The sequence below is a fragment of the Sphingomonas populi genome (genome assembly GCF_004208535.1).
GTDB lineage: Bacteria > Pseudomonadota > Alphaproteobacteria > Sphingomonadales > Sphingomonadaceae > Sphingomonas > Sphingomonas populi.
This window is the reverse complement of record NZ_SGIS01000001.1, coordinates 1-113,728: the sequence shown is the minus strand read 5'-3', so window position 1 is coordinate 113,728 and position 113,728 is coordinate 1. Positions and strand designations below refer to the sequence as shown.

The following is a 113,728-nucleotide window of genomic DNA, read 5'->3' as shown; positions in this document are numbered from 1 at the left end:
CCGAGGAGCAATCGGCGCGGCGAGGTGGGATTCAAACGATACATCCGATATTCCGATACCAATCGGATGCTCCTGACGCCGCGAAGCTGAACGGTGGCTTTCAGCGGATCAGATTTATCGACGGATCGGTCGATCGCTGCGGGCGCGAGGCGCGGACCGGGACGGCATACGATCAACCTCTGGCCGACGCCGGGTATTGGGGCAATGTCGCTACGGCCCCCCGGCTGAGGACGCTCAAAGTCCCAAATCCTCCAGCTCCGGGTGCCCCTGTGGTCGCGGGCCGAGTGGCCACCGGAACAGGCGATCCCCTTCCGAAATCGCAAGATCGTTGATGCTTGCCAGCCTGCGAGCCATCAGCCCGTCGGAGGCGAACTCCCAATTCTCGTTGCCATAGGATCGGTGCCAGCCGCCGGTTTCGTCTTGCCATTCATAGGCGAAGCGCACGGCGATCCGGTTGTCCGCATAGGCCCACAGGCCTTTGATCAGCCGATACTCACGCTCCTTCAGCCATTTGCGGGTCAGGAAATCGACGATAGCGTCGCGCCCCTGCAGAAACTCCGCGCGGTTCCGCCATATGCTGTCCTCGGTGTAAGCGAGCGCGACCCTGGCGGGATCGCGGCTGTTCCAGCCATCCTCGGCGGCCCGCACCTTTTGAAGCGCGGTATCGCGGGTGAAGGGCGGAAGCGGTGGTCGTGACACAGATATGCTCCTTTCAGTGGAAGGGCCGGCGCGTCAGGCGAACGGCGTGGCGAACTCGATGCGGAGTCCGCCGGGGATGAAAATCAGGAAGTGACGCGTCGCCGAGTCCGGGCGGACCGCGCCCGGTGCCGTATCGACCACCACGCCCGGACGCGCGCGCACCTTTTCCCACGCCGCGTCCAGCGCGGCATCGTCCGCCACCGCCAGCGACAGATGGTGCAGGCCGATATTGCCGCGTCGATCGAAGGCGCGGGCGGTCAGCGGATCGGCGGCGCGCCATAGGGTGAGCAGGATGGCGCCGTCGGATACGAAGATCGACGGATAATCCGGTACGCCGCCGACCTCGTCGAAGCCGAGCACGCCGCAGAAGAACGCGCGCGCCTCATCGAGATCGGGCACCGTCAGCCCGATATGATGGACGCCGCGGGTGAGTTTGTCGGTCATGGCTTTAGTCCTTCCAGTTCGGCAGTCCTTCCAGTTCGGCGACGCGGGCGCGCAACCGGGCGAGTTCGTCGGTCAAAGGTCTGGTAGCGCGCTGGACCTCGGCCTCGGTGAAGCGTGGGGTGATGTGCTGCGGGCAATTCCAGTCGAAGCCGATCACGTCGATCACGACTGCACGTTCGGGTTCGGCGGCATAGTCCGGCACCATCAGCGCGGCGATGTCGGCGGGATCGTCGCTGCTCGATGCGTGACCGATCAGCTTGAGCCGGCGCCGGTTGGGATAGTCCATCAGGAACAGCGATACGCGATCGTCGGCGGCGAGGTTCGCGGCCGAAAGGTACTGCCGATTGCCCTGATAGTCGGCAAAGCCGATGCGGTTGCCGGCGATCCGCCGCAGGAACCCCGCCGGGCCACCGCGATGCTGGACATAGGGCCAGCCATCCTCGCTCACGCTCGCCATGTAGACGCTGTCGCGGGCGGTGATGAAATCCAGTTCGCGGGTGGTGAGGATATCGGCATCCCCGGCATTCGCCTCCATCCGCGCGTAGGATGCGCGCGAACCCGCCGCCGCTTGCAGCGCGCGGGCACGCGGGCCGAACATGGTGTGGAGATATGTCTGTGCCATGCACCGGAAAGTAGCGCGGTGCGGAAGATGTGATAATCGGTGCTTCCTGGCACTCACCATTTCGATCGGGAGAATAATGGATCGCTTCGAGACGCTCACCGCGTTCGTCGCCGTTGCCGATCAGCGTGGCTTCGCTGCGGCGGCGCGCGCGCTGAACATGCAGCCGCCCGCCATCACCCGGGCGGTGGCGGCGCTGGAGCGGCATCTCGGCGTCACCTTGTTTCACCGATCGACTCGCGCGGTGTCGCTTACTGACGAGGGGGCGGCGTTTCTGGAGCGGGCGCGGCGCATTCTGGTCGATCTGCGCGAAGCCGAGCAGATCGTGATGGGTGGCCGATCGGTGCCGCGCGGCCAACTCTATGTGACCGCGCCGGTGATGTTCGGGCGGCTGCATGTGCTGCCCGTCATCAACGGGCTGCTAGCGAAGCATGATGGCCTGAGCGCGCGCATGATGCTGCTCGATCGCAACGTCCGCATCGTCGAGGAGGGTATCGACGTCGCGGTGCGGATCGGTGCGCTGGCCGATAGCGCGTTGCGCGCTGTGGCGATCGGATCGGTGGAGCAGACGATCGTGGCAAGCCCGGCCTATCTTGCCGAGCACGGCGTTCCGGCGACGCCGTCCGAGCTGGCCGGCCATCGTTGCATCGTCGGCAGCGGGGTGCCGACCGGGAGCGCCTGGCCGTTCGGGGCGAAGGGCGAGATGGTCGTGGAGATCGTTCCCCGGCTCACGATCAATACGATTGATGCGACCATCGCCGCGGCCGAAGCCGGGCTGGGGTTGGCCAATGTGCTCAGCTATCAGTCGGCCGGCGCGATCGCGGCGGGGCGGCTCGTGCGCGTGCTGGCGGAGCATGCGCCGCCGCCGATGCCCGTCAGCCTGCTTTACGATGCCGGGCGTGCGGCGATGCCGGCGGTGCGGGCGTTCATAGCGGCGATGCGCGAGCGGGCGCGCCAGGCGGCGTGGGTATAGCAGGCGCCGAGCGGCGGCATATCGGCGCGATCTCCGAAGAGAACGCTTTTGCTGCGGTCAGGCGGCCGCCGCCATCGCGTAGCGGCGGCAATGTTCGAGATAGCCCGCTTCGTGCCGGCCGGCGAGATCCACCACGCTTTCCCATAGCCACGACGGCGCATCGATCTTCGCGGTTCGGCTTCGGTTGAGCTCGGCTTGCCAGAGGCGGCGGTCCTCGGCGGCGAGCTGGCGGGCGTGCGCCTTGCCGACCACGAAGGCGAGATAATGCGCGGCCTTGGTCGCCTGATCGGTGGTGAACTGATCGACCTCGAGCTTGAGATCCTGCGGCATCAATTCGCGCACGAACACCGATGCATCGAGGATGTGCGCAGCGGCGATCCGTTCGCCGAGGTGCGGCGACAATGCGCGCGCCGCCGCGACGACACGCTCGCCCGGCTGCTGCGGCATCTTCGCGCCGCGCGCGGCGGGTGCGATCGGCGCGACCGCCTGCTTGATATCGACGAGCGCGTGGGCGCGGTCGTCTTCGGCGTCGCGCATCTCGACGATGGCGGCGATGCGCAGCAGGCCGAGCGAACTGCACCCTTTCATCCAATAGGCCGCGTCGGTCATGCGGACACGCTGGTCGCCCGCGCGGTGCCGCAGCGCGAGCACCATGCTGGCGACGGCGGGTTGGTCGAACACGCCGGCAACCGCGCGCTGCTCACTGTCATCGAGCCGCCAGAAGCGTTTGCCGAGCGGGATCGACGGCTCGACATCGTCGAGACGTTCCTTGGCGAGATGCCGCCAGCGCCGGCCGAGCGCGCGCCGGCGGACGGTTTTCACGGCATCCGGTTCGGGGCCGGCATCGCCGCTGGTCGGATCGGCGAGCGCGGCTTCGTAGCCGAGCATCATCTGCTCGATCATGCGCGCGGTGGTGACACCGGGCAGATCGGAACCCCGCGCCGCCGTCGCCAGCGAGAGGCCAAGGCGGATGAGATCGTGCAACGGATTGCCGATCACCGCCTGATCGAGATCGCGGATCTGAATCTCGACCTTGCCGGCGCCGTTGGCGATCGGGCCGAGATTGCCGAGATGACAATCGCCGCAGATCCAGATCGGCGGTCCTTCGGGCAAGTGTCTCGCCGCTGGCGACTCGACCAGCCATTCGTAGAATTTCGCAGTGTTGCCGCGCACATAGGCATGTGCAGATCGTGCCATCTTCAACGTTCGTTTGGCTTCGAGAACCGCGTTCCGGTCTTCGCGGGTCGGATGATCGCTCACGCAAGGCTCCTTGATGCAGCGCGAGAAACCGTTTGGAAACAAAGCTTGGTTCCATGACAATCTTGTCATGATCGTGACGCCGGTCGCCGTCCCGGCGCTGTGGCTGGTCTTTCGCCGCACGGCTTAGCGCTTAGGCATCCGCCGGCTTTATCGATCGCCGATCCTGTGCGCTATCGCGGCGGGATCGTCAGCCGGAATGGTGTTCGGCCCTGTGTTGGAGGTAAACCGGGGCCGGGCACGGTTCAGGCGACGAGGCGGGCGGGCGCGTTGACGCGGTCGGGCTCGATCGCCAGCACGCGCGGGCAGAGTGCCCCGAGCTTCGGCCGATGCGTGACGAGGATCAGGCCCTGGCCGGTCCGGTCGAGGCGGCTGTGGAGCCGGTTGGCGAGGATCGCTTCGGTTACGGCGTCGAGGCCTTCGCTCGGCTCGTCGAGCAGCAGCCACGGCGCGGGCGTGCAATAGGCGCGGGCGAGCGCGAGGCGGCGTCGCTCGCCGCCCGACAGGCGCGCGCCATTTTCGCCGATCCAAGTGTCGAGACCCCGGTCGAGCGCGCGGACACGGTCGTCGAGGACGGCATCGCGGAGGGCGTCCCACAAGGCCGCGTCGGCGGTCTCGCTATTGGCGAGCATCAGGTTTTCGCGGATCGTGCCCGATAGCAGCATCGCATCCTGCGGCACCCACGCGAAGCAGCGGCGCAGCGCAGGCAGCGGGATGGCGGCGAGATCGATCCCGTCGAGCGTGATCTGATTGGGTTGCGCTGGGCGCAACCCGATCAGGGTCTCGACGAGCATGGTCTTGCCCGCGCCCGACGGTCCGGTCAGCGCGAGCCGCTCGCCCGGTGCGACGCGGCAGGGCGCTGGCTGGTGGAAGGTCAGGACGGGCGTGTCCGATGGCATCGCGGTCGCGCGTTCGGGCCGGGAAACGGCGAGCAGCATGTCGAGCCGAGCTGCCGCCTCGCGCATCTTGCCGCGATCGATCTGGCCGCGCAGCAGCGGGGCGGCACCGTCGAGCGTCATCGCTGCGGCGAGCGCCGCCAGCGCGGCGATTTCCGCGCCCGCCGGTGCGGACAGCAGCGCCGCCGCCGATGCCGCGAGCGCGATCGACAGCGCCTGGAGCAGCTCGAACCAGCCGGCCACGTTCGCCTGCGCGCGCTGCGCGGCGGCGAGCGTGCGGCTGCGGGCGTCGATGCGATCGGCGGCCCAGGACTCCAGCCCGAAGCAGCGCAATTCGGGCGCCGCTTCGATCGCCTGCGCGAACTCCTCTCGCAACGCGCCGGCGGCGGTCTGGACGGCGCGGCCCGGCGCCTCGAGTCGGCGCGACAACGCGCGCGCGGTGAGCAGCAGCGCGGCGAGGCACGCGACGGTCGAGAGCGCGGCGAGCGCGCCGCCCAGCACCGTCAGGCACAGACCGGATGCCAAGGCGGCAGCGACGCCCCACGGCGCGGACAAACGGACGAAGCGAGTCTCGATCGCATCGACATCGCCGATCATCCGCGCTGTGGCTTCGCCGGTGCTCAGCGCCAGCGCTTTGCCGACTGGTGCGGCGGCAATTGCGCGGAACAGCGCTGGGCGGATGCGGGCGAGTGCGCCGAATGCCGCCTCGTGCGCCGCCAGCCGCTCGCCATAGCGCGCGCCGGTCCGCACGATCGCGAGCAGGCGGATGCCGGCGCTCGGCAGCATATAGTTGAATGCCTGCGCGGCCAGCGTGCCCGCCGCGCCCGCGAAAGCGGCTGCGGTGATGAACCAACCCGACAGGCCGAGCAGCACGACCGAGGATGCCGCAACCAGCGCCGCATACAGGGCCGCGCGGCGTAGCAGCGGGCGCTGGGCGCGGCGTTCGGCGGCGATCAGCGTTTCGAGCGTCTGGCTCATGCGGTCTCTCCGAGCCGGATCACGCGGTTGGCGATGGCGGCGAGCCGTTCGCTGTGCGTGGCGATGAGCGTGGTGCAGCCGGCGCGCGCGCGACAGATGGTGGCGATCAGTCTGGCCTCGGCCTGGGCGTCGAGATGCGCGGTCGGCTCGTCGAGCAGTAGCAGCGGCGCCGATTTGAGCAGCGCGCGGGCGAGCGCGATGCGCCGCCGTTCGCCGCCTGACAGGCCGCCGCCGCGCGCGTCGATCGGGCTGTCGAGGCCGAGCGGTCGCCGCGCCAGCATCGGACCGAGGCCGGCGGCGTGGATCACCCGGGTGAGGTCTTGTGGCGATGCCTTGGGGCAGGCGAGCAACAGGTTCTCGCGGATCGACCCGGCGATGATGAGCGGACTTTGCCCAACCCATGCGGCAATCGTCGCGACGCCGCCGGTCTCCGCCAACGCGATGCCGCCGACCCGCACCGCGCCCTCGCTCAACGGCGCCAGGCGGAGCAGGAGGTGGAGCAGGCTGCTCTTGCCGCTGCCCGACGGGCCGAGCAGCGCCACCGTTTCGCCGGGCGCGATGTCGAGCGAGAAATGCGAGACGGCGGCGGTGTCCTCGCCGGGGTAGCGGATCGTTACGGCGTCGAACACGATCCCCGGCGCGGCGCGCGGCAACGGTACCGTGGCCACGGGCGATTGTCGCTCGCCTTCCAGCGCGGCGAGCCGCTCGGCGGCGGTCTCGGCGGATTGCTTGTCGTGATAGGCGGCGGCGAGGCGGCGCATCGGCGCGTAGAATTCGGGCGCGAGCGCCAGCACGAACAGCGCGCGGCCGAGATCGAGCTGTTCCGGCACCGGGAAGGGCAGGAGGTGGAGCAGGTTGAACCCGCAATAGACCGCGACCAGCGCGACCGACAGCGCCGCGAAGAACTCCAGCGCGCCTGAGGATACGAACGCGACCCGCAGCACGCGCATCGTGCGGCGGGCGAGGTCGTCCGCCGCACGGCCGAGCGCTGCGGCCTCGCGGTCCTCGGCACCGAAGGCGAGGACGACCGGCAGCGCACGGATACGGTCGGCGAAGCGGCCCGACAGGCGGGACAGCGCGAGGAACTGCTGGCGCGACACATCCGCCGCTGCGCCGCCGGCGAGCGCCATCACGAGGATGAACGGCACCAGTGTCGCGAACAGGATGCCAGCCGCGACCGGGCTGGCGAGAGCGGTGGCGGCGAGCACGAGGAACGGCGCCACCGCACCCGCCTGTCGCGCGGGCAGGAAGCGCGCGACATAGCCGTCGATCGCATCGACCTCGTCCACCGCCGCGTTCATCAGCGTACCGGTGGTCGCGGTCGATCCGGGCGCGCGATGGAGCGACGTCGCGACGATCCGGCGACGCAGGCGGAGCTTGGCGTGTTCCGCGCCCGCCGCGCCGACGCGCGTGGCGAGCATCGCGAAAGTCCCGCGTGCGCCGCCGGAGAGCGCCATCAGCGCCGCCCACGGCAGCATCGCGCCGATCGACGGCACCGCCTCGACCGCTCCGGCCAGCCCGGTGGCGAAGCCGATCGCGGCGCCTGTGTCGAGCAACAGCAGACTGGTGGAGCCGCGCGCGCGCCCACCGTCGGCGGCAACGCCCTTCAGCCAGCGCGTGCGTGCGCGGGCAAGAGCGGGGCTGCTGGTGATCGCGTTCATGGACGGTGTCTTCGCCCGATCGGCCGGTGCAGTCTTTGACCCCGGTCAATGTCGCTGCCGGCACCCGCGCCTACCCCGCTGGCAACTTGGGGCCAGCCCGGCCTCGCGGGGAGACTCAAGCTATGGATCCGGGTGTTATCGACCTGTCGCGGCTGCAATTCGCACTGACCGCGCTCTACCATTTCCTGTTCGTGCCGCTGACCCTGGGGCTGAGCTTCATGCTCGTCATCATGGAATCGGTGTATGTGATGACCAACCGGCCGATCTGGCGCGTCATCACGCGCTTCTGGGGGCGGCTGTTCGCGATCAACTTCGTGCTCGGCGTCTCGACCGGGCTGACGATGGAGTTCGAGTTCGGCACCAACTGGTCGTATTTCTCGCATTATGTCGGCGACATCTTCGGCGCGCCGCTCGCGATTGAGGGGCTGATGGCGTTCTTCCTCGAAGCGACGATGGTCGGCGTGATGTTCTTCGGCTGGAACCGGCTGTCGAAGCTCGGGCATCTGGTCGTCACCTTCCTGGTCGCGCTCGGCACCAACCTTTCGGCGCTGTGGATTCTGATCGCCAACGGCTGGATGCAGAATCCGGTCGGCGCGCAGTTCAACCCGGAAACGATGCGGATGGAAGTGGCGGATTTCGGGCAGGTGCTGTTCAACCCGATCGCGCAGGCCAAGTTCGTCCACACCGTCAGCGCCGGCTATGTCTGTGCATCAGTGTTCGTGCTCGGCGTCTCCGCTTTTTATCTCCTGAAAGGCAAGTACCGGGGCGTCGCCAAACGCTCGATGGCGGTGGCGGCCGCGTTCGGGCTGTTATCGTCGCTGTCGGTCGTCGTGCTGGGTGACGAGAGCGGCTATGCGCTGACCGACAACCAGAAGATGAAACTCGCCGCGATCGAATCGGCTTGGCATACCGCGCCGGCACCGGCCGGACTCACGCTGTTCGGCCTGCCCGACACCACCACGCACACCACGCGCTATGCGGTCGAAGTGCCCTGGGTGCTCGGTCTGATCGCGACCCGCAGCCTCGACAAGGAGGTGACGGGCATGTCGGAACTGGTGCTCAAGGCGCAGGAGCGGATCACCTCGGGCGTGATCGCCTATGACGCGGTGCAGAAGCTCAAGGTCGATCCCGCCAATGTAGCCGAGCGGGCGCGGTTCGAGGCGCATAAGCGCGATCTCGGTTATGCGCTGCTCCTGAAGGCGCATGTCGCCGACCCTCGCACCGCCAGTCCGGCGCTGATCGCCAAGACGGCGTGGGATGTCGTGCCCAACGTGCCGCTGATGTTCTGGAGCTTCCGGATCATGGCGTTCATCGGCTTCTACATGATCGCGCTGTTCGCCACCGCGTTCGTGCTCGCCAGCCTGCGGCGGCATGACAGCACGCGCTGGTTCCTGCGGCTCGCCCTGTTCTCGATACCGCTGCCGTGGGTGGCGATCGAGCTTGGCTGGATCCTGGCCGAGATCGGCCGTCAACCGTGGGCAATCGAAGGCGTGTTGCCGACCTTCCTCGCCGCATCCTCGCTGTCACGCGGGGCGCTGTGGACGACCATCTTCGGCTTCACCGCGCTGTACGGCGTGCTGGCGGTCATCGAGGTGCGGCTGATGCTCACGTCGATCAAGAAGGGGCCGTTCGAGCACCACGACGATCCGCAGCCGGAACCCGGCACGCTCCCCGCGACCCCATTGGCCGCTTGAAAGGGACATAGACCATGTTCGATTATGAAAACCTGCGCCTGATCTGGTGGGTGCTGATGGGGGTGCTGCTGATCGGCTTCGCGCTGACCGACGGCTATGATCTCGGGGTGGCGGCGCTGCTGCCCTGGGTCGCCAAGACCGACTCCGAACGGCGGATGGTGATCAACACCGTCGGGCCGAACTGGGAAGGCAATTTCGTGTGGTTCATCACCGGCGGCGGCGCGATCTTCGCGGCATGGCCGTTCGTCTATGCGGTGAGCTTCTCGGGCTTTTATCTCGCGATGTTCCTGGTGCTGGCGGCGCTGATCCTGCGGCCGGTCGGCTTCAAGTACCGATCCAAGCGGGAAGACCCGGCGTGGCGTTCGCGGTGGGATTATGCGCTGTTCGTCGGTGGGTTGGTGCCCGCGCTGGTGTTCGGCGTTGCGGTCGGCAACGTGCTGTCGGGTGCGCCGTTTCGGCTCGATAGCGACCTGCGGTCGTTCTACGAGGGCGGCCTGCTTGGGCTGTTCACGCCGTTCACTTTGCTGTGCGGGCTGTTGTCGGTGGCGATGCTGGTGCTGCACGGTTCGGCCTGGATCGCGATCAAGGTCGAGCATGGCCCGGTCCATGCCCGTGCCAAGCGGTTCGGCACGGTCGCGGGGATCGCCTCGATCCTGCTGTTTGCCGGTGGGTGGGCATTCGTCGCCTTCACCAAGATCGGCTACCGGATCGTCACGACGATCGATCCGTTCGGCCAGTCCAACCCGCTACGCACCACCAGCGAGCCGTTCGCGGGCGCGTGGCTGGTCAATTACACCATCCACCCGTGGATGATGATCGCGCCGGTGCTTGGCTTCGCGGGCGCCGCGCTCGCGCTGGTCGGCATCCGCCGCAGTTCGGAGCCGCTCGCCTTCGCCGGATCGTCGCTATCGACGGTGGGGATCATCTCGACGGTCGGCCTGTCGATGTTCCCGTACATTCTGCCCTCCAGCATCGACATGCATTCGAGCCTGACGGTGTGGAACGCCTCTTCCACCGCCAAGACGCTCGGCATCATGGTGTTCGTGACGGTGGTCTTCCTGCCGATCGTGCTCGCCTACACGAGCTGGGCGTTCAAGGTGATGTGGGGGCGCGTCACTACGGAAGAGGTCCGCACCAACCCCGATTTCTACTGACCCGAAAAGGATCAAGCGATGTGGTATTTTACATGGGTGCTGGGTCTTGGCCTGGCGGTGGTGTTCGGGGTTCTCAACGGCATCTGGCACGAATTCTCGTTGCCGATCGAGGATGACGAGGACGCGATCAGCCACCAGTGACGATCGGACCGGCGTCGTGAGACGTCGGTCCTTTTGTCCATCGGCGAAACGATACGATCGCAAGACAAACGGCGCGATGTCCCCTATAAGGGGGCATGTTCATGACCGACATCTGCGTAGAGTGCGCCGTGCGGGATCAGTCGCTCTGTGGGAGCCTGACCGACGCGGAGCTGATCGCGCTGAACTCGCTCGGCCGCCGCCAGACTGTCGCGCGCGGCGAGACGGTGATCTGGGCGGGTGACGAGAGCATCGTCTGTGCGAATTTGCTGGCGGGCGTCCTCAAGCTCAGCGCCTCGACCGCCGATGGCCGCGAGCAGATTGTCGGCCTGCTCTATCCCGCCGATTTCGTCGGGCGGCCCTATGCCGAAAAATCGGATTTCACCGTCACCGCGCTGACCGACGCCGAATTGTGCGTGTTTCCGCGCAAGCCGTTCGAACGCGTGCTGGAGGATCATGTGCGGATGGAGCGGATGCTGCTCCAGCGCACCTTCTCGGCGCTGGAGGAAGCGCGTGGGCGGATGCTGATGCTCGCGCGCAACTCGGCGGAGGAGAAGATCGCCGGCTTCCTGCTCGGCATGGCGGATCGCGCCGGCAGTGCTGGGTGCCGCGCCACCGCCTCCGGCCCGCTGACGTTCGATCTGCCGCTGACGCGCGGGCAGATCGCCGACGTACTGGGGCTGACGATCGAGACGGTGAGCCGGCAGTTGACCAAGTTGAAGGCGGCGGGGCTGATCGCGCTGCCGGGCGCGCGCGGTGTGACGATCCGCGACCGGGCTGCGCTGCAGGCGAAGGCCGAGCCGGCCTGAGCAGGGTCAGGCGGTGCCGAGCCGGTGGGCAAGGAGCGCGCGCGCTTCGCGCGTGAGCCGCGTGCCGGCGAGCGCGAGGATCGCCAGTTCCTCAAGCGCCATCACCGCGCGGCACCCCTCGAAGAAGCAGCGTAGCATATAGCCGAGCGCCTCCGGGCAGATCGTGCGGTGTCCGGGCGCGGTGGCGTCGATCGCCGCGATCAGATCCTGCGCGAGCACCGTGCAGGCGACGTGGCGTGTGTGGATGTGGTCGAGCAGCGCGCGACAGAGCGGATCGCGCAGATCCTGCGCGAACATCGCGGCGAGCAGCCGGTCCTCGCGGTTGACGTGATCGAGGATGCGCGACTGAAGCGCGGCGCATAGAGCGTCGCTCTCGGCGGGGGCAGGGCGTTCGGGGAGTTGGTCCGCGCAGGCTTCGAGCCGCATGCAGAGCCGTTCGGTGGCGGCATGATCCGCGACGAGACCGATCAGGTCGATCTCGTCGATCACATGCCAGCGCGCGAAGGGGAGGCGGCTACCGCCCAAACTGTCAGGGTCGTGCATGCAGGCTCTCCTTGCCTGCCATTTCGGCGGCTGGGGCGCGCACGGCGTTGACCCATGTCAAAGCCGTGCGCGCGCCGGGTCAAAGCCGGAGGCCGATGCCGATGCCGAACACCAAGGGATCGATGCTGACCTTGACGCTGTTGGTCGCGCCGCCAGTGCGGAGCCGGGCGGTCGTGTCCATGTCGATATATTTTACGTCGAGATTGGCGAAGACCTTGCGGGTGATGTTGACATCGACGCCGGCCTGAAGCGCATAGCCGAAGCTGTCCTTGAGGTGGACTGTGGTGTCCCCGATCGCTGCATTGAGCGCGCCGCTCGCCTTGGACGAATAGAAGATCGTGTAGTTCACACCCGCGCCGACATAGGGCCGGACCTTGGCGTGCGGCGCGGCGAAGTGATATTGCAGCGTCAGCGTCGGCGGCAGCACCCAGGTTCCGGCGAGCTTGTCGATTCCGGCCAGCGCGGCGCGGCCCTGCACGTCATGCTTGGTGGTGGCGAGGATCAACTCGGTGCCGATATGATCGGTCAGCATGTAGGTGAAATCGACTTCGGGCGCGTAGCTGTCGGTCACACCGACGCGGGCGCCCGGGAAGGTCGGCTCGACGCCGCCGGATTTCTCGTTTGGCGAGACCATGATCGCGCGGACGCGCATCAGCACGTCGCCCTTCTCCTGGGCCTGGGCCGGCATCGCGGCACAGGCCGCAGCGGTGAGCGCGAGGGCGGTGATGATACGCATTTTCTGGTTCCCCATCTGGTTGGTGGGGCCGGGCTAGGACCGGGGCGGTGCGGCAACATTGATCCAGCGCAAATCGCCGGGCCGCCGGATTTGACCGGGATCAAGGATGGTCGCGCAAGGCCCTGCGACCAGAGTGTATGCACCGCTATATCCCAGACCTCGCGAGCCGGTCCGTACCGCGCTACACCAGCTATCCCACGGCGGCGGAGTTTCACGACCGCGTCGGCGTCGCCGATCAGGCCGCAGCTTTGGCCGCCGTCGCGCTAGGTACGCCGGTGTCGCTCTACGTCCACATCCCCTATTGCCATGAGATTTGCTGGTATTGCGGCTGCAACACCGGCGCGATCGGCCGGCCCGAGCGGATGGCGGCGTATCTGGCCGCGCTGGCGCAGGAGATCGATGCGGTGGCGGCGCGGTTGCGCGGGCGCGTCGTCGCGGTGCATTTTGGTGGCGGCAGCCCCAATGCGGTGCCAGCAGAGGATTTCATCGCGCTGACCGATTTGCTGCGCGAGCGGTTCGATTGTGCCGAGCGGCTGGAGATCGCCGCCGAACTCGACCCACGCACGCTCGATCGGGCGTATTGCGATGCGCTGGTGGCGGCTGGAGTGACGCGAGTCAGCCTTGGTGCGCAGACCTTCGCGCGCCACATTCAGGAGAAGATCAACCGCGTTCAGCCGTATGCGATGGTGTCGCGCGCCGTAGCCGATCTGCGGGCGGCGGGGATAGCGGCGGTGAACCTCGACCTGATGTATGGTCTGCCCGGCCAGACCGCCGACGATCTGACCGAGACGCTGGAACTGGCGCTGGACCTCGCGCCCGACCGGATCGCGATGTTCGGCTACGCACATATGCCGCGCCTGTTGCCGCGCCAGCGCATGATCGACGACGCACTGTTGCCCGACGCCGCCGCGCGCTTCCAGCAGAGTGCGCTGGCGCATGATGTGCTGACCGCCGCCGATTACGCCGCGATCGGGTTCGATCATTTCGCCAGAGCTGGCGACAGCCTCGCGGTCGCGGCGACGGAAGGGCGGCTGCGGCGCAATTTTCAGGGCTTCACCGATGAACCGGGCGAGGCGATCATCGGTCTCGGCGCGTCCTCGATCAGTCAGTATCCGGGGCTGCTCGTGCAGAACGAGAAGCATGTCGGCCGGTATCGGCTGCGCGCCGCCAACGGCGGTCTGGCCGGCGCGCGCGGGATTGTGCGGTCCGCCGATGATCGGCTGCGCGGTGACATCATCGAGCGGCTGCTGTGCGACGGGAGCGTCGATCTGTCCGATCTCGCCCGCACGCACGGGGCTTGCCTCGGGCCGCTACACGGCGCGCTTGGCGGATTGCGCGATCTTGCGGCGCATGATCTGGTGCGCGTTCAGGGCTGGCGGGTGACGGTGCGGGACGAGGGCCGGGCCTATGCCCGCCTCGTCGCCGCCGTGTTCGATGTCTATCGCCAGCCCGACGCGCAGCGGTTCAGCCGCGCGGTGTGAGTCAGACCTCGACGATCGCCTTGATGACCCCGGCCGCCGGGTCCATCCAGTGCGTGATGACGTCGGGCAGATCGGCGAGCGCGGCGCTGTGCGTGTGCATCGCGTCGGTCGGCACCCGGCCTTCGCGGATCAGCGTGATCACCGCCGCGAAATCGTCGAGCGTGGCGTTGCGGCTGCCGAGCAACGTCGTCTCGCGCTTGTGGAATTCGGGATCGCTGAAGGTGATGTCGGCCGCGACCACCGACACCAGCACGTAGCGCCCGCCGTGCGCGACATAGCCGAAGCCGGTTTCCATCGCCTTGGCGTTGCCGGTCGCATCGAACACCGCGTCGAAAAAGGCGCCGTCGCTGATGTCGGCGAGCCGCTGCCGCGTCTCGGCGTCGAGCGCCACCGCCGCATGGGCGCCGAGCTTGTCGACGCAGAAGCGCGCGCGGCCCGCGTTGCCGTCGAGCACGGTGACGTCCGCGCCCTGCAAGCCCGCGAACAACGCGACCGCCATGCCAATCGGCCCGGCGCCGACCACGAGCACACGTTCGCCGGCAGACAGCGCGGCACGCCTGACCGCGTGGTAGCCGATCGCGAGGAACTCGACCATCGCCGCCTGATCGAGCGTGAGGCCGCTCGCGTCGAGCAGGTAGCGCGGTTCGATCGCGAGCAGTTCGGCGAGGCCGCCGTCGCGGTGGACGCCGAGCACCTGGATGTTGACGCAGCAATTGGTCTTGCCCTTGGTGCAGGCGACGCAATGCCCGCAGAACAGATAGGGCATGATGCACACCGGCGTACCGGCGGCGAAGCCGCTCGCCGCGTCCGCCGCCTCGACCACGCCGGCCAGTTCATGCCCCATCACGCGCGGATAGCTGAGATAGGGCTGGGTGCCGCGAAAGATGTGATAATCGGTGCCGCACACGCCGACGCGGCGGATGCGGACCAGCACCTCGCCGGGCGCGGCCACCGGGGCGTCGCGGGTTTCGAGGGCAAGCGTGCCGGGTTCGCAGCAGGTTACGACGTGCATGAATCAATCACCAGAGTTGGATGGGAGTGGGCGGCGCAGCGCGCCGAAGGCGAAAGCGGCGATCGCCACGAAGGCGACGGCGGGCACGAGCATCGCGGTCGCGATCGAACTATGGTCCGAAGTCCAGCCCATCAACGCGGTGAGCGCTGCGCCGCCGATGATCGCCATGATGATGAGCGATGCACCGGCGCGACGCAGTGGCCCGAGACCTTCCACGCCAAGCGCGAAGATGGTGGGGAACTGGATCGACATGAAGAAGCTCGCCGCGACCAAGGCGTACAGGCCGATCTGCCCCCCTGCCAGAGCGGCAATGGCGGCAAGCGCGCAGGAAATGATCGAGAACGCCAGCAGCAGTGTCGCCGGCCGTACCCGGCCCATCAGCGCCGTGCCTGAGAAACGACCGATTGCGAACAGTACGAGCGAGGCGAACAGCATGTCGGCGGCGGCACGCTCGCCAAGGCTGGGTACGTTCGCCTCGGCATAGCGGATCGTGAAGCTCCACAGCCCGACCTGCGCGCCGACATAGCAGAATTGCGCGAACGCCGCCGCCAGCAGCCACGGTTTGCCGAATACGGCGGAGAAGGGCGGGCGGGGGGCGGTGCTGGCGACCTCACGCTCGCCTTCGGGAAAGCGCACCACGATCGCGGCGACCGCGAAGGCGAGCACCACCAGCGCGATGATGAGATACGGCGTCTGCACCGCCTGCACCTCGGCACGGTAATAGCCGATGCGCTGCGCCGCCGACATGCCGGCGAGCGTCGCCTCGTCATGGCGGATGCCCGACAGGATGAAGTTTCGGCCGACGAGGATGCCGGTGATCGCGCCGATCGGGTTGGCCGCCTGCGCCCAGTTGAGCCGGCGCGCGGCGGTGGTGGCATCGCCCAACTCGGTCATCAGCGGATTGGCCGACGTTTCCAGAAACGCGAGGCCCGAGGCGATGACGAACAAAGCGAGCAGGAACAGTCCGTATTGGCTAGACGCCGCCGCCGGATAGAACAGCAACGCGCCGATCGCGTACAGCACCAGCCCGGTGACGATCCCGGCCTTGTAGCCGCGCGCGCGCAGCAGCAGCGAGGCGGGAATCGCGAACAGGAAATAGCCGAGGTAGAAGACCTGCTGGACGAAGCTGGTCGCGAAATCGGTGAGGACGAACGCTTTCTTGAATTGCGCGATCAGGATGTCGTTGAGGTTGTTGGCCATGCCCCACAGGAAGAACAGGCAGACGGTGATCGTGATCGCCGCAGCGTAGCCGCCGCGTGTCGTCGCCGCGCGCTCCCGCCCAACCGGGGTCTCCTCCATTGCCAGCATAGTCTTTCCTCTCGTCCTTGGGTCAGCGGCACTTCATGCCGTCGTATCGTTTTGGAAGCGGTATCGCACGAGTGTTTCCGGCTTCATCTCAATCGAGAAGCCGGGTCGCGTCGGTGGCAGATACGCGGCGTCGCGGATCGTGCAGGGATCGAGGAAATGCTCGTGGAGATGGTCGACATATTCGATCACGCGGCCCTCGCGCGTGCCGGATATCGCAACATAGTCGATCATCGCGAGATGCTGGACATATTCGCACAGGCCGACTCCGCCCGCGTGCGGGCAGACCGGCAGATCGTATTTCGCGGCCATCAGCAGCACCGCGAGGATTTCGTTGACCCCGCCGATCCGGCACGCGTCGATCTGCACGACATCGATCGCGCCCGCCATGATGAACTGTTTGAAGAGGATGCGATTCTGGCACATCTCGCCGGTCGCGATCTTGATGTCGCCGATGCCGCGCCAGATCGCGGCGTGGCCGAGTACGTCGTCGGGGCTGGTCGGCTCCTCGATGAACCACGGCTTCGCGAAGGCGAGCGCATTGACCCAGTCGATCGCCTGACCGACCTCCCACACCTGATTGGCGTCGATCATCAGCGCGCGGTCGGGTCCGATCACGTCGCGCGCGATGCGGAGGCGGCGGATGTCGTCGTCGAGATTGGCGCCGACCTTGAGCTTGAGGTGGTTGAAGCCCGCCGCGACCGCCTCTTCGGCGAGCCGCCGCAGCTTCTCGTCCGAATAGCCGAGCCAGCCCGCCGACGTGGTGTAGCACGGGTAGCCCTCGGCCTCGAGCGTGGCGATGCGCTCGGCCTTGCCGGCTTCGCGTGACCGCAGCAGCGCGAGCGCCTCGTCGGGGGTGATGCAATCGGTGAGGTAGCGGAAATCGACCGCGCGGACGATCTCCTCGGGCGACATCTCGGCGACCAGCCGCCACAAAGGCTTGCCTGCGGCCTTCGCCCACAGATCCCACACCGCGTTGACCACCGCGCCGGTGGCGAGGTGGATCGCGCCCTTGTCCGGCCCGATCCAGCGCAACTGGCTGTCCGAGGTCATGTGCCGCCAGAAGCGCCCGGCGTCGGCGGCGATCCAGTCGAGATCGAGGCCCATCACCAGATCGCGCAGCGCTTCGATCGCCGCGACGCAGACTTCGTTACCGCGCCCGATCGTGAAGGTAAGGCCGTGGCCGGCGAGACCCGCCGTGTCGGTATCGAGGATCACATACGCGGCGGAATAATCGGGATCGGGGTTCATCGCGTCCGACCCGTCGAGCGACGCGCTGGTCGGAAAGCGGAGATCGAGCGTCCTGAGGCCGGTTATGCGCGTCATGCGCCGACGCACGTCCTGCCGATACGATAGTGATATTTCATATTTGAAAGATAGAGGCGATCCTTTGGCCTATCAAGCGCAAAACGCGCTGCAATGGTCCGCCTCAAGCTTCTCCAGCCAGCATCGCTTGCAAACATGTTTTCGCCAAGGCAAACACGTTCAAACAAGTGAGGTGGAGCGGGATGATCGACGAATCTGGAGCGGTCACACGCCGCGAGGCGGTCGCGCTTGCGTTGGCGTCGGGTGGTGCCGGCGCGCTTGCCGCCGGTTTGCCTTCCGCCGCAGCCGCGACACCAGCGCAGGCGGCGAGCGAGACCTTGCTGTGGTACACGCGCCCCGCCGCCGTCTGGACTGAGGCGCTGCCGGTCGGCAACGGGCGGATCGGCGCGATGGTGTTCGGTGGCATCGGTGCCGAACGGCTCCAGCTCAATGAGAGTACATTGTGGGGCGGCGGTCCCTATGATCCGGTCAACCCGCAGGCGCGCGCCAGCCTGCCCGAAGTGCGCCGGCTGATCTTCGCCGGCCGCTATGCCGAGGCCGAGGCCTACGCCCAGGCGCATGTGATGGCGACGCCGCTCAAGCAGACCAAATACAAGTCGGTCGGCGATCTGGCGATCACGATGCCGGGGGTCGCCGATGCGCAGGCGCAGGACTATCGCCGTTCGCTCGATCTCGATGCGGCCGAGGCCGAAACGCGCTTCACGCAGGACGGCGTCCGCTTCACGCGGACGGTGGTGGCGTCGGCGGTCGATCAGGTGATCGCGGTGCGGATCGCCGCCGACAAACCCGGCAAGGTCTCGCTCCGGCTCGCGCTCGCCACGGGGATGAAGGATTCGTCGGTCGTGGTCGAGGGCCGCGATACGATCCTTCTGGCGGGCCGCAACGAATCCGATGAGGGTATTCCGGCAGCCTTGCGCTTCGCGGCGCGGGTGCGCGTGCTGGCGCAGGGCGGCACGGTCGCGAGCGATGGCGCGGCGCTGACCGTGTCTCATGCGGATTCGGTGACGTTGCTGATCGCGATGGCGACCAGCTACCGCCGATTCGACGATGTCGGCGGCGATCCCGATGCGATCACGCGCGCGCAGATCGCCGCCGCCACCCGCCGGAGCTTCGCGCGGATCGCCGCCGCTACCAGCGCCGACCACCGCCGCCTGTTCCGCCGCGTCGCGATCGACCTTGGCACCACGCCGGGCCGCGCTTTGCCGACCGACCAGCGCATCGCGGCGGCAGTGACGCAGGACGATCCGGGGCTGGCCGCGCTGTATTATCATTATGGCCGCTACCTGCTGATCGGTTCGTCGCGGCCCGGCGGTCAGGCGTCCAATTTGCAAGGGCTGTGGAACGAATCGAACAACCCGCCCTGGGGCAGCAAGTACACGATCAACATCAACACCGAGATGAACTATTGGCCGGCGGAGACGACCAATCTCGCCGAATGCGTCGAGCCGCTGGTGCGGCTGGTGCGCGACCTGGCGGTGACGGGCGGGCGCACCGCGCGCGAGATGTACGGCGCGCGCGGCTGGGTGGCGCATCACAACACCGACCTGTGGCGCGCGACCGCGCCGATCGACGGTGCGCCCTACGGGCTGTGGCCGATGGGTGGGGCGTGGCTGTGTACGCATCTGTGGGAGCATTACGACTTCCACCGCGACACTGCGTTCCTCGCCTCGGTCTATCCGCTGATGCGTGGTGCGTGCCTGTTCTTCCTCGATACACTGCAAGTCGATCCGGCGAGCGGGCATCTCGTCACCAACCCATCGCTCTCGCCCGAGAATCCGCACGGGCATGGCGCGTCGCTGATCTTTGGGCCGACGATGGACATGGAGATCCTGCGCGATCTGTTCGACCAGACGACCGCGGCCGCGAAGATCCTCGGCACCGATGCCGCGCTGTCCAGCGAGATCGCGGCGGCGCGGGCGAAGCTGCTGCCGCTCAAGATCGGTTCGGCCGGGCAGTTGCAGGAATGGCCGTTCGACTGGGACATGGGGGCGGAGGACATCCACCACCGCCACGTCTCGCACCTCTACGGCCTGTTCCCGAGCGACCAGATCGATCTCGACCGCACGCCAGCGCTGGCGGCGGCGGCGAAGCGGTCGCTCGAAATCCGTGGCGACCGGGCGACGGGATGGGCGACGGCGTGGCGGATCAACCTGTGGGCGCGGCTGCGCGATGGCGACCACGCGCACGAGATTCTGCGCTTCCTGCTCGGGCCGGAGCGCACCTATCCCAACCTGTTCGACGCGCACCCGCCGTTCCAGATCGACGGCAATTTCGGCGGCACCTCGGGCATGACTGAGATGTTGCTGCAAAGCCAGGGCGGGTTGATCCAGTTGCTGCCGGCGCTGCCTAAAGCGTGGCCGAGCGGATCGGTGCGGGGGCTGCGAGCGCGGGGCGGCTATACGCTGGATATCGCGTGGCGCGACGGCGTGCTCGTCTCGGCGACGATCGTCGCCACGCGGGCAGGACCAGCGACGGTGCGCTATGGCGCGGTGTCGCAGCAGATCGCGCTCGTGCCGGGCCGTCCGGTCGAGTTGACTCAGGCGCGGTTCCGCGCGGCCTGACGGTCGTCGGTTCGGGTCAGGTGCCCGGCTGGATGTAGGGGATGCGGGCGAACAGTTCGCGTTGCCAGCGGCGCGGATCGTTCTCGACCCGGCTGGTCGCGTCGAAGAGCATCGTCGCGCGGGTGGCGAGGTCGTAGCGCGGCCACGCCGGCAGTCCGGCGTGGTTGGGGTCGCCGGTGCGCGCGAAGGCGACGAAACGCTCCTGCATAGCGGCGGAGGCGGCGCGCGCATCCGGGCCGATGCCGGTCTGCGAGCCGGTCGCGCCGAGCGTGCCGAACACGAGCGGGATGTCGATCGTGTGGAAGGCGCCGCGCCGTGGATCGGTGCGTGAGGTGAAATCGACCTGATAGACCCAGGCCGGCGCGCCGGCGCGGGCGCGCTCCTCGGCCTCGATCACCTGTCCGCGCCAGCTTCGCCCGGCGGTGGTGGCGGCATAGAAGACATCGCTCGGCGACCACTCCGGGAACTGCTTGCGATATTCGCCGACGACCCATTCGGGCAGAACGTCGATCCGCAGTTCGGGGGCGAGCCGGTCGGGCAGTGTGTCCCACGTCAGCGTCTTGGTCGTCTCGGGCGGGATGAAGCCGCGTGTCTCGTCATGCGTGTTGCCGAGGATCATCGGGATCGACCGGCCAATCGGGTTGGCGTCGGGCCAGAACGGGTGGCGGACCAGCCAGGTCATGTCGAGCACGGGCGCGAACGAGACGGCGCCGGCCATCACCGGATCACGCGCGCGCAATCCCTCGACAAGTCTTTCGGCTGGCATGTCGAGGAGCGGCTGAAGCGCGCCCGGTTTGACGCCGACCGCGTCGAGAAACGCACGCGTGCGCTCGGTCGCGTGGAGCGGGCCTTGCGCGGTCACTTGCTGGCCGCTCATCGTCGCGGCGCGGTGGAACAGGCCGGTGGCGGCGGGCATGCCGGTGAGCGTGGCGATCTTGGCGCCGCCGCCGGACTGGCCGAACAGCATGACTCGTCCGGGATCGCCGCCGAACGCGGCGATATTGTCGCGCACCCAGCGCAATGCGCAGATCAGATCGAGCTGGCCGGCATTGCCGCTGTCGGGAAAGCGCCGATCGAGCCGTGCGAGATAGAGATAGCCGAACGCGTTGAGCCGGTGGTTGACGGTGACGACGACCACGTCGCCGCGCCCGGCGAGTGCGGCGCCGTCGTTGAGCGGATCGGTGACGCTGCCGCCCGAATAGGCGCCGCCGTGGATGTAGAGCATCACCGGCAGCTTCGCGCGCGGCGCGGGGTTCGCGGTCCAGACGTTGAGGTACAGGCAGTCCTCGGATTGCGGAGTGTAAGTGTCGCCGGTTTGCGGACAGACCGGGCCGAAGGCGGCGGCGTCGCGCTGTTTGCCGGGTGTGGCGTAGGGGCGCGGCGCACGGAAACGCTCGGCGGTGGCGTAGCGAATGCCACGAAAACTCCAGACCGGAGCGCCGACGCCGACGGTCTGGCCTTCGCCGACGAAGATGCCTGCGGGCGCGGCGACGCGCTTCGCGGCTGCCGTCGCGCGGGCGGCGCGCGGTAGCAGCGCGAGCGCGGCGGCGGCTCCGCCGATTAAGGCGCGGCGATCGATCTGATGCCCGTCCGGCGCGCGTGCCATATGCCCTCTCCGTTACGATGGCAGATGGTAAACCGGTGTCATTGCAATTGGCAACCGCACTGGATCGACGCACCGCCCGGCATTCATCGCACATTTCGATTAGTGCTATTGATAATCGATCGCAAATACGTCACTTCGCCGCCCTGAGACTTGATTCGGGGAATAAAATGACGCGCCACCTCTTCGCCGGCTTGCTGATGAGCACGGCCATGTATTGTACGCCGGCCTGGGCCGCGCCCGCCGCCGCCGAAGGTGCGAACACCGCTGCGGATAGCGCCTTGAACGACAGCACCGACGATCGCGATACGATTGTCGTCACCGGCGCGCGGCCGCGCACCGAATCGTCGGCGGGGACCAAGAGCGCCGCGCCGATCGCCGAGACGCCGCAGTCGATCAGCGTCATCAGTTCGGCCGACATTGCCGATCTCGGCATTGCCAATCTCAATCAGGCACTGCGCTTCGTCGCGGGCGTCACCACCGAGCAGCGCGGATCGAGCGCCGAGGTGTACGACCAGTTCAAGCTGCGCGGCTTCGATGCGCCGCAATTCCTCGACGGCCTCAAGCTGATCGACGGCGCCGGCTATCTCAGCCCGCAGATCGACGTGTCGCGGCTCGACCGGATCGAGATCGTCAAGGGGCCGGCCTCGGTGCTGTACGGTCAGTCCGGCCCCGGCGGTCTCGTCGCGCTGACGAGCAAACTGCCGCTCGATCAGGATTTCTACGGCGCGGTCGCCGGCACCTATGGCACCTATGATCTGTACCGCGTCGATGCCGATGTCGGCGGCAGCGCCGGCTCGTCGGTGCATTGGCGCGTCTATGGCAGCGTCAACGGCGCGCACACGCAACAGACCTTCAGCGCGCGCGAACGCCAGACGATCTCGGGCGCGGTGACGATCGATCTCGATCACGCGACCAAGCTGACGTTGCTCGGCGCGTATTCGCACGATCCGCAGAACGGCAGCTATGGCGTGTTTCCGGCCTCGGGCACGTTGCTGGCCAATCCCAACGGCCAGTTGCCGACCACCCGCGACTTCGGCGAGCCGGGCAACACCTTCAAGCGCGATCAGGTCGCGGGAACGTATATCTTCAATCATGATTTCGGATCGGGCTGGAGCTTCCGGGCGGCGGGCCGCTTCCAGCGTGCGACGTCGCAGCTTGGTATCGTTTATGCGGCAGGCCCGCTGGCCGATGCGGCGTCAAATCCGAATTCGACGCTCTACAACCGGGCATCCTACGCGACGCGAGAGCGCGGCACGTCCTGGGTGTTCGACAATCAGGTGCGCGGCAGCTTCGAGACCGGCGCGCTTAGGCATGACGTGCTGTTCGGCGTCGATTACCAGACCGGCGACGCGTATGAGGCGTCTGCGTTCGGCTCCGGCACCGCGCTGAACGGCTATGCGCCGGTCTATGGCACGATGCCGGTGCCGAAAGGCCCGGAGACGGTGCCGGACAGTTTTGGCGTAGACATCCTGCGACCTCATCAGAAACAGACCGGCCTCTATGCACAGGACCAGATTTCGGTTGGTGGTCTGCGGGTTCTGCTGAGCGGGCGCCAAGACTGGGCGGAGACGCGCGCTACCGAAGCGGCCGCGCCCGAGAAGTCCGACCGGTTCACCTATCGCGCTGGTATCCTCTACAAGACCGCGTTCGGGCTTGCGCCCTATGCGAGCTATTCGACCTCGTTCGAGCCGCAGAACGCGGTGGTGATCCGTTCGGATGGCACCCTTGGCGCGGCACGCCCGTCGCTCGGCAAGCAACTCGAATTCGGCGCGAAATATGCGGTGCCGGGCACCAGCATTCTCGTCACGGGTGCATGGTTCCACATCAACCAGACCAATGTGGTGACATACAATCCCATCACCTTCGTGGGCCTGCAGGGTGGCGAAGTCCGCTCGGAAGGCTTCGAGGTCGAGGCGAATGCGCCGCTGCCGCACGATTTCAACGCGCGTCTGGCATTTAGCCGCCAGAAGGTTCGGACGGTGAAAGACACCGCCAATCCGGCGACGGTCGGCTATGGCATTCTCGGCGTCGGTCGCGGCGGCACCACGTTCAACCTCGAATGGGCACCACATACCGGCGATCTGGAAGGCTTCGCCATCGGCGGCTCGGTACGCCAGGTCGACAGCATTTCCGCGAGCAGCACTTCGGCGGTCAGCACGCCGGGCTTCACCGTGTTCGATGCGCTCGCGCGGTACAATCTCGGCAAGCTCTCGCCACGGCTCGACGGACTGGCGCTCAGCGTGAACGCGGCCAACATCTTCGACAAGAAGTACGTCACGACCTGCTACCTCGACTACCAATGGTGCTGGTACGGCAATCGCCGCACCGTTCAGGGCACCATCTCGTACAAGTGGTGAGCGGCGTGATTTGCCCCGCCGTCGCCCGGAGTCTCGCATGAGCCGGGCCGCGATGGGGCCGGGCGCGCGCTGGCGGCAGCGCGGCGATACGGCGTTGCGCGTGTTGGTGGCGATGCCGGGCGGCTATGCGGTGGCGAGCCTGTGGGCGATGGCGCTGGCGCGGGTGCTGCCGGGTGGCCCGGCGCAGGCGGCGGTCGCCGCCACTTTGGTCGCGTTCGCATTGTGTGCGGTGACGGCGATGTGGGCGTTCGCGGCGCGGAGCGGCTGGCGGGCGCTCTGGACGGTGGCGCTCGCCGGGCTGGTCGCGGGCGCGATTACCTGGGGATCGATCCTCGCGGGCGGCCGGGCATGAGCAAGGGGTTTCGCCAGAGCCAGTCGACGCTCCACACCTGGTCCGGGCTGCTGGTAGGCTGGGTGCTGTTCGTGGTGTTCGTCGCTGGCACCGCCGCCTATTGGCGTGAGGCGATCAACCGCTGGGCGCAACCCGAACTGCCGCGCATCGAAGATCCGGCGCGAGTGCTGCGTGGTGAGCAGGCGTTCCTCACACAGCGCGCGCCGGACGCGACGACGTGGTTCATCACCGTTCCGTCAGACCGATCGGCGAGCGGCACGGTGTTCTGGGTGCCGGGCGCGAAGGAAAAACCCGGCAAGGCGCGCGGTGATACGCTCGCGATGATCGACGGCAACGGCCAGCCCGTGGTCGCGCGTGAGACGCGCGGCGGCGACTTCTTCTACCGTTTCCATTTCGACCTCCAGTATCTGCCGGTGATCTGGTCGCGCTGGATCGTCGGCGTGTGCGCAATGTTCATGCTGGTCGCGATCTTGTCCGGCATCGTCACGCACAAAAAGATCTTCCGCGATTTCTTCACGTTCCGGGGCGGCAAGGGCCAGCGATCCTGGCTCGACGGACATAATGCCGTGGCGGTGCTCGGCCTGCCGTTTCACCTGATGATCACCTATACCGGCCTCGTCACGCTGATGACGATGCTGATGCCGTGGGCGGCGGTCGCCAATTACCGTGATCCGACCGCGCTGTTCACCGAACTGTTCCCGCAGGCGGCGCCGGTCGCGCGCTCCGGCAAGCCCGCCCCGCTGGTCGATCTGACCGTGTTGCTCAAGGATGCCGAGCGCCGGCTGGGCGCGCCGGTCGAATATATCCAGGTCGCGTCGCCGGGCGATGCCGCCGCGCGCGTCACGCTGTCGCAAAGCGCCCACGGAACGCTCTCCAGCTATCCGCCGTCGTTGAGCTATGACGGGGGGAGCGGGCGGCTGATCTGGGCGTCGCCACCGGCGGGCGCGGCGATGCTGACGGCGGGCGCGATGATCGGGTTGCACGCCGGGCGGTTCGCCGATGCACCCTTGCGTTGGCTGTATTTCCTGTGCGGCCTCGGCGGGTCGATCATGGTGGCGAGCGGGCTGGTGCTGTGGACGGTCAAGCGGCGCGAGAAACTGCCCGATCCGGCGCGGCCGCATTTCGGTTTCCGTCTGGTCGAGCGGCTCAACATCGGCTTCGTCGCCGGTTTTCCGACCGCGATGGTCGGGTTCCTCTGGGCGAACCGTCTGCTCCCGCTCGAGATGGAGGCGCGCGCGCAAGCCGAGATCGACGCGATGTTCGTGTTCTGGGGCGCGCTGATCCTCCACGCCTTCGTGCGTGCGCCGCGCCGCGCGTGGGTCGAGCAACTCGGCATCGCCGCCGTGCTGCTGCTGGCGCTGCCGGTTTATGATGCGCTGGCGACGAGCAAGGGGCTACCGGCGACGATCGCGGCGGGCGACTGGACGCTGGCGGGCGTCGATCTCACGCTATTGGCGTTCGGCCTCGGTTTCGGCTGGGCGGCGCGCGCGGTGCATCGTCGTGCTCCTGCGAAACGACACAGCCGCGCCCGCGCGATGGTGCTGGCATGATCGCGGTGACCTTCGCGGTCGCGCTGGCGGCGTTCCTGCTGTTCGCCTTCGCGACCGACCGGCAGCATCGTGCCCGGTTCGGCGAAGCCCTCCCGGCAAGACGACAAAGCGTGCTGCGCGGCGGCGCATGGGCGTGCGTGGCGATCGATTTCATGCTCGCCGTGTTGGCATGGGGCGGGGTGTTCGGGCCGGTTGGCTGGATCGCGATGCTGATGGCGGGGGCGGCGGTGAGCTTCATCTTGCTCAATTTCCTGCTGCCCGATCGGGCAAACCGCCGATAAAGGCTGCTTTCTTCACTCTTCCTCCACTCTCGCGGCACTATGGGGGCATGGTGATACGCGAGCATTCCAGCCGATGAATTCGATGACCGAGATCCCGGTGGAAAAGACCTTCGCGTCGCAGATCGTGCAGGCGATCGCGTGGCGGTCGGGCAGTCAGGTGATCGCGCAGCTCATCATGTGGGCGGCGACCTTCTTCGTGATCCGCATCCTCGATCCCCGCGACTACGGCCTGTTCGCGATGACGCAGAGCGTGCTGGTGTTCCTCAGCCTGCTCAACGGGCAGGAATTCACCGCGTCGCTGATCCGCACGCCCGAACTCGACAAGATGCTGATCCGGCAGGTGTTCGGTATCCTCGTGCTGCTCAACGGTGGAATCGCGTTGGCGCAGGTGATCCTCGCGCCGCTCGCCGCCCAATATTTCCATACGCCGATGGTCGGCAGCCTGCTGGTGGTGCAGGCGGCCTTGTACCTCGCGACGCCGTTCGTGGCGCTGCCGAGCGCGCTGCTCAGCCGCCAGCTCAATTACAAGGTGCAGGCCAAGGTCAACCTCGTCTCGGCGCTGATCGGCGCGGGGACGTCGCTGGGCTGCGCGCTGGCGGGGTGGGGGGTGTGGACGTTGGTCGCCGCGCCGATGTGCGTGATCTGGTCGCGCGCGCTCGGCATGATGGTGGCGGCGCGGATCGATGTCCTGCCGACGTTCCGGCTGAAGGGCGCGGGCGTGATCGTGCGCTTCGGCGGGGCGATGCTGCTGAGTTCGCTGCTGTGGCTGTTCCAGACTCAGGCCGATGTCATCATCGGCGGGCGCTCGCTCGATGCGCGCCACCTCGGCCTGTACGCGGAGTCGCTGTTCCTTGCGCAGATCGTGACGAGCAAGTTCGTGCCGCCGCTCAACGATGTGGCATTTTCGGCTTACGCCCGCCTTCAGGCCGACCGCGCGACCACTGGCCGGGCCTTCGAAAAATCGGTGCGGCTCATCATGTTCGGCGCATTGCCGTTCTATGTCGGGCTGGCGGCGGTGGCGGGGCCATTCGTCGATGTCGTGCTCGGGCCGAAATGGGACGATGCGACGCCGATCGTGCGCTTGCTCGCCATCGCCATGCCGTTCCTCACGGTGCAGGTGCTGTTCGCGCCCGCCACCACCGCGCTCGGCCATCCGCGTTTGCAGGTGTGGGGCGCGGCGGCTGGCGCGCTCATCATGCCGCTCTGCTTCGTGATCGGCGTGCGCTACGGCGCGGTCGGCATGGCGTGGGGCTGGGTGGTCGGCGCGCCGCTGCACATGGCGATCACCGCCGCTTTGGCGATACCGATCATCGGCACCTCGGCGCCCGCACTGCTGCGCGCGGTGATGCCGGCGGCGATTGCGTCTGCCGGGATGGGCGCGGCGGTGCTGGCGGTGTCCGACCTGATCGCCGGCCTCGCGCCATTGCCGACGCTGGCGATCCTCGTGAGCGTTGGCGTCGTGACGTACGGCGTGCTGGTGTTGCTGGTGGCGCGGCCGATCATCGGCGAATTCGCGAGCCTGATCGCCGCGCGGCGCGGGGTGGTGGCGTAACGCCGCCTAGCCTGTTCGTCCCTCGACTTCGCACGGGACGAACGGTTTAGGGTTTGCTCAGCAGCATCTCGGCGATCGCCGACCAGTCCTTTTCGCCCATGCCGGCATCGACCGCCTCGCTCATCCGCGTGCGGACCGCGTCGAGCATCGGCAGGCGTTTGCCGGCGGTTTGCGCGGCTTCGGTGGCGAGCCGCAGATCCTTGAGGCCGAGTTGCATGCGGAAACCGGGTTCGTAATTCCCCGCCGCGATCGACTTGCTGTAGGTCTCATAAATGCGGCCGCCGAAGAGGGTGCCGAGCATCAGTTCGAAGAAGGCGTCGGTGGTGACGCCGTTGTCGCCGACCAGCACGAGTGCCTCAGCCATCGCCTCGATTGCGAAAGTGATCATCATGTTGCCGGCGATCTTGGCGGCGTTGGCCTGACGAGGGTGTTCACCGAGCAGCCAGATCTTGCGCGATATCGCCTCGAACGCGGGGCGGGCGGTCTCGATTGCGGCGGGGTCGCCGGCGACCACAACGCTGAGCTGCCCCGCCGCCGCCGCATCGGGCCGCCCGAACACGGGCGCGGAGAGATAGCCGATCCCCGCCGCCGCGTGCGCCGCCGCCAATTCTTCCGCGAACGCTACCGAGATCGTCGCGGTGACAGCATGGATCAGCCCCGGTCGCGCACCGGCGAGCAGCCCCGCATCGAGCACGACCGACCGAATCGCGGCGTCGTCCGACAGCATCGTCAGCACCAGTTCGGACTGGAACACCTCGGCCGGCGTCTCGACCAACCGCGCACCCGCGATCGGCTTGCCACCGTCGCCCGAGCGGTTCCAGATCAGCACGTCATGCCCGCCTTTGGCGAGATTCTCCGCCATGCCGCGCCCCATCGCGCCGAGTCCGATCAATCCGACCTGCATTGTTCGTCCTTTCAGTAGCGATCGAGCGACAGATCGCCGGTTTCGATGTCGGGCGCCTGGCCGCCGATGATGTCGGCGATGATCCGCCCCGATCCGCATGCCATCGTCCAGCCGAGCGTGCCGTGGCCGGTGTTGAGAAACAGGTTGGGGAGGGCGGTCTTGCCGATAACGGGTGTGCTGTCGGGCGTCATCGGGCGCAGGCCAGACCAGAAGGTCGCGGCCTGCAAGTCGCCCGCGTTGGGAAACAGCCCGCCGACCGAATGTTCGAGCGTCGCGCGCCGCGCCTCGGGCAAGTGATTGTTGAAGCCCGATATCTCCGCCATGCCGCCGACGCGGATGCGGTCGCCGAGCCGGGTGATCGCGACCTTGTAGCTCTCGTCGAGCAACGTTGAGACCGGCGCGCGCGCCGGATCGGTGATCGGCACCGTGATCGAATAGCCCTTCACCGGGAACACCGGCAGCTTCAGCCCGAGCGGCCGCACCAACGCCGGCGAAAAGCTGCCGAGCGCGACGAGATAGGCATCCGCCGTCAGCCGCCCGGCATCGGTGACGACGCCGGTGATGCGCCCGTTTTCATGGTCCAGCCGCGCGACCGTCCGGCCATATTGGAACGTCACGCCTTCGGCCGCCGCAAGATCGGCGAGGCGGTTGGTGAATTTGAAGCAATCGCCGGTCTGGTCATGCGGCAGGCGCAAGCCGCCGGCGATCGGCACGTCGCTGTGTGCGAGGCCGGGCTCTGCCGCGAGGCAGCCGGCGCGGTCGAGAAGTTCGAATGGCACGCCACCCTGCTTGAGGACGGCGATGTCCTTGGCGGTGCCGTCGAGCTGCTTGGCCTCGCGAAACAATTGCAGCGTGCCGAGCATACGCTCGTCGTAACCGATGCCGGTCTCGGTGCGCAGCGCGTCGAGGCAGTCGCGGCTATATTCCGCCACCCGCACCATCCGCGCCTTGTTGATCGCATAGCGCTCGGCGGTGCAGTTTTGCAGCATCGCGACCAGCCAGCGCAGCATCGCCATGTCGAACTGCGGGCGCAGCACCAGCGGCGCGTGGCGCATCATCAGCCACTTCACCGCCTTTTGCGGGATGCCCGGCGCCGCCCAGGGCGATGCATAGCCGGGCGAAATCTCACCGGCATTGGCGAAGCTCGTCTCCAGCGCCGGCCCCGCCTGACGATCGACCACCGTCACCGCATGCCCGGCGCGCGCGAGATACCACGCCGAGGTGACGCCGATCACGCCGCTACCGAGGACGATCACCTTCATTCCGTACCCACTCCCGTGGCGATCAGCCTTCGCGCAACAGCCGATCGACCCGTGCGATCAGGTCGTTCACCGCGAAGGGCTTGGTCAAGACTTCCATACCGTGCCCGATATGGCCGTGGTTGAGAACCGCATTCTCGGCGTAGCCGGTTATGAAAAGGATGCGCAGATCCGCCACCACCTCGCGCGCGCGCTCGGCCACTTCGCGACCGTTCATCCCGCCGGGCAGACCGACATCGGTGATGAGCAGATCGATATGGCCCGCGCCACGCAGGATCTCGATCCCCTCCGCGCCGGTCGCCGCCTCGGCGCAGGCATAGCCGAGTTCCTCGAGCGCATCGACGACGAGCATCCGCACGCTCGGTTCGTCATCGACGATCAGCACGGTCTTTTCGGCGGCGGTGCGCAGCGTTTGCGATGCGGTGGTCGGTTCCGGTTCGGACGGCGCCTCGTCGCCGAGGTTGCGCGGCAGATACAGGCAAACCATCGTGCCCTGGCCGACTTCGGAATAAATGCGGACATGGCCGTGGCTCTGCCGCGCGAAGCCATACACCATCGACAGACCGAGGCCGGTGCCCTCGCCGAGCGGCTTGGTGGTGAAGAACGGATCGAACACCCGGTCGAGAATATCCTTCTCGATGCCGCAGCCCGTATCGCTGACGCAGACGGTGACATATTGGCCGGCTTCGAGGCCGTGCGCCTTGGCGGTATGCTTGTCGACCCAGCGGTTGGCGGTTTCGATCGTGATCCGGCCGCCGTCGGGCATCGCGTCGCGCGCATTGATGCACAGGTTGAGGATGGCGTTTTCGAGCTGGTTGGCATCGACCAGCGCCGGCCACAATCCGGCGGCGGCGACGGTTTCGACCTCGATCGCGGGCCCCACGGTGCGCTGGATCAGTTCGACCAGTTCGCGCATCAGCCGGTTGACGACGATCGCGCGCGGGCTGAGCGTCTGCCGCCGCGAGAAAGCGAGCAGCCGGTGAGTCAGCGCCGACGCGCGGCGGGTCGCGCCTTGGCCGGCGGTGAGATATTTCTCGACATCGCGCGCGCGACCCTGCGCGAGCCGCGTGCCGATCATTTCGAACGATCCCGAGATGCCGGCGAGCAGATTGTTGAAATCATGCGCCAGCCCGCCGGTGAGCTGGCCGACGGCCTCCATCTTCTGCGCCTGGCGCAACGCCTCCTCGGTGGCGCGGAAGCGGTCCTGCTCGCGGAGGCGATCCGTCACGTCATAGGCGAACTGGAACACGCCGATTCGCTTGCCCTCGGCATCTCGCAGCGCGTTGAAACGCAATTCGTAGGAGCGGGTATCGCCGTGCGGGCCGTCGATCTGGGAGACCGTAACGAACTCCTCGCCAGCGAGCGCCGGCGCCCAGGAAGCGCGTATTATCGCCGCCTGTTCGGGCTGGTCGGCGAGCAGGCCGAACAGATTGTCCCCGACGCGGGGCAGCACGCCGAACAACCGCTCGAAGTCGCGCGCGCTGGCAGTGTTCATCGCCAGCAAAGTGCCTTCGAGATCGACGATCGTGACGAAGGCGTGCGTTGCCTCCACCACATCGGCGAGCAGCCGGCGCTCGGCGATCGCCTCGTTGACGCGGCCTTCGAGAGTCTCGTTGAGACGGATCAACGCAAGTTCGGCGTCGCGACGCGCGGTGATGTCCTGGAACAACACCGCAACCTGCTTGCGGCTGGCGGGTTCGACGCGAAAGGCCGACAGTGACAGATAGCGCCCGGTCGCCTCCAGTTCGCGCTCGAATCGGATCGGCGCGCCGGTGCGCAGCACGTCGCCGTACCGCCTGGCCCAATCGTCAGCCTCGTCACCGACCATCTCGCGCAGCGTCCGTCCGACCACGTTGGGGATGCCCGCGTTGAGCGCATAGGCCGCGTTCGCCTCGACATGGACATAGTCGCTCAAGGGCCCATGCGGGCCATCGAGGAACTCGATGATGCAGAAGCCTTCGTCCATCGTGTCGAACAACGTGCGATAGCGATCCGCCTGTTCGGAGCGTTCGCGGATCGCGCGGCGCATCTCGAACTGGCTCATCACCTGATTGGCGAGAACCTTCAGCGCACGCTGCTGCAATTCACTGAGATCGCGCGGTTGTGTGTCGAGCACGCACAATGTCCCGATCGGCAATCCGTTGGGCGCCTTGAGCAGCGCCCCGGCATAGAAACGCAGCCCCGATTCCGCCGTCACCAGCGGATTGCTGCTGAAGCGATCATCGGCGGTCGCGTCGGGGACAAGCAGGAAGTCCTGTTCGAGTATCGCATGTCGGCAGAACGACGTTTCGAGCGGGGTTTCGCGTACACCAAGCCCGACCTCGGCCTTGAAGAACTGCCGGTCGGCGCCGATCAGATTGACGACGCCAATCGGGGTGCCGCACAGATCGGCCGCGAGCCGCGCGACCTCGTCGAAGGCTGGCTCGCGCGGCGTATCGAAGATCTGGTAGCTGTCCAGCGCCTCCAGCCGACGCCGTTCGCGGTCACCCCCGTTCATCTCACTCATGCCGTCGCATTTCCGCTGTGGCCCGCCCGTTCGGGCGTGGCGTGTTCAAGACCGTATCGTTGGAGGCAACGCACTTCCGCGCGGTATGATCCGGTGCGAGCTTGATCTATGTGTGTGCGGCGGCCTTCAGATCGGCGACGAAGCGGGCGTATTCCTCGGCCCGGGCGGTGGGATCGGGCAAGCGGAGCAGATAGCTCGGGTGGACGGTGATCCAGGCTTCGCCACCGCCGGGCAGCTCAAGCGCACGGCCGCGTTCGCGGCTGATCGTCACCGCCTTGCCGAACAGGGACCGCGCCGCCGTCGCGCCTAACGCGACCGTCCGCTTGGGCCGCACCAATGCCCGCTCTTGCTCGATCCACCAACGGCAGGCGGTGATCTCGCCGGCATCTGGCTTGGCGTGGATTCGGCGTTTGCCGCGCTGTTCGAACTTGAAATGCTTGACCGCGTTGGTGACGTAGATGGTGTCGCGATCGATCCCCGCCTCGGCGAGCGCGCGATCGAAGAGTTGCCCGGCCGGGCCGACGAAGGGGCGGCCGGCGAGGTCCTCCTGATCGCCGGGCTGCTCGCCGACGAAGAGCATCGCGGCATCGACCGGACCTTCGCCGAACACGGTCTGGGTGGCGTGCTCGTGGAGCGGGCAGCGGGTGCAGCTCATCGCTTCTTCGCGCAAGGCCGCCCATGCCGCTTCGATATTGCCGCCCGGCTTGGTCCGTGCCGTTTCCACCATGCCCGCCTCCCGCGCCTGTGCGCCTGCGATCAACTGCGGCACCAACGCGGTTTCGGGCATGTTTTTCCAATATTTGCGCGGCATCTCCTTGAGCATCATGCCGACCTTCAGCCGGGCGGGGTTGAAGATCGCGGCGTAATAGCTCTGCCACATCGCCTCGACCGGATCGCCGTCGGGCGCATCCGCCTTGGTCGCGCCCGGACCCTCGGCGAGTGTCGCGCCGTCCCAGTGGATCGAAACCTCGGGCGTCAGGATAGACCAGCGCATTGACGCGAACCGATCCAGGAAGAAGACGGCGTTGGCGCGGACGATGTGGAAATCGGGTTCGAACCACGCCACGAAGCGCGCGCCTTCGGGTTCGGCGACTTCGCGGAAGCGCACGAACGCGCGCATCTTGTGGATATCGCGGCGGACCTCGCGGGCGAGGCCCTCGACGCGGCGCACCAGCGGATCGGCGGCGTCGTCGAGCAGCCCCGGTCGCGCGAGCAGCCGCACCAGCAAGGTATGGAGCAACGCGAAGCGTTCGCGATCACTGTGGAGGATCGCCTTGCGCGCGAGATCGACGAAGGCGCGCGGCACCGTGAAGCTGGCGGCACCGGCTGCGGCAGGCGCCGCCTCGCCGAACAGCTCGCCGGGGGCCGAGCCGACGCGCCAGACGATCCGCTCGGGCGCGATCCCGTCGCGAACCGCAGCGCGCACGCCCTCGCGCCAGCCATCGAAATCGTCCTCGGCGTCGAGCGCGATTTCCCGCATCGCGTCGGCCGCGAGCATTGTCACCCGAACAATTCCATCTGCTTCGCCGGTGGCGGCGGGAGCGGCACATCCGCCTTGTCGGCGAGCGCGACCGGCCGCCAGTCACTCGCGATCAGGAACGGGCGCACCTTGGCAAGCGAGACGGTCAGCCGCCCGATATCGGCGAGCGAAAGCCGCCGGCCGCGCCGCGCCGCGACGATCTTGTCGACCGCGCGCGTGCCGAGGCCTGGCACGCGCAGCAGCATCTCGCGCGGCGCTATGTTGACATCGACCGGGAAGGAACCGCGAAACTTGAGTGCCCAGGCAAGCTTGGGATCGATGTCGAGCCGCATCATGCCATTGTCGTCGGCGGCATCGGCGACTTCGCCGGGCTTGAAGTCGTAGAAGCGCATCAGCCAGTCCGACTGGTACAAACGGTGTTCGCGCATCAGTGGCGGGCGCTGGAGCGGCAGCACCGCGCTGGCATCGGGGATCGGCGAGAAGGCCGAATAATAGACGCGCTTCAGCCCGAACGATCCGTACAGTCCGGCGGCGCGGGATACGATGTCGCGGTCGGTCGCGGCATCTGCGCCGACGATCATCTGGGTCGATTGCCCCGCTGGGGCGAAGCGCGGCGCGGACTTGTAATGCTTCCTCGCGTCGGCGGTGTCGAGGATCGCGTCGGACATTCCCGCCATCGCGCCTTCGATGCGGTCCTGCGACTTCTCGGGTGCGAGCCGCTTGAGGCCGCTCGCGGTCGGCAGTTCGACGTTGATCGAGATGCGATCGGCGTGCAGCCCCGCCTGGTGGATCAACTCAGGATCGGCGTCGGGGATCGTCTTGAGGTGGATATAGCCCCGAAACTCATGATCCTCGCGCAAGCTGCGTGCGACTTCGACGATCTGCTCCATCGTGTAGTTCGACGAGCCGATGATACCGGAGGAGAGGAACAGCCCCTCAATATAGTTGCGCCGGTAGAAGGAGAGGGTGAGCCGCACCACCTCCTCGGCGGTGAAGCGCGCGCGGCGGACGTTGCTGCTCTTGCGGTTGATGCAATAATGGCAGTCGAAGATGCAGCTATTGGTCAGCAGGATCTTGAGCAGGCTGATGCAGCGCCCGTCCGGGGCATAAGCGTGGCAGATGCCCATGCCGCTATCGGTCGAGCCAATGCCCTTGCCATCGCGAGAGGTACGCTTGATGGAGCCGGACGAGGCGCAGCTTGCGTCGTATTTGGCGGCGTCAGCGAGGATCTCGAGTTTCGCGCGGGTATCGAGCTGAGCCATTCGTTCTATATATGTTCTTTTGGGTGCGTTGTCTACTCGTCGCCCCGGCGAAGGCCGGGGCCGCTGCATAATCTGGAGCCTATCGCGCCAAACGTGACGGCCCCGGCCTCCGCCGGGGCGACGGGTACATTACCGCAAGCAGGCGTCCAGCCCGTCGTTTCGCACCACGCTAACCCGCCGCGACAGCACGTTGCCGTGACGGCGGACGAAGCCATGCGGGTCGATCACCGCGCGCTTCTTTGGCTGGGGCAGCACCGCCGCCATGCGGCCGGCCTCGGCAGGGGTCATCGCGGAGGCGTCGTGGTGGAAGTAGCGCATCGCGCCGGCGTTGACGCCGTAGGTGCCGATCCCGGTCTCGGCGACGTTGAGATAGACTTCCATGATTCGGCGTTTGCCCCACAAATTCTCGATGAGAACCGTGAAATACGCCTCCAGCGCCTTGCGGACGTAGCCGCCGCCCTGGATCAGAAAGACGTTCTTGGCGGTCTGCTGGCTGATCGTCGAGCCGCCACGGATGCGGCCGCCGCGCGCGTTGCGCAGATAGGCTTTCTCGATCGCGGCGACATCGAAGCCGTGGTGCGAGCAGAAGCGCGAATCCTCGCCGGCGATCGCGGCGCGCGGCATGTCGGGATCGATCCGCGACAAGGGCATCCACGATTTGGTGATACCGTGTCCGCTCAGCCCGTCCGCCAGCATCGTCAGCGTTACCGGCGGCGGCACGAAGCGGTACACGATCACCATCGCCACCGAGAGAATCAGGAAGCCAAGCACCAGCTTGAAGACCCAACCGATCAACCGGAGGATCATCGATCGCCGCCGGGGCGGTGGAACGTCGTCATTGGTGGTCCTGCGCGGCGGGGCGTGAGCGGTGTATCATACCGCATCATCACGCCCCGCGCGCCGATCCGCAACCGCTGTTAAGCGGCGACGAGCATACGCTTGTCGCCGGCGATCCGCATCATCGCCTTTTGCAGCTTCTCGAACGCGCGCACCTCGATCTGGCGAACGCGCTCGCGCGAGACGCCATAGACCTGGCTCAGCTCCTCGAGCGTCTTCGGCTCGTCGGTGAGGCGGCGCTCGGTGAGGATGTGCTGCTCACGCTCGTTGAGGTCGGTCATCGCGCTTTCGAGCATCGCATGGCGGACGTCGGCCTCCTGCGCATCGGCGACAATCGTGTCCTGCAAGGGCGCGTCGTCCTGAAGCCAATCCTGCCACTGGCCGTCGCCATCCTCGCGCATCGGCACGTTGAGCGAGGTGTCACCGCCCATCGACATGCGGCGGTTCATGCTCGTCACTTCGGCCTCGGTCACGCCGAGGTCGTGCGCGATCTTGGCGAGATGCTCCGGGCTGAGATCGCCGTCCTCGAACGCGTCGAGCTTGGACTTCATGCGGCGCAGGTTGAAGAACAGCTTCTTCTGCGCAGCCGTAGTGCCCATCTTCACGAGGCTCCACGAGCGCAGGATGAACTCCTGGATCGACGCCCTGATCCACCACATCGCATACGTGGCGAGCCGGAAGCCGCGATCGGCCTCGAACTTCTTCACACCCTGCATCAGCCCGATATTGCCCTCCGAGATCAGCTCGGACACGGGCAGGCCATAGCCGCGATAGCCCATCGCGATCTTCGCCACGAGTCGCAGGTGCGAGGTGACGAGCTGCGCCGCCGCATCGGTATCGCCATGCTCCTCGAAACGCTTGGCGAGCATATATTCCTGCTCGGGCGCGAGGATCGGAAACTTCTTGATCTCAGACAGATAGCGGTTGAGGCTCGCCTCACCGCCAAGAGCGGGGATCGTCGCCGGTACGTTGCTGCCGGTGGCCATGATCAATCTCCCTTAGTGACGGACGTCCCGATAGCGAGGCAACGTCCGCGCTTGAACCTATACGTTAAGACTATCGAACAGTTCCCGCATGTCCGACGGCATTTCGCTTTCAAATGCCAAAGCGTTGCTTTCTAGCGGGTGAATGAACCCGAGACGGGCCGCGTGCAACGCTTGCCGGCGGAAATTCAGCGTTTCCAGAACCGATCGGTGACCCGGTTTTGTTCTACCATAGACCGGGTCTCCCAACAAGGGGTGGCCGATCGACGCCATATGGACGCGCACCTGATGCGTGCGTCCGGTCTCCAGCCGGCACTCGACGAGCGCGGCGTCGCGCAGGCGGGTGAGCGTGCTGAAATGCGTGACCGCGCGCTTGCCGCCCGCGACGATCGCGACCTTCTTGCGGTTCTGCGGACTCCGCGCGAGCGGCGCGTCGACGCTGCCTTGCGCGGGGGTGGGCCGCCCTGAAACGATCGCCTTGTAGCGCCGGTCGATGCTGTGCGCGGCGAATTGCTTGGCAAGGCCGACGTGCGCGCGATCGGTCTTGGCGGCGACCATCAGCCCGGAGGTGTCCTTGTCGATGCGGTGGACGATGCCCGGTCGTGCGACCCCGCCGATCCCCGACAACCGCCCCGCGCAGTGATGGAGCAACGCATTGACGAGCGTGCCGTCGAAATTGCCCGCCGCCGGGTGGACGACGAGCCCGGCCTGCTTGTCGATCACGATCAGATGATCGTCCTCGAACACGACGTTGAGCGCGATGTCCTGCGGTTCGTTGTGCGCGGGCGCGGGATCGGGGACGGTAACGCGGTAGCGCCCACCCGGCACCGCCTTGCTCGCCGGATCGCGCCGCAGAATGCCTTGGGCGTCAGTGACGGCGCCGGTAGAGATCAGAGCCTTGAGCCGCTCGCGCGAGATCGTCGGCAGTGCGTCAGCCAAAGCGCGGTCGAGCCGCAGCCCTTCGGCGTCGGCGACACATGCTTCGATGGTGGAAACCCCCCGGTCCATAGACTAGGAATCTGGGGAATATGTTGGAGATTTCAAGAACCGCGCTGCATCGCATCATCGCAGCGGCGCATGCAGATCCTGCACGCGAGGTCTGCGGCCTGCTGTTCGGCGACGACGCGCGGGTCGATCGAGCCGAGCCGTGCGCCAATGTCGCCGCCGATCCGGCCCGCACCTTCGAGATCGATCCTGCCGCGCATTTCGCTGCGCTCCGCGCCGAGCGGGCGGGTGGGGCGAAGCTGATCGGCTATTGGCATTCGCACCCGAGCGGCGATGTGCGCCCCTCCGCGACCGATGCGGCAATGGCGGCGGCGGACGGCAAGCTTTGGCTGATCGCGGCCGGGACCGAGATCGGCATATGGCGCGCCGAGGGCGCGGACTCGCATGGCCGTTTCGTCGCGGTGCCCTATCGCATCGCCGCCGTCACCTGACTTGCGGCGGAGTCGATGCTGGGCCACATAGGCACGACACGCTGGAGCATTGTCCTTGACTATCAACGCCGTCGATTTCGCCAGCCTGCTGTGCTCGCGCCTCTGCCACGATCTGCTCAGCCCGGTGGGCGCGCTCAACAACGGCCTCGAACTGCTCGCCGACGAGCATGATCCCGACATGCGGGCACGTTGCCTCGAATTGCTCAGCGAGAGCGCCAAGGCATCCGCCAACAAGCTCAAATTCTTTCGACTCGCGTTCGGCGCGGCCGGCGGTTTCGGCGAGACGATCGATTCGCGTGAGGCTCGCGCGGCGATCGAGGGGCTGTTTGGCGATACCCAGCGGGTCAAGCTCGGCTGGCTGGTCGAAGATCCGATCCTGCCCAAGGCCGGCATCAAGGTGCTGCTCAATCTCGCGCTGATCGCGGGCGACGCGTTGATCCGTGGCGGTCAACTCGATGTCGGCGCCGAATGCGTGGGCGATCAGGTCGAGATCGTCGTGCGGGCGGATGGTCCGCGTATCGTGCTCGATGCCGAGTTGCGCACCGCGCTGACCGGCGCGAATGTCGATGCGGTCGTCACACCGCGCGCGGCGGCGGCCTGCCTCGTCCACGCGCTGGTGGCGGAGGCGAACGGCACGATCCAGGTGTCCGAGCCGAACGATCCGGTGCTGCTGTTCGGCGCGACGCTCAAGACACGCTAGAGCGGAACACCTAGCCCAAACCGTTCGTCCCGAGCGCAGTCGAGGGACAGGGCCGGACGCAGGTGCCTCGACTTCACTCGGCACGAACGGAGAGGGGCTGGGCAACAGCGTAAACCCGGCCTTAACGGCTGGACCGGCAAAGAGGCTGCCGATCCGCGGGGCCTCATGGACGATCTGCTACGGGAATTCATCGCCGAGACGCGCGAGACGCTGGAGGCGCTTTCCGGCGAGATCGTCGCGTGGGAAGCGACGCCGGACGATCGCGAGCGGCTCGATGCGATCTTCCGGTTCGTCCATACCGTGAAAGGCAGTTGCGGATTCCTCGATCTGCCACGGCTCAGCCGGCTGAGCCATGCCGCCGAGGATGTGCTCGCGGCAGTGCGCTCGGGCGAGCGCACGCCCGATACCGCTCTCGTCAACGCTGTGCTCGCGATCGTCGATCGCATCGGCGAGATCGTCGAGGCGATCGATGCCGGCGCGCCCCTCCACGATACGGGCGAGGAACTCCTGATCGCCGCGCTCCACGAAGGCGCAGAGGCGGCGATGCCGGCCCCCGTCGTGCTGGCGCGGCGCACTCCGGCGCGCAGTGTGCGGCTCAACGTCGAGCTGCTCGATCGCATGATGAACGGCATGTCCGACATGGTGTTGGCGCGCAACGAACTCGCCCGGCGGCTGCGCGACGCGGGTGCCGATCCAGCGACCGAGGCGGCGCTGGATCGGCTTTCCGCCACCGTCGCCGAGATGCGGGACACCGTCACGCGCACGCGCATGCAAAAGATCGACGCGTTGTTCTCGGCGCTGCCGCGGATGGTGCGCGACACGGCGGCGGAACTCGGCAAGTCGGTGACGCTGCATATCGAAGGCAGCGACGTCGAACTCGATCGCGAGATGATCGAGATGATGCGCGATCCGCTCGTCCATATCGTGCGCAACGCGATCGACCACGGCATCGAGGTGCCGGCGGCGCGGCGCAAGGCCGGCAAGCGCGAGAATGGGCGGCTTGCCGTCTCGGCGCGCCAGTCGGGCAACCAGATCATCATCATGATCGAGGACGACGGGCAGGGCATCGACGTCGATGCGCTGATGGCGATGGCCGCACGCGACGGACGCAGCGAAGCCGAGCTGCGGCGGTTGAGCGATCGCGGTAAGCTCGATCTGGTCTTCGAAGCTGGTTTGACGACCAGGGAGAGCGTTACCGCCATTTCCGGGCGCGGTGTGGGCATGGATGTGGTGCGCGCGAACGTCGAGCGGATCGGCGGGCGCATCGACCTGGCCAACACGCCGGGCAAGGGTCTGGCCATCGCCATCCGTGTGCCGCTGACGCTGTCGATCATCGCCGCGATCGGGGTGAGCGTGGGCGACCAGCGCTTTGCGATCTCCAGTCCGACGATCGATGAGATCGTTTCGATCCACGGCGAGGCGATCCGTATCGATATGCTCGGCAGCACCCCGGTCGCCACCGTGCGCGGCCGCCGCCTGCCTTTGGTCGATCTCGCCGGCGCGCTGGGCATCGTGCGTGAGGGGACGGCAGGCAAGCTCGTGATCCTGAGCATTTCGGGCGGCAGCTATGCGCTCGCCGTCGACGATGTGCTCGATCATGAGGAACTGGTCGTCAAGCCCGCCGCGCCGACGGTGATGGCGACCGGCCTCTATGCCGGCCACACCTTGCCCGATACCGGCGTGCCGATGCTGCTGCTCGATTGTGCCGGTATCGCCGCGAGTGCCGGCATTCGCTTCTGGCGCGAGCCGGAGGCCGAGAGTTGCGGGCGCGAGGTCGAGGCTCCCGCTGTTCCGGCGCTGCTGTTCGACGATCTCGATGGCGTGCGCCGGCTGGTGGTGCTTGCCGCGATCGACCGGATCGAGTCGGTCCCGACCGAGGCGATTCGCCATTCGGCGGGGCGGTTGCGGCTGTCGCTCGACGGCCGGATCGTACCGCTGGTCGCGCAGGGCGACTGGGCGGACCACGATCAGGTCCAGATCCTTCGCTTGCGCGATGGCGACACCGAAATCGCCTATGCAGTCCGCGAAGCACACGACATCGTCGATCTGCCCGACATCGTCGTTCCTGCGCGCGTGCCCGGCCCGGTTGCGGGCGTGGTGGCCCTTGCCGGGCAGCACATCGAACTGCTCGACCTGTTCTGGCTATTCGGGGAGCATGGCGACCTGCCGACCCGCGCCGCTGCGCCGCTCTGCTTGCTCGACGGCAGCGAGACTGTTTGGATGACGAGCTTCCTCAAGCCGGTGCTTGAAAACGCGGGCTATCGCGTGACGGCGGCGCTGAAAGGCGGCGATCGGCCAGACGTGGTGTTGACGATGGACGCGGCTACGCCTGCGTCAGACGCGTCGGTGCCGGTCGTGCGCTTGCGCCGCGAGCGCGAGGCCGCTGCCGAACCCGGCACAATCTACCGCTACGACCGCGAAGCGCTGCTCGCGGCGCTGACCCTGTCCAGCGGAGTCGGGATATGACCGGCCTGTTCCTGATCGCTCAGCTTGCCGGACGCGCGGTCGCGATCGATTCGGCGCAGGTCGAGTCGGTTGTCGATCTCGGTACGATCGTGCCCGTGCCGTGCGCCGAAGCGCAGGTGCGTGGCCTTGCCGCGTTGCGCAGCCGCGTTGTGACGGTGATTGATCCGCGCGCCGTGCTCGGCGGGGGGATGAGCGCCGGCAGCCGCGCGGTCATCACCTGCATCGACGGGCATCATTATGCGATTCTGGTCGACGCGCTGGAGGATATCGCGCCGTTCGAGGTTCGGCCGCTGGCCTCCGGCGTCGTGCTGGAGGGGGTGTGGAGCAGCATCGGCTACGGCACGATCGAACTCGACGGCACACCGATCCTGACGATCGATGTGCGCGCGCTGGTGCCGGGCGCACTCCCGCTCGCCGCGTGAGCCGAGAGTTAACCCGAAGCAAAGTTTTTTCCGCCAAAACGGAGGTTTAGCGCGTGTAACGGATTGCCAATGAAAACCTGTCTGGTCGTCGATGATTCCAAGGTGATCCGCAAGGTTGCGCGGCACATTCTCGAAACGCTCAATTTCAGGGTCACGGAGGCGAGCGATGGTCGGCAGGCACTGGACGCGTGCTTGGAGTCGGCGCCGGACGTTGTGTTGCTCGACTGGAACATGCCGGTGATGAGCGGGATGGATTTCCTGCGTGCGCTGCGCGATGCCGACGTCCCGCGCCGGCCCAAGGTGGTGTTCTGCACCACCGAGAACGGCATGGCGCATATCCGCGCCGCGATCGAGGCGGGGGCGGACGAATATGTCATGAAGCCGTTCGATCGCGAGACGCTCGAAAGCAAGTTGCAGATCGTCGGATTAGCCTGACCGGAGTCGCGCGGTGTCTGTTTCGCCGGCCGGCGGCCGTGCGGCGCAAGGCTGCGCCGCTGCGGCGCGTATGAGTTGGCGAACGCGGCGAGATTGGCTATCGCACCCGCTTGATCCGCCCTGCGCACATGCCTGGGCAGGCGGCAAGCAGGAGCGTGCATGACGATCATCGAGACGGCGTCCCCCAATTTCGACGAACGCGCGCTGCCGGTCACCATGATCGTTCTCCATTATACCGGGATGGTGGATGCGGCATCGGCGCTGGAGCGGCTGTGTGACCCCGCCGCCAAGGTTTCCGCGCACTATCTGATCGACGAGGACGGCACGATTCACCGGCTCGTCGCCGAGGACAAGCGCGCGTGGCATGCCGGCGCGGCGCGATGGGGGCGGATCGAGGACGTCAACAGCGCTTCGATCGGGATCGAACTGGTCAATCCCGGCCACGAATTCGGGTATCGCGACTTTCCCGAGGCGCAGATCGATGCGTTGATCGGCCTGGTCGGCGATATCAAGGAGCGTTACGCGATCACGCGCGGCAACGTCGTCGGCCATTCGGACATCGCGCCGACGCGCAAGCAAGATCCCGGCGAACTGTTCCCGTGGCACCGCCTTGCCCGGCTCCGGCTCGCGTTGCCGCGCCCGACGCGCAACCTGATGGACCCGATGTGGAGCGATGCGGGCTTCCTGATCGCGCTCGAACGATTCGGCTATGACGTGAAGGACAAGCTCGCCGCCGTGGTCGCGTTCCAGCGCCGCTACCGCCCCGAACTGATCGACGGCGAGATCGACGGCGAATGCCGCAGCATCCTGCTCGCTTTACTGTTGCCCAAACCGCAAGGGGACGACTAAGGCGTTCGTACCAGAGGGTCGGGCGGCCGCGTCATGTGCTTGCACATGCCGAGGAAAGTCCGGGCTCCGCGAAACGACGGTGCCGGGTAACGCCCGGCGGGGGTGACCCCAGGGACAGTGCCACAGAGAGCAGACCGCCGATGGGCCGCGCGCGAGCGCGGAGACAGGCAAGGGTGAAAGGGTGCGGCAAAAGCGCACCGCGCCTCCGGTAACGGCAGGCGGCATGGCAAACCCCACCGGGAGCAAGACCGAATAGGGACGGCACATGGGCATCGTTTCTGCTCGTCGTCCGGGTTGGTTGCTTGAGGCGGCGTGCAAGCGTCGCCCTAGAGGAATGGTCGCCTATCCTTCGTAAAGAGGGTGGACAGAACCCGGCTTACAGACCCTCTGGTATTCCCCTTACGGGGGCCAAACGTGGCTAAGGTTGCCCACGTAGCGCACGGTTCGCAAACGTGGTGAAGGTGGCAGCGTCGCATCATGTTTGCGCCAAGAGCGCGGAGTCGGCGATGTCAAAGAACGTGCCGCGAGACTGGCAGGATGTCGCCGCGTAGGACAGCGCTACAGCGGCTGGCCGTCCTTGCCGATCACCTCGACCCGGTAGGAGCAGCCGTAGAAGGTCTTGCCCGGATGGGTGGTGACGTTCGAGACGTTGCGCGTGATGACCGTATGCGCGCCGTAGCTCTCGCCCGCCGCCGGGGCCTCGGTTCGATCGGCGACGATCTTCTCGCCGAGGAATTTGCTCGACGTGGTGGCCGCTGCGATTTCCGCAGGCGTGGCCTTGCCCGAGGCGATCATGGCTTCGAGCAAGGGGGCGGGATCGACCGCGTTCTTGATGCCCTGTTCGCGCGCGAGCCCGTTCGGATCGGCGAGATCGAGGACGGCGAGGACGCCGCTGGCGGTGAAGGCGATCCGGCGCGTGCTGTAATGGCCCGCCACCGTGATCGGCGCGGGCAGATCATATTCGTTCATGAACGCGTTCTTGGTGGCGATGCGGACCCAATGGCGCTTGGCGGCGATCTTCTCCTCGCCGTTAAGCGCCAGCGCGAAGCCGGTGTAGGCGGGCGCATCGAGCCTGCATTCGATCGCGTCGACGATGTCGATGCTGTTGGGATCAACCGGGTCTTCGGCGCGGAGCGGCGTCGCCAGCGCCAGCGTGGCGAGCAGCGCCGCGAACATCGATCCCGATTTCATCACTTTGCCGTCTCCCGGTGTGGCCGTCGCCTCGTGTTCGAAAAGCCGGCCTTCCGCAATCCCGCAGGTCGGGCCGGTCGTTCGCGGGGACCACTCCACCCGCTAAATCATGCGCGTCACCAATCCGTCATGGCAATGCCGCACCGCCGTGCTTAGATGGTTCGCTATGGTGCGTGCGACGAGACAAGACGATTGGGGATTTCCGCGCTGGCGCGCTTACGGCGAGTCGAGCCGTGAGGCGGCCAAGGTGCGGCTGTGTGACCGGCATGGCTGCACCCAGCCGGGCAATTGCCCCGCGCCGAAATCCCCCAACAGCCCCGATCGCTGGTATTTCTGCCAGGAACATGCCGGCGAGTATAATCGCGGCTGGAATTACTTCGAGGGGCTGAGCGCGGAGGAAGCCGCCGAGCGCGAGGCGGCGGAGACGCGCACCGCCGACGGCTACACGACCTCGCGGCACCAGCAATGGGCCGGCTCCGGCGACGGCAGCCGATCGCGCGACGAACTGCGCGCGCTCGAGCTGCTCGACCTTGAGGTGGATGCCGATTTCGACGCGGTGCGGCTGGCGTGGCGCAGGCTCGCCAAGCAGAACCATCCCGATATCCGCCCCGGCGACAAGGACGCGGCGGCGCGCTTCCAGGCGATTCAGGCGGCGTATGACGTGCTGCGCGTCGCCGAGGAGCAGCGGCAGTGGAAGCCTGCGGTGTGAAGACGGTCCGCTCGGACTGGTCCCGCACGTTGCTGGTCTGCCAGAAATGTTCGAAGAAGCTCGGCGGCGGGTTCGGGCCGCGCGGCAAGACGCCGCTCGCCAAGGCGCTGCGCAAAGAACTCGGGGTGAAGACGGGTCGCAAGGCGGCGATGGGGATCGTCGAGGTCAAATGCCTCAAGGTCTGCCCGCGCGGCGCGGTGACGGTGGTCGACAGCGCCGACAGCCGGACATGGCAGATCGTGCGGGCGGGCGCGCCGCTGGAGACAGTGATCGACGCGCTTGGTATCAACGGGACAGACCTTAACGGGTCAGCGCAGGTTCAGCACGACTCGGCTACCCTAGAAGCATAGGAGAAATTCGATGCGCGTTTCCCAATGTCTTACCGCCATCGCCGCGCTGGCGGTGGTCGCTTCCGCCGTTCCCGCGCAAGCGAAGGAGCGGCTGACCGGCGAGGCCAAGCTCGCCCAGATGCTCGACGGCCGGGTCGCCGGCAAGCCAGTCGATTGTCTTTCGCTGACGCAGATCCGGTCGAGCGAAATCATCGACCGCACCGCGATCGTCTACACCGCCAACGACGGCACGCTGTACGTCAACCGCCCGAGCGGCGCGAACTTCCTCGATGACGACGACATCCTCGTCAGCGAACCGCGCAATGGGCAGGCATGCCGGATCGACATCGTCCGGCTGATCGATCGTGGTTCGCGGATGCCCGGTGCGTCGATCGGTCTGAACGATTTCGTGCCATATCCAAGGCCGCCGAAGGTCGCGAAGGCGAACTGATGCGTCCGGGCGCGTGCCGATACCTTGGTGTATCGCAGGCGTATCGGGCACATGCTTCGACAGGCTGAGCGCGAAAGGGTGGATTGGCGCGCTTCGTCCCTTCAGACCGTTTTTGTCGAGCGCAGTCGAGACACCTGCGCCTGGGGCATGTCCCTCGACTTCGCTCGGGACGAACGGAGGGATGGTGCGCTTCGCTCTCTAATCCGTTCGTGTCGAGCGCAGTCGAGACATTCGCGCTTGAGGCGAGTCCCTCGACTTCGCTCGGGACGAACGGAGAGATGGTGCGCTTCGCTCTCTAGTCGGTTCGTGTCGAGCGCAGTCGAGACATCTGCGCTTGAGGCATCTCCCTCGGCTTCGCTCCGGGCGAACGGGGCGGGGATTTGCGTTAACTCGCGTAGCGCAGCGCCGTCTCGCGGATCAGCGCGATCATGTTCGGGATGCCTTGCGTCCGGTTCGAGCTGAGCTGGTTCTTGAGATCGAACGGCGCGAGCGCGGCGGTGATGTCGGTGGTGGCGATCGTTGCGGCGGGCTGATCCTGCACGGTCAGCAGCACGAGCGCGATGATGCCCTTGGTGATCGCCGCGTTCGAATCGGCGAGGAAGTGGAGCGTGCCGTCGTCGCGCCGCATCGGATAGACCCACACCGAGGCCGAGCAGCCGCGCACCAGGGTCGCGTCGGTCTTGAGCGGATCGGGCATCGGCTCAAGCGTCTTGCCGAGATCGATCAGCAGCCGGTAGCGGTCGTCGGCGTCGAGGAATTCATATTCTTCGTGGAGGTCGGCGAGTGTGGTCATGGCGGTTGGCGGTAACGGCGCAGGGCGGGGGCGTCTACCGGGTTTGCTCCGTCCCCCGTTCGCGCTTGTCGAAGCACCTGTTCGGAAAACAAAAATATCGAGCGTGATACCATCACCTCCACCTGTTCGTGCTGAGTAGCTACCTCGATACGCCCTGCGGGCTACTCGGCAGCTACTCAGCACGAACGGAGCTATTTGGCGTCATCACGCTCTAAGTGGCGAATTGCACGTTCGGGACATGCCAGCCGCTTGGGACAGGCTTCGACCAACTCATGGCGAACGGAGTGGAGGCGGCGTTCTCAGTCCAGACGTGCGTTACAGATCCACCCCTGCCGCGATCGCCTCCAGCTTGCGGATGCGCTCCTTCAGGTCGGCGATCTCGATGCGGGCGCTGGCGTTGGGCATGGCCGGCGCGGCGCGGTCTCCTCCGCCAAGCTGGTGCTGCAATTCCTGCTGCTTGAGCGCGAGCCAGCCGCGCCAGCCGGTGAGCGTGGTGTAGGCGAGGATCGCCACCCCGGCGAGCGCTGTGCCGGCCATCGTCATGTAGAAACTCGGGTCGGTCATGATCCCTGCTCCTGCGGTCATGAGGGTCACTTGGGGTCGCGCAGGCGCTCGATCTCGCGATCGAGGCGGGCGCTGCTCGTGTCATTGTCGGTGGCGAGGCGTTCGAGGACGGCGAGCCGCTCCTTCATGCTGCGCAATTCCTCCTGCAGCCGGGCGTTCTCGGCCTTGGTCGCGCCGTCGTCGCGGAAGGCGACCTGCTCGCCGTGCTTGCTGTGGACGACGCCGTAGCGGGCCATCAACACACGGCCGACCGTGATGACGACGATGATCGCGACGACCATTTCAAACGGGTTCATGTGGAAAACTCCCCTGCCAATGTGGCGATGTTACTGCGCATCGCCTTGCGGCGCGAGCCGTTCGCGGCGGCGGCGCGGGCGATCGACGCTTTCGGTGGCGAAGACGCCGATGGCGGTGATGGCGGCGAGGACAGCGAGAAAACCGAGAAGCATGGGACGAGCCTTTCCTGTCGGCGCGACCGCAAGGGTCGCGCACGGGGGGGTGTTGGGAGGTGGGGGGGGGGGGGCGGGGCGGGCGGATCAGTCGCTGGTGCGCAGCGCCTCGATCTCGCGGGCGGTACGCTCGGCGGGGTCGGTGGCGATGCGTTCGAGCACCGCGATCCGCTCCTCGAGCCGGCCGATCTTGCCGGTCAGCCGCTCATTCTCGGCGCTCAGCAATTCGGTTTCGCGTGTCGTCGAGAGGCGATCCTTGTCGCGGCGGCGCTCGTCTTCGAGCGGGTAGCCGTGTTTCGCGCGAACCCAGGTGTTGAACACCTTGCTCAGCGGGAAAACCGTGATCGCGGCGAGCGGTACGAGCAGTCCCCAGGTGGCTGACATCATCGGTATCCTGTTGCGGTGGGTGGTTGCCGGGATCGAAGCCGCGCTTAGCGCAGGCTTTCGATCTCGTCGGCGAGGCGGGTGTTGCGGCTGGTGTACATCGTCTCGATGTCGGCGAGGCGGCGGTCGATGTCGCGGAACTTCGAGCGGACCTCTGCGGTCGAGCGGGTCGGGTTGCTGCGCACGCCCTGCCAGAATTTCTGGTCTTCCTTGCTGTCATACAGGCCGTAGGGCTTGGCATCGGCCATCCAGGCGACCAGCCCGTAGGCGAGCAAAGTCCAGGGGAAGCCGCCCGCGACGGTGAGGACCACCGCGCCGACGCGGACCCAAGTGGCGTCGATGCCGGTGTAATCGGCGATCCCCGAACAGACGCCCAGCCATTTGCGGTTGTGCTTGTCGAGGTAGAATTTGGTGCGGCTCGCGCTCATGGCTCAGTTCCTCTTGGAAAGGTCGTAGGAAGGGCGCGGGTCGGCGGATACGCCGGGGCGCCAGTCGGGATGGTCGGCGGCGACGATCCGCTCCACCGTCTGCAACCGGTCTTCGAGCCGGCGGGCGAGCAGGTGGAGCTCGTCGAGCAGTTTCTCATCCTCGTCGGTGATCTTGGGCGCCTGCTTCCACTTGGTAACGTAGTGCAGGATCACCCAGGGCATGCCGACGAAGAGCATGCCGCAGATGACGATGGGCAGGAAAACGTCTTCCATCTCAACCGTCCTTGTTCATGCGCGCCTTCAGCGCGGCGAGTTCGGCGTCGACCTTGTCGGCGGACTTGAGCTCGGCGATCTCCTCTTCGAGCGACTTGGGCTGGGCGCCCAGACCAGCGGCGTCGGCGCGGCCCTCGGCCATGTCGATGCGGCCTTCCATGATGTCGAAGCGCGAGAACGCGTCCTGCATGCGCGGGCCGTTGTAGAGTTCGCGCAGCTTGTAGCGGTTCTGTGCGCTCTCCAGCCGGGTAGCGATCGAGTTCTGGCGGGTGCGGGCTTCGCGCAGCTTGGTCTGGAGCTTGTTGATGTCCTCCTCCGACGCGCGCAGCGCCTCGTCGAGCACGGCGATCTCGTCCTTGAGGCGATCGGCCATGTCGGCGGCCTTCTGCTTCTCAACGAGGGCGGCCTTGGCGAGATCCTCGCGGCCCTTCGACAGCGCCAGTTCGGCCTTTTCGGTCCAGCTATCCTGCAGCTTGCCGAGCTTGTCGATGTGGCGGCGCATTTCCTTCTGGTCGGCGATGGTGCGCGCGGCGGAGGCGCGCACTTCGACCAGGGTCTCCTCCATTTCGAGGATGATCATGCGGATCATCTTCGCCGGGTCTTCAGCCTTGTCGAGCAGGTCGGTGAAGTTGGCGGCGACGATGTCGCGAGTGCGGGAAAAAATGCCCATGTTGGAAAACTCCTTGGGGAAACGCGGTACTCGTTGGTGTACGCAGAAAGCATTGCAGGGTTCGTGCCAACTTTAGAAATGGCGGATTTGCGTGGTTTTCTGAACGGATCGACAGCTTTGTCGGATTGTGCGCTTGCCAAGCCTTGGGAATTTACGCCAAGGCTTGGCAATGGAGCGCGTAACCCAGGTAATCGGCCAGTCAGGCCCGTTTCTCGACGCGCTGGAGCGCGCCAGCCGCGCGGCGGCACTCGACCGGCCGGTGCTGGTGATCGGCGAGCGCGGCACCGGCAAGGAACTGGTGGCCGAGCGGCTTCACCGGCTGTCCCCGCGCTGGGACCAGCCACTCGTCATCATGAATTGCGCGGCGCTGCCCGAGACGCTGATCGAGGCCGAGTTGTTCGGGCATGAGGCGGGCGCATTCACCGGCGCGACCAAGGCGCGGCAGGGGCGGTTCGAGGAGGCGCATGGCGGCACGCTGTTTCTCGACGAACTCGGCACCTTGTCGATGGCGGCGCAGGACCGGTTGTTGCGTGCGGTCGAATATGGCGAGGTCACGCGGATCGGATCGTCGCGGCCGTTGCGCGTCGACGTGCGGATCGTCGCGGCGACCAACGAGCATCTCCCCGACAAGGTCGCGCGCCACCAGTTCCGCGCCGATCTGCTCGACCGGCTTTCGTTCGAGGTGGTTACGTTGCCGCCGCTCCGCGCGCGCACCGGCGACGTGCCGGTGCTGGCCGAGCATTACGGGCGGCGCATGGCCTCGGAAATGGGGCGGCTCGACTGGCCGGGCTTTACCCGCGAGGCGATGGCGGCGCTGGTCGCTTATGAATGGCCGGGCAACGTGCGCGAACTCCGCAACGTCGTCGAGCGCGCGGTGTACCGCTGGGAGCGCGACACGCCGATCGACGCAATCGAGTTCGATCCGTTCCAGTCGCAATATCGCCCGCGTGGGGGCCAGGGCGGGACGATGACGGTGGAGGCGGCGCCGGCTGCGGCGGCACACGTCGCGACGGTTGAGGAGGAGGACGCGCCGGGCGACTTCAAGAGCCGCATCGCGCGGTTCGAGCGCGATCTACTCAAGAAGGCGATGGCCGAGCATCGCTTCAACCAGCGCGCCACGGCGGATGCGCTGGGGCTGAGCTACGATCAGTTGCGGCACGCCCTGAAACGGCATGGGCTGATTTCGGCGGGGGCTTAGCGGCCGAACGTACAGTTCATGTTTTCCCGCGAAAGCGGGAATCCAGAGCCACACAAAACAATGATTGCGGCTCTTGGGATTCTGGACTCCCGCGTGCGCGGGAGAACGAAGGACTCGGTGTAGGTATCAGCTATAGTTGAAGCTGATGCTGATCCGGTCTTGCTTGGCGGTGCCGGCGATCACCTCGTGGCGTAGCCAGCTTTCCCACAGCAGGATCGTGCCGGCCTCGGGCGCGACGTGCGCGAAGGTGCGTTGCTCCTCGGGAGCATCCTCGCGGCGGGTAGGGGCGGCCATCATCAGTGGCAGGCGCGGGTCTTCGAAGCGGATCGCGCCCGCGCCCGGCGGCACCGCGACGTAGAGCGTGCCCGACACCACCGAATGCGGGTGGATATGCCCGGAGTGCATGCCGCCGGGCTTGAGGACGTTGACCCACAGGCTGTCGAGCCGGAGCTTGCGCCCGCCGAGATCGAACGCGCACGCCTCGGCAAAGGCGGCGACGTGCTTGGCGAGCTTCTTGGCGAGATCACCGAACGCGGGATCGCGCTGGGGCAGATCGTTGAGCGAGGCGTAGCTGGTGTAGCCGCGATAATTGTGTTGCTTGGACCACGCCCGCCCGGCGCGGTCCTCCTGCGCGAACATCAGGCAGGATTGCTCCAGTTCGGCGAGCATGCGTGGATCGGCGAGGCTACCCTCATACACCGGCGTCGCGAACAGGGTGCGAATGCTCATTTGCCGTCTCCAAGGCGTAGCGCCACGTCGTTCATGAAGCGCACGTCGTCACCCTTGGCGAGCCACGGCGCCTCGGCGGCGACCGCGCCGAGCATATCGGAGAGCGGGTCCATCTCCGCCTTGGCGTAATTGCCGAGGACGTAGGGCGAAACCTTGTCCTTGTGCCCCGGATGGCCGATGCCAAGCCGGATGCGGCGGAACGCATTGCCGATATGCGCCTCGGTCGAGCGCAGGCCGTTATGCCCGGCGGTGCCGCCGCCGACCTTCACCTTGACGCGGAACGGCGCGATATCGAGTTCATCGTGGAAGATGGTGACGTCGCCGGTGTCGAGCTTGTAGAAGCGCATCGCCTCGCCGACGCTGCGGCCGCTCTCGTTCATGAAGGTGGCTGGCTTGAGCAGCAGGATTTTCTCGGGGCCGATGCGGCCTTCCTGAGTCCAGCCCTGAAACGCCTTCTTAACGGGCGAAAAGCCGTGGAGATCGGCGATCGTGTCGATCGCCATGAAGCCGACATTGTGGCGGTTGAGCGCATATTGCGCGCCCGGATTGCCAAGACCGACCCAGATTTGCATTTAAACTCCCTCTCCCCGCTTGCGGGGAGAGGGCAGGGGAGAGGGGCAGTCGCAAGCGCTGCGCCCCGATACTGCCCCTCTCCCCGACCCTCTCCCCGCAAGCGGGGAGAGGGAGAAGGACGTTACTCGGCTTCCGGTGCTGCCTCGGCGGCCTGCGCCTCGGCGACGGCGGCGTCAGCCTCGTCGTCGGCGACGGTCGGCACGGTCGGCGGAACGATCGTCGCGATGGTGAAGTCGCGGTCGGTGATCGCCGGTGTCACGCCCTTCGGCAGCGTCACGTTCGAGATGTGGATCGAATCGCCGATCTCGCGGCCAGCCAGCGAGATGGTGATGTTGTCGGGGATCGCGGCCGCGTCGCAGACCAGCTCGACTTCGTGCTGAACGATGTTGAGCACGCCCTTGCCGGTCTTGATGCCGGGAGCCTCGTCCTCATCGGTGAACACGACCGGGACGCTGACGTGGACGGTGGTGTGCGCGCCGATGCGCAGGAAATCGACGTGAACCGGACGATCGGTGACGGCATCGAACGCGACGTCCTTGGGGAGCGTGCGGATGGTCTTGCCGCCAGCTTCGATCATCACCTGGGAATTCATGAAGTGACCCGTCATGAGGAGACGCATCAGCGCCTTTTCCTCGACGTGGATCGCCAGGGGTTCCTGGTTGTTGCCATAGACGACGGCGGGTACGCGGCCTTCACGACGAAGCAAACGGGAGGCTCCCTTGCCAACCTGTTCGCGCGTCTCGGCTGCGAGCGTCAGTTGTTCGCTCATTGCAGATCTCCGAAATACGTTTGTTCAAAACGCGGGGGGTTCAAATCCCGATCAGGCCTCCAGGGATGACCCTGACCGAGAGGCGGCGCGCATAGCCGAAGCGCGCGCGAAGGGCAAGGAGAGATACGCGGGCAGGCCGGCTGGACACCGCCGCAAGGCTCCCCATATCGGCGGGAGAGCATAAAAGGAGAGTGATATGTCCGATACCAACCAGGCCGAGTGGAAGAAGGAACTCGCCATCCTTCTCGACAAGATCCAGACCTATCCGTCGCAGGATTCGACCGAGACGCGCGAACGCATCCGCGTGCTCAACACGCTGATCGCCTCGCACGCGCAGAAGGTCGAGGCATAGCGCCCCGACCTTCACCCGGATGGATCACCCCCTGGCGGCGAGCGCGGCCTGTGCCGCCGCCAGCCGTGCGATCGGCACGCGATATGGTGAGGCGCTGACGTAATCGAGCCCGGTCTTCTCGCAAAACGCGATCGAGGCCGGGTCGCCGCCATGTTCGCCGCAGATGCCGAGCTTGATGCCGGGACGGGTCTTGCGGCCGCGTTCGGCGGCGAGTTCGATCAACTGGCCGACGCCCTCGACATCGAGGCTGACGAACGGGTCTTTGGCGTAGATGCCCTTCTCGACATAGACGCCAAGGAAGCGCGCGGCATCGTCGCGCGACACGCCGAGCGTGGTCTGGGTCAGATCGTTTGTGCCGAACGAGAAGAACTCGCCGACTTCGGCGATCTCGCCCGCCATCAGCGCGGCGCGCGGCAGTTCGATCATCGTGCCGACGAGATATTCGATCGTGCGGCCCTTGTCGGCGAAGACGGCCTGCGCGGCGGTATCGACGACCACCTTCATCAGCTCCAGTTCGCGGCGCGTGCCGACCAGCGGGATCATCACCTCGGGGATCGGCGCTGCGCCGGATTTCTCCGCCACTTCGATCGCCGCCTCGAAGATCGCGCGCGCCTGCATCTCGTAGATTTCGGGGTAGGTCACGCCGAGCCGGCAGCCGCGATGGCCGAGCATCGGGTTGAACTCGTGCAGTTCGGCGGCGCGGCGCTTGAGCACCTCGATTTCGATGCCGGCGGCGCTCGCCACCTCGGCGAACTCGGCTTCCTCGTGTGGCAGGAATTCGTGGAGCGGCGGATCGAGCAGGCGGATCGTCACCGGCAGCCCGGCCATCACCTCGAACAATTGCACGAAATCGCTGCGCTGTTCGGGCAGCAGTTTGGCGAGCGCGGCGCGGCGGCCGGCTTCGTCTTCGGCAAGGATCATCTGGCGGACGTTGGTGATCCGCTCGGCATCGAAGAACATATGCTCGGTCCGGCACAGGCCAATGCCCTCGGCGCCGAATTCGCGTGCGGTCTTCGCGTCGAGCGGGGTTTCGGCGTTGGCGCGCACCTTGAGGCGGCGGACCTCGTCGGCCCAGCCCATCAACGTGCCGAAATCGCCCGACAGTTCGGGCTGCACGGTCGGTACCGCGCCGGCCATCACCTCGCCGGTGGTGCCGTCGATCGTGACGATATCGCCCTCGGCGATCTCGCGACCGCCGACCCGCATCACGCGCGCCTTGATGTCGATCGAGATCGACCCCGCGCCCGACACGCACGGACGGCCCATGCCGCGCGCGACCACCGCCGCGTGGCTGGTCATGCCGCCGCGCGCGGTGAGGATGCCCTTGGCTGCGTGCATGCCGTGAATGTCTTCAGGGCTGGTCTCGACGCGGATCAGGATCACCGAATCCCCGGCGGCCGCGCGCTTCTCGGCGGTGTCGCTGTCGAACACCGCCGCACCTGATGCCGCGCCGGGCGAAGCAGGCAGGCCCTTGGTCAGCACGTCGCGTACCGCCTTGGGGTCGAGCGTCGGGTGGAGCAACTGGTCGAGCGCCTGCGGCTCGACTCGCGCGATCGCCTCCTCGCGGGTGATGAGGCCCTCTTCGGCCATCTCGACCGCGATCTTGAGCGCGGCCTTGGCGGTGCGCTTGCCCGAGCGAGTCTGGAGCATCCAGAGCTTGCCCTGCTGCACGGTGAATTCGATGTCCTGCATGTCGCGGTAATGCGTTTCGAGCAGGTCGAACACCTTGGCCAGTTCGGTGAAGGTCTCCGGCATCGCCTCTTCCATCGAAGCGGGCTTGGCACCGGCCGCGTCCTTGGCGGCCTTGGTCAGATATTGCGGGGTGCGGATGCCGGCGACGACGTCTTCGCCTTGCGCGTTGATGAGGAACTCGCCGTAATAGGCGCGGTCGCCCTTGGCGGGGTCACGCGTGAAGGCGACGCCGGTCGCCGAGGTGTCGCCCATGTTGCCGAACACCATCGCCTGGATGTTGACGGCGGTGCCCCAGGCGGCGGGAATGTCGTTGAGGCGGCGATAGACCTTGGCGCGCTCGGACTGCCAGGAGCCGAACACCGCGCCGACCGCACCCCAGAGCTGGTCATGCACGTCCTGCGGGAAGGGCTTGCCCCATTGCTGTTCGACCAAAGCCTTATATTCGGCGACCAGCTTGCGCAGATCGTCGGCGGTCAGGTCGGTGTCGAGGAAATAGCCATTGTCTTCCTTGGCGATTTCCAGCGCTTCCTCGAACGCGCCGTGATCGAGTTCGAGCACCACGTCCGAATACATCTGGATGAAGCGGCGATAGCTGTCCCACGCGAAGCGCGCGTCGCCCGAGGTGGCGGCGAGTCCCTCGACCGTCTCGTCGTTGAGGCCGAGGTTGAGCACGGTGTCCATCATGCCCGGCATCGACGCGCGCGCGCCCGAGCGCACCGAGACGAGCAGGGGATCGGCCTTGTCGCCGAACATCTTGGCGGTAACGCCCTCGATATGGGCGATGCCGGCGGCGACCTCGTCGCGCAGCGAATCCGGGAAGCGGCCGCCCTCGTCATAATAGCGCGCGCACATTTCGGTGCTGATCGTGAAGCCGGGGGGGACGGGAAGGCCGATCGACGCCATTTCGGCGAGGTTCGCGCCCTTGCCGCCGAGCAGGTTGCGGTCGCCCTTGCCGCCATCCGAAACACCGCCGCCGAAGCGATAGACATAGCGCTGATCGGTTGAAATGCCCGTGTCAGCCAGAATCGTCGCCATGTCGTTCTCCAGATTTTCGTTTCGCGCGTTGTGCATCGCAGCACGAAAGAATTCAAGTCGGGTGGGTTAAATTGATCGGTCCATCTTGTTAGCGATATCAGCTAATTGTCAGAGTTATTCCAAGCTGCCGCGAAGATCAGCCTTCGATCTTCGAGAAGTCGGCGACAGTGTGGACCGCCGTGCGGACCCGCGCGAGCAGCACGAGGCGGGCAAGGCGCTTGGCCGGATCGGCATCGTTGACGATGACGGTCTCGAAAAACGCGTCGATCGGTGCGCGCAGCGTGGCGAGCGCGGCCATCGCCGCTTCGAAATCCTCGTGCGCGACCGCGTCGGCGGCGGCCGGCTCGGCCGCGTCGAGCGCGGCGAGGAGGGCGGCTTCTGCGGGTGCCGCGTCATATGTCGCCGCTTCTCCCCTCCCTGGAAGGGAGGGGGCGGGGGTGGGTTCGCTTGGGGAACGCGCATCGGTCGCCTCGGGGCGACCCACCCCCAGCCCCTCCCTTCCAGGGAGGGGAGCAGGTTGCGCGAACCCCTCCTTCTTCAGAATATTCGCCGCCCGCTTGTACCCGGCGAGCAGATTCGCCCCATCCTCGGTGCCGACGAACGCCTGCAACGCATGGACGCGCGCGAGCAGACGGACGAGATCATCCTCGCCACCGAGCGCGAACACCGCGTCGATCAGGTCGTGACGAACGCCGGCTTCGCGTTGCTGGACTTTGAGGCGGTCGGCGAAGAAGGAAAGCACATCGCCGTCCAATGACGACAATGGCGCGCCCCAAAAGTGTATGCGATCTGATAAATTTTTGAGTGTGCCGGCGGTAAATGGGCCAAACGTATTGCCATCAACGACAAGCCGCTCGCCATCGATGGAGCGGTCTATCTTAAATTTGCGGATGGGCTTCGTGACATTTGCAACTGAAGCGATTGGATCAGCTTCCAGCGCTCGATGAAATTCTTGAAAGTGATAAATACGGCGAAGAAATTCGATAACCTCGCTTAACTGGAAGCGAAGTTTATTCGAGGACTGGATGCTCAAAACCGCCAGAGCGCTACGACGAAGAGCATATGGGTCTTTACTGCCGGTCGGCTTTTCGTCCGCCCCGAAGAAGCCGATAATACTATCCAGCTTATCCGCCAGCGACACCGCCACTGTCACCGGATCGGTCGGCACGTCGTCGCCCTGGCCGACCGGCTTGTAATGATCGCGGATCGCGGAGGCGACGCGCGGGTCTTCGCCTTGGCGCTCGGCGTAATAGCCGCCCATCAGGCCCTGCAATTCGGGGAACTCGCCGACCATGCCGGTGACGAGATCGGCCTTCGCCAGCCGCGCCGCGCGTTCGGCGAGATCGGCCAGATTTCCCTCTCCCCTTGTGGGAGAGGGAGGGAGCGACGCAGTCGCGGAAGGGTGAGGGGGCGTGAGGCTCGGAACGTCCCCCTCACCCTTCCCACTCGCTGACGCGAGCGGGCCCCTTCCCTCTCCCACGAGGGGAGAGGGAGATTTGACGATCCCTTCTTCCACCAGCCAGCGCGCCAGCTTGGCGACGCGCTCCACCTTGTCCGCGACCGTGCCGAGCTTCTCGTGGAACACGATCCGGTCGAGCTTGGCCGCCTGTTCCTCAAGCGGCACCTTCAGATCGGTTTCGTAGAAGAACTTGGCATCGCTTAGCCGCGCCGCCAGCACCTTCTGGTTGCCCTCGACGATCTTCGCGCCGCCGTCGACCGCGTCGATATTGGCGGTGCAGACGAAGGCGTTGGCGAGTTTGCCGTCGCTATCGCGGCACACGAAATACTTCTGGTTCACGCGCGCGGTGAGCTGGATCACCTCGGGCGGCACGGCCAGAAACGCTTCGTCGAAGCGGCCGAGCAGCGGCACTGGCCATTCGGTGAGGCCGGCGTTCTCCGTCAGCAAGCCCTCGTCGCGGACCAGTTCCAGGCCAGCCTTGCGCGCGGCCATCGTCGCGCCGAGCGCGATGATGCTGCGGCGTTCGTCCTGATCGACGACGACGTGGCAGGCGTGGAGCTTCTCGACATAATCGCTCGCCGAGCCGATCGTGATGACGCCCGGATGGTGGAAACGATGCCCGACCGTCGCCGCGCCCGAGACCACGCCGGCGATCTCGCACGGCACGACATCCTCGCCGAACAAGGCGACGATGCCTTGCAGCGGACGCACCCAGCGCAAGCTCTCGGTGGTGAGTGACGCCTCGCCCCAGCGCATCGACTTGGGCCAGGGGAAGGCGCGGATCACGGCGGGGATCGCTTCGGCCAGCACGTCGGCAGTGGCGCGGCCGGGCTTGTCGATCACCGCGAAGAACACGCCATCACGCTCGACGAGCTGCTCGCGCGTCAGCCCGGTCTTGCGCAGGAAGCCTTCGAGCGCCTGTGGCGGCGCGCTGGTCTTCGGCCCCTTGGTTTCCTCCGAAACCGCAGCGGTCGCCTCCGGCAGATCGCGCGCGATCAGCGCGAGCCGGCGCGGCGTCGCGAAGGTGACGATCGCGTGCGCGTGGAGGCCGGACTTGGCCAGCTCGGCCGCGAACAGCCGCGCGAGATCGTCGCGCGCCTTGTCCTGCATGCGCGCGGGGATTTCCTCCGAGCGGAGTTCGAGGAGGAAGTCGGTCATGATGCTCTCCGTTCCCCCGCGAAGGCGGGGGTCCAGCCTCGGCGCGGAGCGCCGATCGCGCTGGCGCGCGAGATGTTGATTGGGGTCTGAACCCCCGCCTTCGCGGGGGAACAGCGGTTTATGTAAACGGGGCGGTCCCAAACCGTCGCCCCGGCGCCAGAATTTTTTGGGGCCGGGGCCGCTGCGTTACTGAACGAACCGGGTGCCCCATACACAGCGGCCCCGGCCTGCACCGGGGCGACGGTTTTGAGGCGCATCACGCAGCCCACCCGTTCTTCTCCATCCACGACGCGCACGCGCCCTTCGCGAGATCGCGCACGCGGCCCATATACGCTTGCCGCTCCGCCACCGAGATCACCCCGCGCGCTTGCAGCAGGTTGAAGACGTGGCTCGCCTTGATCGCCTGTTCATAAGCCGGGATCGGCAGCTTCGCCTCGAGGCAGCTTTCGCATTCGGCGGTGGCCTTGCGGAACAGGTCGAACAGTCGCTCGGTATCGGCGACCTCGAAGTTCCAGGTGCTCATCTGGCGCTCATTCTCGAGGAACACGTCGCCATAGGTCATCTGCGGCTGGTTGCCCTCGGCATCGTTGAAGGCGAGATCGTACACGCTGTCCTTGTTCTGGAGATACAGCGCCAGCCGCTCCAGCCCATAGGTCAGCTCGCCCGCGACGGGCTTGCAGTCATAGCCGCCCATCTGCTGGAAATAGGTGAACTGCGTGACTTCCATGCCATCGCACCACACTTCCCAGCCGAGCCCCCACGCGCCGAGCGTCGGGCTTTCCCAATCGTCCTCGACGAAGCGGATGTCGTGGCGGGTGAAGTCGATGCCGATCGCGGCGAGGCTGCCGAGGTAGAGTTCCTGCAAGTCGGGCGGGCTCGGCTTGAGGATCACCTGATATTGGTAATAATGCTGGAGCCGGTTGGGGTTCTCGCCATAGCGGCCGTCGGTCGGGCGGCGGCACGGCTGGACGAACGCGGCGTTCCACGGGTTCGGTCCGAGCGCGCGCAGCGTCGTCGCCGGGTGGAAGGTGCCGGCGCCCATCTCCATGTCATAGGGCTGCAGGATCAGGCAGCCGTGCGCGCTCCAGTAATCGTGGAGCGTCAGGATCATGCGCTGGAAGCTCAGCGGCTCAGCGGGGGCGGGAGCGGAGGGGTGGCTTGCGGCCAAGAACTGTATCCTCACGAGTGTCTAATCGCACGGGGCTTTGGCGTATGGCCGAAAGAGGGTCAACCGTCCGCGCCGCGCGCGATTGACGGCGGGGCGGGTTTGCGCTTCATCGGCGGCATCATGGCGCGGAATGGCCTCGCTTTGCCGCGCGCGGGCGGGTCTGGGGCAATGTGTGCCCTGACGGCCGCGCTGTCGCTGTGCTGGGCGGCCGCGCCGGCGGCGGCGCAACGCATCGCTTATGCGAGCTTTCCGGCCAGTCAGACGGTCACGCTGCGCGGGCAGCCGGTCGCCGCCGGGCCGACGATCGTCTACGCGGCGCTTCCGCTCGACGACCAGACCGCGCCGCCCGGTGCGGCGCTCGACGATGACGCCGTCTCGCCCGAGGAAGCTGCGCGCGGTGCGGATGCGCTGCTCCTGTCGCAGCTTTCGCAGAATTACCGCCCGCATCCGGCGATCTGGCGGATCGGCGACCGCGACACGACGATCTATCTGTTCGGCACGGTGCATGTGCTGCCGCCCGGTTTCGCGTGGCGCGACGCGGCGATCGACGCGATCGTCGCCCGCGCCGGCACGCTGATCGTCGAGGCGATCGATGCGGATGCCGTGCCCGACTTCGCCGCCGCGCATGCCGGCGGTACGCCGCTGCCGCCGATCGCCGCGCGCGTCTCGCCCGATCACAGCGCCGCGCTGCGGCGGTTCACCGACACGCTTCCGCCCGAAGCGGTTGGCATCATGGATGAAATGCCGACGTGGATCGCCGCGATCGCGGTCGGCTTCGTGCGCGACACGCAGGCGGGCGAGCTGCCCGGCCCCGGCGCCGACGACTGGATCGAGGCGCAATTCCGCAGCCGCCACAAACCCGTCATCGCGATCGAGGACGCCGCCAAGGTGATGCGGCAGGTGAGCGCGGTGCCCGAGGCCGAGCAGCGCCGGTCGCTCGACAAGGCGCTCGACACGCCGACCCCGACTCGCGCTGAACGCCGCGCGCCGACTCACGCCTGGGCACAGGGCGATCTCGGTGCGGGGTCGGCGCTGACCCGCGATCTGGCGACGACGGGCGGTGGCGATGCGCTGGGTGGCGCGCTGCTCACGCAGCGCAATCGCGCCTGGGTGGACGCGCTGGTGCGGCGGCTCAAGGTGCCGGGCACGGCCTTGTTCGCAGCCGGGGCAGGGCATTTCATCGGCCCCGATTCGGTGCTGGCGCTGCTGCGCAAACGCGGCGTGCGGGTGACGCGGGTGCAATAAGCGAGACTTTGGGCTGGCGAGAGGCTGCGGATTCTGTACTCCGCGCCGCTCGGCTTTGTGGGATGTGAACGATGCGCTTCTTGAAGACCTTGTTGGCGGCGAGCCTGATCGTGGCAACGCCCGCCTGCGCGCAGCCCGCGCCGGGCGCGGTCAAGGATGTCGATCCGGCGCTATGGGTGGTCAAGGACAAGGACACCACGATCTATCTGTTCGGCACGATCCACGCGCTCAAGCCCGGTCTCGGCTGGTTCGACGAGGCGGTGAAGAAGGCGTTCGATGCGAGCGACAGCCTCGTCCTCGAAATCCCGATGCCATCGCCCGAGGAAGCGCAGAAGGTGATCCTGCCGCTGGCGCTCGACCCGACCGGACCGACGCTGACCGAGAAGATCCCCGCCGCCAAACGCGCGGCGTATCAGGCCGGTCTCGCCAAGCTCGGCGTGCAGGCGACCGCCTTCGACCGGTTCGAGCCGTGGTTCGCCGGCGCCACGGTCGGCCAGCTCGAATTGCAGAAGAGCGGCTTCGGTCGCGACGACGGTGTCGAGAAGCAGCTCGACGCGGCGGCCAAGGCGGCGGGCAAGCCGGTCACCGGGCTGGAGACGCTCGGCCAGCAGCTCGGCTATTTCCATGATCTGCCGCAGGATGCGCAGGTCTCGTTCCTGCTCTCTGGCATCGAGGATATCGATACGTTCCCGGCCGAGATCAACAAGATGGTCGATCTGTGGGGCAAGGGCGACGCCGACGGGCTCGGCCGGATGATGAACGAGGATCTCACCAAGCAGCCGGTGCTGCGTCAGGTGCTGCTCTTTGATCGCAACGCACGCTGGGCCGATTGGATCGCCAAGCGGATGGACCAGCCCGGCACGGTGTTCATCGCGGTCGGGGCGGGGCACCTTGCCGGCGCGGGCAGCGTCCAGGCGCTGCTCGCGAAGAAGCACGTCACCGTGACGCGAATCCGCTACTGAGCGGGATCAGGCGTCGCGCGCCGCGCGCAACGCCGACGCCTGTTGCCGCCACTGCCGGCCGGTGATGTAGCCTGCCGGCAGCGCGAGGCGCAGTTCCAGCGCCATCTCGTCCTGATCGGACAGATTCCCGATATCCTCGAAGCGGGTGATGCCGAGATCGGCCAGCCGCTGCTGGAGCGCGTCGTCTATACCGTCGATGCGAGTCAGCGCGTCCGGCGTGGCTATGGGAGCGGGGACGCCCCGCGCTTCCGGGTGGGGTGTCAGCGCGGCTTGGGCCTTGAACGCAGCGATCCGCGCTTCGGCTTCGCCCAGCCGGTCGGCCATCGTCTGGTGAGTCGCCTCCAGCGCGGCGGCATGGCGAGTCAACGTGTTGAGCCGGGTCTGCGATTGCGTGCGGAACGCCGCGAACTCGCGGTTGAGCCGGCGCATGGTTCTGTCGTGATGGACCATCGTCGGATTGGTCGCGAACCCCAGCAGCCAGCCGGCAACCGCCATCGCGCACAGCACCAGCAGTTGCAGCGGGGAATCGAACAGCATCGCGGCATACGCCTCCATCGACGAGCCGCTTTCCTGACGCGCGCACCCGCAGGCGGCAAGCCTGCGATGTGCGCCGATTCGGGACAGATTAGTGGTTGCCGTGGATGAACGAGTCCGAAATGGAACAGGCCGCCGGTCCGAGAATGACGATGAACAGGGTCGGCAAAATGAACAAAATCAATGGAATGGTCATGATCGCGGGGAGGCGTGCGGCTTTCTCTTCCGCGCGCATCATGCGTTCGTTGCGAAATTCCGCCGACAGCACGCGCAGCGCGGAGGCAAGCGGCGTGCCGTATTTTTCGGTCTGGATCATCGTCGTCACCACGCCCTTGAGCGCGTCCAGCTTCACCCGCGAGGCGAGGTTTTCGAACGCCTGCCGCCGCTCCGACAGAAAGCTCAGTTCGATCGCGGTGAGCGTGAATTCGTCGCCCAGTTCGGGATAGGCCTTGCCGAGTTCGCGCGCGACGCGGCCGAACGCGGCGTCCACGGTCAGTCCGGCCTCGGCGCAGATCACCAGCAGGTCGAGCGCGTCGGGCAAGCCCTTGCGGATCGCGTCCGAACGCTTGGTCACCTTATTGTCGAGGTACAGGTCAGGCGCCTTGTACGACAGGATGAACGTGCCCGCGACGATGCCATACGCCTTGAGCGGCGACCATGTCGCGAACATGTCCGTGCCATAGACGAAGTACAGGCTCAGCCCGCCGAACACGATCGGCAACGCCAGCCGCCCGAAGATGACGGCGACGGCATATTCCTTGGACCGGATGCCGGCCTGAAGCAGCTTGGTCTGCGCCGCCCTGACCTGGCTGTCCTGAAGCATCTTGAACGCGGAGAGGAACGCCTTGATTCGGTCGGTCGTCTCGTTCTTGGTGACGAGCTTGGCGCGGCGCTTGGTCGAGGCGGTGATGCCAGCCTTCAACTGTTCGCGGCGATCGTTGAGCGCCCTGACGCGCTTGGTCATCGGGTCGCGCACGGTCATGGCCGCATAGACGGCGAGCAGGACGGCACACGCCGCCACGCCCGCGAGCAGGGTCGCGACCGCGAAGACGTCGATCCCGAGGAGCTTTGGTCCGGCTACTGGTGCCATGATCTGCCGTTCGTACCTCTGGTTAGATTTCGAAACTGACCATCTTGGCCATGATGAACACGCCGATCCCCATCCACACCAGCCCGCCGACGCCGGCGATGATCAGCCGCGGATCGACGAAAAAGTTCTGCATGTAGCTGGGGTTGATCACCCAGATCATCGAGAACACGATGAACGGCAGCGCGCCGACGATGTACGCCGACGCCTTGGATTCTGACGACATCGCCTTGATCTTGAGCTTCATCTGGAAGCGCGTGCGCAGCACCGTGGCGAGGTTGGCGAGTGTTTCGGCGAGGTTGCCGCCGGTCTCGCGCTGGATCGCGATGCTGATGACGAAGAACTGGAATTCGGGTGTGCCGAGCCGGTCGGCGGTCTCCTGCAACGCCGCGTCGAGCGTGCGGCCGATCCGCATCCGGTCGGTGATCGCACGGAACTCGATTCCGATCGGCCCGTCGACCTCTTGCCCCACGACGCCGATCGTCTCGGTGATCGGCAGGCCCGAGCGCAGGCCGCGCACCAGCAATTCGATGGCGTCCGGGAATTTGGAGGTGAATTTGGCGATGCGTCGCTTGATGTGGAAGCTGACCGTCATGTGCGGAATCCCCGCGCCGACGGCGATGCCGAGCAGCACCGACAAGGCGATCGGCATATGAAGGAGGATCAGCACCAGCGCGACGGCCACCGCGCAACCGACCGTGGCCATGCCATACTGGCCCATCGTCCAGGTCTTGCCGGTCATCGCCAGCCGTTTCTTGAGCGCGTCGGGGCGCGGCAGATAGCGCATCGCCGCCGCATCCATCTTGTTGCCGCGGCTCGCGGAGATGCGGCGCGCCTGCACGGAGGAGAGCACGTCGGCGGTCTCGCTGTGGCGCCCGCGCACCGACGCGAGCCGGCGCGTGCGTGCGCGCTCGGGCGAGGGGCCGGTAAACGCGAACGCCATCAGCACCAGCACGCCGAGCGCACCGACGCCAACGGCAAGGATCGGCATCATGTCCATCGCGGCTTCAATCGCTCCTGTCGCTCAGGTCGAGCTTATTTCGTCTTCGCGGCACGTTTCGGCATCATCGCCTTGAGATCGCCGATCTTCCCGAGCAGCGATGCCCCGCCGCCCTTCTTCCTGGCGCGCGGCTCGCCGCTTTCGGTCTCACCGATCGCGAGGATCTGAGTTGCGATATCGATCAGCGGCGCGGTGGTTTTCGAGGTTTTGCCGACCTCGGCCAGCGTCTTGCCGAGCTTGGCGGCTTGCGCGGCCAGCTTCTGGTCGAGCGGCACGAAATAGTCGATCTTGCGCTCGATCGAGCCTTCGAAATCCTTGCGGCTGATCTCAAGCTGCGCCGCCGCCAGAACGCGGTTGGCGACGACGATCACCTGCGTCAACGGCGCGTTCGATTTGAGCCAGGACAGGAGACGGATCGTGTCGCGCGCCGCCGCCAGCGTCAGTTCGGTGACGATCACCGCGACCTGTATCTCGGCGACGAGGTGCGGGTGCTGCACCAGCATCGCGCGCGGCAGATCGATGACGGTGCATTCGAACGCGTGCCGCATCTCATCCTGCAACTGGTAGAAGGCGGCGCCATCGGTCATGATCGGCGCGTTGATCGGCGCTTCGGCCGACAGCACCGACAGCGTCTCGCTCGCCTTGACCATCGCGCGTTCGATGAACAGCCCGTCGATGCGGCTGGGGTTTTCGATCGCGTCGGTCAGCCCGCGGCCGGGTTCGAGATCGAGCGCGAGCGCGCCGGTGCCGAAATGCACGTCGAGATCGAGGATCGCGGTGTTACGCGGCCCGCGCTCGCTGATGAGCCACGCGATCGACGTCGCCAGTGTCGACGCGCCGACCCCGCCGCGCGCGCCGATGAAGGCAGTCGCGCAGTGCGGGCGGGTGCCATTGTCCTCGGGTACTTTGGGGGCGTTGAAGATCGCCTGCGCGTGGGTCAGCGCGTCGCGCAGCGACGCGGGGTTGAGGGGTTTGAGCAGATAATCCTGAATGCCGCTGGCGACGAGATCGCGGTACAACCGCACGTCGTTGACCTGGCCGGCCGCGATGACGACGGTGCCGGGTTCACACACTTCGGCGAGCGCATTGATGTCGTTGAGCGGATCGCCGCTCTCCGACAGATCGATGAGCAGGATCTGCGGGCTGGCCGACACCGACAGCGACTGGACCGCGTTGCGCAAGCCGCCCTTGTTGACCTTCTCCTGCGCCCAGCCGATTTCCGAGGCGACGCCCCGGATCGTCTCGGCGGTGGCCTCGTCGCAGACATAGGCGACGAACGGGTCGCGTAGCCCGATTTTGCCGGGATTGAAGGGAGCGTTCATTTCTTCACCTCCTTCAGCCCGCCCGCGCCGGTCGGCACGGTCTTGCGGAAACTGTCGATCGCCTTCGTCGCGGAGGCGGTGTCGGTCAGCCCGCCGGCGCTCTGCCCGCGCACGAGGTCCATCGGGTTGGCGACCATCGCCGCGAGATTGCTGTTGATCGCGCAGCCCTGGTTCGATCCGGTATGGTTCTCGAAATCGGGTTGGCTCACGCGGCTGAAATCGGGGCAGCCTGGCACGGTCGCCTTCATCCGGCTGATGACGACGCGGACCATGCCCGGCGTCACCGGCGCATCGGTGGCGGGGGCATCGTCGGCGACCAGCAGCCCGTAGCGTGCGACCTGTGCGGCGATCTGCTCGTGCGCGCGGGCCGCATATCGGCCGGGATCATCGACCGCGACCTGATCGCCATAGCCGAGCCGCATCGATGCCATCCACCCGGCAAGCCGCTGCGCCTCACCGGGGGCGAGCGCATTGCCGCTGGTGGTGACGTCGAACACATAATCAGTACGCGCCACGACCGGCTGATGCACCGATTCGAGGCTGCGGTTCTGTGTGCCGGTGCAGCCGCCGATGGCGAGTGCCGCAATCAGGATCAGATGTTTATGCATGGACCTTGCCCCTCGCACAGCGTCAGTTGTCGAACCCGGGCATCGCGGCGCCGGGCTTCGTCGATTTCGGATCGGTCGCGGCGACCGCTCTGTCGCGCGGCGGTGGCGCAGCCGGCGGCGATGGCACGGGCGTTGCTGCGCCGAGCACCGGCTGCACGGTGACGGGCGCCGCCAGCCGCGGCTTGGGCCGCTGCGCGCCGGTGGTGCCGCCGCCGAGATGACCGAACAGGATCTGGTCGAGATCGGTCGGCGCCTTGTAGCCGTCGGTCGGCAACACGATCTGGTTCGCGTCGACCGGCTTGACCAGATACGGCGTGATGACGATCACCAGCTCGGTCTCGTTGCGCTTGAACGCGTTCGACCGGAACAGCGCGCCCAGCACCGGCATGTCGCCGACGCCGGGGGCCTTGCTGATCGCATTGTTGTGATCGTTCTGGAGCAGACCGGCGATCATGAAGCTCTGCCCGGAGCCGAGTTCGACCGTGGTTTCGGCGCGGCGCGTGCTCAGTGCGGGGATGGTCGTGCCGTTGAGGGTCACCGAACCTTCGGAGGTCAATTGCGACACTTCGGGGCGGACGCGGAGCGAGATGCGCCCGTCGGCGAGCACCGTCGGCGTGTAGGCGAGCATCACGCCATATTGTTTGTACTCGACCGAAACCGCGCCAAGCCCCTGGCTGACCGGGATCGGGATCTCGCCGCCGGCGAGGAAGGTGCCGGTCTCGCCTGACAAGGCCGTGAGGTTCGGGTTGGCGAGCGTCGTCACCTGGCCGTCCTGCTCGCCGAGGTCGAGCGAGGAGATCAGGTCAAGGCCGAACAGTTTACCGGCTGCTCCGATCGTGGTGCCGTTCGTCACCTGCGAGATCAAGCTGCCGTTGGAGGGTGCCTGGGTGAAGCCAACGCCCATCGGCCCGCCGGGAGAAAATTTGGTAGCCGCGCCGCGACCTTGGCCGACGCCAAACTTGAAGCCGCCGGTCCGGTCCACGGTGTTGAGATTGACGCCGATGTTCTTGACGAAGCTGCGGCTCACTTCGGCGAAGCGCACTTGCAGGTTCACCTGAAGCGGCGTCGCGCTCTTCAACCGCGACAGCACCTTGGTGGAGTCACCCACAAACGATTGGACCAGCCGTTCCGCCTCTGCACCGTCGCCGGGGCTGGCGATCGTGCCGGTGAGCAGCACGAGGCCGTTCATCGTCGTCGCGGTGATGTGGGACTCCGGCATCGCCATGTTGAGCATCTGCTGGACGGTGTCGAAATTGTTGCCGACGCGGACAGTGGCCGAATAGACCACCGCGCCTCCGGCCGCCGTCGCCGAGACCGTCGTCTCGCCCTGACCCTTGCCGAACACGTAGAGCTGCGTCGGCGAGCGGACCTGCACATCGGCGATCGCATCGCTGGCGACGAACACGTCGGTGATCGGCCGGGGCAGGTTGATGAGCCGCCCGCGCCCGGTGCTCACCTGCAAGAGCGTGCTGGCGGGCACCGCGGCGGGCGCGGCGCGCCGTGGCTGCGGGCGCTTGAGCGGAGCGGCGCTTGCCCCCCCCGCGACAAGCGCGACGGCCAGCGGCCAGCCGATCGACTTCGAAACAGCGCGCATCCTACTTCTTCCCCCCAACCGCGACATCGGTCACGGCATTGCCCCGCGCGACACGCACGACCGGCCCCTTGATGACCGGCGTTGCCCCGCCCGGCGTGTTCGTTTCGACCGGCTTGCCCGGCACGGTGCGGCGCTGGAAGCGCGACACGTCGGCACCGGTTTCATACGAGATGCTGCCGGCGCTCGGCTGCGCGGCGACCTTGACCATCATCGCCTTCTCGGCCTTCGGATTATTGCCGTCGGGCACGTTCACCGCGCCGCTGGCGATCGCCTGTTCAAGCTCGGACTGGTTATCGGCGAGGCTGCGCAGCGACAGTGACAACTGCCCCAGCGTCTGCACGACGGCGATCTGTTCGGCGAGCTTGGGCGTCGCCTCGAGCGTCACCATCGAGAAGGTGCGGACCTGGGTCTTGCCGTTCTCGTCGACCGTATTGTCGGTGCGCTGGTCGGTGGCGAGGACGCGCAGGTTGCGCATCACCGTCTCGGCGACCTTGAGCGGCGGGCCGTCGCCGCCGCCGACCACGTTCTGCGTAAGCACCAGATCGATCCGGTCGCCGGGAAACACGAAGCCCGCGACGCTGCTCTGCTGCGAGACGGGCACCGTCACCGCGCGCATGCCCGCGCCGAGCGCGGCGGCGAGGAAGCCGCGATCGCCCGGCTTGACCAGCGCGCCCTGCGTGATCGGCTGCCCGGCGGTGATCGGATTGCGCACGACCGTGCCTTGCAGCGTCTTGATGTCGAAATTGCCCTGGTGGACGAAATAGGCGTTCTCGACGAGTTCCTTGGGCCAGGGCTGGTATTTCACCGCCGTCGCGTCGAGGATCGTGCCGATCGGCAGCGCACGCGTCGCCACCAGCACTTCGGGGCCGTTGACCGGCGCCGCAGCCGCGATCGCCGCCGCCTGCGGCGCGGGCGTGCCCACGATCAGGCTGCGCGCCAGGAACGCGGTGATGGCGGCAACCACCAACGCACTCACCAGCAATATCATCTTGCGACTGTCCATCTCAGGCCTTTCGACGCCCGGCTAATTCCGGCTCAAGCAAATATGCTTGGGTGGTTAAAATGCAGTTCACGCATCGCGAGCAGCGCCGCGAAGGCGATCGCGACGCCGTAGGGCACCTCGATCGGCTTGCTCCGGTCACGCGCGCGATCGAACAACATGACGATGGTGAGCACGCCGCCGGCGATCGACATCACCAGCAGCATCCACACCAGCAGCGGCAGCGGAAACCACAGCGCAAGCGCGCCGATCATCTTGACGTCGCCGCCGCCCATCCAGCCCCGCGCGAACACGAAGCAGAACACGCCGAACACGATCGCCGCGACGCCGATCTGGAGCGCCATGTCGGGCCAAACCCCCATGCCGCTCGCCCACCACCACAACGGCGCGAGCAGCGCGATGGCGATGTTCTTCCAGTCGGCGATCTCGCGGCGGCGCGCATCCTCGATCCCGGCCCACACCAGAAGCAGCGCCAGCGCGCCCGCCAGCAATGTCACGAATACCGTCCCACCCATCCGAAAAGCGCCTAGACGGAATGGCTTTCAAAAAAGTAACCAGACCAGATGCTGTCGCCGCACCCTTATCGCCGCGCCATTCCCGCCGGCGCGCGGGTTGGCCGCTGGCGCGCGCGCGACGGGTGGATGCTCCGCCGGTTCGACTGGCCGGCGGACGCGACCCCGCGCGGCAGCATCTTGTTTCAGGCCGGGCGCGGCGACGTGTTCGAGAAATATCTGGAGACGCTGGCGCACTGGCACGATCAGGGCTGGTCGATCACCGCGTTCGATTGGCGCGGGCAGGGCGGATCGGGACGGCTGTCGAGCGATCCGCATGTCGGCCATGTCGAGGATTTCTCGCTGTATATCGAGGACTTCGCGGAATTCTGGCGGGCGTGGCGCGCCGAGGCGAGCGGGCTGACGGTCGCGATCGGGCATTCGATGGGCGGGCATCTCGTGCTGCGCGCGCTCTCCGAAGGGTGCATCGCGCCCGACGCGGCGGTGCTGGTCGCGCCGATGCTGGGGCTGAAGAGTCCGGTCGGCGCGGAGGTCGGCGAATGGGCGGCGCGGCGGATCGGCGGGTACGGCGACGGCGCGCGGCGGGCGTGGCGCGGCAATGAAATCCCGGCGACGACCGAGACCCGGCAGGCACTCCTGACCCACGACGATGCGCGCTATCAGGATGAAATTTTTTGGCAGACGGCGCAGCCTGACCTGCGGCTCGGCCCGCCGAGCTGGCGCTGGCTGATCGAAGCCTTCGCTTCGACTCGCCTGCTGCGCACCGATTCGCGGCTCGCAGAGGTGCGTGTGCCGGTGCTGATGCTGGTCGCGGATTACGACAAGCTCGTCTCGGCGCGCGCGGCGCTGCGCGTCGCGGCGCGGTTGCCCGATGTGCGCGTGGTGCGCTTCGGTCGCGACTGCGCGCATGAGATTTTGCGCGAGGTCGATGCGGTGCGCGACCGCGCACTCGGCGAGATCGACGCGTTCCTCGCGGCGCGGCTGGGGGCCGGCGCATGACGCGTCTCGACATCGCCATCGTCGGTGCGGGCATGGCCGGCGCGAGCCTCGCCGCCGCGATCGGCGACCGTGCGCGCGTGCTGCTGATCGAGGCGGAGAGCGCGCCAGGCTATCATGCGACGGGCCGCTCCGCCGCTTTCTGGTCGGAGACCTATGGCGGCCCCGGCGTGGCGCCGCTTACCACCGCGTCGGGTCCGGCGCTGCAAGCGGGCGGGTTTCTTCAGCCGCTTGGTTCGCTGCACATTGGCCGGGCGGAGGATGCGGCGGCGATCGATGCGTTTTTGGCGGAGTTCGACGGCAGCGGCATCGCGCTCGAATCGGTCGATCCGCGCGACCATATCGCCGGGCTGCGTCCCGACTGGACGCTCGGCGTGATCGAGCCGAGCTGCGCCTATATCGACGTGGCGGGGTTGCACGCCGCCTGTCTCGCCATCGCACGGCGGGCTGGCGCGGTGCTGGCGGTCGATTCGCCGTTGCGCACCGCGACGCGCGATGGCGACGGGTGGACGATCGCAGCGGGCGCGGAGACGTATCGCGCGGACATTCTGGTCAACGCCGGCGGCGCCTGGGCGGACGAGATTGCGCGGATCGCCGGTGCCGCGCCGATCGGCATTGCCGCCTATCGCCGCACCGTCGTCCAGTTGCTGACCGACCCGCCGGCCCCCGCCGGCCTGCCGCATGTTTCAGACATTGCCGGGCGCTTCTATTTCAAGCCCGAGGCGGGCGGGCGGCTGTGGCTCAGCCCGCATGACGAGACGCCGGCACTGCCCGGCGACGTGCAGCCCGAAGAGATCGACGTCGCGCTGGCGATCGACCGCTTCGAGCATGTCGTCGACTGGCGCGTCGAGAGGCTGGAGCGGCGCTGGGCCGGGCTGCGCAGTTTCGCGCCCGATCGGCTGCCGGTCTATGGCTTCGACGCGCGCGTGCCCGGCTTCTTCTGGTGCGCGGGGCAGGGCGGGTTCGGCATCCAGACCGCCCCCGCCGCCGCCGCGCTCGCCGCCGCCGTGTTGCTGGGGGCCACGCCCGACCCGATCGCCGCCGCGATCGACCCCGCGCGCTACGCGCCCGGGCGTTTCGCGACGCGGGCGTGACGACCGTGTCGCCTCGGTGAAGGCCGGGGCGGCTGCGTGAACTGGCGAAACGCCCGCACACCACATGCCGGCCCCGGCCTGCGCCGGGGCGACGGTACTTACTTTTTGCCCGGCTCCGGCATCACGATCGTCGGGCCGAGGTTCTTGATGACATCGTGCGCGTCGAACGCTCGCACGTTGCGCTCCGGCTTCGGACCGTGCCCGAGCACGATCTCGGCATGCGCCTCGAACTTGTCGATCGTTTGCACGTCGATGCCGCGATCCCAATACGGCCCGCCGCCGAACGGGCTCCACGAACGCCAGCCGAAGCCGCGCCCGTAATAGCTCCACGCCGGACCCCAGCCGCCATACGGCCCGCCGACGAACGGCTCGGGCGTCGCATAGGTGCGCGTGCTCTTGTCGGTCTGGCGGTCGGCCAGCACGAAATAATCATAGCCCTGCTGCACGGTCAGTTCGGCGGCGCGGAACAGCAGATAGCGCTCCACCGTCTCGCGCGGGGTGTAACCGTTGCCGGCGAAGCTCACCATGAAGCGGTTCGCCTCGATCTGGCGGTCGCTATAGCCGGTGCGCGCGAAGCCCGATCCGGTGGCGGGGCGATACGGCGTCTGCGTCGCGCAGCCGGCGGCGAGCAGGGTGGTGGCGAGCAGGGCGCCGGTCAGCGCCCGTTTGAGGGTGCGGGGCAGCGGTCGGGTCGTGGACATCAAGGGCCTCCAAAGGATCGGTGGCCACGGCAAACCGTGCCGCGAACACCGCCAGACGAAAACGTCCAGCCGACGATAAGGTCGCCGTCGGCAATGTCCCGTGACAAATTTGATATCCAGATCGCCCGCCGCTCAGCCGCCGAGCCGCGCGCGATAATGGTCGAGCACCGGCGCCGCGCCCCTGCTCGACAGCACGGTCTCTAGCCCTTGCGCAGCATCCTCCGCAGCCGGCACCGCGCGCGCGACCATCGCCGTCTCGTAGCGCTCGACCGCCGGCCAGCCCGCGCCCGAGGTCAGCGCCTCGGCGAGATCGACCGCATCGGCGAGCGCGAGGTTGACGCCTTCGCCGGCGAACGGCGACATCAGATGCGCGGCGTCGCCGAGCAACGTCACCCCCGGAACGCTCGGCCAACGGTGCCCGATCGGCAGCGCGTACAGTGGCCGCACCCCGAGCAGATCGCCGCTGACGATCAGATCGCGCAGCGCGGGCGACCAGCCTTCATACACCGCCAGCGCCGCCGCGCGTGCCGCGTCGGGCGGCATCGCCCCGAGCGCGCGTGCCCCGGCCTCGTCGATCCGCCAGCCGGCATAGCCGCGGATATGGTCGTTGCCGTTGCGTTGGCCGATCAGCATCCGATCGTCGCCGACCGCGAACATCTTGCCGGCCCCGACCAAGGCATCGACCTGCGGATGCCGCCGCCGCCGGTCGAACCCGAGTTCGACGAACACCGCGCCTTCATAGCGCGGCTGCACAGTGTTGAGCAGCGCGCGCACCCGAGACCAGCCGCCGTCTGCGCCGATCACAATGTCGAACGTCTGCGTCCCTGCGGCGGTGACGATATTGTAGCCGGTCTCGCAGGGGGTGATCGCCTCGACGCGGCTGTTCCAGCGGACCATCCCCTCTGGCAGCGATTCGAGCAGGATGCGGCGCAGCGCGCTGCGGTCGATCTCGGGGCGGTCGTCGCCGTGGCCGTCGCGGTCGAACAGCAACGTGCCGTCGGCGTCGTAAAGCCGGTCGCCCTGATCCTCCGGGCGCGCTTCGGCGCGAAAGGCGTCCTCCAGCCCCGCCGCGCGCATCGCGTGCTGTCCCGTTTCCGCGTGCAAATCGAGCGAGCCGCCCTGCGGGCGCTCATCGGCATGCGCGTCACGCTCGAACACGACCGGCGTGAGGCCTTGCAGGTGGAGCAAGCGTGCCAGCATCAGCCCGCCGGGACCGCCGCCGATGATCGCGATACGTGGGTCGGTTGTCATGCAGGCCTCCTCGATGTACATAGGAGGCTATACATAAACATAGGAACCTATGCAATGCCCGATGCCGCATGGATGCCGATGGTCACGCCGGGCCATTATTTCACCCGGATCGCGCGCGCTCTGGCGCGGATCGGCGACAAGCGGCTCGGGCCGCTAGGGTTCGCGACCGCGCAACTCCCGGTGCTGTCGGCGCTGCGTCAGGGCGAGAAGAAGTCGCAAACCGAGCTGGCGCGCTGGGCCAAGGTCGAGCAGCCGACGATGGCGCAACTGCTCGCGCGGATGGAACGCGACGGCCTCGTCCAGCGCGAGCCGGACCCCGCCGACCGCCGCAGCAGCCTGATCTCGCTGACCGAAAGCGCCCGCGCGAAGCTGCCCGCCGGCCGCGAGATCCTGCTTCAGGGCAATGCCGAGGCGATGCGCGGGCTATCCGACGCCGAGCTCGAGACGCTGCTCGGGTTACTGGAACGCGTGCTCGCGAACGTGGAGGCGATGGAGGGGTAGGGCCGTTCAATCCTCGCCGAAGCGCGCCTCGACCAGTTCCGCCAGCGTGCTGACCGCATGTTCGGCGCCGTCGCCCTCGGCGCGGATGACGATCGAATCGCCCATCGCCGCGCCCAGCATCATCAGCCCCATGATCGAGGTGCCGGTCACCGATCCGGCGCCGTCCTTCTCGACCGCGACCTCGCAGGGGAGCGTCGAGGCGAGCGTCACGAACTTGGCGCTCGCGCGGGCATGCAGGCCGCGCTTGTTGGTGATGAGGACGGTCCGTTCAATCTGGCTCACGCCGCGGCTTCTCCCAGCACCTCGGAGGCTACCGAGATGTATTTGCGGCCAGCTTCGCGCGCGGCGGCAACCGCGTCCACAACTTTCATCGCCTTACGCGCCGATTCGAGCCGGATCAGCATCGGCAGGTTGATGCCGGCGATCACCTCGATCCGCCCGCGCTCCATCAGCGAGATCGCGAGGTTGGAGGGGGTGCCGCCGAACAGATCGGTCAGCACGATCACGCCGCGCCCGGCATCGACCGCCTTGATCGCATCGGCGATGTCGTTGCGGCGCGCTTCCATGTCGTCTTCGGGGCCGATCGCGACGGTCGCGATCCGCTCCTGCTTGCCGACGACATGCTCCATCGCGGTCACGAATTCATCGGCAAGTCGACCGTGAGTCACCAATACGAGCCCGATCATCGCGCAATCCTGCTCATCAAACCTGCGTCCCGTCCCCGTCGGCTACCCCCCGGGTGCCCTCCAGCGAGTCTTGCGGCGATGCAGCAAGATCGCGATGCACGACCGTGGGCGAAAAACCCGCGCCGCGCAACCGCGCCGCCACCCGCTCGGTGACGTGAACCGACCTGTGTCTCCCTCCGGTACAGCCGAAGGCGATGGTGACGTAGGATTTTCCCTCGGCCCTGTAGCGCGGCAGCAACAGCAGCAGCAGCGATTCGATCTGTCCGACCGCGGATTCATAGGCTGGGTCTTCGGCGATATAGGCGCTCACGTCGGCATCGAGTCCCGTACCGGGACGAAGCTCCGGCACCCAATGCGGATTGCGCAGGAAGCGCATGTCAAAGACGAGATCGGCGCTGCGCGGCAGCCCGCGCGCGAAGCCGAACGACATGACCTGCAACGTCGGTTCGCCGAGCCGATCCCCCGAGAAGGTCGCGCGGACTTGTTGCGTCAGCTCGTTGGCGGTCATGTCGGTGGTGTCGATCAGCCGGTTCGCCCAGCTCCTGAGCGGCGCCAGCAACTCGCGCTCGCGTGCGATGCCGTCCACCGCCGGCCGGTCGAGCGCGAGCGGATGTCGCCGCCGCGTCTCGGAATAGCGCCGCGCCAGTTCGCCCCCGGCGCAATCGAGAAACAACGTGCCGATATCGAGGCCATGCCCCTCGCGCAGCGATTCGATCCGGCTGACGATCCGCGCCGGATCGAAATCGCGCGTGCGCGCGTCGATGCCGATCGCGAGCGGCTGCGACGATCCATCCGCGCCCTCGGGCAGCGGCGCGCTCAACAGCCGGTCGAGCAGCGCCAGCGGCAGATTGTCGACGATCTCCCAGCCGAGATCTTCCAGCGTGCGCAACACGGTCGACTTGCCCGCGCCGGACATGCCGGTGACGAGAAGGATGTCCTTGCGGTCCCGAGTATCAATCGCGCTCATGTCGTTTCGCCTGTCACCCGCCGCAACGCCAGTTCCACCTTGAGCGGCGCTGAAGCCTCGTAAGAATCTGCCCGAATGAGCGGAATTGCAATGCCGTAGATTACCTCAGTCAGCCCGGCTTCGGGCATCCGTAGCATCGGCTCGCCGAGCCGCACCACCAGCGCCACGGCCACGTCGGCGCGATGGGGCAGGGGCACGATGCCGATGCCGCGCACCTCGATCAGCCCCGCGATCGTCGCGGGTGGGGCGGCGACCAGCGTGCCTTCCACCATCGTCAGCAGCGTCTGGTCGTCGCTCACCAGCACCGCACCGCGATCGATCAGCCGCAGCGCGAGATCGGACTTGCCGCTGCCCGAGGCGCCGATCAGCAGCACCGCATGTTCGCCGATTGCGACGCAGGTCGCATGTAGCCGCACCGTCACGCGCGCGGCCCGAGCGGGAGGCGCACCACGAAGCGCGCGCCGTGCAGCCGGTCCTCGCGCGATTCGACATGGATCGTGCCGTGATGCGCCTCGACGATCGTCCGCGCGATCGCGAGGCCAAGCCCCGAATGCTTGCCGAACGATTCGTCCTCGGGCCGGAACGAATGGAAGCGGTTGAAAATCGTCTCGCGCGATTCCTCCGGCACGCCGGGGCCTTCGTCCTCGACGCGGATCACCAGATCGTCGCCGTCCTCGACGGCGGAGATCACGATCACGCCCTGTTCGGGCGAGAAGGAGATGGCGTTGTCGATCAAATTCTCGAACACCCGCTCCAGCCGCGCGCCTTCGCCCAGCACGGTGAGCGCGCCGCCGGTCGGCCGGTCGAAGCGCAGCACCACATCATGCTCGATCCCGCGCGCGGTGTGTTGCGCGATCAGCCCGGCGATCAGCGCGCCCAGATCGACTGGCTCGAACTTGGCGCGGCCGAGTTGCGCGTCGAGCCGCGACGCTTCGGAAATGTCGGTGATGAGCCGATCGAGCCGGTGGACGTCATCGCGCACGATCGCGAGCAACTGCCGCTGTAGCTCGGGGTCGCGCACGTTTGCCAGCCCCTCGACCGCAGACCGCAACGAAGCGAGCGGGTTCTTCATCTCGTGAGTCACGTCGGCGGCGAAGGCTTCGATCGCGTCGATCCGCGCGCGCAACGCGAGGCTCATGTCGGACAGCGCGCGCGCGAGCATGCCGATCTCGTCGCGGCGCGAGGGCAGGCGCGGCACCACCACCTCACGCGCACGCCCCATCCGAACGCGCACCGCCGACCAGGCCAGCCGGCGCAAGGGGCGAACGATCGTGCGCGCGAGGAACAGCGACAGCAGCACCGACACCAGCGACACGATCGCCAGCACCACGCTCAGCCGGAACCGTTCGAGCCGCACCGTCTGGGTGATGTCGCGCGCGTTCACCGTCGTCATCACCACGCCGCCGTTGGGCACGGCGGCGGCGGCGGTGATCACCGGCGTGCGATCGGGCGCGCGCCACACCGTCGCCGGCGCGCGCAGGCTGTCGCGGGCAAGCCGCACGTCGGGCCAGTCCGAACCCGAGCGGCGCTCCCGGTACAGCGGCGCGCGCGGGGCGCCGACCACGGTGTCGATCATCGCATCAAGGAAGCGCGCCGCCGCCATGCCCCAATCCTGCTTGTCAGGATCAAGCAGCACGAAATTGCGCTTCCCCAGCGCGCGCGTGTCGAGCACCGGCCGCGCCGCGCGGTCGTACAGGCGGATGCGCGTGCCGGTATCGCGCGCCAGCCTAAGCGCCACCGCCGGTCGCGCGTCCGGGGCGACCGCGCCGAGCGCCTCGGCGATCAGCCGCGCCTCGCGGCTCGCCTGCGCGACGCGGCTGTCGACGATCCGGCTGCGATACGAATCGAGATAGAAGAACCCGCCCGCCAGCATCGCCAGCGCGAATACGTTGACGAACAGGATGCGCGGGGTCAGCGAGACCCGCGCGGACCAGCGCAGCGTCAGCTCGCGGTCGTCACTCCTCGGAGAAGCGATAGCCGGCTCCATACAGCGTTTCGATCGCATCGAAATCGGCATCGGTCTGGCGGAACTTGCGGCGCACGCGCTTGATGTGGCTGTCGATCGTGCGGTCGTCGACGTAGATGTCGTCGTGATAGGCGGCATCCATCAATTGGTTGCGCGTCTTCACCACGCCGGGGCGCTGCGCCAGCGCCTCGAGGATCAGGAATTCGGTGACGGTCAGAGTTACGTCGCCGCCGTTCCACGTAACCCGATGCCGGGACGTGTCCATCGACAGCCGCCCGCGCACCAGCACCGTTTCGGCCGGCTCGCCGCTCTCGGCAGCGCCCGCCGGCGACACTTCGGTGCGGCGCAGGATGGCGCGGATGCGCGCGATCAGCAGCCGCTGCGAGAACGGCTTGGCGATATAATCGTCCGCGCCCATCGCCAGGCCGAGCGCCTCGTCGAGCTCGTCGTCCTTCGAGGTGAGGAAGATCACCGGGATCATGCTCTTCTCGCGCATCCGCCGCAGCAGTTCGAGCCCGTCCATGCGCGGCATCTTGATATCGAAGATGGCGAGATCGGGCGGATTGTCGATCAGTGCCTTGAGCGCGGTCTCGCCATCCGAATAGACGCGGGTGAGGAACCCTTCGGCCTGAAGCGCGATCGACACCGAGGTGAGGATGTTGCGGTCATCATCGACGAGCGCGATCGTAGCCGTCATCGCAATGCACACCTTCGTTACTGGGAGACCGCGTTAGTCCAAAGCGCGCGACCGCTCAACACCGCCAGATCGGACGCGTTTGACCGGCGGGGGTGCGAGCGATATGCCAATCAGGTCATGAGACACGCGCACGATCGATACGATCGGCCGTACTGGGGAGACTATAGTGAAGAACGATCGTATTCCGGACGCAGGCCTTGCCGCGCAGGGCATCGAAACCAAAGCCAAACTCAACTGGAATCTGCCGACCGCGCGGCTCGTCGAGGCGGCGGTCGCGCGCGGCGAGGGCCGGCTGTCGATCGACGGCGCGTTGGTCGTCGAGACCGGCGCGCACACCGGCCGTTCCGCGCAGGACAAGTTCATCGTCCGCGATGCCGAGACCGAGAACACGGTCTGGTGGGGCAAGACCAACAAGGGCATGACCCCCGATCAGTTCGCCGCGCTGAAAGCCGATTTCTTCGCCGCCGTTGCGGACAAGGACGAGCTGTTCGTGCAGGATCTGTTCGGCGGATCGCAGCCCGAATATCGCGTCCACGTCCGCGTCATCACCGAACTGGCGTGGCACAGCAGCTTCATCCGCACGCTTTTGGTCCGCCCCGAAGAGAGCGAACTCAAGAGCTTCGGCGCTGAATATACGATCATCGACCTGCCGAGCTTCCGAGCCGACCCGGCGAAGCACGGCACCCGCAGCGAGACGGTGATCGCGGTCAATTTCACCGAGAAACTGATCCTGATCGGCGGCACCAAATATGCCGGCGAAATGAAGAAGTCGGTGTTCGGGCTGCTCAACTACAAGCTGCCGCCGATGGGCGTGATGCCGATGCATTGTTCGGCCAACATCGGCCCCAACGGCGACACTGCCGTGTTCTTCGGCCTGTCGGGCACCGGCAAGACCACGCTGTCGGCCGACGCCAGCCGCACGCTGATCGGCGATGACGAACATGGCTGGTCGGACACCGCCGTGTTCAACTTCGAGGGCGGTTGCTACGCCAAGATGATCAACCTCTCGCCCGAGGCCGAGCCGGAGATCTACGCCACCACCAAGCGGTTCGGCACGATCCTCGAAAACGTCGTGATGGACGCCGACACCCGCACGCTCGATTTCAACGACAATACCCTCGCCGAGAACAGCCGCGGGTCGTACCCGATCGACTTCATCCCCAATGCCTCGGCCGAGAACATGGGGCCGGTGCCGAAGAATATCATCTTCCTCACCGCAGACGCGTACGGCGTGCTCCCGCCGATCTCCAAGCTCACCCCCGATCAGGCGATGTACCATTTCCTCTCGGGCTATACCGCGCGCGTCGCCGGCACCGAGATCGGCGTGACCGAACCGTCGGCGACCTTCTCGACCTGCTTCGGCGCGCCGTTCATGCCGCGCCACCCGTCGGTCTACGGCAATCTGCTCAAGGAGCGAATCGCCAAGGGCGGGGTCGATTGCTGGCTGGTCAACACCGGCTGGACCGGCGGCAAATACGGCGTCGGCCGCCGCATGCCGATCAAGGCGACCCGCGCGCTGCTCAATGCCGCGCTCGACGGCAGCCTCAACGACGCCGCGTTCCGCACCGATCCGAACTTCGGCTTCAAGGTGCCGGTGGCGGTGGCCGGCGTCGATACGGCGATCCTCGATCCGCGCGAGACCTGGGCGGACAAGGATGCGTATGACGCGACCGCGACCAAGCTGGTCGATCAGTTCGTCGAGAACTTCGCGCAGTTCGCCGACCATGTCGACGAAGGCGTGCGCCAGTCCGCGCCGAAGACCTCCGCCAGCGTGTAATCCGGTTGATTGTGTCCGGGCGGTGGGCCGTGTTAGGCCGACCGCCCGGGACGATCGATGAAGGACTTCACTATGGGATTGCTCGACGGACTGCTCTCGCAAGTCACCCAGAATGTCGATGTCGCCGGCCTCGCCAGCAAGGTCGGCATTTCGCCCGAACAGGCCGAAGCCGCTATCGCCGCGCTCGCACAGGCGCACGCCGCCCCCACCGACACGGTGACGACCGCCGCTGACCAGACCGGGCTGCCGACCGACATCCTCCAGCAGATCATCACCCATATCGGCGGCGAAGGCTCGCTCGGCCAATTCGCGGGGCTGCTCCAGGGCGAAGCCGGGCAGGGCGTGCTCGGCCAGCTCGAAGGCTTCGCCTCGGGATTGTTTGGAAAGAAATAATCCGGGCGCCAGCATGGCGGTGCGCGCGCCGCCATGCTGCACCTGCGAGGAACGCTTGCCGGTGTGAGCGGTTATCTGTGGTCATGTCGACCGTAGCAATCGCCGGATGGACCGTCCCCGCATCGATCGTCAATGTCGCGACGGTCGCCATCACCGTGTTGCTCGCGCTCGCGCTGCACTGGCTGGTGATGAACGCGCTGCGCCGCATCGCCGAGCGCACCCCCGGTTCGGCCGACGACATCTTCGTCAATTACGCCAAGCGCCCGCTGCAATTCATCCTCATCACGCTCGGCCTCGCGATGGTGCGCGAGTCGCTCGATCTCGGCAAGACCGGCACGATCCTGTGGGCGCGGGTGGCGGGCATGCTGGTGCCCGCGCTGATCGGCTGGCTGGCGATCAACATGATCCGCGCGAGCGACCTGGCGATCTCGCTGTTCGCCGACATATCGGTCGCCGACAATCTCCGCGCCCGCCGCCGCCGCACGCGCAGCGCGATCCTCACCCAGATTGCGCTTCTAGGCGTCGGCTTCGTCACGATCTGCCTGATGCTGCTCAGCATCCCGAGCGTGCGCAGCGTCGGCGTTACCCTGATGGCGTCCGCCGGCCTCGCCGCGCTCGCGGTCGGCGCCGCCGCGCAGCCGCTGCTCAAGAACGTCATCGCCGGCATCCAGATGGCGTTCACCGAGCCGATCCGGCTCGACGACGTCGTCATCATCGAAGGCGAATGGGGCAAGGTCGAGGAAATCCGCCTCACCTATGTTGTCGTGAGGATTTGGGATGAACGCCGGCTGGTCGTGCCGGTCTCCAAATTCCTTGAGGACAGCTTCCAGAACTGGACGCGGACCGGCTCGCAACTGCTCGGCTCGGCATTCTTCTATCTCGATCCGACCGCCAACATCGCCCGCCTGCGCGAGAAATACACCGAGATCGTCAGCGCCAACCCGCGCTGGGACGGGCGCGCGCAAGTGCTGCAAGTCACCGACATGAAGCCCGACGCGATCGAAGTCCGCATCCTCGCCACCGCGCGCGATGCCCCGACCGCGTTCGACCTGCGCTGCGACCTGCGCGAAGCGATGCTCGCCTATATCCGCGACGAAATGCCCGAGGCTTTGCCCCGGCACCGCGCAGAGGTGGGCCGGGAGGAGTGGAAGCGCGTCACCCCCTGACGTCACCCCGGCGCAAGCTGGGGCTGGACTATGGGGCCACCGGCTCCACCACCAGCGCGCCGTCGCGGACCGCCACCACACGCACATACGCCCCGGCCGCCGCATCGGCGCCATGCGCGGGCCAACTGCCGTCGGCGACCCTGACGCGGCCCGCACCGCCGACGATCGGCTCGCACACCGACACCCGCTCGCCGATCAATCGCGCGGCGCGGTCGTTGAGCAACGGATCGACCGCCACCCCCATCCGCGCGCCGCGATACCAGCGCCATCCAAGCGCCACCGTTGCTGCCGTCGCGCCCGCGCAGACCAGCGCCTGAACGAGCACCGGCACCCCCGGCACGATTGCCACCAATCCCGCGATTCCAGCGCCAACGGCAAGGAAGATCAGGAAAAATCCCGGCGCAAGGATCTCGGCGATCACCAGCACGATCGCACCCGCGAACCACAGCGCCGCGTCGCTCCAGCCGGCGATCATTGCGCAGGTTCCGCGAACGGCCCACGCGGGCGCGTTGGCGCGGGCGGAGCGGGTGTGGCGCTCATATCACCGAGCGCCGACTTCGCCAGTTCGCCGATCCCGCCCAGCGTCCCCATCAACTGCGTCGCTTCGACCGGGAACAGGATCGTTTTGGCGTTGGGTGATGTCGCGAACTTGCCGATCGCCTCGACATATTTCTGCGCGATGAAATAGTTGATCGCCTGCGTGCTGCCGCCTTCGATCGCGTCGGACACCAGCTTGGTCGCGGTCGCTTCCGCCTGCGCCGAACGCTCGCGTGCCTCGGCATCGCGGAACGCGGCTTCCTTACGGCCTTCCGCTTCAAGGATCTGCGCCTGTTTCAGCCCTTCCGCGCGGTTGATGCCGTTCTGCCGGGCCGCCTCGGATTCGAGGATCGTCGCGCGCTTCTCGCGCTCGGCCTTCATCTGGCGCGTCATCGCGTTGACGATGTCGGCGGGCGGGCGGATGTCCTTCAATTCGACGCGTGTGATCTTGACGCCCCACGCCTCGGTCGCCTGATCGACCACCGCGAGCAGCCGCGCGTTGATCTCGTCGCGCTTCGACAGCAGTTCGTCGAGGTCCATCGATCCCATCACCGTGCGCAGATTGGTGGTGGCGAGCTGCATGATCGCGACGTAGAGGTCACTCACCTCATATGCTGCCTTGGCCGCGTGGAGCACTTGGAAAAACACCACCCCGTCGACCGCGACCATCGCGTTGTCCTTGGTGATGATTTCCTGCCCCGGAATGTCGAGAACCTGCTCCATCATGTTGACCTTGCGGCCAATCCGGTCGAACACCGGCACGATGAAGGTGAGGCCGGGCTGGGCGGTGCCGGTGAATTTGCCGAACCGCTCGATCGTATATTGATAGCCTTGGCGGACGACCTTCATTCCCATCATCAGATAGAGGAAGACCAGCAGCAGCAGCAGTCCCGCGAGCGTAAGCGCCATCGTCATATCCCCTGATCGTACGCCGTTAGATCTAGCAGATCGCCTCGCGTGAACAAACCTTCACCCCGCACCCCTAGCGCCAGCGGGGGCCGTTGTTTACATGGACCGCCACGACTCGCTTCCCCCCAAAGCAGGACACGGCACTTCATGGACATTCGCCTCGGCCTCACTTTCGACGACGTCCTGCTGTACCCGGCCGAAAGCGATATCGTCCCCAGCCAGACCAACACCGCAACGCAATTGACGCGCGGCATCGCGCTCGACATTCCGATCCTGTCCTCGGCGATGGACACCGTCACCGAGGCCGACATGGCGATCGTGATGGCGCAGCTTGGCGGCATCGGCGTGCTCCACCGCAACCTGACGGTCGAGGATCAGGTTGCCGCCGTGCGCGCGGTCAAGCGGTTCGAGAGCGGCATGGTGGTGAACCCGATCACGATCGCCCCCTCCGCCACGCTCGCCGAGGCGCAGGCGATCATGAAGCGCCACAAGATCAGCGGCATCCCTGTCGTCGAGGCGAACGGCAAGCTCGTCGGCATCCTCACCAACCGCGACGTGCGCTTCGCCGAGAATCCCGCGCAGCCGGTCTCCGAGCTGATGACGCACGACAATCTCGCCACCGTCTCGCCCGGCGTCACTTCGGAAGAGGCGCGCCGCCTGCTCCACCAGCGCCGCATCGAGAAGCTGATCGTGGTCGACGACGCATATCGCTGCATCGGCCTCATCACCGTCAAGGATATCGAGAAGGCGGTCACCTATCCCAACGCGACCAAGGACGGCACCGGCCGGCTTCGCGTCGCCGCCGCCACCACCGTCGGCGACAAGGGGTTCGACCGCACCGCCGCGCTGATCGACGCCGAACTCGACCTTGTCGTGATCGACACCGCGCACGGCCACAACCGCGACGTCGCGCGCGCGGTCGAGCGCGTCAAGAAGCTCTCCAACTCGGTGCAGGTGATCGCCGGCAACGTCGCGACCGGCGAGGCCACGCGCGCGCTGATCGACGCGGGCGCGGACGGCATCAAGGTCGGCATCGGGCCGGGCTCGATCTGCACCACCCGCGTCGTCGCCGGCGTCGGTGTTCCGCAATTGACCGCAGTTATGGACTGCGCCGAGATCGGCCAGAAATACGGCGTCCCCGTCATCGCCGACGGCGGCATCCGCACCTCGGGCGACATCGCCAAGGCGCTCGCCGGTGGCGCATCGTGCGTGATGATCGGCTCGCTGCTGGCAGGCACCGAGGAAGCGCCCGGCGAGACGTTCCTGTATCAGGGCCGCGCCTACAAGAGCTATCGCGGCATGGGTTCGGTCGGGGCGATGGGCCGTGGTTCGGCCGATCGCTATTTCCAGGGTGACATCAAGGATCAGCTCAAGCTGGTGCCCGAGGGGATCGAGGGGCAAGTCGCGTACAAGGGACCGGCCAAGGACGTGATCCACCAGCTCGTCGGCGGCATCCGCGCGGCGATGGGCTATACCGGCTCGGCGACGATCGCCGACTTGCAGAAGCGCGCGCGCTTCGTGCAGATCACCGGCGCTGGCTTGCGCGAGAGCCATGTCCATGACGTGACGATCACGCGCGAGGCGCCGAACTATCCGACCCGGTAAGGGGTGAATAAGGCGCTGTCGCGAAGCCGTTCAGTCGGTTCGCAGGGCGCCGGTGATCTGAAGCTCCGCCAGACCGACGATCGCGCCGGCCGGTGCGCGCAGCCGGACCCGCACGTTGCGGCCGGCGTGGGCTTCGGTCTCGACGGTCCGGGTCTGGCTCGAGTCCTGCCCCTCGATCTGCTCGGCCAGCTTCTGCCAGGTGCCCTGGCTGTCCTGCACTTCGGCCACGAAGCCATAGGTGCCCGCCTGTGGAAAGCTGAGCGTCAGCCGGTGGACTTCGACCACACGTTCCATGTCGATCGTGATCGTTCCGGTCGCGTCCCCCGTCGCGGGTGCCCAGTAGGTCGCGGCGTTGCCGTCATTGGCCAGCCGCGAGCTGTGGTCGGGCGCGTTGGAGCTTGAGAAAGTCGGATTGTTCAGTCCGAAAACGCCGTCGCCGGCCCGTTCGCGTACCGCCGGTACGAACGGAACGTAGGGGCGGTCGGCGGCGAGCGGTGTCTTGCCGGCCACGAACGCGGGGCCTTGCAGCGTGCGTACCTGTGCGGTCCCATCCTGCAACCCAGCCGATGTGGCGCGCAGACGCGTGACCCCGGCTTGCCAGCTCCGCATGGCGATCGCCGCTTCACCATCACGGATGACGATGTCGCTATCGGGCGCGAAATCGATCGCCCGGCCGGTCGGCAGCTCACCGGGGCCGGACTCGATGACGAGGTGGACCGGCGGACTGTTGCTCAGCCGCTTGCCGGCTGCGTCGACCACGCTGACGATCACCTGCACATCGTCGGTGCCATCGGCACGCGCGATCGTTGGCGAACTGGTGGTGATCCGCAGCGCCGCCGGCGTTCCCGCGACCGGCCACACTGGTGGGGCGACGCGCGCATAGGCGTTGCGATACCAGTAATATTGCCGCTTCGGCAGGCGGAAATAGTCGATCATGCCCATGCCCCCGAACCGCTTGCCGGCGATCGAGCCGTGGTCGAACCCTGCCCAGATCACCTCGCCTGAGCGCCACGGAAGCCGCCACGAGCCTTCCCGGGTCTTGTCCGCGCCGACCGTGTTGGGCAGGTCGTCCCAGCCGGGTGCGTAGGCGCCGGGCCGATCGGTCATGGTCACCCCGTACTCCGCGACGAAGTTGGGAATGCCGGGGTTGGGGAACAGGCTCGCGCCATCGCCATTGTAGCCGACGATATCGCCCAGCTTGTCGATGTCGCCGCGCTGCGCGCCGTCGATTGAGGCGGGGCGGGTGGCATCAAGCTGGTGCGTCAGGTCGACCTCCTCGCGCAGCAGCCGCTTGACGTCGGGCATGGTCTCCTTCGCCGAGAAGAAGACCTCATTGTCCATGCCCCAGGCGATGATCGAAGGATGGTTGCGGTTGATGCGGATCAGCTCGGTCAATTGTTGCTTCACGTTCGCGTCGAACGCCGCGCGCTGGGCCGGATCGGTCGGATAGGCGGAGGCGCCCCACGAGTTCTTGAAGCCGGCGGTTCCCCAGAACGGCACTTCGGGCAGGAATAACATACCCTGGCGATCGGTCGCTTCGGCGAAGTGCGGGTCGTGCGGGTAGTGCGAGCCGCGGATGAAGTCGAAGCCGGCATCCTTGATGAGGCGAACGTCACGGTCGATCGCGCCGTTGGTGACGGCGTCGCCCCAGCCGGCCTGATCCTGATGCACGTTGGCGCCGCGAAAGTAGCGATGTTGACCGTTCAGGAAGAAGCCCTTGTCCGCCGTCCATTTGAACCACCGGAATCCGAATTCCGTGTCGAACCGGTCGCGGGCGCGACCGCCGACGATGAGTGTGGTCGCCGCATGATAGAGCGCCGGCGTCTCCGGGCTCCACAGCCGTGGACGGGCGATCGGCGCCGAGCGTTGGCTGGCGACGACCGTCGCGCCGGGTGCGACGCTGACGTGCGCGTCGGGCAAGCTGGCGACGGTCGTACCACCGGCATCCACCACCTGCGTCCGCACGGTGACAGTGGCGGCAGCGGCGCCGTCGTTACGCACTTCCGTCTCGACCACGACCTTGCCCGACGCCGCCGACAGTTCAGGCGTGGTGATGCGCGTGCCGGTCCACGGCACATGCACCGCGTCCGACCTGACCAGCCAGACATCACGGTACAATCCGCCGCTGAACACATGCTCGCCCGCGCGGGGCGCGAGGGTCGGCTGCCACGCGTTGTTGACACGCACGGCGACGACGTTGCGCCCGGGCCGAACCGCTGCGGAAATATCGACGGGGAAGCCGGTATAGCCACCACGATGGTGCGCGAGCTCGATGCCGTTCACATAGACGCGCGCGTCCTGGAACGCGCCTTCGAACTCAAGCGACAGGCGCTGGCCAGCGGGCAGTGGCGGCAAGGTGAAGCTTTGCCGATACCAGCCATCGCCCGTGTAGAAAGCGGCAGCCCGGAAATACGGCTCGCTGAAACTGTGCGGCAGACCGACCGTGCTCCAGCTTCGATCGTCAAACGCTGCCGCCTGCGCCGCGTCGTTCTCGCCGAGCTTGAAGCGCCAATCGGCATTGAAGTTTGTCCGGCTGCGGCCGGAGGTGCCGACGTCGGCACTCCGAGGCGCTTGGCCGTTAGCGGCGAGCGGGCCGGTCAACGATGCGAGCACGACGGCGAGGGAGCCGAGATAGGCCAGACGTCTGATGTTCAAAACTCTCTCCCCGCTGGCTCGTCGCACGTTTCGAGAACACCGCGCCCGACTCTTTCAGTCGCATGCCAGAGACTTCCCAGTGCGTAATTGCACACGCTTGGGTTTGGAACCCCGCATCGACGGCACAAGGCAGCAGTCTTGCTACCAGTCACAAGTTCGCTTACGGCTATGCAATCGTTTGCAGTGCGACCGCATATAAGATCGGCGCGGATAGGATGGGAAAGCGTATGCGCTTCGGTCGATTGCTGATCGTCCTCGGTATGATCGTAGTGGTGCCTGCCGGCGCGGAGGCGAAGGTGAGCGCTCCGGCGGGCGCGCGCGTTTTCCGCCTCGACGGGGCGGGCGTGACCTACGCGATGGGCGTGGATGAAAAGGGCTATCTTCAGCCGCTATATTGGGGTGCGCCGCTGGCCGCAGGCGATCCCATCGTATCGAACGATCCGGCCAGACCGGGTGATCCCGTCTTCGTCAAGGCGCCACCGGAGCTTTCCGGTTTCGATACTGCCGGCTCCGTGACGCCACAAGAATATCCCGGTCAGGGCGAGGGGTTGGTCAGCGATCCAGGTTTGAAGACGGTCTTCGCGGACGGTAACCGTGATCTGGTGCTCAAATACCGCGCGCATCATGTCGAGGGTGAGACGCTCGTCATCGAATTGGCCGACATCCTCCGGCCGCTCACCGTAACGCTGCGGTACACAATCGATCCGGTGACGGGCGTGATCGCGCGATCGGCAGCGGTCCACAATGGCGACAAGCGGGCCGTGCGGATCGATCAGGTCGCGGCAGCGGTGTTTACCCTGCCGACCGGCGACGATTATCGGCTTCACTACCTAACCGGGCGACATGCGGCCGAGTGGCAGAAGAAGGATCTGCCGATCACCCCCGCGCCGACACTGATCGAAAGCCGGCGTGGTTCGACCGGTCATGGCAACAATCCCTGGTTCGCGATCGGCCGGGATGGACTCACCAGCGAAGAGGCTGGTCCGGTATGGTACGGGGCACTCGCTTGGTCGGGCTCGTTCCGAATCAGCGTCGGCCAGGATAACCTTGGGCGCATTCGTGTCGCGGCGGGCTACAACCCTTATGATTTCTCCTGGTCGCTGCGACCTGGTGAGACGCTCACGACGCCGATCTTCTATGCCGGCTATACGGACGGCGGGATGGGTGGGGCGTCGCGGACCTTCCACCGCTTCCAGACCGCGCACATCCTGCCGGGTGGCGACGCATCCAAACCGCGCCCGGTGCTGTACAATAGCTGGGAGGCGACCACCTTCGACGTGACCGAGGCGGGGCAGGAGGTGCTGGCGACCAAGGCGGCGCGGATCGGCGTCGAGCGGTTCGTGGTCGATGACGGCTGGTTCGGCGCGCGCGACAGCGACAAGGCGGGCCTCGGCGACTGGGTGGTCAACCGGCGCAAGTTCCCGCAAGGCCTGACACCGCTGATCGACAAGGTGAAATCGCTTGGCATGGATTTTGGCCTGTGGGTCGAGCCCGAGATGGTCAACGCCAACAGCGACCTGTACCGCGCGCATCCCGATTGGGTGCTCAACTATACGGGCCGGCCGCGCACCGAGGGCCGCAACCAGCTCGTGCTCAACCTCGCACGGACCGATGTGCGCGACCATCTGCTCGGCATGCTCGACCGGTTGGTCAGCGAGAATGACATCGCCTTCCTGAAATGGGACTATAACCGCAACTGGACCGAAGCAGGCTGGCCAGAGGCGGCGCCGCAGGATCAGCAGCGCGTCTATGTCGAGTATGTCCGCAATCTGTATTACATCCTGTCCGAGCTGAGGCGGCGTCATCCCAAGCTCGAGATCGAGGATTGTTCGGGCGGCGGCGGTCGCGTCGATCTCGGCATGATGGGGCTGACTGACGAGGTCTGGCCATCCGATAACACCGATCCGGCTGACCGGCTGATGATTCAGGACGGCTTCACCCAGGCCTATTCCGTCGCCGTGATGATGGCGTGGGTAACCGACAGTCCGAACTGGGCGAACACGCGCAAGACCACGCTCGATTACCGCTTCCTGTCGTCGATGCAGGGTGGGCTGGGGATCGGTGCCAATCTCGATATGTGGCAACCCGAAGATTTCGCCACTGCGACGAAGTGGATCGCCGCATATAAGACGATCCGTGCGACCGTTCAGCGCGGCGACCTGTACCGGATCGATCCGCCGACGCGTGACAACGCATCCTCTGCGACGATGTACGTCGGGCGCGACAAGCGCCAGGGCGTGATGTTCCAGATGCTGCATTCCTCGATGTGGCGCGATAATCCGGCGGCCGAGCACCCGCGCGGACTCGACCCGGCACGCGTCTATGCGGTGTCGGTGCTGGGTGGCGGCGCGCTTCCAGCCGGCGTGCCCGCACAGGCGAGCGGCGCCTATTGGATGGATCGAGGGTTGCGTGCGCCGCTGAAAGGCGATTTCGTCGGCATGGCTTTCCTGTTCGAGGCGGTGGATCGATGACGACGCAAACGCATGATGCGGGCCTGCCGCTGCTCGGTTGTATCGAGGCGGGCGGCACGAAGTTCGTGCTGGGCGTGGCCACCGGGCCGGATACCGTGTTGCGGACCGCACGCGTGGCGACGACCCGGCCCGACGAGACGATCGGCGCGGCGCTTGATTTCTTCCGCACCGCGGCGGCCGATTTCGGTGCGTTTGCCGCATTCGGTATCGCCAGCTTCGGCCCGGTCGATCTCGATCCGCGTTCCTCCGGCTGGGGCCGGATCGGCGATACGCCTAAAGAGGGCTGGCGTGATGCCGATATCGCCGGACCGTTCGGGCAGGCGTTCGATTGCCCGGTCGGTTTCGATACCGACGTCAATGGGGCAATCCTGGCCGAACATCTGTGGGGCGCGGCGCGGGGTACGGACGTGGCGGTGTACGTCACGGTCGGCACCGGCATCGGCGGCGGCGCGCTGGTGGCGGGGCGCCCGGTGCACGGCCTGCGCCATCCCGAGATGGGGCATATGCTGCCCCGGCGCCACCCGGACGACCGGGACTTCGCCGGCATTTGCCCGTTCCACGGCGATTGTCTGGAGGGGCTGGCGAGCGGGCCGGCGATCATCGCGCGCTGGGGTGCGTCGCTGTCCGAACTGCCCGAGGGGCATGTCGGGCGGACGATCATCGCCGATTACCTCGCGCAGCTCGTCGTCGCGCAACACGCGATACTGTCGCCGCAGCGGATCGTGTTCGGCGGCGGCGTGCTGGCGACGCCGGGGCTGCTCGATCTGGTGCGTGCGCGTGCGGAGGTGCTGGCAGCCGGCTATTTCGGTGACGGTGGCGACGGGTTGATCGTCGCGCCGGGGCTGGGCGACCGCGCCGGGCTGCTCGGCGCGCTGGCGCTCGCGCAGCGGGCGAGGCGATGACAGCGCCTGCCGGGCCGATCACTTCAATCCTGATCGTCGGCGGCGGCACCGCCGGCTGGATGACGGCGGCGGCGCTCGCGCGTGCGCTGCCACGCCACTGCGCGATCACGCTCGTCGAATCGGAGGAGATCGGCACGGTCGGCGTGGGCGAGGCGACCATTCCGCCGATCCGGCTGTTCAACCAGACGCTCGGCATCGACGAGGCCGAGTTTCTTCGCGAAACCGGCGGCACCTTCAAGCTCGGCATCGAACTCGTCGATTGGGGCCGCGTCGGCCACCGCTATTTCCATCCGTTCGGAACGCACGGCAAGCCGTTCGATCTGGTCGCGGTGCATCAGCATTGGCTGGCGGCGCGCGCGGATGGATGCGGGATCGCGTTCGATGATCTGGCGATGGCATGGGGCGCCGCCCAGCGTGGCCGATTCGCGATGCCGATGACCGATCCGCGCCATGTCGGCTCGACGTTCGACTATGCCTATCATTTCGATGCCGGCCGCTATGCCGCGTTCCTGCGCCGCTACGCCGAGCAACGCGGGGTCACGCGGGTGGAGGGCAAGGCGGTCGATGTCGCGCGCGATGGCGAGACTGGCCTGCTCAGCACGGTGACGCTCGCCGACGGGCGCACGCTGGCCGCCGATCTGTTCGTCGATTGCTCGGGGTTTCGCGGGTTGCTGATCGAAGGCGCGCTCGCGGCCGGGTATGAGACGTGGACGCAGTGGCTGCCGTGCGATCGTGCGGTTGCGGTGCCGTGCGCGTCGGTCGGGCCGCCCGCGCCCTATACGCGGTCCACCGCCGATGCCGCCGGCTGGCGCTGGCGCATCCCGCTCCAGCATCGCACCGGCAACGGCTATGTCTATCGCAGCAGTGATGTGTCCGACGACGAGGCGGCGGCGACCTTGCTCGCCAAACTGGATGGCGAGCCGCTGGCCGAGCCGCGCTTCCTACGCTTCACCACCGGGCGCCGCCGCAGCTTCTGGACGGGCAATGTCGTCGCGATCGGCCTGTCGAGCGGGTTCATGGAACCGCTCGAATCGACCAGCATCCACCTGATCCAGACCGGCATCGCCAAGCTGATCGCGCTGTTCCCGGATCGCGGGTTCGACCCTGCGCTGATCGCCGAATACAACCGCATCGCCACCACCGAGTTCGAGCGGATTCGCGACTTCCTGATCCTGCACTACAAGCTGACCGAGCGACGTGACACGCCGCTGTGGCGGGAGTGCGCGGCGATGGCGGTGCCCGAGACGCTGCAGTTCAAGATCGATCATTTCCGCCGCTCCGGCCGGCATGTCCCACGCGAGCTGGATCTGTTCGGGGAGGCGAGCTGGACAGCGGTGCATCTCGGCCAGTCCAACCTGCCTGAAGGCCGCGATCCGTTGCTGGGGTACGCGCAGGATGCCGCCGCGAGCCGCGTCTTCGTCGAGCGGCTCGCCGGCGCGATCCAGACGGCGGCCGAAAGCATGCCCGCGCATGACCAGTACATCGCGCATGTGCTCTCCCGGCAACACTAAGGCATGATCGAGCAATCGATTGTAACGAACCGTTGCAATCGATTGCACATCCGATTATCGCGAGTTTCGAGAGCACGCCGATCAGCGTGTCGAAATCAGCGAGAGGATGATGGCATGAAGGCGACCCTGTATATGTGCGCGTCGGCAAGTGCATTGGCGACGGCGATGCCGTTGTATGCGCAGACGGCGGGCGTCGATTTGGCGGCAGCCCCCGTGGAGACGGCCGCGACGGGCAATGCCCCGGTCGAGCAGACCGCCGAGCAACCTGCGGCGGACGTTGGCAAGGATATCGTCGTGACCGCAGCGAGCCCAGGCCGCACGCGCTTCCGCAGTTCGATTTCGGTTTCGCAGTTGAGCCAGGAGGCGGTACGCGACTTCACGCCGCGTTCGGAAGCCGAGGTGTTGCGCTCGATCCCCGGCATCCAGCCGCAGGACACCGCCGGGCCGGGCGGCAACTCGAACATCGGCGTGCGCGGTATCCCGGTTTCCACCGGCGGTTCCGAATATGTCGCGCTGCAGGAAGACGGCCTGCCCGTCACGCTGTTCGGCGACATGAATTTCGGCAACAACGACTATTGGCTCCGCTTCGACAACAATGTCGAACGCGTCGAGGCTGTGCGCGGCGGATCGGCCTCGACCTTCGCCAGCCAGGCGCCGGGTGCGGTCATCAACTACATCAGCAAGACCGGCGACAAGCAGGGCGGCGAGATCGGCGTGAGCGAAGGCCTGTCGATCCGCGAGACCCGCCTCGACGGCGATTACGGCGGCCACCTGTCGGATAGCGTGCATTACCATGTCGGCGGGTATTTCCGCACCGGCAGCGGCGGCGATCACGTCGATTACGACATCCTGCGCGGCTATCAGATCAAGGCCAACATCACCAAGGATCTCGCGGGCGATCGCGGTTTCATCCGGCTTTCGGTCAAGCGGTTGGACGAGCACGCGCCGACCAACACCACGCAGCCTTCGATCGCCACGATCGACGGCAAGAACGTGAGCGATTTCAAGCCGCTGCCGACCTTCGATGCGCGCACCGGATCGACATATTCGATCTACAACAAGCAGTTCCAGTATCTCACCAACGACGGCCAGGTGAAGAATGCGACCGTCGAGGGCATCCACCCGCGCGTGTTCACGATCGGCGGGCAGATCCACTACAAGCCGACCGACTGGCTGACGATCGACAACAATTTCCGGTACAGCGACATCAGCGGCAACTTCACGACGCAGTTCCTGAACGTCGCGCCGACCAGCAGCATCCTGGGCAGCACGGTGAACGGCGCCACGGTCGGCTCGCTACGCTACGCTGCGGGGCCGCTCGCCGGGCAGACCTACACGGGCAGCTACATCAACAACAATCCGAACATCAACGTGTTCATGCGTGATATGGGGTCGATCGCGAACAACCTGTCGCTGGCTGCGAAGCAGGGTGCGCTCGGCGGCACCGTCACCGCGACGGCGGGCTGGTTCCACATGAGCCAGAACGTCTCGCAGGAATGGCACGTCAACCCGCAGATCAGCGAACTGAACGGCCGCAACGAGGTGCCACTCGATCTCTTCTCGACCACCGGGCGCCAGCTTTCGGTGGGGGGGCAGACCGGCTTCAACAGCAATTGGGGCACCTGCTGCGCGCGCGACGTCAACCTGACCTATACCGACGATGCGCCGTTCCTGAACCTGGCGTATAGCGGCCACGGCCTCGATCTCGACGGCTCGGTGCGGTTCGATCGGGTGTCGGGCGTCGGTACGGCGCTGGGCGGCGTGACCGGACCGACCGTAATGGTCACCGATGCACTCGGCAGCGCCGCGCTGCCGTCGCTGGTGGCGGGCGGTACGCTTGAGCGGATCAACTACCTCAAGTCTTACACGAGCTGGTCGCTGGGCGCGCTGTACGAGATTGGCGCCAACACCAGCATCTTCGCGCGCGCCAGCCGTGGCGGCCGCTTCAATGGCGACCGGCGTGTGCTGGGCGGCAATTTCAACAGCGACGGCTCGCTCAACGCGCAGGGCGACAGCACCGCGATCAACTTCCTCGAGCAGCAGGAAATCGGTCTCAAGCAGCGCGGCAGCCTTGGCAACGGCAGCTATTCGATCGAACTCACCGGTTTCCATTCGACGCTGACCGAGGTGAACTACGACTTCACGCGCATCAACAATCCCGCGCCGAACAACAACCCCAACCTGTCGAATGCATACCGTGCCTATGGCGCGGAGTTCACCGGCAACATCACGTCCGGTCGCTTCCACCTGACCGCCGACCTGACCTACACCGACGCCAAGATAACCAGCAGCCTGACCGACCCGATCACGGCGAACAATCGCCCGGCTAACATCCCGAAGTTCCAGTATAATATCCAGCCATCCTATGATACCGGCGTGTTCGCGGTCGGTGCAAGCGTGGATGGCCAAACCAATGTCCCAAGCGACAATTTTAACACCTATCTCATCGCCGGAGCGACCTTCGTTAACGGTTTCATCAAGGTTCGGCCGGTCGATCGGCTGGAACTTGGCGTCAACGTCAACAACCTTTTCAACACATTGGGGTATCGCACTGGAGGCATCGGGTTCACCCTCACCCCCACCAGCGGGGTGTTCCAGAACTCGGCGGTCTATGGCCGGATCGTCACCGCGTCGGCGCGGTTCCGGTTCTGAGCGTCTGTTCGTCCAGCGGCGCGATTGCTTGACAGACACGGGTCGCTCCCAACAGGAAGCGACCCGATGACTGACCCCGATACCCCCGTGCCGCGCGTAAGGACCATTGCCGATCTCGCGCGGCTCGCCGGTGTTTCGACCGGCACGGTATCGCGCGCGCTGGCCGGCAAGTCGCTGGTCAACACCGAAACGCGCGAGCGCATCCAGGCGCTCGCGACCGAACACGGCTTCCGCCCCAACCAGATGGCGAGTCGGCTGCGCAAGCAGCGCACCGGCGTGATCGGCGTCGTCGTGCCGCTTGGCCATGAACGCCGCCAGCATCTTTCCGACCCGTTCTTCATGGCGATGCTCGGCCATCTCGCCGACGCGCTAACCGAGCAGGGCTATGACCTGATGCTGTCGCGCATCATCCCCGATGCGGAGGACTGGCTGGAGCGCATCGTCGAATCCGGCATGCTCGACGGCGTGCTGCTGATCGGCCAGTCCGATCAGTTCGAGACGATCGAGCGCGTCGCTCGCCGCTACCGCCCGATGGTGGTGTGGGGCGCGCACCGCGAAGGGCAGGCGCATTGCGCGATCGGCGTCGATAACCGGCTCGGCGCGCGGTTGGCGGGAGAACATCTGATCGCACGCGGCTGCCGGCGGCTGGCGTTCATGGGCGAGGTCCGCACCTTGGAACTGGTCGAGCGCTACCGTGGGCTGGTCGATGCCACGCAAGCCGCCGGGCTACCCGAACCGCTGCAACTCGACACACATCTTGCCTCGGACGTGATGACGGCGGAGATCGGCGGCCATCTGGATCGGGCGCTCGGCACATTCGACGGGATCGTCGCCGCATCCGACGTGATCGCGATGCGGGTGGTGCGCGCGCTGATGGATCGCGGCGTGACCGTGCCGGACATGATTCCCGTCACCGGGTTCGACGACCTGCCGCTGGCGGAGCAGGTGGCGCCGCGACTGACCACGATCCGGCAGGACCTCGTGCTGGGCGCGCGCGGCATGGTGGATGCCTTGTTCGCACGCATGGCCGGCGACGATGTGCCGTCGGTGCAGATGGCGCCGCAGTTGATCGTGCGCGAAACCGCCTGATCGCTCAGGCGCCGGGACTCAGCCGAACGTTACCGCATCGCCCGCGAAGCGCAGGCGGAAGAACGGCGCGGCCACGCCGCCGAACCGGGCACGACGCGCGTGCGGCGAGGCGTCGTGCGGATCGTCCGTCCCGGGATAATCGATGAAGCTGGCCACAGTGCCTTCCGCCGTCACCCACCAGCAATAGGCCTGGAACGGTGCGCTCGGCGGATTGCCGGCGACCAGACCAGTGCCGTTCACGGGTCGATACGGCCCGAGCAGGCGATCCGCGACCATTCCGTACAGGCCGGTCGGCGCGACAAGCCCTTCGGCGAACCGGCGTCCTTGCGTCGACCAGAACAGATAATAGCGGCCATCGCGCACGATGATGTGCGCGCGCTCCAGTTCGCTGTTGACGGCTGGCGCCGCGATCAGCGGCGGCAGCAGCGTCCAGCCGTCGCCATCACGCCGCGCCGCGCCGATCACGCCGGCAGCATGGTCTTGCCCCGCCGAGCCGGTGAACAGCACATATTCGTTGCCGTCCGCAGGATCGCGGACATAGCCCGGATCGCGGAAGCCGAGGATGCCGCCGCCAACCGGTGCGTCCTGATCGGCGCGGGCATACCAATGGCCGTCCGCGACGATCATCTCGACCGGCGCACCCCAGCCCTCGCAGCGCGCGCCGTCGGCGGAGACGGTCAAGCGGCCGTGCATCTCGAACAACCGCTGGGCGAAGCGTGGGCCGCCATGCCGGTCGCCAGCGGCAGTGAAGTACAGCGTCAGCGTTTGGCCGTCCGCTGCCAACCGCGCCGAGCCGGACCATTCACGGCTGCCCGGCGTCGCGCCGTCGGGCAGGGCGGGGCCGTGGTCGCGCCAGCCGTCCGCGCCGTGGCTGAGCAGGTGGATGCGTGCGCGGTCATGCCGTAATTCGGGATCGCCTTCGCGCGGCGCGGCGAGGAAGAACCACCACGCCCGCCCGTCGCGCATCAGCGTCGCGCCATCGGCATCCTCGATCTGCCACATGTCCCACAGGTCAAGGCCGGCAACGACCGGGCCGATCGTCGCCGCCGTCAGCACGGGCAGCCGCGCACCGTCTTCGCGGATCGCGGCGACCGCCGCGCGCGTCCAGGCACTCGTAATCACCGGCATCGCCTCGTTTTTCCCGTCTGGATCGCGCGCCGTAGCGCTCGCGCTGTTCATGATTGCTGCGTCGCGCCCAACGGCACGCGCCCGGCACTACGGTCGCGCACCCACCACACCGACGCCGCCGCCGCGAACAACAGGCAGCCGCACAGCGTCAGCACATTGCGCGGGTCACTGCCGAGCAGCGGCCCGTAATAGAGCGGCATGGTGATCGCGATCAGCAGCATCGGGATCACGATCATCATGTTGAAAATGCCCATATAGACCCCGGTCCGTTCGGGCGGGATCGATCCGGCGAGGATCACATACGGGTTGCCCATCATGCTCGCCCAACCGATGCCGATGCCGACCGCCGGGGCGAACAGCCAGGCGGTGCTGGTGACGTGCGGCAGCCACAACATGCCGATCCCCGCCAGCACCAGACAGGCCGCGTGCAGCGCCGCCGCACCGATCCGGCGCGCGACCGGCACCAGCGCGAACGCGGCCACGAACGCCACTCCGTTGTACCATGCCGCCATCTCGCCGTTTGTCAGCACCGCCGAATGGAAGCCGGAACTGTTCGGATCGGCGGTATGGAACACCGAGCGCCCGATCGAGAATATCACGTAGTTCCAATAGGCTTGCATCGCATACCATTGGAACAGACTCATCAGCGCGAGCTTGCGCATAGCGACGGGCATATCGCGGATCGCGCCAGCGATCTCGCGCAAGGCCGCACCCAGCCCGTGCGGTTTGGCGGCGATGCGCGCGCGTTCCTCGGTCGAGAGCGGTAGTTCGGGCACGCTACGCACGGAATAGAGGATGGTGGCGAGCGACAGCACCGCACCAGTGAGAAACGCGATCCGCGCCGTATAGGGGATATGGTGCGCGTCGACCCAATCCTGGTTCATCCCCGCTGCGACCAGCAGGGATGGGGTGAGGAAGGCGAGCATCTGCGCCAGCCCGGTAAAAGCCGACTGCGTTAGAAAGCCGATTTCGTGCTGATCCTCGACCAGCCGGTCCGACACATAGGCGCGGTATGGCTCCATCGTGATGTTGTTGCCCGCGTCCAGTATCCACAGCAGCGACACCGCCATGGCGAGCGACGCTGAAAACGGCATCAGCAGCAATCCGGCCGCGCACAGCACAGCGCCGGCGATGAAATACGGCGTGCGTCGCCCGAAGCGCGACGTGGTGCGATCCGACCAGGCACCGATCAGCGGCTGGATGATCAGGCCCGTCATCGGCCCAGCGAGTTGCAGCAGCGGCAACGACGCTTCGGACGCACCGAGGTAGCTGTAAATCGGCGCCATGTTGCCCTGTTGCAGCCCGAAGCTGAACTGCAACCCCAGGAACCCGAGGTTCATCTGGACGATGCGAACCATGCTCAAGCGAGGCTTGCTGTTCACAACCCCCATTACGCGATCCTCCCCGGCATGTTGTTGGACGCACGCCCTATTCCGCTGTCGTACCAATGCAGTGCCGGGAACACAACAATCGATTGCAGTCTTGGATTGAGGGGCGACGACCGGAGCCGGAAGAGATTTACGATCTGGGATGCGAGGCTGGCCGGCAGTGCGGGCGGGTCGATCCGCGATCCCGTCTCTACTCCTGCGCGCCCTTGCCGCTTTCCCCAAAACCGAGGCCTTCGTCCCAATACGGCGGATCGCCGAAGGCAAGCTTCAGATGGTCGATAAACGCCCGCAGTCTTGTGGCCGGACCGTGCTGGTACGCCATCGTGATCGGCGTCACGTCAGGAGCGACTCCTATTTCCAGCATCTCGAGCGTTCCCGCCCTGATCGGCTGATAGCTATGGAAGGTTGGTAGCCACGCTATGCCCAGTCCGGCGACGGCGGCGTCGCGCATCGCGAAACAGGATGTCACGCGAAGCCGCGGCGCCACGCGCGCGACGACGCGTTCGATTTCGGCGCGGAAGGTCCAATCGTCAGGACCGCGATCCATGTAGTGGATCGCCTTGTGATGCTCGAGCTCCTCGACCGTTTCGGGGCGCCCGTAGCGATCGAGATAGGACGGTGCCGCGACCAGGGTCCGGCGACTGACCGTGAGTTGTTCGGTGGCGAGCTTGGGCAAGGGCGCGGGCGCGATACGGACGATCGCATCGAAGGTGCTGCCCAGATCGGTGATCCGGTCGTCGAAATCGGCGGTGACGGTGATGTCCGGGTATCGGTCCATGAAATCATACAGGATCGGCCCCAGATGCAGGTCGCCGAACGCGCGTGGGACGGCGATACGAAGCGGCCCTGCGATTTCACCGCGCCGCCGCGCCAGATCTTCCTTCGCCTCGATCGTCTCGGCGAGGATGCGGCGCGCGCGTTCGAGCAGCACGATGCCATCGTCGGTGAGGACATTATGACGACTGTTCCGGCTCAACAGCTTGGCGTCAAGCGCGTGTTCCAACTCTGTCAGGCGTTCGCTGACCGTCGATTTCGACAGCCTAAGCTGTCGCGCGGCTTCGTTGATGGACCCGCAATCCGCCACGGTTACGAAAGCAAGGATTCCGTCGAGCTTCATCGTTCGCGATTCCCGAAATGTTGGTTCGGTCTTTCCGACCTATCGTGATGGCAACAGGCCAAGCATAAAGTCGAGCGAGAGCGGCTTGCCAAGATGGCTTCGCTCTCATCGGTCGGATTTTACCCGATCATCGATGGGGGAGAGTATGAAGTCACCTGCCGTTTCGACGATTTTCCTGAGCTTGGCACTACTGTGGTCGACATCCGGGGCAATGGCTCAGGACTTCGACTTCCCGGCCAGTTTCCGCAATCAGGAAATCACAACCAATGGGACCACGTTGCACGTCCGGGTCGGCGGCAAGGGGCCAGCGGTCGTGCTGCTGCACGGCTATGGCGAGACGGGCGACATGTGGGCGCCACTCGCGCGCGACCTGATGCGCGACCATATGGTGATCGTACCGGATCTTCGGGGCATGGGGCTCTCGGCCAGGCCGGCGCAAGGGTATGACAAGAAGACCCAAGGTTACGACATCGCGGGTGTGCTCGACGCTCTCAAGATCGGCAAGGTCGATCTCGTCACCCATGATATCGGCAACATGGTCGGCTATGCGTTCGCGGCCGAACATCGTGATCGGATCAAGCGCTTCATTCTGATGGATGCGCCGCTTCCCGGCATCGGGCCGTGGGAAGAGATTCTGAAGAACCCGCTGCTCTGGCATTTCCGCTTTGGCGGACCCGATATGGAGCGCCTCGTCGCGGGGCGCGAACGCATCTATCTCGATCGCTTCTGGAACGAGTTCTCGGCCAGTCCCGCCAAGTTCAGCGAAGCGTCTCGCCAACATTATGCCCGATTATATGCAGCGCCCGGCGCCATGCACGCAGGGTTCGCGCAATTCGCGGCGTTCGATCAGGATGCGATCGACGACAAGGCCTTCCTCGCCCAGGGCAAGCTGACCATGCCGGTCCTGGCGATCGGAGGCGAAAAGTCGTTCGGCTCGACGATGGCTGTCGTCATGCGGTTTGCGGCCACCGACGTGACCGAAGGCATCGTACCGGGTGCGGGCCATTGGCTGATGGAGGAGCAACCCGAGCCGACCGTGAAGCTGGTTCGCGCCTTTCTGGATACGGGCAAATGACGCGGCGCATTCCGCGCGGCGCGGCGTTCTTCGCGCTGCTTCTTCTCGCCGCGGCCTCGCCAGCCGATCTTCAGCGTCGGCTGACTCCCGATGAGGCGTCAGGCCTGCCGGTGGTCGCTGCGGGCAGGGGCACCTCCGGGCTTCACACCATCGAAACCCGGCTGCTCAAGGGCGACCCTGCGCGACCCGGTCTCTACACCATTTCGATCAAAGTCCCGCCGGGCACGCACATTGCCGCCCATACCCACCGTGACGATCGAACCGCCACGGTGGTCGCGGGCCTCTGGCACTTCGGCTATGGCTCGCAAGCGATCGAGGGTGCTACGCGGGCCTTGTCGCCGGGGAGTTTCTATACCGAGCCGGCGGGCGATCCCCATTTCGCCTGGACCGGCCCGGAGGGGGCAACCGTCTACATTACCGGCATCGGACCGTCCGACACGCAGTATGTCGGCAAGCCATACTGACGTCACCGCCGGGTGGCGGGCGTCCCTTGCCAACCTTCTGTCACTATAGGCGAAGTGTATCGCTTAGAAGTTCACCCCGACCCGGACGCCTGCGGTGCGCAGATCCCGAAGCTGTGCGACAAGCGCCCCATACGCGCCAGTGCCGGCAGGCGTTACGTAATTGATCAGGGGCTGGCTGCTGATGTTATAATAGGCCCTGTTATTGAAAACGTTAGTCATCCAGCCTTCAACGATGAACGTCTTGTTTTTCACGCCCAAGCGGACATTCATCTGGTTCGTGTTTGGTGCGCGAACTGTGTTGCCAATATCGGCCCAACCACCGCTCTTATAGGTAAAATCAACACGGCCAAAGCCGTCAAGATTGTCCTTGATAGGGGTTTGATAGGCCAGCGACGCAGAGCCCGACCACTTGGATACGTATGGATTTTCCTTGCCCCGGAAATTCGAATTAGGAATGCCAAAGTAGAAGTTGCTGACGGTCGTGTTCGTACCGGTAAGGATATATGTTTTGATATATGCGCCGGCCAAATCCAGATCCAGACCTCGAACCAAGTTGATACCGTAGTTACCTTCCAGACCCCAGATACGGGTGCGACCTGTGTTGCCGGCAGCGCTCACCTGCAACAAAGATCCCACAGTGGCCGGACCTGTATCACCAACGATTGCCTGCTTGGTGATGGTCTCAAGCTGGGATTGGATTTGATCCGACCAGATCGCAAGGAATGCAGCAACTTCGTACCGGACCTTGCCGCCAAAGATACGGCCCTTTGCACCAAGTTCATAGTTGGTGATCTTTTCCGGGTTTACGACAACTTGAAACCCGAGAGCAGCAGCGCGAGCACGGACCTGCGGCTCCGGCGTCGACACGATATTTGTGTTGAACGTCCCAGGATTCACGCCCTTGGAGTAGGAAGCATATATCATGTTGCGCCGGTCCCAGTTAAACTGACCGATGACACGCGGCAGAAAGTTCTTGTACTGACCGTAAGCAATGGTGCTGCCAAACGGCAAGGTAACATTGTTAATACTATCACGGAAGCCCGTTGGCGCGGCAAAGGCATACAACTTGTCGATCTGGTAACGGCCATCAAAGCTCAGCGAAAAGGCTTCGGAGAAGTCGTAACCAAGGCTACCGAAAACGCCGTACGTCCGCGACTGTGTGGAGCCGTTCGCTGTAAAGGATCCGGTGTACGGGCTGCCAGCGTCGTTCCACTGTCGCGCGAGCAGATAACTGCCGCCGAAAGATGCGTGCAGAGGACCACCATTTTCGAATGTCGTACGCAATTCCTGTGAGAAATCGCGGCCGATATTCTGGATAAGGAACGGAAAGTTATAATAGGCGCCCTCTGGAATTGCTCCACCAACGCCGAGCGTCACGTTATACGTGTTGTCCAGATCGGCCATTTCCGCCTTCTTCTCGGTATTCCAAGACGTTAGCGAATGCAGTGCAAACCCGCTTTCACCGATATTCCAGTCGGCGTTCACATGATAATGCCGGAAATGGTTGACGAGACCATAGCCATTGACACTATCTTCAGGCGGCAGCAGTCGCGCGACGGTGCCGTTCCTAAGGCGATCACCCGTGCGCAGCGCCAGGAAATTGCGGAGCGTATCTGTCACCGCGACGTTCGACGATGGCGTTCTGTTAGAAATTCCAGGAGCGACGCCGCAGAACCAGGCGCGACCGTTCACCGTGCAGTTGGACTGACCTATCGTTACACCGGGAATAGTCTGAGCCGTAATAAGACCCGATGCGGCAGGGCCATCGTTGAGTTCGGTTGCCAAACCGAAAGCCTTGATCGTAAGGTTTGGCGTCGGCGTGAATTGGACAGCGAGTGATCCCGTATAGGTCATCTGGTCGCCAAGCGACGAATCACCGGGCGCACCAGCGTTTCTGTAGGAACCGTTTTTGCCCAGAACACGACCGCTGGCGCGGAAACTCAGGATATCCTCGACCAACGGCGCGCTGATCTCACCCTGCACGTCATAGTTCGCGCGTGTACCGAGCGACATTGAAGCCGATCCGGTCAAACGGTTGCTAGGCGCTTTGGTGACAACGTTGATGGCACCGGCAAAGGTCTGGCGGCCAAACAGGGCCGACTGCGGTCCCTTGATAACCTCGACACGTTCTGGATTGGTCAGCGCTTGAAGAGCGGTCGCAGTTGATACGGGTGCGCCGTCGATAAAGAGCGAAGCCGTCTGCGCAGCCGACGTTGTCGGGACAAAGCCGCGCAACTGGATGCTGGTGATCGAACGGTCGGCACGGGCACCGGCCGTCGCTGCGTTCTGTACATTCATGCCGGGAACGGATTGCGCGATATCCTGGATCGTCGCGGTGCCCTTGGCAGCGAGAGCTTCGGCAGTGATTGCGCTCAGCGTAATTGGCGTCTTGAGAATATCTTCGTTCTTGCGGCGTGCGGTGACGATGATTTCAGCTTGCGCTCCGCTTTCGCTATCAACGCCCGACTGCGCATGCGCGGGAAGAACGACACCACCAGAAAGCGCAGCGCTCGCCATCAGCAGAAAACGGGTTTGCGCGGACAGACAGCTATTACGCAAAGAATTGCCCCCAATCATAAATCACCTCCACAGTCGATTATACATCTGTGCTTGTGGAATTTTGTTTACGGAATATGCTCGGATATTGCGGAACAGGCGATTTATTTACTGACGTAAAAATCGCCGTATTCTTCCTGAACCCACCCAAGCAGACTCTAACCCCTTTTCAAGACCGCTTTTGCTGACCAAAATAAAAGGCGACTGTCGATACAATGCACGATTTGTAACCGCCAGTTGGAGAAATGACAGGCTAGGCCGCAGCGCTGATATCGAGCGACCGCGACATTTTGTGGGAGGCGGAGAACGAATATCGGGGAAATCCACAGGATATTCCGCACTGCGGATATGAGCGCCAAATGGCAACGAGCCGTCGCCAGACTTCAGGAAGAGGCCAAGAAAGCGCATTATAGGCGCAGAGCCGCGCGCAGTCCGGCGTGATCGTCTCGACACCGCGCATGCCGCGCCCGACGCGGCCGTCGAGGAAACCGCGCGAGGGGGCCTCGGCCTCTGACAGAGCGACGCTGACGCCGAATACCCGGCGCCGCCCGCACCGAGCGGCGGCCCCGCTCCAGCGATTTCCGGAAACGACCCGGGGGTCGCCACCGCAACCCAGCGCTCCGCCAGGCTATCCTTGACGCGCTATCCCAGCCGCCGCCGCGCCTCTGCCCGCACTGCGGGTACACAACGGATAGCGGGAGTAGCACGCTTCTGCCATAGTAGTGCTAGGCGTTCGCGATAACGTCGTGAGTGGGCCACCAATCACCGACTAGCGATCAGGCGAAATTCTTCAGTTATTATCTGCCGTTGCCGCGATGAAGGTGGCCATTCACCGATGCGCGTTGCGCGTCGCATTTGCGGAGCACGACGCGATGACTGGCTTTGACATTACCCGCAGATCAATTCTGTCGAATGCGCCCCTCGTCGCGGCAGGTCTCGGCGGCCTGTCTGCCAGCACCGGAGCGCTTGCGACAGCCCGCTCAGGCAAATCTATATCCGACGCGAGAGCGAACGAACTGCTTGGCGATCCGGTAACGCGCGCGCGCGTCCGGGCGCGCGTGATGGGATCATGCGGTACGGAGACCGTATATTTCTTCTATCGCCTCAGTATTTATGGTTACTCTGAAGATGATAACCTCGTCCCTTTTTTCACGATGAATCATTTAAGCGTTAGTGAATGGCGCCCTGTGGCCGACGATAAGTACCAGTCAAAGGTTTTTGAATGTGGCGCTTACTGCGCGTTCGATACGGATGAGCCATTGGAGGAGTGGAAAAATCCGTTCACCGGCGAAACGCGCAAGGTGTGGCATTTCCTTGGCGGCCCTTTCACGGTCACGGTCGGCGCGGATGGTGTTGAGGCGCGTGGTGCCGAACTGAACCCGCGTCCGCTCCGCATGGAGGCCTTTGGCGGCAAGGTATTCACCAATACAACCGCGAGCATGAAGATGCCCAATCCGATTAAGCCCGCAGAGTATCCCAAGCTTTCGTCGGGACCGGTGTCCTATTGGGATACGATCTCCACCATGGCTTCTCCGATCGACCAGGCATTCGATGACACCATCACGTCGGCAGACTCGTTCAGCCAGTTCCAGAACATGGGTTCCTGGCATCCCTGGATGGGAATGGGCGCGCGACCGGGAAGGAACTACGGCAGGGCGGTTGGCGCCAAGGTGCGGTCTCTGGATGGCATCCCGCCTGCCGCTCTGAAATCGATGCAGACCCATACGCCGCGTATCTTTGACAGGGCTAATTGGACAGCGCCCTATTTCGACGTGCCTGAATATATGAAGTCCCTCAAAACCGACGGCAAGCGGTGAGGGTATGTCGAGCCTCGCCTGCCACGGTCGGTCCTGATCGGGTTGGCGTGGCCACGGCTTGTTATCGCCTCGCCATCCTCGCGGCATTAGGCTGACCATGATTGAAGCCGGCGGTGCTTCCGTCAGCCCTTATCCAAGGGAAAAGCAACTCGATTTGCTGGAGGCGGCGGCTGTGAGGCCCACCCCGTGATGATGCTTTGGTGCTATTTGAAAGATTACCAAACGATGCGATCGATCAGTCTTTGTTTGTGCGCAGGCTTGCTCGTTTCCGGTGCGGTGCCCGCATACGCCGCAAGTTGCGATCTGACTGATTTTGCTCCGACGGAGGGGCTGTCGGCAAAGGCGACAGCCGATGGTATCGACGTCGAGTGGGAAGGGGATGACCACCAAAAGCTCCGTCTTGTGCTCTCGGTCGACAACACCGGTAAACCGAAGATCGATAGCCTCTCGCTCTGGAACGGCGGCTGGGTTCAGGCCGTCGAAAATGCGGAACCGGAGTTTTTCGTCACCACCGGACTGCGGCGTATGAGCAACCAGCAGATTCAGCCGCTACGGGACCTTGGTGTACCTATCGATCAGGCTGCTCTCGATACATATCGTTGGGACTCGTTCTGGGACGCTCCGCTCGACTTGGGCAAGAAGGGTAAACGCCGAGCCTTCGCAGGTAACCCGCCCCCTGCTGCCGGCATTCCCGGCACGGATCAGCCCGGATTGCCACGCTCGCCCTCGGAGGTGGAGACTGCCAAAGCCCGCTATGTGCCGATGGCGTGCAAGGCCACGCGCGATGGAAGGCAACTGGCAATTGACCTTGTTGGGGTCCAGATGGCGCACTTTGCCGGCAAGCTGCGTTTCACTGTCTATCATGGCACAAACCTTGTTCGTCAGGAAGTGCTTGCCCGCACCGGCAACAGGTGGTTGGCCTACAAGTTTAGCGCTGGTTTGGTACTTCCGCGAAATGCCGATGCGCAGGTCGATTGGCGCGATACCGGAGGGATGTGGCAGACCGACCGCTTTGGTGGAACGGGCAACGCAAATGACATGCCGTTGGCGGCGCGCAATCGCACGGCGGCCTTCAGCAACGGTAAGGCTTCGCTAGCGTTTTTTCCAGAACCCCATAAATTCTTCTGGGCACGCGAGATCGCGATAAATGTCGGTTACCAATGGCTGCGTAATTCCGGTGAAACTCTAGGCTTCGGCATTCGTCAGCATGATAAGGAAGACGATAGCGAGGACCCTGCGAACTGGGCATTGTATAGCGCGCGGCCGGGGACGGTGCAGCGGATGGCATTGTTCCTGTATCCCAGCTTGCTGACGGGCAAAGAAACAGTCCAGGCAGCTTTGGCATTTACCCATAATGACACGTACAAGCCCTTGCCCGGCTTCAAGGTGCTGAACCACCACTATCATACGGACCTGGGCGAGCGGGCAATGGCCACCGGCTCCGACAACCTGCGCCTGCCTGACGTGGTTGCTCTGAAAGCCACTGGCATCAACATCGTCAGCATGGTCGATTCGTTGGCGATGGGTCCGGCGCCCGCGCCTCAGCCTACCGTTTCTCCGGCGCCCGGCGTAGCCGCTCCTGCGCCCGCACCTGTTGCGTGGCGCATGCCGGACCAACTCTCTGTCATCGTTGCCGCATATGATGCCGCTGCTGCGCAATCGGACAGCGATTTCGCGGTCTGGCCCAATCAGGAAATCTATGGCAGCCCGTTTGGCGGGCACACCGATGTGTTGTTCAGCCACAAAGTATTATGGCGCTATAAGGGCACGACATCGACCGCCAAAGTCTCCGGCAAAGTCTATGAGGTCGGTTCCGCGCCGGATTTGCTTGCGATGGCAAAGGCGGAAAACGCGATTTTCTCGATGCCGCATCCGCGAACCAAAGGTTCGACCGGCTTTCCCGATGCCATTGCGTCCAGGGAGTATTTCCTCGACCCCATCTTCAGCGGCACCGGCATGCGGTGGGGAATGGGCCTGGATGGTTCGGAGCAACGGCTTTGCGAGTTTCGCTGCTGGCCGTTGCTTGATGATATGAGCAACTGGATGGTGCGTGCTGGCGCCCCCTTGAAGCGTCTGATCTCGATTTCCGAAGTGCGTCATCTGGCCCCGGGCGATGATATCTACGGCAGTCAGCCGGTGACGTATATCAAGCTTGACCGGGTGCCGACCGATGGCAATTTCGCCCCGGTGATCAATGCACTGCAGAACAAGGAAGTGTTCTGGACTACGGGCGAAGTGCTGGCCCGTAATCTCACGATCACCCCGCAAGGCAAAAACTTAAAAATTGGCGCTGACGTCGAATGGACCTTCCCGTTGGCCTTTGTCGAGGTGCATTACGGAAACGGCAAAGTCACCTTCACGAAGCAAGTAAAAGCAACCTCCTTCCCCGCGAATTCTTCGCATAGCTTCGAAATCGTTATTCCCGCAAAGGATGCACGCTGGGTTCGTTTTTCGGCTTGGGACATCGCATCGAATGGCGCCGTGATCCAACCTTTGAAAACGGGGCGCTAGTGCGCTGACCCAATCGGGCGGCTCACGATTGGTTGGTTTCGTACGAGTCTGGCGGGATGTCCCAGATCGTATGGGTGATCGTAAACTCTGAAGGTGCGGCGCGCTTGGCGTCGGTGGTCGCCGATCGAAGCGGTTCGCTCAAGCATATCCAGCGCGCCGAGCTGCCGGTGACAGTCGGCGCGCATGTGCAGGTCGACGCGCTGCTCGTGCAGATCGAGGTCGGTTGATTCGCGGAACCGCCCCACACTGTCCGTTGCGCGGATAGTTCCGCAGTCGTCGTCGCCGCGGGCGGATGGTCCCCGTATCTCTCGGGTTCAAACAGATCCGTTGGGGGCGATGTCCGAAAAAATGAGCGATCGCGTTCAAGTGGTGGTGGTCGGTGCCGGCCCGGTTGGTTGTGTCGCAGGGATGTTGCTGGCCCGGCAAGGCATCGACGTGATGCTGGTCGAAAAGGGCGAGGATTGTGCGGCGGATATGCGCGCATCGACCTTCCACCCGCCGACGCTGGAAATGCTGGAGCAGTTGGAGATTACGCCACGGCTGATCGAACGGGGCCTGAAGGCGCCGGTCTATCATTGGCGTGATCGGCGCAGCGGCGAAGTGCTGGCGTTCGATCTGACCGAGATCGCGGATGCTACCCGCCATCCGTACCGCATCCAGTGCGAGCAATATCATTTGTCGCGCATGCTGGCAGAGCGGCTGGAAGAAACGCCGAACGCCGAGGTGCTGTTCAACCACCGGCTGGTGCATTTCTCAGAAGACGACAACGGTATCGATCTGGCGCTGGAAACGCCGATGGAGATCCGCCGGGTGCGTGCGGATTATGTCATCGCGGCGGACGGTGCCTCCTCGATCGTACGCAAATGGCTGCGCGCGGAATTTGATGGGTTTACCTATCCCGAGAAGTTCCTGACGCTGAGCACGGACGAGCCGCTGGAAGAGTCCATTCCAGGGCTAGCGCATGTCAACTATGTCGCCGATCCCGATGAGTGGCTGGTGCTGCTCAAAGTGCCGAAGCTGTGGCGCGTGCTGGTGCCGACATTCGACCAGAGCGACAATGATGTGCTGACGTCGGACGCGAACAAGGATGCGATCTTCGAACGGCTGATCGGGCATGGCGAGGACGTGCGGACGTTCCACCGCACCATTTACCGCGTCCACCAGCGCGTCGCGAAAAGCTTCCGTCACGGCCGCGTGTTCCTGGCGGGCGATGCTGCGCATCTCAACAATCCGCTGGGCGGCTTTGGTATGAACAGCGGCATCCATGACGCGTTTAACCTGACCGAAAAGCTGTTGCCGGTGTTGCAGGGGCGCGGCGGGGAAGAAGCGCTGGATCGCTATGACCGGCAGCGGCGCACCGTGACGCACGACTTCACTCAGCAGCAGACGATCCAGAATATGGAACTGATGAAGGCGGGCCAGGGCGAGGCGTATCGGATGATGCGGGATCAGATGCGGGCATTGATCGCGAATGATGAAGCGCGTCGCACCTATCTGCTGCGGCAATCGATGATCACCAGCGTCCGCGACGCGGCGGCGATCAAATAAACGCTGCGGCGGGAGGAGCGGCGATGACGGACGTACTCGGATGGCGCAAGGTGTTCGGGGTGCTGGGTCCCTCCACCAACACGGTGGTGCAGCCCGATTTCGATGATCTGCGGGTGGAAGGGGTGACCAACCATTACAGCCGGATCATCGTGCAGAACCCGACGGCGCTATCCGATGCGGACTTCATGCGCGGCACCGACGCCATTGATGCGGCGACGCACGATGCGGTGCGCGCGGTGATGACGTGCGCGCCGGATTATTTGGTGCTCGGCATGTCCGCCGTGACCTTTTACGGCGGTGCGGAAGGTGCGGCGAAATGGACCAAGGCGGTCGAGGATGTGGCGGGCACCAAACTGTGTACCGGCGCGCTGTCGCTGATCGAAGCGTTCAAGGCCTATGGCGGGATCAAGCGGATTGCGGTGCTCTCGCCCTATTTTCCCGTCGCCAATGAACAGGTTGGCCGGTTCATGAGCGATTACGGGATCGAGATGGTGCGCGATACGCCGCTGCGCTGCCAGAGCTGGCTGCACATTGCGCAGGTGACGCCGGCACAGTTGCGCCAGACGATCCTCGATCTGGACGGCGACGATGTCGACGCGATCGTGCAGGTCGGCACCAATTTGTCGATGATGCGGCTGGCCGCAGCGGCGGAGACGTTCCTGCAAAAGCCGGTGATCGCGATCAATACCGCAACCTATTGGAACGCGCTCCGCCAGAATGGCATCGAGGATCGCAAGCCCGGGTTCGGCCGGTTGATGGCCGAGTTCTGAGGGTACGCCTTCAGGCGCCGGCGATGGCCGCCAGCGCCTGTTCCTCGCCGATCACTTCGGCCACCTTTGCCTGGATATCGAACAGGTTGGCTTCCTGCACGCGGGGATCGCGGTCGCCGCAGGCTTCGCGCACGACGAACGGCAGGAAGCCGTGGCACAGCGCATCCAGCGCGGTTGCTCGTACGCAACCCGATGTCGAATAGCCGGTGATGAACAGCGTATCGATCCGCGCTGCGGTGAGGATCGCGGCGAGCGGTGTGCCGAAGAACGCGGACGGAAATTTCTTGCCGAGCACCAGTTCATTGGCGCGCGGCTGCAAGCTGGGCGGGAAGGCGCCAAGCGGCGATCCCGGCGCGAAGGCGCGCAGGGCGGGCACTTTGCGGTAGAATAGCCCGCCGTCGAACCCGTCTTCGCGATACTCGATATTGGTGAAGATCACCGGGATGCCGGCGGCGCGTGCCGCCGCCACCAGCCGCTCATTGGCCGCCAGTTCGGTTTCCACCCCCACATAAAGGTGCGATGCCGGGTCGAGATACGCCATCACCAGATCGATGATGAGCAGGGCGGGCCGCTCGCCGGGGGCGAGCGTGCCGCCGAAGCCGGCGGAGGCATAATCCCCCGCCAGATCGGTTTTGGCCGTCATGGTCGTTTCCTTATCTGCTCAGCCGAGCTGGCCGGGGATGTGGCTCTCGTGGTTGGCGAGATACCAGTCGGCGATTTCCTCGCGCGTGGCCCACCACACGCCGGGCAGCGACTTGGCATGTTCGATGAATTCGCGGATCGCGCGGATGCGATGCGCTCGGCCCGAGACATGCGGGTGCAGGCCGACATTCATGATGCGCCCGGTGGTGGCGCCTTCCTCGTACAGAACGTCCAGTTCCTCGATCAGCGCCTGGGCGAATTGATCGGTGGTGAAGTTCTTGCGGGTGATGAAGGTGAAGTCGTTGATTTCGTTCGAATAGGGTGTCGAAACGATCGGGCCGTGCGGTGTCTTCAGCAGATAGGGCTGATCGTCGTTCATGATGTCGCAGTAGAAAGTGCAGCCATATTCGGCGAGGATGTCCGCCGTCTGCAGCGTGCCGCGCAGCGAGGAGCTGAGCCAGCCCTTGGCCTTGCGTCCGGTGTACTTCTCGAACTGGTCGAGCGTGCGCAAAACGACCTCGCGCTCGCGTGCCGGGTCCTTGGCATAATCGGTCAGCAGCTCGCCCTGTTCCCAGTTATGCGCCAGCAATTCCCAACCGCGCTGCAGCACCGCATCGGTCATCGCGCCGCGCCGTTCGAAGGTGACGGCGTTGGTGGTGCAACTGGCCTTTACCCCCAGCTTGTCGAACAGGTCGAACAACCGCCAGATGCCCACCCGCTGGCCATATTCGCGCCAGGTGAAATTGGGGAAATCGGGAGTGTCGCCGGCCAGCGTGTCGGGCAAAATCGCGGGGCCGCCGGCGTAATAGGGCTTGGTGGTATCCTTGGTGAGATCCCAGGTTTCCAGATTGAACGTCAGGATCAGCGCGACGCGCGCGCCGTTCGGCCATTTGAGCGGCAGTCGATCGGGCAGGGCGCTATACGGATATTCCACGGAACTTCATCTCCCGGTGCGGATCACGCGCGCAGGATCGTCGCGCCGCCGCCCGGGGTCACGTCCGCGCACGCCGACTGTTCAACAGGTGGCTATTCGGCGGCGGCGACGTGCGGTGCGAGTTCAGTGGTGATCGCCAGCGCGCTTTCCTGCAACGGTTGCAGGAATTGCCGCACGGCATCGTCCATTCGGATCGCGGAGGAGAAAAAGGCGAGGGTCAACGCACCGGCCACCCGGCCATGTTCGAAGATCGGCAGCGCGATCGACGATGTCTTGCCGGGGTTGCGGGTGAAATGGTTGTTGCCGCGCGTCGCATATCCCTGGCTGCGGATTTTTTCCAACAGCGATTCTTCCTCGATCATCCGCATCGTATGCACAGGCACCCGATCGGGCAGCCGTTTCAGCGAAGCTAGGATGCCGTTCCGCTCCTCTTCCGGCATATGCGCCAGATAGACGAGGCCCGACGCGCATTCGAGGATCGGGATCGAATAGCCTGGATAATAATCGTTGAAGGTCAGCGTGGTCAGCGAATGGGTGGAATCGCGGATCACCATGTTCGATCCGACATGGGTCGACAGCGAGATCGGCCACATCACCCGCCGGGTGAGGTCGACGATGTGCGGGCGGGCGGTCTGGACGATGCCGGCATGCCCCTGGAACCCGTGGGCGAGCGTTTGGACGAGGCCGGTGGGGCGGTATCGCTTTCGAACCGGCTCCTGTTCAATCAGCCCTTCGAACAACAAAGTCTGCACGATGCGGCAGGCCGTCGGATAGGGCACGCTGGATGCGCGAGCGATCTCCATCATGGAGAGCGAGCCACCGCGGTTCACCGCCTGAAGGACGGCAATACCGCGAGCGAGAGACCGGATCGGTACACCTTTTTCCATGTACGCAGGATGACTCTTTTAAGTCTTTCACGCACGTAAAAAATGCCATTTCATGCAGAAATTTGGCCGCTACCAGGTAGTGCCCCGGGCCGTGGTGTAGGAAGCGGCCCCGGATGAGGTGGCCATCGCCGGTCTTCGGCTAGGGTTCGGATGCGAACTTGAACCTGGAGAAGACGACGATGACCGATGCCAAGATGGCCCTGCTCGAGCTGGTCGAGCAAGAGGCGGATGCTGACCTGGTACGCGAGATGCTGGCGTTTGCCGCCGATCGCATAATGGATCTGGAGATCGAGGCGAAGACGGGTGTCCCGGCGGGCACCCGCTCGCCCGACCGCCTGAACCACCGGAACGGCTACCGTGACCGTAACTGGGACACGCGTGCCGGCCGGATCGAACTGGCGGTCCCGAAGCTGAGGAAGGGCAGCTACTTCCCGAGCTTTCTGGAGCCGCGCCGGACAGCGGAGAAGGCGTTGGTGGCAGTGATCCAGGAAGCCTACATCCAGATTCCATGAGGAGTGGATAGCGACCCGGTCTCTGGCAGAGTGAGGTTGCTCAATATCACACTCTGGAGGCAATCATGTTTGCAATAGCCGACGGCTCCGAG

General features: G+C 65.9%; 106 protein-coding genes, 1 other RNA gene and 1 pseudogene (1 of these 108 cut by a window edge). 46 read left to right on the top strand and 62 right to left on the bottom strand.

Translation table 11 applies throughout. The features are described from left to right. The 4 genes from EWE75_RS00530 to EWE75_RS00515 form a co-directional block, all read right to left on the bottom strand. On the bottom strand, positions 1–44 hold the 5' portion of the coding sequence (locus tag EWE75_RS00530; protein ID WP_130154747.1) for a D-alanyl-D-alanine carboxypeptidase family protein. It extends 799 nt beyond the left edge of the window; the window shows 44 of its 843 coding nt (coding positions 1–44); the start codon lies at positions 42–44; the stop codon falls past the left edge of the window. 190 nt (positions 45–234) lie between these two features. Then, the gene (locus EWE75_RS00525) at positions 235–699 is read right to left on the bottom strand and encodes a nuclear transport factor 2 family protein (RefSeq protein WP_427915754.1); all 465 of its coding nucleotides are present in this window, start codon (positions 697–699) and stop codon (positions 235–237) included. A 33-nt stretch (positions 700–732) separates the two neighbouring features. Continuing rightward, entirely contained in the window at positions 733–1,143 is a 411-nt protein-coding gene (locus EWE75_RS00520; RefSeq protein WP_130154745.1) for a VOC family protein, read from the bottom strand. 4 nt (positions 1,144–1,147) lie between these two features. Continuing rightward, positions 1,148–1,765: a pyridoxamine 5'-phosphate oxidase family protein gene (locus EWE75_RS00515; protein ID WP_130154744.1), complete on the bottom strand. Its 618-nt coding sequence runs from the start codon at positions 1,763–1,765 to the stop codon at positions 1,148–1,150. Between the two features lie 76 nt (positions 1,766–1,841). Here EWE75_RS00515 and EWE75_RS00510 point away from each other — a divergent pair, with 76 nt between their 5' ends. Beyond that, a complete protein-coding gene (locus EWE75_RS00510) occupies positions 1,842–2,735 on the top strand; it encodes a LysR family transcriptional regulator (RefSeq protein WP_130154743.1) in 894 nt (297 codons plus the stop codon). Between the two features lie 57 nt (positions 2,736–2,792). Here the strand turns inward: EWE75_RS00510 and EWE75_RS00505 are convergent, their stop codons facing one another. From EWE75_RS00505 to cydD, 3 genes are all read right to left on the bottom strand, one after another. Next, a complete protein-coding gene (locus EWE75_RS00505; protein WP_282432654.1) occupies positions 2,793–3,995 on the bottom strand; it encodes a DUF2252 family protein in 1,203 nt (400 codons plus the stop codon). Between the two features lie 242 nt (positions 3,996–4,237). Continuing rightward, entirely contained in the window at positions 4,238–5,866 is a 1,629-nt protein-coding gene (locus tag EWE75_RS00500) for an amino acid ABC transporter ATP-binding/permease protein (RefSeq protein WP_130154741.1), read from the bottom strand. Continuing rightward, positions 5,863–7,527: a thiol reductant ABC exporter subunit CydD gene (gene cydD / locus EWE75_RS00495; protein WP_130154740.1), complete on the bottom strand. Its 1,665-nt coding sequence runs from the start codon at positions 7,525–7,527 to the stop codon at positions 5,863–5,865. The genes EWE75_RS00500 and cydD overlap by 4 nt, the downstream gene beginning before the upstream one ends. Positions 7,528–7,649: 122 nt before the next feature. Here cydD and EWE75_RS00490 point away from each other — a divergent pair, with 122 nt between their 5' ends. The 4 genes from EWE75_RS00490 (at position 7,650) to EWE75_RS00475 (ending at position 11,322) form a co-directional block, all read left to right on the top strand. After that, on the top strand, positions 7,650–9,221 hold the full coding sequence (locus EWE75_RS00490) for a cytochrome ubiquinol oxidase subunit I (RefSeq protein WP_130154739.1): 1,572 nt from the start codon (positions 7,650–7,652) through the stop codon (positions 9,219–9,221). A gap of 14 nt (positions 9,222–9,235) precedes the next feature. Beyond that, positions 9,236–10,375 (top strand): cytochrome d ubiquinol oxidase subunit II, encoded by a 1,140-nt coding sequence (gene cydB, locus EWE75_RS00485; RefSeq protein WP_130154738.1) that lies wholly within the window; start codon positions 9,236–9,238, stop codon positions 10,373–10,375. 18 nt (positions 10,376–10,393) lie between these two features. Continuing rightward, complete coding sequence (gene cydX, locus EWE75_RS00480) at positions 10,394–10,516, top strand: cytochrome bd-I oxidase subunit CydX (RefSeq protein WP_130154737.1); 123 nt, start codon at positions 10,394–10,396, stop codon at positions 10,514–10,516. A gap of 95 nt (positions 10,517–10,611) precedes the next feature. Further along, a complete protein-coding gene (locus EWE75_RS00475) occupies positions 10,612–11,322 on the top strand; it encodes a Crp/Fnr family transcriptional regulator (RefSeq protein WP_130154736.1) in 711 nt (236 codons plus the stop codon). A 6-nt stretch (positions 11,323–11,328) separates the two neighbouring features. On the opposite strand, the gene EWE75_RS00470 is transcribed toward EWE75_RS00475, so the two are convergent. After that, positions 11,329–11,865, bottom strand: coding sequence for a hemerythrin domain-containing protein (locus EWE75_RS00470; protein ID WP_130154735.1), 537 nt, complete (start codon positions 11,863–11,865; stop codon positions 11,329–11,331). 79 nt (positions 11,866–11,944) lie between these two features. Then, complete coding sequence (locus EWE75_RS00465; protein WP_130154734.1) at positions 11,945–12,601, bottom strand: OmpW/AlkL family protein; 657 nt, start codon at positions 12,599–12,601, stop codon at positions 11,945–11,947. Between the two features lie 137 nt (positions 12,602–12,738). On the opposite strand from EWE75_RS00465, the gene hemN reads away from it, so the two are divergent. Next, positions 12,739–14,082 (top strand): oxygen-independent coproporphyrinogen III oxidase, encoded by a 1,344-nt coding sequence (gene hemN, locus EWE75_RS00460; protein ID WP_130154733.1) that lies wholly within the window; start codon positions 12,739–12,741, stop codon positions 14,080–14,082. Position 14,083: 1 nt separating this feature from the next. Here hemN and EWE75_RS00455 read toward each other — a convergent pair whose 3' ends face one another. Genes EWE75_RS00455 through EWE75_RS00445 form a run of 3 tightly spaced genes read right to left on the bottom strand, consistent with a single transcriptional unit; the run spans position 14,084 to position 17,725 of the window. Next, positions 14,084–15,094: a zinc-binding alcohol dehydrogenase family protein gene (locus EWE75_RS00455; protein ID WP_130154732.1), complete on the bottom strand. Its 1,011-nt coding sequence runs from the start codon at positions 15,092–15,094 to the stop codon at positions 14,084–14,086. Between the two features lie 3 nt (positions 15,095–15,097). Beyond that, a complete protein-coding gene (gene fucP, locus EWE75_RS00450; protein WP_345789361.1) occupies positions 15,098–16,402 on the bottom strand; it encodes an L-fucose:H+ symporter permease in 1,305 nt (434 codons plus the stop codon). Between the two features lie 33 nt (positions 16,403–16,435). Continuing rightward, positions 16,436–17,725, bottom strand: coding sequence for an L-fuconate dehydratase (locus EWE75_RS00445; RefSeq protein WP_130154731.1), 1,290 nt, complete (start codon positions 17,723–17,725; stop codon positions 16,436–16,438). A gap of 182 nt (positions 17,726–17,907) precedes the next feature. Between EWE75_RS00445 and EWE75_RS00440 the strand changes: the two genes are divergently transcribed. Further along, on the top strand, positions 17,908–20,286 hold the full coding sequence (locus tag EWE75_RS00440) for a glycoside hydrolase family 95 protein (protein WP_130154730.1): 2,379 nt from the start codon (positions 17,908–17,910) through the stop codon (positions 20,284–20,286). Between the two features lie 16 nt (positions 20,287–20,302). On the opposite strand, the gene EWE75_RS00435 is transcribed toward EWE75_RS00440, so the two are convergent. Next, positions 20,303–21,892, bottom strand: a complete 1,590-nt coding sequence (locus EWE75_RS00435) for a carboxylesterase/lipase family protein (RefSeq protein ID WP_130154729.1) — start codon at positions 21,890–21,892, stop codon at positions 20,303–20,305. A 167-nt stretch (positions 21,893–22,059) separates the two neighbouring features. On the opposite strand from EWE75_RS00435, the gene EWE75_RS00430 reads away from it, so the two are divergent. The 5 genes from EWE75_RS00430 to EWE75_RS00410 all read left to right on the top strand — a co-directional run bounded on the left by EWE75_RS00430 (position 22,060) and on the right by EWE75_RS00410 (position 27,984). Continuing rightward, entirely contained in the window at positions 22,060–24,249 is a 2,190-nt protein-coding gene (locus EWE75_RS00430) for a TonB-dependent siderophore receptor (protein ID WP_130154728.1), read from the top strand. Between the two features lie 37 nt (positions 24,250–24,286). Next, complete coding sequence (locus EWE75_RS00425; protein WP_130154727.1) at positions 24,287–24,601, top strand: hypothetical protein; 315 nt, start codon at positions 24,287–24,289, stop codon at positions 24,599–24,601. Further along, positions 24,598–26,151, top strand: coding sequence for a PepSY-associated TM helix domain-containing protein (locus EWE75_RS00420; protein ID WP_130154726.1), 1,554 nt, complete (start codon positions 24,598–24,600; stop codon positions 26,149–26,151). The genes EWE75_RS00425 and EWE75_RS00420 overlap by 4 nt, the downstream gene beginning before the upstream one ends. Further along, on the top strand, positions 26,148–26,432 hold the full coding sequence (locus tag EWE75_RS00415) for a DUF3325 domain-containing protein (RefSeq protein ID WP_130154725.1): 285 nt from the start codon (positions 26,148–26,150) through the stop codon (positions 26,430–26,432). Before EWE75_RS00420 ends, EWE75_RS00415 begins: the two co-directional genes overlap by 4 nt. 82 nt (positions 26,433–26,514) lie before the next feature. Beyond that, complete coding sequence (locus EWE75_RS00410; protein WP_231708130.1) at positions 26,515–27,984, top strand: lipopolysaccharide biosynthesis protein; 1,470 nt, start codon at positions 26,515–26,517, stop codon at positions 27,982–27,984. A gap of 46 nt (positions 27,985–28,030) precedes the next feature. Here EWE75_RS00410 and EWE75_RS00405 read toward each other — a convergent pair whose 3' ends face one another. The 8 genes from EWE75_RS00405 to EWE75_RS00370 all read right to left on the bottom strand — a co-directional run bounded on the left by EWE75_RS00405 (position 28,031) and on the right by EWE75_RS00370 (position 38,223). After that, the gene (locus EWE75_RS00405) at positions 28,031–28,888 is read right to left on the bottom strand and encodes an NAD(P)-dependent oxidoreductase (protein WP_130154723.1); all 858 of its coding nucleotides are present in this window, start codon (positions 28,886–28,888) and stop codon (positions 28,031–28,033) included. A gap of 11 nt (positions 28,889–28,899) precedes the next feature. Next, a complete protein-coding gene (locus EWE75_RS00400; protein WP_130154722.1) occupies positions 28,900–30,150 on the bottom strand; it encodes a D-amino acid dehydrogenase in 1,251 nt (416 codons plus the stop codon). 22 nt (positions 30,151–30,172) lie between these two features. Then, on the bottom strand, positions 30,173–32,653 hold the full coding sequence (locus tag EWE75_RS00395) for a PAS domain-containing protein (protein ID WP_231708129.1): 2,481 nt from the start codon (positions 32,651–32,653) through the stop codon (positions 30,173–30,175). Positions 32,654–32,759: 106 nt separating this feature from the next. Further along, the gene (locus tag EWE75_RS00390; protein ID WP_130154893.1) at positions 32,760–34,133 is read right to left on the bottom strand and encodes a UdgX family uracil-DNA binding protein; all 1,374 of its coding nucleotides are present in this window, start codon (positions 34,131–34,133) and stop codon (positions 32,760–32,762) included. A gap of 20 nt (positions 34,134–34,153) precedes the next feature. Further along, positions 34,154–35,395, bottom strand: coding sequence for a putative DNA modification/repair radical SAM protein (locus EWE75_RS00385; RefSeq protein ID WP_130154721.1), 1,242 nt, complete (start codon positions 35,393–35,395; stop codon positions 34,154–34,156). A gap of 129 nt (positions 35,396–35,524) precedes the next feature. Then, a complete protein-coding gene (gene mtgA, locus EWE75_RS00380; protein WP_206364640.1) occupies positions 35,525–36,202 on the bottom strand; it encodes a monofunctional biosynthetic peptidoglycan transglycosylase in 678 nt (225 codons plus the stop codon). Between the two features lie 110 nt (positions 36,203–36,312). Beyond that, positions 36,313–37,218 carry an RNA polymerase sigma factor RpoH gene (gene rpoH, locus EWE75_RS00375; protein WP_130154720.1) on the bottom strand — a complete coding sequence of 302 codons (906 nt, stop codon included), beginning with the start codon at positions 37,216–37,218 and terminating at the stop codon, positions 36,313–36,315. Between the two features lie 57 nt (positions 37,219–37,275). Continuing rightward, on the bottom strand, positions 37,276–38,223 hold the full coding sequence (locus EWE75_RS00370) for an RluA family pseudouridine synthase (protein ID WP_130154719.1): 948 nt from the start codon (positions 38,221–38,223) through the stop codon (positions 37,276–37,278). 20 nt (positions 38,224–38,243) lie between these two features. On the opposite strand from EWE75_RS00370, the gene EWE75_RS00365 reads away from it, so the two are divergent. The 7 genes from EWE75_RS00365 to rnpB all read left to right on the top strand — a co-directional run bounded on the left by EWE75_RS00365 (position 38,244) and on the right by rnpB (position 43,918). After that, positions 38,244–38,651: a M67 family metallopeptidase gene (locus EWE75_RS00365; protein WP_165388228.1), complete on the top strand. Its 408-nt coding sequence runs from the start codon at positions 38,244–38,246 to the stop codon at positions 38,649–38,651. Positions 38,652–38,706: 55 nt separating this feature from the next. After that, positions 38,707–39,351, top strand: coding sequence for a histidine phosphotransferase family protein (locus EWE75_RS00360; protein WP_130154718.1), 645 nt, complete (start codon positions 38,707–38,709; stop codon positions 39,349–39,351). 165 nt (positions 39,352–39,516) lie between these two features. Further along, on the top strand, positions 39,517–41,817 hold the full coding sequence (locus tag EWE75_RS00355) for a chemotaxis protein CheA (protein WP_130154717.1): 2,301 nt from the start codon (positions 39,517–39,519) through the stop codon (positions 41,815–41,817). Beyond that, a complete protein-coding gene (locus tag EWE75_RS00350; protein ID WP_130154716.1) occupies positions 41,814–42,239 on the top strand; it encodes a chemotaxis protein CheW in 426 nt (141 codons plus the stop codon). The genes EWE75_RS00355 and EWE75_RS00350 overlap by 4 nt, the downstream gene beginning before the upstream one ends. 69 nt (positions 42,240–42,308) lie before the next feature. Continuing rightward, positions 42,309–42,674 carry a response regulator gene (locus tag EWE75_RS00345; protein ID WP_130154715.1) on the top strand — a complete coding sequence of 122 codons (366 nt, stop codon included), beginning with the start codon at positions 42,309–42,311 and terminating at the stop codon, positions 42,672–42,674. 159 nt (positions 42,675–42,833) lie between these two features. After that, positions 42,834–43,523 (top strand): N-acetylmuramoyl-L-alanine amidase, encoded by a 690-nt coding sequence (locus EWE75_RS00340; RefSeq protein ID WP_130154714.1) that lies wholly within the window; start codon positions 42,834–42,836, stop codon positions 43,521–43,523. Between the two features lie 10 nt (positions 43,524–43,533). Continuing rightward, positions 43,534–43,918: RNase P RNA component class A (gene rnpB / locus EWE75_RS00335), an RNA gene on the top strand. 163 nt (positions 43,919–44,081) lie between these two features. Here rnpB and EWE75_RS00330 read toward each other — a convergent pair. Beyond that, entirely contained in the window at positions 44,082–44,717 is a 636-nt protein-coding gene (locus tag EWE75_RS00330) for a hypothetical protein (protein ID WP_206364639.1), read from the bottom strand. A gap of 163 nt (positions 44,718–44,880) precedes the next feature. Here EWE75_RS00330 and EWE75_RS00325 point away from each other — a divergent pair, with 163 nt between their 5' ends. The 3 genes from EWE75_RS00325 to EWE75_RS00315 are packed head-to-tail and all read left to right on the top strand — an operon-like array spanning position 44,881 to position 46,203. Further along, positions 44,881–45,423 (top strand): J domain-containing protein, encoded by a 543-nt coding sequence (locus tag EWE75_RS00325; protein WP_130154713.1) that lies wholly within the window; start codon positions 44,881–44,883, stop codon positions 45,421–45,423. Next, positions 45,420–45,773 carry a thioredoxin domain-containing protein gene (locus tag EWE75_RS00320; RefSeq protein WP_130154712.1) on the top strand — a complete coding sequence of 118 codons (354 nt, stop codon included), beginning with the start codon at positions 45,420–45,422 and terminating at the stop codon, positions 45,771–45,773. The genes EWE75_RS00325 and EWE75_RS00320 overlap by 4 nt, the downstream gene beginning before the upstream one ends. A 10-nt stretch (positions 45,774–45,783) precedes the next feature. Further along, positions 45,784–46,203: a hypothetical protein gene (locus EWE75_RS00315; RefSeq protein WP_130154711.1), complete on the top strand. Its 420-nt coding sequence runs from the start codon at positions 45,784–45,786 to the stop codon at positions 46,201–46,203. A gap of 385 nt (positions 46,204–46,588) precedes the next feature. Here EWE75_RS00315 and EWE75_RS00310 read toward each other — a convergent pair whose 3' ends face one another. The 8 genes from EWE75_RS00310 to pspA all read right to left on the bottom strand — a co-directional run bounded on the left by EWE75_RS00310 (position 46,589) and on the right by pspA (position 49,764). Beyond that, positions 46,589–46,996, bottom strand: coding sequence for a SufE family protein (locus tag EWE75_RS00310; protein ID WP_130154710.1), 408 nt, complete (start codon positions 46,994–46,996; stop codon positions 46,589–46,591). A gap of 315 nt (positions 46,997–47,311) precedes the next feature. Continuing rightward, entirely contained in the window at positions 47,312–47,560 is a 249-nt protein-coding gene (locus EWE75_RS00305) for a hypothetical protein (protein ID WP_130154709.1), read from the bottom strand. A gap of 26 nt (positions 47,561–47,586) precedes the next feature. Next, a complete protein-coding gene (locus tag EWE75_RS00300) occupies positions 47,587–47,856 on the bottom strand; it encodes a hypothetical protein (protein WP_130154708.1) in 270 nt (89 codons plus the stop codon). Between the two features lie 30 nt (positions 47,857–47,886). After that, positions 47,887–48,009: a hypothetical protein gene (locus EWE75_RS26020; protein WP_282432653.1), complete on the bottom strand. Its 123-nt coding sequence runs from the start codon at positions 48,007–48,009 to the stop codon at positions 47,887–47,889. A gap of 87 nt (positions 48,010–48,096) precedes the next feature. Continuing rightward, on the bottom strand, positions 48,097–48,393 hold the full coding sequence (locus EWE75_RS00295; protein WP_206364645.1) for a hypothetical protein: 297 nt from the start codon (positions 48,391–48,393) through the stop codon (positions 48,097–48,099). Between the two features lie 47 nt (positions 48,394–48,440). Then, positions 48,441–48,821: an envelope stress response membrane protein PspC gene (gene pspC / locus EWE75_RS00290; RefSeq protein ID WP_130154707.1), complete on the bottom strand. Its 381-nt coding sequence runs from the start codon at positions 48,819–48,821 to the stop codon at positions 48,441–48,443. Between the two features lie 3 nt (positions 48,822–48,824). After that, entirely contained in the window at positions 48,825–49,094 is a 270-nt protein-coding gene (gene pspB / locus EWE75_RS00285; RefSeq protein ID WP_130154706.1) for an envelope stress response membrane protein PspB, read from the bottom strand. A 1-nt stretch (position 49,095) separates the two neighbouring features. Further along, the gene (gene pspA / locus EWE75_RS00280) at positions 49,096–49,764 is read right to left on the bottom strand and encodes a phage shock protein PspA (RefSeq protein WP_130154705.1); all 669 of its coding nucleotides are present in this window, start codon (positions 49,762–49,764) and stop codon (positions 49,096–49,098) included. 169 nt (positions 49,765–49,933) lie between these two features. On the opposite strand from pspA, the gene pspF reads away from it, so the two are divergent. Next, positions 49,934–50,962, top strand: coding sequence for a phage shock protein operon transcriptional activator (gene pspF, locus EWE75_RS00275; protein WP_130154704.1), 1,029 nt, complete (start codon positions 49,934–49,936; stop codon positions 50,960–50,962). Between the two features lie 126 nt (positions 50,963–51,088). Here the strand turns inward: pspF and EWE75_RS00270 are convergent, their stop codons facing one another. The 3 genes from EWE75_RS00270 to EWE75_RS00260 all read right to left on the bottom strand — a co-directional run bounded on the left by EWE75_RS00270 (position 51,089) and on the right by EWE75_RS00260 (position 53,033). Continuing rightward, entirely contained in the window at positions 51,089–51,691 is a 603-nt protein-coding gene (locus EWE75_RS00270) for a TIGR02466 family protein (protein WP_130154703.1), read from the bottom strand. Beyond that, positions 51,688–52,263, bottom strand: a complete 576-nt coding sequence (pth, locus tag EWE75_RS00265) for an aminoacyl-tRNA hydrolase (RefSeq protein ID WP_130154702.1) — start codon at positions 52,261–52,263, stop codon at positions 51,688–51,690. The genes EWE75_RS00270 and pth overlap by 4 nt, the downstream gene beginning before the upstream one ends. Positions 52,264–52,385: 122 nt before the next feature. Further along, a complete protein-coding gene (locus tag EWE75_RS00260; protein WP_130154701.1) occupies positions 52,386–53,033 on the bottom strand; it encodes a 50S ribosomal protein L25/general stress protein Ctc in 648 nt (215 codons plus the stop codon). Positions 53,034–53,229: 196 nt separating this feature from the next. Between EWE75_RS00260 and EWE75_RS24860 the strand changes: the two genes are divergently transcribed. Continuing rightward, on the top strand, positions 53,230–53,385 hold the full coding sequence (locus EWE75_RS24860; RefSeq protein WP_165388227.1) for a hypothetical protein: 156 nt from the start codon (positions 53,230–53,232) through the stop codon (positions 53,383–53,385). A 24-nt stretch (positions 53,386–53,409) separates the two neighbouring features. Here the strand turns inward: EWE75_RS24860 and ppdK are convergent, their stop codons facing one another. The 3 genes from ppdK to EWE75_RS00245 form a co-directional block, all read right to left on the bottom strand. Then, positions 53,410–56,112, bottom strand: coding sequence for a pyruvate, phosphate dikinase (ppdK, locus tag EWE75_RS00255; protein ID WP_130154700.1), 2,703 nt, complete (start codon positions 56,110–56,112; stop codon positions 53,410–53,412). Between the two features lie 136 nt (positions 56,113–56,248). After that, a complete protein-coding gene (gene glyS / locus EWE75_RS00250; protein ID WP_130154699.1) occupies positions 56,249–58,729 on the bottom strand; it encodes a glycine--tRNA ligase subunit beta in 2,481 nt (826 codons plus the stop codon). A 256-nt stretch (positions 58,730–58,985) separates the two neighbouring features. Further along, the gene (locus EWE75_RS00245; RefSeq protein ID WP_069205492.1) at positions 58,986–59,840 is read right to left on the bottom strand and encodes a glycine--tRNA ligase subunit alpha; all 855 of its coding nucleotides are present in this window, start codon (positions 59,838–59,840) and stop codon (positions 58,986–58,988) included. 156 nt (positions 59,841–59,996) lie between these two features. Between EWE75_RS00245 and EWE75_RS00240 the strand changes: the two genes are divergently transcribed. Continuing rightward, the gene (locus tag EWE75_RS00240; protein WP_130154698.1) at positions 59,997–61,142 is read left to right on the top strand and encodes a TraB/GumN family protein; all 1,146 of its coding nucleotides are present in this window, start codon (positions 59,997–59,999) and stop codon (positions 61,140–61,142) included. Between the two features lie 71 nt (positions 61,143–61,213). Then, positions 61,214–62,104: a TraB/GumN family protein gene (locus EWE75_RS00235; protein WP_130154697.1), complete on the top strand. Its 891-nt coding sequence runs from the start codon at positions 61,214–61,216 to the stop codon at positions 62,102–62,104. Positions 62,105–62,110: 6 nt separating this feature from the next. Here EWE75_RS00235 and EWE75_RS00230 read toward each other — a convergent pair whose 3' ends face one another. From EWE75_RS00230 to EWE75_RS00195, 8 genes are all read right to left on the bottom strand, one after another. Then, on the bottom strand, positions 62,111–62,659 hold the full coding sequence (locus EWE75_RS00230; RefSeq protein WP_130154696.1) for a hypothetical protein: 549 nt from the start codon (positions 62,657–62,659) through the stop codon (positions 62,111–62,113). Between the two features lie 70 nt (positions 62,660–62,729). Continuing rightward, positions 62,730–63,728, bottom strand: coding sequence for a type II secretion system F family protein (locus EWE75_RS00225; RefSeq protein WP_130154695.1), 999 nt, complete (start codon positions 63,726–63,728; stop codon positions 62,730–62,732). A 22-nt stretch (positions 63,729–63,750) separates the two neighbouring features. Then, positions 63,751–64,725: a type II secretion system F family protein gene (locus tag EWE75_RS00220; protein WP_130154694.1), complete on the bottom strand. Its 975-nt coding sequence runs from the start codon at positions 64,723–64,725 to the stop codon at positions 63,751–63,753. A 35-nt stretch (positions 64,726–64,760) separates the two neighbouring features. Next, the gene (locus EWE75_RS00215) at positions 64,761–66,047 is read right to left on the bottom strand and encodes a P-loop NTPase family protein (RefSeq protein ID WP_130154693.1); all 1,287 of its coding nucleotides are present in this window, start codon (positions 66,045–66,047) and stop codon (positions 64,761–64,763) included. Continuing rightward, complete coding sequence (locus tag EWE75_RS00210; RefSeq protein WP_130154692.1) at positions 66,044–66,655, bottom strand: CpaD family pilus assembly protein; 612 nt, start codon at positions 66,653–66,655, stop codon at positions 66,044–66,046. Before EWE75_RS00210 ends, EWE75_RS00215 begins: the two co-directional genes overlap by 4 nt. Positions 66,656–66,677: 22 nt before the next feature. Then, on the bottom strand, positions 66,678–68,249 hold the full coding sequence (locus tag EWE75_RS00205) for a type II and III secretion system protein family protein (protein ID WP_130154691.1): 1,572 nt from the start codon (positions 68,247–68,249) through the stop codon (positions 66,678–66,680). 1 nt (position 68,250) lies between these two features. Then, the gene (gene cpaB, locus EWE75_RS00200; RefSeq protein WP_130154690.1) at positions 68,251–69,252 is read right to left on the bottom strand and encodes a Flp pilus assembly protein CpaB; all 1,002 of its coding nucleotides are present in this window, start codon (positions 69,250–69,252) and stop codon (positions 68,251–68,253) included. A 32-nt stretch (positions 69,253–69,284) separates the two neighbouring features. Continuing rightward, positions 69,285–69,764 (bottom strand): A24 family peptidase, encoded by a 480-nt coding sequence (locus EWE75_RS00195; protein ID WP_130154689.1) that lies wholly within the window; start codon positions 69,762–69,764, stop codon positions 69,285–69,287. A gap of 48 nt (positions 69,765–69,812) precedes the next feature. Between EWE75_RS00195 and EWE75_RS00190 the strand changes: the two genes are divergently transcribed. Next, positions 69,813–70,760 carry an alpha/beta fold hydrolase gene (locus EWE75_RS00190; RefSeq protein ID WP_130154688.1) on the top strand — a complete coding sequence of 316 codons (948 nt, stop codon included), beginning with the start codon at positions 69,813–69,815 and terminating at the stop codon, positions 70,758–70,760. After that, positions 70,757–71,851 carry an NAD(P)/FAD-dependent oxidoreductase gene (locus EWE75_RS00185; RefSeq protein WP_130154687.1) on the top strand — a complete coding sequence of 365 codons (1,095 nt, stop codon included), beginning with the start codon at positions 70,757–70,759 and terminating at the stop codon, positions 71,849–71,851. Before EWE75_RS00190 ends, EWE75_RS00185 begins: the two co-directional genes overlap by 4 nt. A gap of 98 nt (positions 71,852–71,949) precedes the next feature. On the opposite strand, the gene EWE75_RS00180 is transcribed toward EWE75_RS00185, so the two are convergent. Together EWE75_RS00180 and EWE75_RS00175 are read right to left on the bottom strand one after the other, a co-directional pair. After that, positions 71,950–72,552, bottom strand: a complete 603-nt coding sequence (locus tag EWE75_RS00180; protein ID WP_130154686.1) for a CC0125/CC1285 family lipoprotein — start codon at positions 72,550–72,552, stop codon at positions 71,950–71,952. 132 nt (positions 72,553–72,684) lie between these two features. Next, positions 72,685–73,803: an FAD-dependent oxidoreductase gene (locus tag EWE75_RS00175; RefSeq protein WP_130154685.1), complete on the bottom strand. Its 1,119-nt coding sequence runs from the start codon at positions 73,801–73,803 to the stop codon at positions 72,685–72,687. Between the two features lie 54 nt (positions 73,804–73,857). Here EWE75_RS00175 and EWE75_RS00170 point away from each other — a divergent pair, with 54 nt between their 5' ends. Then, the gene (locus tag EWE75_RS00170; RefSeq protein WP_130154684.1) at positions 73,858–74,304 is read left to right on the top strand and encodes a MarR family winged helix-turn-helix transcriptional regulator; all 447 of its coding nucleotides are present in this window, start codon (positions 73,858–73,860) and stop codon (positions 74,302–74,304) included. A 6-nt stretch (positions 74,305–74,310) separates the two neighbouring features. On the opposite strand, the gene EWE75_RS00165 is transcribed toward EWE75_RS00170, so the two are convergent. From EWE75_RS00165 to EWE75_RS00140, 6 genes are read right to left on the bottom strand one after another with little or no spacing between them, the layout of a single operon-like run. Further along, a complete protein-coding gene (locus tag EWE75_RS00165; protein ID WP_069205504.1) occupies positions 74,311–74,586 on the bottom strand; it encodes an HPr family phosphocarrier protein in 276 nt (91 codons plus the stop codon). Beyond that, the gene (locus tag EWE75_RS00160; protein WP_130154683.1) at positions 74,583–74,990 is read right to left on the bottom strand and encodes a PTS sugar transporter subunit IIA; all 408 of its coding nucleotides are present in this window, start codon (positions 74,988–74,990) and stop codon (positions 74,583–74,585) included. The genes EWE75_RS00165 and EWE75_RS00160 overlap by 4 nt, the downstream gene beginning before the upstream one ends. 16 nt (positions 74,991–75,006) lie before the next feature. Beyond that, complete coding sequence (gene rapZ / locus EWE75_RS00155; RefSeq protein ID WP_130154682.1) at positions 75,007–75,957, bottom strand: RNase adapter RapZ; 951 nt, start codon at positions 75,955–75,957, stop codon at positions 75,007–75,009. Further along, positions 75,954–76,379, bottom strand: a complete 426-nt coding sequence (locus EWE75_RS00150) for an HPr kinase/phosphorylase (protein ID WP_130154681.1) — start codon at positions 76,377–76,379, stop codon at positions 75,954–75,956. Before EWE75_RS00150 ends, rapZ begins: the two co-directional genes overlap by 4 nt. Beyond that, a complete protein-coding gene (locus tag EWE75_RS00145) occupies positions 76,376–77,944 on the bottom strand; it encodes a sensor histidine kinase (protein ID WP_130154680.1) in 1,569 nt (522 codons plus the stop codon). The genes EWE75_RS00150 and EWE75_RS00145 overlap by 4 nt, the downstream gene beginning before the upstream one ends. Beyond that, a complete protein-coding gene (locus tag EWE75_RS00140; RefSeq protein ID WP_130154679.1) occupies positions 77,913–78,620 on the bottom strand; it encodes a response regulator transcription factor in 708 nt (235 codons plus the stop codon). The genes EWE75_RS00145 and EWE75_RS00140 overlap by 32 nt, the downstream gene beginning before the upstream one ends. 163 nt (positions 78,621–78,783) lie before the next feature. Here EWE75_RS00140 and EWE75_RS00135 point away from each other — a divergent pair, with 163 nt between their 5' ends. The 3 genes from EWE75_RS00135 (at position 78,784) to EWE75_RS00125 (ending at position 81,956) form a co-directional block, all read left to right on the top strand. Then, positions 78,784–80,397, top strand: coding sequence for a phosphoenolpyruvate carboxykinase (locus tag EWE75_RS00135; protein ID WP_130154678.1), 1,614 nt, complete (start codon positions 78,784–78,786; stop codon positions 80,395–80,397). A 57-nt stretch (positions 80,398–80,454) separates the two neighbouring features. Further along, on the top strand, positions 80,455–80,790 hold the full coding sequence (locus tag EWE75_RS00130) for a hypothetical protein (protein ID WP_345789360.1): 336 nt from the start codon (positions 80,455–80,457) through the stop codon (positions 80,788–80,790). 83 nt (positions 80,791–80,873) lie between these two features. Beyond that, entirely contained in the window at positions 80,874–81,956 is a 1,083-nt protein-coding gene (locus tag EWE75_RS00125; protein ID WP_130154677.1) for a mechanosensitive ion channel family protein, read from the top strand. Positions 81,957–81,984: 28 nt separating this feature from the next. Here the strand turns inward: EWE75_RS00125 and EWE75_RS00120 are convergent, their stop codons facing one another. Together EWE75_RS00120 and EWE75_RS00115 are read right to left on the bottom strand one after the other, a co-directional pair. Next, positions 81,985–82,431, bottom strand: a complete 447-nt coding sequence (locus tag EWE75_RS00120; RefSeq protein ID WP_130154676.1) for an NfeD family protein — start codon at positions 82,429–82,431, stop codon at positions 81,985–81,987. Continuing rightward, positions 82,428–83,402, bottom strand: coding sequence for an SPFH domain-containing protein (locus EWE75_RS00115; RefSeq protein WP_130154887.1), 975 nt, complete (start codon positions 83,400–83,402; stop codon positions 82,428–82,430). The genes EWE75_RS00120 and EWE75_RS00115 overlap by 4 nt, the downstream gene beginning before the upstream one ends. Positions 83,403–83,549: 147 nt before the next feature. On the opposite strand from EWE75_RS00115, the gene guaB reads away from it, so the two are divergent. Continuing rightward, a complete protein-coding gene (gene guaB, locus EWE75_RS00110; RefSeq protein WP_130154675.1) occupies positions 83,550–85,007 on the top strand; it encodes an IMP dehydrogenase in 1,458 nt (485 codons plus the stop codon). A gap of 30 nt (positions 85,008–85,037) precedes the next feature. Here guaB and EWE75_RS00105 read toward each other — a convergent pair whose 3' ends face one another. Then, positions 85,038–87,662 (bottom strand): glycoside hydrolase family 2 protein, encoded by a 2,625-nt coding sequence (locus EWE75_RS00105; protein WP_130154674.1) that lies wholly within the window; start codon positions 87,660–87,662, stop codon positions 85,038–85,040. Positions 87,663–87,877: 215 nt separating this feature from the next. Here EWE75_RS00105 and EWE75_RS00100 point away from each other — a divergent pair, with 215 nt between their 5' ends. The 5 genes from EWE75_RS00100 to EWE75_RS00080 all read left to right on the top strand — a co-directional run bounded on the left by EWE75_RS00100 (position 87,878) and on the right by EWE75_RS00080 (position 96,287). Then, on the top strand, positions 87,878–90,133 hold the full coding sequence (locus EWE75_RS00100) for an alpha-galactosidase (RefSeq protein ID WP_130154673.1): 2,256 nt from the start codon (positions 87,878–87,880) through the stop codon (positions 90,131–90,133). Further along, the gene (locus EWE75_RS00095; RefSeq protein ID WP_130154672.1) at positions 90,130–91,035 is read left to right on the top strand and encodes an ROK family protein; all 906 of its coding nucleotides are present in this window, start codon (positions 90,130–90,132) and stop codon (positions 91,033–91,035) included. Before EWE75_RS00100 ends, EWE75_RS00095 begins: the two co-directional genes overlap by 4 nt. Further along, a complete protein-coding gene (locus tag EWE75_RS00090; protein ID WP_130154671.1) occupies positions 91,032–92,546 on the top strand; it encodes a tryptophan halogenase family protein in 1,515 nt (504 codons plus the stop codon). Before EWE75_RS00095 ends, EWE75_RS00090 begins: the two co-directional genes overlap by 4 nt. Positions 92,547–92,660: 114 nt before the next feature. After that, entirely contained in the window at positions 92,661–95,198 is a 2,538-nt protein-coding gene (locus EWE75_RS00085) for a TonB-dependent receptor (RefSeq protein WP_130154670.1), read from the top strand. 66 nt (positions 95,199–95,264) lie between these two features. After that, positions 95,265–96,287: a LacI family DNA-binding transcriptional regulator gene (locus EWE75_RS00080; RefSeq protein WP_130154669.1), complete on the top strand. Its 1,023-nt coding sequence runs from the start codon at positions 95,265–95,267 to the stop codon at positions 96,285–96,287. An 18-nt stretch (positions 96,288–96,305) separates the two neighbouring features. Here EWE75_RS00080 and EWE75_RS00075 read toward each other — a convergent pair whose 3' ends face one another. From EWE75_RS00075 to EWE75_RS00065, 3 genes are all read right to left on the bottom strand, one after another. Next, positions 96,306–97,466, bottom strand: a complete 1,161-nt coding sequence (locus EWE75_RS00075; RefSeq protein ID WP_231708128.1) for a glycoside hydrolase family 68 protein — start codon at positions 97,464–97,466, stop codon at positions 96,306–96,308. Continuing rightward, a complete protein-coding gene (locus EWE75_RS00070; RefSeq protein ID WP_231708141.1) occupies positions 97,463–98,773 on the bottom strand; it encodes an MFS transporter in 1,311 nt (436 codons plus the stop codon). Before EWE75_RS00070 ends, EWE75_RS00075 begins: the two co-directional genes overlap by 4 nt. Before the next feature lie 220 nt (positions 98,774–98,993). Next, on the bottom strand, positions 98,994–99,920 hold the full coding sequence (locus EWE75_RS00065; protein WP_130154668.1) for a LysR family transcriptional regulator: 927 nt from the start codon (positions 99,918–99,920) through the stop codon (positions 98,994–98,996). Between EWE75_RS00065 and EWE75_RS00060 the strand changes: the two genes are divergently transcribed. Both EWE75_RS00060 and EWE75_RS00055 read left to right on the top strand, forming a co-directional pair. After that, a complete protein-coding gene (locus EWE75_RS00060; RefSeq protein ID WP_231708127.1) occupies positions 99,868–100,995 on the top strand; it encodes an alpha/beta fold hydrolase in 1,128 nt (375 codons plus the stop codon). The two genes, EWE75_RS00065 and EWE75_RS00060, sit on opposite strands and share 53 nt — an antisense overlap. Next, complete coding sequence (locus EWE75_RS00055) at positions 100,992–101,459, top strand: cupin domain-containing protein (protein WP_130154667.1); 468 nt, start codon at positions 100,992–100,994, stop codon at positions 101,457–101,459. The genes EWE75_RS00060 and EWE75_RS00055 overlap by 4 nt, the downstream gene beginning before the upstream one ends. 63 nt (positions 101,460–101,522) lie before the next feature. Here the strand turns inward: EWE75_RS00055 and EWE75_RS00050 are convergent, their stop codons facing one another. After that, positions 101,523–104,036 carry a TonB-dependent receptor gene (locus EWE75_RS00050; RefSeq protein ID WP_130154666.1) on the bottom strand — a complete coding sequence of 838 codons (2,514 nt, stop codon included), beginning with the start codon at positions 104,034–104,036 and terminating at the stop codon, positions 101,523–101,525. Positions 104,037–104,887: 851 nt separating this feature from the next. Here EWE75_RS00050 and EWE75_RS00040 point away from each other — a divergent pair. The 5 genes from EWE75_RS00040 (at position 104,888) to EWE75_RS00025 (ending at position 110,661) form a co-directional block, all read left to right on the top strand. Continuing rightward, on the top strand, positions 104,888–105,832 hold the full coding sequence (locus EWE75_RS00040) for a DUF1838 family protein (protein ID WP_165388226.1): 945 nt from the start codon (positions 104,888–104,890) through the stop codon (positions 105,830–105,832). 186 nt (positions 105,833–106,018) lie between these two features. Then, positions 106,019–108,343, top strand: coding sequence for a CehA/McbA family metallohydrolase domain-containing protein (locus EWE75_RS00035; protein WP_130154664.1), 2,325 nt, complete (start codon positions 106,019–106,021; stop codon positions 108,341–108,343). A gap of 56 nt (positions 108,344–108,399) precedes the next feature. Further along, positions 108,400–108,570, top strand: coding sequence for a hypothetical protein (locus EWE75_RS24855; RefSeq protein WP_165388225.1), 171 nt, complete (start codon positions 108,400–108,402; stop codon positions 108,568–108,570). 121 nt (positions 108,571–108,691) lie between these two features. Then, the gene (locus tag EWE75_RS00030; RefSeq protein ID WP_231708126.1) at positions 108,692–109,891 is read left to right on the top strand and encodes an FAD-dependent oxidoreductase; all 1,200 of its coding nucleotides are present in this window, start codon (positions 108,692–108,694) and stop codon (positions 109,889–109,891) included. Between the two features lie 23 nt (positions 109,892–109,914). Next, positions 109,915–110,661 (top strand): maleate cis-trans isomerase family protein, encoded by a 747-nt coding sequence (locus EWE75_RS00025; protein ID WP_130154662.1) that lies wholly within the window; start codon positions 109,915–109,917, stop codon positions 110,659–110,661. A gap of 10 nt (positions 110,662–110,671) precedes the next feature. Here the strand turns inward: EWE75_RS00025 and EWE75_RS00020 are convergent, their stop codons facing one another. From EWE75_RS00020 to EWE75_RS00010, 3 genes are all read right to left on the bottom strand, one after another. Then, on the bottom strand, positions 110,672–111,304 hold the full coding sequence (locus EWE75_RS00020) for an isochorismatase family protein (protein ID WP_130154661.1): 633 nt from the start codon (positions 111,302–111,304) through the stop codon (positions 110,672–110,674). An 18-nt stretch (positions 111,305–111,322) separates the two neighbouring features. Continuing rightward, a complete protein-coding gene (locus EWE75_RS00015; protein ID WP_130154660.1) occupies positions 111,323–112,237 on the bottom strand; it encodes a polysaccharide deacetylase family protein in 915 nt (304 codons plus the stop codon). Between the two features lie 92 nt (positions 112,238–112,329). Beyond that, positions 112,330–113,124 (bottom strand): IclR family transcriptional regulator domain-containing protein, encoded by a 795-nt coding sequence (locus EWE75_RS00010; protein WP_130154659.1) that lies wholly within the window; start codon positions 113,122–113,124, stop codon positions 112,330–112,332. Positions 113,125–113,303: 179 nt separating this feature from the next. On the opposite strand from EWE75_RS00010, the pseudogene EWE75_RS00005 reads away from it, so the two are divergent. Further along, positions 113,304–113,627 (top strand): annotated as a pseudogene (locus EWE75_RS00005) (transposase); the annotation flags it as partial. Positions 113,628–113,728: the final 101 nt, after the last annotated feature.

Coding starts and splice junctions, on each gene's coding strand:
- EWE75_RS00520 (WP_130154745.1), bottom strand. CDS start 1,143: ATGACCGACAAACTCACCCGCGGCGTCCATCATATCGGGCTGACGGTG.
- EWE75_RS00515 (WP_130154744.1), bottom strand. CDS start 1,765: ATGGCACAGACATATCTCCACACCATGTTCGGCCCGCGTGCCCGCGCG.
- EWE75_RS00510 (WP_130154743.1), top strand. CDS start 1,842: ATGGATCGCTTCGAGACGCTCACCGCGTTCGTCGCCGTTGCCGATCAG.
- EWE75_RS00500 (WP_130154741.1), bottom strand. CDS start 5,866: ATGAGCCAGACGCTCGAAACGCTGATCGCCGCCGAACGCCGCGCCCAG.
- cydD (WP_130154740.1), bottom strand. CDS start 7,527: ATGAACGCGATCACCAGCAGCCCCGCTCTTGCCCGCGCACGCACGCGC.
- EWE75_RS00490 (WP_130154739.1), top strand. CDS start 7,650: ATGGATCCGGGTGTTATCGACCTGTCGCGGCTGCAATTCGCACTGACC.
- cydB (WP_130154738.1), top strand. CDS start 9,236: ATGTTCGATTATGAAAACCTGCGCCTGATCTGGTGGGTGCTGATGGGG.
- cydX (WP_130154737.1), top strand. CDS start 10,394: ATGTGGTATTTTACATGGGTGCTGGGTCTTGGCCTGGCGGTGGTGTTC.
- EWE75_RS00475 (WP_130154736.1), top strand. CDS start 10,612: ATGTTCATGACCGACATCTGCGTAGAGTGCGCCGTGCGGGATCAGTCG.
- EWE75_RS00470 (WP_130154735.1), bottom strand. CDS start 11,865: ATGCACGACCCTGACAGTTTGGGCGGTAGCCGCCTCCCCTTCGCGCGC.
- EWE75_RS00465 (WP_130154734.1), bottom strand. CDS start 12,601: ATGCGTATCATCACCGCCCTCGCGCTCACCGCTGCGGCCTGTGCCGCG.
- hemN (WP_130154733.1), top strand. CDS start 12,739: ATGCACCGCTATATCCCAGACCTCGCGAGCCGGTCCGTACCGCGCTAC.
- EWE75_RS00455 (WP_130154732.1), bottom strand. CDS start 15,094: ATGCACGTCGTAACCTGCTGCGAACCCGGCACGCTTGCCCTCGAAACC.
- fucP (WP_345789361.1), bottom strand. CDS start 16,402: ATGCTGGCAATGGAGGAGACCCCGGTTGGGCGGGAGCGCGCGGCGACG.
- EWE75_RS00445 (WP_130154731.1), bottom strand. CDS start 17,725: ATGACGCGCATAACCGGCCTCAGGACGCTCGATCTCCGCTTTCCGACC.
- EWE75_RS00440 (WP_130154730.1), top strand. CDS start 17,908: ATGATCGACGAATCTGGAGCGGTCACACGCCGCGAGGCGGTCGCGCTT.
- EWE75_RS00435 (WP_130154729.1), bottom strand. CDS start 21,892: ATGGCACGCGCGCCGGACGGGCATCAGATCGATCGCCGCGCCTTAATC.
- EWE75_RS00430 (WP_130154728.1), top strand. CDS start 22,060: ATGACGCGCCACCTCTTCGCCGGCTTGCTGATGAGCACGGCCATGTAT.
- EWE75_RS00425 (WP_130154727.1), top strand. CDS start 24,287: ATGAGCCGGGCCGCGATGGGGCCGGGCGCGCGCTGGCGGCAGCGCGGC.
- EWE75_RS00420 (WP_130154726.1), top strand. CDS start 24,598: ATGAGCAAGGGGTTTCGCCAGAGCCAGTCGACGCTCCACACCTGGTCC.
- EWE75_RS00415 (WP_130154725.1), top strand. CDS start 26,148: ATGATCGCGGTGACCTTCGCGGTCGCGCTGGCGGCGTTCCTGCTGTTC.
- EWE75_RS00410 (WP_231708130.1), top strand. CDS start 26,515: ATGACCGAGATCCCGGTGGAAAAGACCTTCGCGTCGCAGATCGTGCAG.
- EWE75_RS00405 (WP_130154723.1), bottom strand. CDS start 28,888: ATGCAGGTCGGATTGATCGGACTCGGCGCGATGGGGCGCGGCATGGCG.
- EWE75_RS00400 (WP_130154722.1), bottom strand. CDS start 30,150: ATGAAGGTGATCGTCCTCGGTAGCGGCGTGATCGGCGTCACCTCGGCG.
- EWE75_RS00395 (WP_231708129.1), bottom strand. CDS start 32,653: ATGAGTGAGATGAACGGGGGTGACCGCGAACGGCGTCGGCTGGAGGCG.
- EWE75_RS00390 (WP_130154893.1), bottom strand. CDS start 34,133: ATGCGGGAAATCGCGCTCGACGCCGAGGACGATTTCGATGGCTGGCGC.
- EWE75_RS00385 (WP_130154721.1), bottom strand. CDS start 35,395: ATGGCTCAGCTCGATACCCGCGCGAAACTCGAGATCCTCGCTGACGCC.
- mtgA (WP_206364640.1), bottom strand. CDS start 36,202: ATGATCCTCCGGTTGATCGGTTGGGTCTTCAAGCTGGTGCTTGGCTTC.
- rpoH (WP_130154720.1), bottom strand. CDS start 37,218: ATGGCCACCGGCAGCAACGTACCGGCGACGATCCCCGCTCTTGGCGGT.
- EWE75_RS00370 (WP_130154719.1), bottom strand. CDS start 38,223: ATGGACCGGGGGGTTTCCACCATCGAAGCATGTGTCGCCGACGCCGAA.
- EWE75_RS00365 (WP_165388228.1), top strand. CDS start 38,244: ATGTTGGAGATTTCAAGAACCGCGCTGCATCGCATCATCGCAGCGGCG.
- EWE75_RS00355 (WP_130154717.1), top strand. CDS start 39,517: ATGGACGATCTGCTACGGGAATTCATCGCCGAGACGCGCGAGACGCTG.
- EWE75_RS00350 (WP_130154716.1), top strand. CDS start 41,814: ATGACCGGCCTGTTCCTGATCGCTCAGCTTGCCGGACGCGCGGTCGCG.
- EWE75_RS00345 (WP_130154715.1), top strand. CDS start 42,309: ATGAAAACCTGTCTGGTCGTCGATGATTCCAAGGTGATCCGCAAGGTT.
- EWE75_RS00340 (WP_130154714.1), top strand. CDS start 42,834: ATGACGATCATCGAGACGGCGTCCCCCAATTTCGACGAACGCGCGCTG.
- EWE75_RS00325 (WP_130154713.1), top strand. CDS start 44,881: ATGGTGCGTGCGACGAGACAAGACGATTGGGGATTTCCGCGCTGGCGC.
- EWE75_RS00315 (WP_130154711.1), top strand. CDS start 45,784: ATGCGCGTTTCCCAATGTCTTACCGCCATCGCCGCGCTGGCGGTGGTC.
- EWE75_RS00310 (WP_130154710.1), bottom strand. CDS start 46,996: ATGACCACACTCGCCGACCTCCACGAAGAATATGAATTCCTCGACGCC.
- EWE75_RS00305 (WP_130154709.1), bottom strand. CDS start 47,560: ATGACCGACCCGAGTTTCTACATGACGATGGCCGGCACAGCGCTCGCC.
- EWE75_RS00300 (WP_130154708.1), bottom strand. CDS start 47,856: ATGAACCCGTTTGAAATGGTCGTCGCGATCATCGTCGTCATCACGGTC.
- EWE75_RS26020 (WP_282432653.1), bottom strand. CDS start 48,009: ATGCTTCTCGGTTTTCTCGCTGTCCTCGCCGCCATCACCGCCATCGGC.
- EWE75_RS00295 (WP_206364645.1), bottom strand. CDS start 48,393: ATGTCAGCCACCTGGGGACTGCTCGTACCGCTCGCCGCGATCACGGTT.
- pspC (WP_130154707.1), bottom strand. CDS start 48,821: ATGAGCGCGAGCCGCACCAAATTCTACCTCGACAAGCACAACCGCAAA.
- pspB (WP_130154706.1), bottom strand. CDS start 49,094: ATGGAAGACGTTTTCCTGCCCATCGTCATCTGCGGCATGCTCTTCGTC.
- pspA (WP_130154705.1), bottom strand. CDS start 49,764: ATGGGCATTTTTTCCCGCACTCGCGACATCGTCGCCGCCAACTTCACC.
- pspF (WP_130154704.1), top strand. CDS start 49,934: ATGGAGCGCGTAACCCAGGTAATCGGCCAGTCAGGCCCGTTTCTCGAC.
- EWE75_RS00270 (WP_130154703.1), bottom strand. CDS start 51,691: ATGAGCATTCGCACCCTGTTCGCGACGCCGGTGTATGAGGGTAGCCTC.
- pth (WP_130154702.1), bottom strand. CDS start 52,263: ATGCAAATCTGGGTCGGTCTTGGCAATCCGGGCGCGCAATATGCGCTC.
- EWE75_RS00260 (WP_130154701.1), bottom strand. CDS start 53,033: ATGAGCGAACAACTGACGCTCGCAGCCGAGACGCGCGAACAGGTTGGC.
- EWE75_RS24860 (WP_165388227.1), top strand. CDS start 53,230: ATGTCCGATACCAACCAGGCCGAGTGGAAGAAGGAACTCGCCATCCTT.
- ppdK (WP_130154700.1), bottom strand. CDS start 56,112: ATGGCGACGATTCTGGCTGACACGGGCATTTCAACCGATCAGCGCTAT.
- glyS (WP_130154699.1), bottom strand. CDS start 58,729: ATGACCGACTTCCTCCTCGAACTCCGCTCGGAGGAAATCCCCGCGCGC.
- EWE75_RS00245 (WP_069205492.1), bottom strand. CDS start 59,840: ATGATCCTGACGCTCCACGATTACTGGAGCGCGCACGGCTGCCTGATC.
- EWE75_RS00235 (WP_130154697.1), top strand. CDS start 61,214: ATGCGCTTCTTGAAGACCTTGTTGGCGGCGAGCCTGATCGTGGCAACG.
- EWE75_RS00230 (WP_130154696.1), bottom strand. CDS start 62,659: ATGGAGGCGTATGCCGCGATGCTGTTCGATTCCCCGCTGCAACTGCTG.
- EWE75_RS00225 (WP_130154695.1), bottom strand. CDS start 63,728: ATGGCACCAGTAGCCGGACCAAAGCTCCTCGGGATCGACGTCTTCGCG.
- EWE75_RS00220 (WP_130154694.1), bottom strand. CDS start 64,725: ATGGACATGATGCCGATCCTTGCCGTTGGCGTCGGTGCGCTCGGCGTG.
- EWE75_RS00215 (WP_130154693.1), bottom strand. CDS start 66,047: ATGAACGCTCCCTTCAATCCCGGCAAAATCGGGCTACGCGACCCGTTC.
- EWE75_RS00210 (WP_130154692.1), bottom strand. CDS start 66,655: ATGCATAAACATCTGATCCTGATTGCGGCACTCGCCATCGGCGGCTGC.
- EWE75_RS00205 (WP_130154691.1), bottom strand. CDS start 68,249: ATGCGCGCTGTTTCGAAGTCGATCGGCTGGCCGCTGGCCGTCGCGCTT.
- cpaB (WP_130154690.1), bottom strand. CDS start 69,252: ATGGACAGTCGCAAGATGATATTGCTGGTGAGTGCGTTGGTGGTTGCC.
- EWE75_RS00195 (WP_130154689.1), bottom strand. CDS start 69,764: ATGGGTGGGACGGTATTCGTGACATTGCTGGCGGGCGCGCTGGCGCTG.
- EWE75_RS00190 (WP_130154688.1), top strand. CDS start 69,813: ATGCTGTCGCCGCACCCTTATCGCCGCGCCATTCCCGCCGGCGCGCGG.
- EWE75_RS00185 (WP_130154687.1), top strand. CDS start 70,757: ATGACGCGTCTCGACATCGCCATCGTCGGTGCGGGCATGGCCGGCGCG.
- EWE75_RS00180 (WP_130154686.1), bottom strand. CDS start 72,552: ATGTCCACGACCCGACCGCTGCCCCGCACCCTCAAACGGGCGCTGACC.
- EWE75_RS00175 (WP_130154685.1), bottom strand. CDS start 73,803: ATGACAACCGACCCACGTATCGCGATCATCGGCGGCGGTCCCGGCGGG.
- EWE75_RS00170 (WP_130154684.1), top strand. CDS start 73,858: ATGCCCGATGCCGCATGGATGCCGATGGTCACGCCGGGCCATTATTTC.
- EWE75_RS00160 (WP_130154683.1), bottom strand. CDS start 74,990: ATGATCGGGCTCGTATTGGTGACTCACGGTCGACTTGCCGATGAATTC.
- rapZ (WP_130154682.1), bottom strand. CDS start 75,957: ATGAGCGCGATTGATACTCGGGACCGCAAGGACATCCTTCTCGTCACC.
- EWE75_RS00145 (WP_130154680.1), bottom strand. CDS start 77,944: ATGGAGCCGGCTATCGCTTCTCCGAGGAGTGACGACCGCGAGCTGACG.
- EWE75_RS00140 (WP_130154679.1), bottom strand. CDS start 78,620: ATGACGGCTACGATCGCGCTCGTCGATGATGACCGCAACATCCTCACC.
- EWE75_RS00130 (WP_345789360.1), top strand. CDS start 80,455: ATGAAGGACTTCACTATGGGATTGCTCGACGGACTGCTCTCGCAAGTC.
- EWE75_RS00125 (WP_130154677.1), top strand. CDS start 80,874: ATGTCGACCGTAGCAATCGCCGGATGGACCGTCCCCGCATCGATCGTC.
- EWE75_RS00120 (WP_130154676.1), bottom strand. CDS start 82,431: ATGATCGCCGGCTGGAGCGACGCGGCGCTGTGGTTCGCGGGTGCGATC.
- EWE75_RS00115 (WP_130154887.1), bottom strand. CDS start 83,402: ATGGCGCTTACGCTCGCGGGACTGCTGCTGCTGCTGGTCTTCCTCTAT.
- guaB (WP_130154675.1), top strand. CDS start 83,550: ATGGACATTCGCCTCGGCCTCACTTTCGACGACGTCCTGCTGTACCCG.
- EWE75_RS00100 (WP_130154673.1), top strand. CDS start 87,878: ATGGGAAAGCGTATGCGCTTCGGTCGATTGCTGATCGTCCTCGGTATG.
- EWE75_RS00095 (WP_130154672.1), top strand. CDS start 90,130: ATGACGACGCAAACGCATGATGCGGGCCTGCCGCTGCTCGGTTGTATC.
- EWE75_RS00090 (WP_130154671.1), top strand. CDS start 91,032: ATGACAGCGCCTGCCGGGCCGATCACTTCAATCCTGATCGTCGGCGGC.
- EWE75_RS00085 (WP_130154670.1), top strand. CDS start 92,661: ATGAAGGCGACCCTGTATATGTGCGCGTCGGCAAGTGCATTGGCGACG.
- EWE75_RS00080 (WP_130154669.1), top strand. CDS start 95,265: ATGACTGACCCCGATACCCCCGTGCCGCGCGTAAGGACCATTGCCGAT.
- EWE75_RS00075 (WP_231708128.1), bottom strand. CDS start 97,466: ATGAACAGCGCGAGCGCTACGGCGCGCGATCCAGACGGGAAAAACGAG.
- EWE75_RS00070 (WP_231708141.1), bottom strand. CDS start 98,773: ATGGTTCGCATCGTCCAGATGAACCTCGGGTTCCTGGGGTTGCAGTTC.
- EWE75_RS00060 (WP_231708127.1), top strand. CDS start 99,868: ATGGACCCGCAATCCGCCACGGTTACGAAAGCAAGGATTCCGTCGAGC.
- EWE75_RS00065 (WP_130154668.1), bottom strand. CDS start 99,920: ATGAAGCTCGACGGAATCCTTGCTTTCGTAACCGTGGCGGATTGCGGG.
- EWE75_RS00055 (WP_130154667.1), top strand. CDS start 100,992: ATGACGCGGCGCATTCCGCGCGGCGCGGCGTTCTTCGCGCTGCTTCTT.
- EWE75_RS00050 (WP_130154666.1), bottom strand. CDS start 104,036: ATGATTGGGGGCAATTCTTTGCGTAATAGCTGTCTGTCCGCGCAAACC.
- EWE75_RS00040 (WP_165388226.1), top strand. CDS start 104,888: ATGACTGGCTTTGACATTACCCGCAGATCAATTCTGTCGAATGCGCCC.
- EWE75_RS24855 (WP_165388225.1), top strand. CDS start 108,400: ATGTCCCAGATCGTATGGGTGATCGTAAACTCTGAAGGTGCGGCGCGC.
- EWE75_RS00030 (WP_231708126.1), top strand. CDS start 108,692: ATGAGCGATCGCGTTCAAGTGGTGGTGGTCGGTGCCGGCCCGGTTGGT.
- EWE75_RS00025 (WP_130154662.1), top strand. CDS start 109,915: ATGACGGACGTACTCGGATGGCGCAAGGTGTTCGGGGTGCTGGGTCCC.
- EWE75_RS00020 (WP_130154661.1), bottom strand. CDS start 111,304: ATGACGGCCAAAACCGATCTGGCGGGGGATTATGCCTCCGCCGGCTTC.
- EWE75_RS00010 (WP_130154659.1), bottom strand. CDS start 113,124: ATGGAAAAAGGTGTACCGATCCGGTCTCTCGCTCGCGGTATTGCCGTC.